This is a genomic window from Stutzerimonas stutzeri, from assembly GCF_024448895.1.
In the GTDB taxonomy this organism is placed as follows: domain Bacteria; phylum Pseudomonadota; class Gammaproteobacteria; order Pseudomonadales; family Pseudomonadaceae; genus Stutzerimonas; species Stutzerimonas stutzeri_Q.
In genome coordinates, this window is the sequence record NZ_JAMOIC010000005.1 from 57399 (window position 1) to 172741 (window position 115343).

The 115343-nt window shown below is 61.7% G+C and carries 92 protein-coding genes and 1 tRNA gene (2 of these 93 cut by a window edge); 31 read left to right on the forward strand and 62 right to left on the reverse strand.

Annotated features, from left to right (window positions below; all coding sequences use genetic code 11):
• A protein-coding gene (locus NA619_RS07700; protein ID WP_255961482.1) for an aspartate aminotransferase family protein crosses the window boundary here: on the reverse strand, positions 1-1019 show its 5' portion. 307 nt of this gene lie to the left of the window's left edge; the window shows 1019 of its 1326 coding nt (coding positions 1-1019); the start codon lies at positions 1017-1019; its stop codon lies beyond the left edge, outside the window.
• 203 nt (positions 1020-1222) lie between these two features.
• Here NA619_RS07700 and NA619_RS07705 point away from each other — a divergent pair, with 203 nt between their 5' ends.
• On the forward strand, positions 1223-2716 hold the full coding sequence (locus NA619_RS07705; protein ID WP_255961196.1) for an aldehyde dehydrogenase: 1494 nt from the start codon (positions 1223-1225) through the stop codon (positions 2714-2716).
• A gap of 826 nt (positions 2717-3542) precedes the next feature.
• Here the strand turns inward: NA619_RS07705 and NA619_RS07710 are convergent.
• From NA619_RS07710 to NA619_RS07755, 10 genes are all read right to left on the reverse strand, one after another.
• Entirely contained in the window at positions 3543-4946 is a 1404-nt protein-coding gene (locus NA619_RS07710; RefSeq protein WP_255961197.1) for a glycosyltransferase family 2 protein, read from the reverse strand.
• Positions 4943-6067 (reverse strand): HEAT repeat domain-containing protein, encoded by a 1125-nt coding sequence (locus NA619_RS07715; protein WP_255961198.1) that lies wholly within the window; start codon positions 6065-6067, stop codon positions 4943-4945. Before NA619_RS07715 ends, NA619_RS07710 begins: the two co-directional genes overlap by 4 nt.
• Positions 6057-7199 (reverse strand): YaiO family outer membrane beta-barrel protein, encoded by a 1143-nt coding sequence (locus NA619_RS07720; RefSeq protein WP_255961199.1) that lies wholly within the window; start codon positions 7197-7199, stop codon positions 6057-6059. Before NA619_RS07720 ends, NA619_RS07715 begins: the two co-directional genes overlap by 11 nt.
• Positions 7196-7585, reverse strand: coding sequence for a response regulator transcription factor (locus tag NA619_RS07725; protein ID WP_255961200.1), 390 nt, complete (start codon positions 7583-7585; stop codon positions 7196-7198). The genes NA619_RS07720 and NA619_RS07725 overlap by 4 nt, the downstream gene beginning before the upstream one ends.
• Entirely contained in the window at positions 7582-10458 is a 2877-nt protein-coding gene (locus tag NA619_RS07730) for a CHASE3 domain-containing protein (protein ID WP_255961201.1), read from the reverse strand. The genes NA619_RS07725 and NA619_RS07730 overlap by 4 nt, the downstream gene beginning before the upstream one ends.
• Before the next feature lie 169 nt (positions 10459-10627).
• A complete protein-coding gene (locus NA619_RS07735; RefSeq protein ID WP_255961202.1) occupies positions 10628-12268 on the reverse strand; it encodes a diguanylate cyclase in 1641 nt (546 codons plus the stop codon).
• Positions 12261-12650, reverse strand: coding sequence for a response regulator (locus NA619_RS07740; protein WP_255961203.1), 390 nt, complete (start codon positions 12648-12650; stop codon positions 12261-12263). Before NA619_RS07740 ends, NA619_RS07735 begins: the two co-directional genes overlap by 8 nt.
• Entirely contained in the window at positions 12647-15049 is a 2403-nt protein-coding gene (locus NA619_RS07745; protein ID WP_255961204.1) for a PAS domain S-box protein, read from the reverse strand. Before NA619_RS07745 ends, NA619_RS07740 begins: the two co-directional genes overlap by 4 nt.
• A 21-nt stretch (positions 15050-15070) precedes the next feature.
• A complete protein-coding gene (locus NA619_RS07750) occupies positions 15071-15469 on the reverse strand; it encodes a response regulator (protein ID WP_255961205.1) in 399 nt (132 codons plus the stop codon).
• Between the two features lie 94 nt (positions 15470-15563).
• Entirely contained in the window at positions 15564-18518 is a 2955-nt protein-coding gene (locus NA619_RS07755) for a PAS domain S-box protein (RefSeq protein WP_255961206.1), read from the reverse strand.
• A gap of 275 nt (positions 18519-18793) precedes the next feature.
• Here NA619_RS07755 and desA point away from each other — a divergent pair, with 275 nt between their 5' ends.
• Together desA and NA619_RS07765 are read left to right on the forward strand one after the other, a co-directional pair.
• On the forward strand, positions 18794-19984 hold the full coding sequence (desA, locus tag NA619_RS07760) for a delta-9 fatty acid desaturase DesA (RefSeq protein ID WP_255961207.1): 1191 nt from the start codon (positions 18794-18796) through the stop codon (positions 19982-19984).
• 141 nt (positions 19985-20125) lie between these two features.
• Entirely contained in the window at positions 20126-21124 is a 999-nt protein-coding gene (locus tag NA619_RS07765) for a GGDEF domain-containing protein (RefSeq protein WP_255961208.1), read from the forward strand.
• 361 nt (positions 21125-21485) lie between these two features.
• On the opposite strand, the gene NA619_RS07770 is transcribed toward NA619_RS07765, so the two are convergent.
• The 6 genes from NA619_RS07770 to NA619_RS07795 form a co-directional block, all read right to left on the reverse strand.
• Positions 21486-21866, reverse strand: a complete 381-nt coding sequence (locus tag NA619_RS07770; protein ID WP_255961209.1) for a hypothetical protein — start codon at positions 21864-21866, stop codon at positions 21486-21488.
• A 96-nt stretch (positions 21867-21962) separates the two neighbouring features.
• A complete protein-coding gene (locus NA619_RS07775; RefSeq protein ID WP_255961210.1) occupies positions 21963-22529 on the reverse strand; it encodes a lytic murein transglycosylase in 567 nt (188 codons plus the stop codon).
• A 156-nt stretch (positions 22530-22685) separates the two neighbouring features.
• Complete coding sequence (locus tag NA619_RS07780; RefSeq protein ID WP_255961211.1) at positions 22686-23363, reverse strand: hypothetical protein; 678 nt, start codon at positions 23361-23363, stop codon at positions 22686-22688.
• A 44-nt stretch (positions 23364-23407) separates the two neighbouring features.
• Positions 23408-24523, reverse strand: coding sequence for an agmatine deiminase (gene aguA / locus NA619_RS07785; protein WP_255961212.1), 1116 nt, complete (start codon positions 24521-24523; stop codon positions 23408-23410).
• Between the two features lie 134 nt (positions 24524-24657).
• The gene (gene aguB, locus NA619_RS07790; RefSeq protein WP_255961213.1) at positions 24658-25536 is read right to left on the reverse strand and encodes an N-carbamoylputrescine amidase; all 879 of its coding nucleotides are present in this window, start codon (positions 25534-25536) and stop codon (positions 24658-24660) included.
• A 136-nt stretch (positions 25537-25672) separates the two neighbouring features.
• Complete coding sequence (locus NA619_RS07795; RefSeq protein WP_255961214.1) at positions 25673-26323, reverse strand: TetR/AcrR family transcriptional regulator; 651 nt, start codon at positions 26321-26323, stop codon at positions 25673-25675.
• A gap of 233 nt (positions 26324-26556) precedes the next feature.
• On the opposite strand from NA619_RS07795, the gene NA619_RS07800 reads away from it, so the two are divergent.
• Positions 26557-29130 carry an HWE histidine kinase domain-containing protein gene (locus NA619_RS07800; protein ID WP_255961215.1) on the forward strand — a complete coding sequence of 858 codons (2574 nt, stop codon included), beginning with the start codon at positions 26557-26559 and terminating at the stop codon, positions 29128-29130.
• Positions 29131-29286: 156 nt separating this feature from the next.
• Here the strand turns inward: NA619_RS07800 and NA619_RS07805 are convergent, their stop codons facing one another.
• Positions 29287-30663 (reverse strand): glutamine synthetase family protein, encoded by a 1377-nt coding sequence (locus NA619_RS07805; RefSeq protein ID WP_255961216.1) that lies wholly within the window; start codon positions 30661-30663, stop codon positions 29287-29289.
• A gap of 251 nt (positions 30664-30914) precedes the next feature.
• Here NA619_RS07805 and NA619_RS07810 point away from each other — a divergent pair, with 251 nt between their 5' ends.
• The 8 genes from NA619_RS07810 to NA619_RS07845 all read left to right on the forward strand — a co-directional run bounded on the left by NA619_RS07810 (position 30915) and on the right by NA619_RS07845 (position 40302).
• Positions 30915-31661, forward strand: coding sequence for a gamma-glutamyl-gamma-aminobutyrate hydrolase family protein (locus NA619_RS07810; RefSeq protein WP_255961217.1), 747 nt, complete (start codon positions 30915-30917; stop codon positions 31659-31661).
• 45 nt (positions 31662-31706) lie between these two features.
• Positions 31707-33065: a glutamine synthetase family protein gene (locus tag NA619_RS07815; RefSeq protein WP_222910085.1), complete on the forward strand. Its 1359-nt coding sequence runs from the start codon at positions 31707-31709 to the stop codon at positions 33063-33065.
• A 179-nt stretch (positions 33066-33244) separates the two neighbouring features.
• On the forward strand, positions 33245-34603 hold the full coding sequence (locus tag NA619_RS07820; RefSeq protein WP_255961218.1) for an aspartate aminotransferase family protein: 1359 nt from the start codon (positions 33245-33247) through the stop codon (positions 34601-34603).
• A gap of 244 nt (positions 34604-34847) precedes the next feature.
• A complete protein-coding gene (locus tag NA619_RS07825; RefSeq protein ID WP_255961219.1) occupies positions 34848-35945 on the forward strand; it encodes a polyamine ABC transporter substrate-binding protein in 1098 nt (365 codons plus the stop codon).
• 233 nt (positions 35946-36178) lie between these two features.
• Positions 36179-37264 carry a polyamine ABC transporter substrate-binding protein gene (locus tag NA619_RS07830; RefSeq protein WP_255961220.1) on the forward strand — a complete coding sequence of 362 codons (1086 nt, stop codon included), beginning with the start codon at positions 36179-36181 and terminating at the stop codon, positions 37262-37264.
• A 100-nt stretch (positions 37265-37364) separates the two neighbouring features.
• Positions 37365-38516: a polyamine ABC transporter ATP-binding protein gene (gene potA, locus NA619_RS07835; protein ID WP_255961221.1), complete on the forward strand. Its 1152-nt coding sequence runs from the start codon at positions 37365-37367 to the stop codon at positions 38514-38516.
• A complete protein-coding gene (locus NA619_RS07840; RefSeq protein WP_272891696.1) occupies positions 38513-39409 on the forward strand; it encodes an ABC transporter permease subunit in 897 nt (298 codons plus the stop codon). Before potA ends, NA619_RS07840 begins: the two co-directional genes overlap by 4 nt.
• A complete protein-coding gene (locus NA619_RS07845; protein WP_255961222.1) occupies positions 39406-40302 on the forward strand; it encodes an ABC transporter permease subunit in 897 nt (298 codons plus the stop codon). The genes NA619_RS07840 and NA619_RS07845 overlap by 4 nt, the downstream gene beginning before the upstream one ends.
• 28 nt (positions 40303-40330) lie before the next feature.
• Here the strand turns inward: NA619_RS07845 and NA619_RS07850 are convergent, their stop codons facing one another.
• The gene (locus NA619_RS07850; RefSeq protein ID WP_255961223.1) at positions 40331-40918 is read right to left on the reverse strand and encodes a DUF6436 domain-containing protein; all 588 of its coding nucleotides are present in this window, start codon (positions 40916-40918) and stop codon (positions 40331-40333) included.
• An 85-nt stretch (positions 40919-41003) separates the two neighbouring features.
• Here NA619_RS07850 and NA619_RS07855 point away from each other — a divergent pair, with 85 nt between their 5' ends.
• Positions 41004-41942: an alpha/beta hydrolase gene (locus NA619_RS07855; RefSeq protein ID WP_255961224.1), complete on the forward strand. Its 939-nt coding sequence runs from the start codon at positions 41004-41006 to the stop codon at positions 41940-41942.
• Here the strand turns inward: NA619_RS07855 and NA619_RS07860 are convergent.
• Complete coding sequence (locus tag NA619_RS07860; RefSeq protein WP_255961225.1) at positions 41935-42720, reverse strand: hypothetical protein; 786 nt, start codon at positions 42718-42720, stop codon at positions 41935-41937. The two genes, NA619_RS07855 and NA619_RS07860, sit on opposite strands and share 8 nt — an antisense overlap.
• 150 nt (positions 42721-42870) lie before the next feature.
• Here NA619_RS07860 and NA619_RS07865 point away from each other — a divergent pair, with 150 nt between their 5' ends.
• Positions 42871-43479, forward strand: coding sequence for a 2OG-Fe(II) oxygenase (locus tag NA619_RS07865; RefSeq protein WP_255961226.1), 609 nt, complete (start codon positions 42871-42873; stop codon positions 43477-43479).
• 65 nt (positions 43480-43544) lie between these two features.
• On the opposite strand, the gene dctM is transcribed toward NA619_RS07865, so the two are convergent.
• The 9 genes from dctM to rfbB form a co-directional block, all read right to left on the reverse strand.
• Positions 43545-44825 (reverse strand): C4-dicarboxylate TRAP transporter large permease protein DctM, encoded by a 1281-nt coding sequence (gene dctM, locus NA619_RS07870; protein ID WP_255961227.1) that lies wholly within the window; start codon positions 44823-44825, stop codon positions 43545-43547.
• The gene (locus NA619_RS07875; protein ID WP_255961228.1) at positions 44825-45451 is read right to left on the reverse strand and encodes a TRAP transporter small permease; all 627 of its coding nucleotides are present in this window, start codon (positions 45449-45451) and stop codon (positions 44825-44827) included. The genes dctM and NA619_RS07875 overlap by 1 nt, the downstream gene beginning before the upstream one ends.
• Positions 45452-45686: 235 nt before the next feature.
• Positions 45687-46679, reverse strand: coding sequence for a C4-dicarboxylate TRAP substrate-binding protein DctP (dctP, locus tag NA619_RS07880; RefSeq protein WP_255961229.1), 993 nt, complete (start codon positions 46677-46679; stop codon positions 45687-45689).
• A 385-nt stretch (positions 46680-47064) separates the two neighbouring features.
• Positions 47065-48456 (reverse strand): sigma-54-dependent transcriptional regulator, encoded by a 1392-nt coding sequence (locus NA619_RS07885; RefSeq protein ID WP_255961230.1) that lies wholly within the window; start codon positions 48454-48456, stop codon positions 47065-47067.
• Between the two features lies 1 nt (position 48457).
• On the reverse strand, positions 48458-50257 hold the full coding sequence (locus NA619_RS07890) for a sensor histidine kinase (RefSeq protein ID WP_255961231.1): 1800 nt from the start codon (positions 50255-50257) through the stop codon (positions 48458-48460).
• Between the two features lie 126 nt (positions 50258-50383).
• Positions 50384-51277: a dTDP-4-dehydrorhamnose reductase gene (gene rfbD / locus NA619_RS07895; protein ID WP_255961232.1), complete on the reverse strand. Its 894-nt coding sequence runs from the start codon at positions 51275-51277 to the stop codon at positions 50384-50386.
• The gene (rfbC, locus tag NA619_RS07900) at positions 51274-51819 is read right to left on the reverse strand and encodes a dTDP-4-dehydrorhamnose 3,5-epimerase (protein ID WP_255961233.1); all 546 of its coding nucleotides are present in this window, start codon (positions 51817-51819) and stop codon (positions 51274-51276) included. Before rfbC ends, rfbD begins: the two co-directional genes overlap by 4 nt.
• Positions 51816-52688: a glucose-1-phosphate thymidylyltransferase RfbA gene (rfbA, locus tag NA619_RS07905; RefSeq protein ID WP_255961234.1), complete on the reverse strand. Its 873-nt coding sequence runs from the start codon at positions 52686-52688 to the stop codon at positions 51816-51818. The genes rfbC and rfbA overlap by 4 nt, the downstream gene beginning before the upstream one ends.
• Positions 52685-53758, reverse strand: a complete 1074-nt coding sequence (gene rfbB / locus NA619_RS07910) for a dTDP-glucose 4,6-dehydratase (RefSeq protein ID WP_255961235.1) — start codon at positions 53756-53758, stop codon at positions 52685-52687. Before rfbB ends, rfbA begins: the two co-directional genes overlap by 4 nt.
• A 263-nt stretch (positions 53759-54021) precedes the next feature.
• Here rfbB and NA619_RS07915 point away from each other — a divergent pair, with 263 nt between their 5' ends.
• On the forward strand, positions 54022-54264 hold the full coding sequence (locus NA619_RS07915; protein ID WP_255961236.1) for a hypothetical protein: 243 nt from the start codon (positions 54022-54024) through the stop codon (positions 54262-54264).
• A 27-nt stretch (positions 54265-54291) separates the two neighbouring features.
• Here NA619_RS07915 and NA619_RS07920 read toward each other — a convergent pair whose 3' ends face one another.
• From NA619_RS07920 to NA619_RS07950, 7 genes are all read right to left on the reverse strand, one after another.
• Positions 54292-55419 carry an ABC transporter permease gene (locus tag NA619_RS07920; RefSeq protein ID WP_255961237.1) on the reverse strand — a complete coding sequence of 376 codons (1128 nt, stop codon included), beginning with the start codon at positions 55417-55419 and terminating at the stop codon, positions 54292-54294.
• Position 55420: 1 nt separating this feature from the next.
• Positions 55421-58159: a ribosome-associated ATPase/putative transporter RbbA gene (rbbA, locus tag NA619_RS07925; protein WP_255961238.1), complete on the reverse strand. Its 2739-nt coding sequence runs from the start codon at positions 58157-58159 to the stop codon at positions 55421-55423.
• A complete protein-coding gene (locus NA619_RS07930; protein WP_255961239.1) occupies positions 58156-59232 on the reverse strand; it encodes an HlyD family secretion protein in 1077 nt (358 codons plus the stop codon). Before NA619_RS07930 ends, rbbA begins: the two co-directional genes overlap by 4 nt.
• Before the next feature lie 107 nt (positions 59233-59339).
• On the reverse strand, positions 59340-59957 hold the full coding sequence (locus tag NA619_RS07935; protein ID WP_423836815.1) for an ABC-type transport auxiliary lipoprotein family protein: 618 nt from the start codon (positions 59955-59957) through the stop codon (positions 59340-59342).
• A complete protein-coding gene (locus tag NA619_RS07940) occupies positions 59957-60895 on the reverse strand; it encodes an MlaD family protein (RefSeq protein WP_255961241.1) in 939 nt (312 codons plus the stop codon). The genes NA619_RS07935 and NA619_RS07940 overlap by 1 nt, the downstream gene beginning before the upstream one ends.
• Positions 60896-60897: 2 nt before the next feature.
• The gene (locus tag NA619_RS07945) at positions 60898-61686 is read right to left on the reverse strand and encodes an ABC transporter ATP-binding protein (protein WP_255961242.1); all 789 of its coding nucleotides are present in this window, start codon (positions 61684-61686) and stop codon (positions 60898-60900) included.
• Entirely contained in the window at positions 61683-62765 is a 1083-nt protein-coding gene (locus tag NA619_RS07950; RefSeq protein ID WP_255961484.1) for an MlaE family ABC transporter permease, read from the reverse strand. The genes NA619_RS07945 and NA619_RS07950 overlap by 4 nt, the downstream gene beginning before the upstream one ends.
• 413 nt (positions 62766-63178) lie before the next feature.
• On the opposite strand from NA619_RS07950, the gene NA619_RS07955 reads away from it, so the two are divergent.
• The 3 genes from NA619_RS07955 to NA619_RS07965 all read left to right on the forward strand — a co-directional run bounded on the left by NA619_RS07955 (position 63179) and on the right by NA619_RS07965 (position 65090).
• Positions 63179-63586, forward strand: coding sequence for a VanZ family protein (locus NA619_RS07955; RefSeq protein WP_255961485.1), 408 nt, complete (start codon positions 63179-63181; stop codon positions 63584-63586).
• 158 nt (positions 63587-63744) lie between these two features.
• Complete coding sequence (locus tag NA619_RS07960) at positions 63745-64374, forward strand: cytochrome c oxidase assembly protein (RefSeq protein WP_255961243.1); 630 nt, start codon at positions 63745-63747, stop codon at positions 64372-64374.
• A 77-nt stretch (positions 64375-64451) separates the two neighbouring features.
• The gene (locus NA619_RS07965) at positions 64452-65090 is read left to right on the forward strand and encodes a DedA family protein (protein ID WP_255961244.1); all 639 of its coding nucleotides are present in this window, start codon (positions 64452-64454) and stop codon (positions 65088-65090) included.
• 11 nt (positions 65091-65101) lie between these two features.
• Here the strand turns inward: NA619_RS07965 and NA619_RS07970 are convergent, their stop codons facing one another.
• The 14 genes from NA619_RS07970 to NA619_RS08035 form a co-directional block, all read right to left on the reverse strand.
• Positions 65102-66274 carry a polysaccharide pyruvyl transferase family protein gene (locus tag NA619_RS07970; protein ID WP_255961245.1) on the reverse strand — a complete coding sequence of 391 codons (1173 nt, stop codon included), beginning with the start codon at positions 66272-66274 and terminating at the stop codon, positions 65102-65104.
• Between the two features lie 8 nt (positions 66275-66282).
• Positions 66283-67341 carry a nitroreductase family protein gene (locus NA619_RS07975; protein ID WP_255961246.1) on the reverse strand — a complete coding sequence of 353 codons (1059 nt, stop codon included), beginning with the start codon at positions 67339-67341 and terminating at the stop codon, positions 66283-66285.
• Positions 67338-68666: a flippase gene (locus NA619_RS07980; RefSeq protein WP_255961247.1), complete on the reverse strand. Its 1329-nt coding sequence runs from the start codon at positions 68664-68666 to the stop codon at positions 67338-67340. Before NA619_RS07980 ends, NA619_RS07975 begins: the two co-directional genes overlap by 4 nt.
• Before the next feature lie 706 nt (positions 68667-69372).
• The gene (locus tag NA619_RS07985; protein WP_255961248.1) at positions 69373-69774 is read right to left on the reverse strand and encodes a hypothetical protein; all 402 of its coding nucleotides are present in this window, start codon (positions 69772-69774) and stop codon (positions 69373-69375) included.
• A gap of 168 nt (positions 69775-69942) precedes the next feature.
• Complete coding sequence (locus NA619_RS07990) at positions 69943-70824, reverse strand: hypothetical protein (RefSeq protein ID WP_255961249.1); 882 nt, start codon at positions 70822-70824, stop codon at positions 69943-69945.
• An 80-nt stretch (positions 70825-70904) separates the two neighbouring features.
• Positions 70905-71840, reverse strand: coding sequence for a restriction endonuclease (locus NA619_RS07995; RefSeq protein ID WP_255961250.1), 936 nt, complete (start codon positions 71838-71840; stop codon positions 70905-70907).
• 28 nt (positions 71841-71868) lie between these two features.
• Positions 71869-73242, reverse strand: a complete 1374-nt coding sequence (locus NA619_RS08000) for a restriction endonuclease subunit S (RefSeq protein WP_255961251.1) — start codon at positions 73240-73242, stop codon at positions 71869-71871.
• Entirely contained in the window at positions 73235-74776 is a 1542-nt protein-coding gene (locus NA619_RS08005) for an HsdM family class I SAM-dependent methyltransferase (RefSeq protein ID WP_255961252.1), read from the reverse strand. Before NA619_RS08005 ends, NA619_RS08000 begins: the two co-directional genes overlap by 8 nt.
• A 37-nt stretch (positions 74777-74813) precedes the next feature.
• The gene (locus NA619_RS08010; protein ID WP_255961253.1) at positions 74814-75806 is read right to left on the reverse strand and encodes an Abi family protein; all 993 of its coding nucleotides are present in this window, start codon (positions 75804-75806) and stop codon (positions 74814-74816) included.
• A gap of 145 nt (positions 75807-75951) precedes the next feature.
• On the reverse strand, positions 75952-78444 hold the full coding sequence (gene hsdR, locus NA619_RS08015; protein WP_255961254.1) for a type I restriction-modification system endonuclease: 2493 nt from the start codon (positions 78442-78444) through the stop codon (positions 75952-75954).
• Between the two features lie 201 nt (positions 78445-78645).
• A tRNA-Thr gene (locus NA619_RS08020) sits at positions 78646-78721 on the reverse strand.
• Positions 78722-78796: 75 nt separating this feature from the next.
• On the reverse strand, positions 78797-80002 hold the full coding sequence (locus tag NA619_RS08025; protein WP_255961255.1) for a methyltransferase: 1206 nt from the start codon (positions 80000-80002) through the stop codon (positions 78797-78799).
• Positions 80003-80120: 118 nt separating this feature from the next.
• Positions 80121-81497, reverse strand: a complete 1377-nt coding sequence (locus NA619_RS08030; RefSeq protein WP_255961256.1) for a TRAP transporter large permease — start codon at positions 81495-81497, stop codon at positions 80121-80123.
• Positions 81490-82035, reverse strand: coding sequence for a TRAP transporter small permease subunit (locus NA619_RS08035; RefSeq protein ID WP_255961257.1), 546 nt, complete (start codon positions 82033-82035; stop codon positions 81490-81492). Before NA619_RS08035 ends, NA619_RS08030 begins: the two co-directional genes overlap by 8 nt.
• Positions 82036-82229: 194 nt before the next feature.
• Here NA619_RS08035 and NA619_RS08040 point away from each other — a divergent pair, with 194 nt between their 5' ends.
• Complete coding sequence (locus NA619_RS08040; protein ID WP_255961258.1) at positions 82230-83330, forward strand: TRAP transporter substrate-binding protein; 1101 nt, start codon at positions 82230-82232, stop codon at positions 83328-83330.
• Positions 83331-83390: 60 nt separating this feature from the next.
• Here the strand turns inward: NA619_RS08040 and NA619_RS08045 are convergent, their stop codons facing one another.
• The 4 genes from NA619_RS08045 to NA619_RS08060 form a co-directional block, all read right to left on the reverse strand.
• On the reverse strand, positions 83391-83816 hold the full coding sequence (locus tag NA619_RS08045) for an OsmC family protein (RefSeq protein ID WP_255961259.1): 426 nt from the start codon (positions 83814-83816) through the stop codon (positions 83391-83393).
• Between the two features lie 90 nt (positions 83817-83906).
• A complete protein-coding gene (locus NA619_RS08050) occupies positions 83907-84215 on the reverse strand; it encodes a DUF2388 domain-containing protein (protein ID WP_255961260.1) in 309 nt (102 codons plus the stop codon).
• 70 nt (positions 84216-84285) lie between these two features.
• Complete coding sequence (locus tag NA619_RS08055) at positions 84286-88986, reverse strand: PAS domain S-box protein (protein ID WP_255961261.1); 4701 nt, start codon at positions 88984-88986, stop codon at positions 84286-84288.
• A 218-nt stretch (positions 88987-89204) separates the two neighbouring features.
• Complete coding sequence (locus tag NA619_RS08060; RefSeq protein WP_255961263.1) at positions 89205-90854, reverse strand: L,D-transpeptidase family protein; 1650 nt, start codon at positions 90852-90854, stop codon at positions 89205-89207.
• A gap of 238 nt (positions 90855-91092) precedes the next feature.
• Between NA619_RS08060 and NA619_RS08065 the strand changes: the two genes are divergently transcribed.
• Complete coding sequence (locus NA619_RS08065) at positions 91093-91803, forward strand: murein L,D-transpeptidase catalytic domain family protein (protein WP_255961264.1); 711 nt, start codon at positions 91093-91095, stop codon at positions 91801-91803.
• Between the two features lie 140 nt (positions 91804-91943).
• Here the strand turns inward: NA619_RS08065 and NA619_RS08070 are convergent, their stop codons facing one another.
• Together NA619_RS08070 and NA619_RS08075 are read right to left on the reverse strand one after the other, a co-directional pair.
• Entirely contained in the window at positions 91944-93728 is a 1785-nt protein-coding gene (locus NA619_RS08070; protein ID WP_255961265.1) for a GspE/PulE family protein, read from the reverse strand.
• A 351-nt stretch (positions 93729-94079) separates the two neighbouring features.
• A complete protein-coding gene (locus NA619_RS08075; RefSeq protein ID WP_255961266.1) occupies positions 94080-95447 on the reverse strand; it encodes an inorganic triphosphatase in 1368 nt (455 codons plus the stop codon).
• A 108-nt stretch (positions 95448-95555) separates the two neighbouring features.
• On the opposite strand from NA619_RS08075, the gene NA619_RS08080 reads away from it, so the two are divergent.
• The 4 genes from NA619_RS08080 (at position 95556) to argA (ending at position 100198) form a co-directional block, all read left to right on the forward strand.
• Positions 95556-96233, forward strand: coding sequence for a TIGR00153 family protein (locus tag NA619_RS08080; protein WP_255961268.1), 678 nt, complete (start codon positions 95556-95558; stop codon positions 96231-96233).
• A 39-nt stretch (positions 96234-96272) separates the two neighbouring features.
• Positions 96273-97538 carry an inorganic phosphate transporter gene (locus NA619_RS08085; RefSeq protein WP_255961273.1) on the forward strand — a complete coding sequence of 422 codons (1266 nt, stop codon included), beginning with the start codon at positions 96273-96275 and terminating at the stop codon, positions 97536-97538.
• 98 nt (positions 97539-97636) lie between these two features.
• Positions 97637-98794: an acetylornithine deacetylase gene (argE, locus tag NA619_RS08090; protein WP_255961274.1), complete on the forward strand. Its 1158-nt coding sequence runs from the start codon at positions 97637-97639 to the stop codon at positions 98792-98794.
• A gap of 102 nt (positions 98795-98896) precedes the next feature.
• Complete coding sequence (gene argA / locus NA619_RS08095) at positions 98897-100198, forward strand: amino-acid N-acetyltransferase (protein WP_255961277.1); 1302 nt, start codon at positions 98897-98899, stop codon at positions 100196-100198.
• A 280-nt stretch (positions 100199-100478) separates the two neighbouring features.
• Here argA and gshA read toward each other — a convergent pair whose 3' ends face one another.
• The 3 genes from gshA to NA619_RS08110 all read right to left on the reverse strand — a co-directional run bounded on the left by gshA (position 100479) and on the right by NA619_RS08110 (position 105056).
• Entirely contained in the window at positions 100479-102068 is a 1590-nt protein-coding gene (gene gshA / locus NA619_RS08100) for a glutamate--cysteine ligase (RefSeq protein WP_255961280.1), read from the reverse strand.
• A 278-nt stretch (positions 102069-102346) separates the two neighbouring features.
• On the reverse strand, positions 102347-102733 hold the full coding sequence (locus NA619_RS08105) for a PaaI family thioesterase (protein ID WP_255961281.1): 387 nt from the start codon (positions 102731-102733) through the stop codon (positions 102347-102349).
• A gap of 1 nt (position 102734) precedes the next feature.
• The gene (locus NA619_RS08110) at positions 102735-105056 is read right to left on the reverse strand and encodes a Tex family protein (RefSeq protein WP_255961282.1); all 2322 of its coding nucleotides are present in this window, start codon (positions 105054-105056) and stop codon (positions 102735-102737) included.
• Positions 105057-105285: 229 nt separating this feature from the next.
• On the opposite strand from NA619_RS08110, the gene ompR reads away from it, so the two are divergent.
• Both ompR and NA619_RS08120 read left to right on the forward strand, forming a co-directional pair.
• Positions 105286-106020, forward strand: a complete 735-nt coding sequence (gene ompR, locus NA619_RS08115; RefSeq protein WP_064480944.1) for a two-component system response regulator OmpR — start codon at positions 105286-105288, stop codon at positions 106018-106020.
• Between the two features lie 240 nt (positions 106021-106260).
• Complete coding sequence (locus tag NA619_RS08120; RefSeq protein WP_255961290.1) at positions 106261-107595, forward strand: ATP-binding protein; 1335 nt, start codon at positions 106261-106263, stop codon at positions 107593-107595.
• Positions 107596-107625: 30 nt separating this feature from the next.
• On the opposite strand, the gene rimK is transcribed toward NA619_RS08120, so the two are convergent.
• Together rimK and NA619_RS08130 are read right to left on the reverse strand one after the other, a co-directional pair.
• Positions 107626-108531: a 30S ribosomal protein S6--L-glutamate ligase gene (gene rimK / locus NA619_RS08125; protein ID WP_019340871.1), complete on the reverse strand. Its 906-nt coding sequence runs from the start codon at positions 108529-108531 to the stop codon at positions 107626-107628.
• Positions 108528-108995, reverse strand: coding sequence for an ATP-dependent zinc protease (locus NA619_RS08130; protein ID WP_255961292.1), 468 nt, complete (start codon positions 108993-108995; stop codon positions 108528-108530). The genes rimK and NA619_RS08130 overlap by 4 nt, the downstream gene beginning before the upstream one ends.
• Before the next feature lie 101 nt (positions 108996-109096).
• Between NA619_RS08130 and NA619_RS08135 the strand changes: the two genes are divergently transcribed.
• The 4 genes from NA619_RS08135 (at position 109097) to NA619_RS08150 (ending at position 113089) form a co-directional block, all read left to right on the forward strand.
• Positions 109097-109492 carry an RNA-binding S4 domain-containing protein gene (locus NA619_RS08135; RefSeq protein ID WP_255961294.1) on the forward strand — a complete coding sequence of 132 codons (396 nt, stop codon included), beginning with the start codon at positions 109097-109099 and terminating at the stop codon, positions 109490-109492.
• 133 nt (positions 109493-109625) lie between these two features.
• Entirely contained in the window at positions 109626-110519 is an 894-nt protein-coding gene (gene hslO, locus NA619_RS08140) for an Hsp33 family molecular chaperone HslO (protein ID WP_255961295.1), read from the forward strand.
• A 154-nt stretch (positions 110520-110673) separates the two neighbouring features.
• Positions 110674-112215: a phosphoenolpyruvate carboxykinase gene (locus NA619_RS08145; protein ID WP_255961297.1), complete on the forward strand. Its 1542-nt coding sequence runs from the start codon at positions 110674-110676 to the stop codon at positions 112213-112215.
• A 271-nt stretch (positions 112216-112486) separates the two neighbouring features.
• Positions 112487-113089: a nitroreductase family protein gene (locus tag NA619_RS08150; RefSeq protein WP_255961301.1), complete on the forward strand. Its 603-nt coding sequence runs from the start codon at positions 112487-112489 to the stop codon at positions 113087-113089.
• 89 nt (positions 113090-113178) lie between these two features.
• Here the strand turns inward: NA619_RS08150 and NA619_RS08155 are convergent, their stop codons facing one another.
• The gene (locus NA619_RS08155) at positions 113179-113427 is read right to left on the reverse strand and encodes a DUF2790 domain-containing protein (RefSeq protein WP_255961302.1); all 249 of its coding nucleotides are present in this window, start codon (positions 113425-113427) and stop codon (positions 113179-113181) included.
• A 316-nt stretch (positions 113428-113743) separates the two neighbouring features.
• Here NA619_RS08155 and NA619_RS08160 point away from each other — a divergent pair, with 316 nt between their 5' ends.
• A protein-coding gene (locus tag NA619_RS08160) for a RecQ family ATP-dependent DNA helicase (RefSeq protein ID WP_255961303.1) crosses the window boundary here: on the forward strand, positions 113744-115343 show its 5' portion. It continues 326 nt past the right edge of the window; the window shows 1600 of its 1926 coding nt (coding positions 1-1600); it begins with the start codon at positions 113744-113746; its stop codon lies beyond the right edge, outside the window.

Here is a 115343-nt window from a genome sequence, read left to right on the forward strand (position 1 = left end):
CGCTGGTAGATTTCCTGAGCGGCGAGGGCAGCGGCGCAGGCCACCGGGTGGCCGGAGTAGGTGTAGCCGTGGAAGAACTCGATGGTGCTTTCCGGACCTTGCATGAAGGCGTCATGAATCTTTTCATCGACCAGCACCGCGCCCATGGGGATTGCACCGTTGGTCAAACCCTTGGCACAGGTGAGAATGTCCGGCGTGACGCCCCAGCGCTGGGCGGCGAAGGCCTCGCCGACCCGACCAAAGCCGGTAATCACTTCATCGAATATCAGCAGGATGCCGTGCTTGCGGGTGATCTCGCGCAAACGTTGTAGATAACCTTGGGGCGGCAGGATGACACCAGCAGAGCCGGACATTGGCTCGACGATCACGGCGGCAATATTTTCCGCCCCATGCAAGGTGACCAGTCGCTCCAGTTCATCGGCACGCTCTACCCCATGCTCTGGCAAGCCACGAGTGAAGGCGTTGCGTTGCAGGTCGAGCGTATGCGGCAGGTGGTCCACACCCGGCAGCAGCGCGCCGAAGGCCTTGCGGTTGTTGGCCATGCCGCCGACTGAGATGCCACCGAAACCGACGCCGTGATACGCCAGCTCACGGCCGATCAGGCGGGTCCGGCTGCCCTGGCCTATCGCGCGCTGATAGGCCAATGCGATCTTGAGCGCGGTGTCGGCTGACTCGGAGCCTGAGTTGGTGAAGAACACCCGATTCAGCCCGGACGGGCTGATCTGCGTGAGCCGCTCGGCGAGCTCGAAAGGCAGCGGGTGGCCCATCTGGAACGTGGGTGCGAAGTCCAGTTGCGCGATCTGCCGGCTCACCGCCTCGGTGATCTCGCGACGTCCATGGCCGGCGTTGCAACACCAAAGTCCGGCAGTGCCATCGATCACCTGGCGACCGTCGGTGTCGGTGTAATACATGCCTTCGGCGCGCTCCAGCAGCCGGGGACTGCCCTTGAACTGGCGGTTGGCGGTGAACGGCATCCAGAAGTGTTCGGCAGACGCGGTGGGGTGCAACTGGTTGGCCATGGCAAGCTCCGGCAGGGCGACGGTTTCGGCGGCTATGCTGTAGCGCGACATCTACTGAGCGCTCAGCAGTTCCGGCGAGTCTATGTTTAATAAAACGAACAAAACAAGGCGAAAAACCCGGCCTTCGTAAAAAATATTGATAGCCCCGGTGCCGCTGGTTTAGGGTGCCTTTCTGATTAATCGACAGATATCGAGGACGCCCCATGACCACCCTGACACTCGCCGACTGGCAACAGCGTGCCCGCGACCTGCGCATTGAAGGTCGGGCTTTCATTCAGGGCGAATACACCGCGCCAAGCGCTGGCGCCAGCTTCGATTGCGTCAGTCCTGTTGATGGTCGCGTGCTGGCGCAGGTGGCCAGCTGTGATGAGGCCGATGCCAATCGCGCGGTGATCAGTGCACGCATGGCGTTCGAGTCCGGCGTTTGGTCGCGACTGGCGCCAACCAAGCGCAAGGCAGTGATGATCCGTTTCGCCGGCTTGCTCGAAGCCAATGCCGCGGAGCTGGCATTGCTCGAAACCCTGGACATGGGCAAGCCGATTAGCGACGCGCTGAACGTGGACATCCCCGGCGCAGCCCGTGCGCTGCGCTGGTCGGGTGAAGCAGTCGACAAGATCTATGACGAGGTGGCCGCGACACCCCATGACCAGCTCGGTCTGGTGACGCGCGAGCCGGTGGGTGTCGTGGCCGCCATCGTGCCGTGGAATTTCCCGCTGATGATGGCCAGCTGGAAGCTCGGCCCGGCCCTGGCAACCGGCAACTCGGTGGTGCTCAAGCCTTCAGAGAAGTCGCCGCTCACTGCCATTCGTGTGGCGCAGCTCGCCATTGAGGCGGGCATTCCGCCGGGTGTACTCAACGTGCTGCCGGGCTACGGACATACAGTGGGCAAGGCGCTGGCGCTGCACATGGACGTCGACACGCTGGTGTTCACCGGCTCCACGCGGGTCGCCAAGCAGTTGATGATCTACGCCGGCGAGTCGAACATGAAACGCGTCTGGCTAGAGGCTGGCGGCAAGAGTCCGAATATCGTCTTCGCCGACGCACCGGATCTGCAGGCCGCAGCCGAGTCGGCTGCCGGTGCGATTGCGTTCAACCAGGGCGAGGTCTGCACCGCCGGCTCGCGGTTGCTGGTCGAGAGCTCGGTCAAGGAGCGCTTCCTGCCGATGGTGGTTGAAGCGCTGAAGGGTTGGAAGCCAGGTAATCCGCTGGATCCGGCTACCAATGTCGGCGCCCTGGTCGATACTCAGCAGCTCGATACGGTACTCGGCTATATCGAGGCCGGTCGCAACGATGGCGCCCGGGTGCTCATCGGCGGCCAGCGGACCATGGAAGACACTGGTGGCCTGTATGTCGAGCCGACCATCTTCGACGGCGTCAGCAATGCCATGAAGATCGCTCGCGAGGAGATCTTCGGACCGGTGCTTTCGGTGATCACGTTCGATACCGCAGCCGAAGCCGTTGCTATTGCCAACGACACGCCCTACGGCCTTGCAGCCGCGGTGTGGACGTCGGACCTGTCCAAAGCGCATCTGACCGCCAAAGCGCTGCGGGCCGGCAGCGTGTGGGTCAACCAGTATGACGGCGGCGACATGACCGCGCCGTTTGGCGGCTTCAAGCAGTCCGGCAACGGTCGAGACAAGTCGCTGCACGCCTTCGACAAATACACCGAGTTGAAGGCGACCTGGATCAAGCTTTAGAGCGGCTTCGGGCTTCAGGTAGACGCAACTCGTAGGGTGGATGTCGCCTTTCCCATCCACCGCGACAACTACAAGTTGGATTAATGAGGGCGTGATCCGCCCTTGTACCGACGCAACGCTCACGGCGGTTACCGGCGTAGGATGGCGTTGAGCGTAGCGATACCCATCAAACCTGAGGGCTGGCCGATGGGTATCGCAGGCTCAACCCATCCTACGTTCTGCGGCGCTCCAGAGCGTGGGGTGGATGTCGCTTTCCCATCCACCGACACCCACATGGTGAATCGATAAGGGCGTGATCCGCCCTTGTACGGCCGCGACGGCTCACGGCCGGTACCCGTGTAGGATGGCGTTGAGCGAAGCGATACCCATCAAACCTGAGGACTGGCCGATGGGTATCGCAGGCTCAACCCATCCTACGTTCTGCGGAGTTCCAGGGCCGTAGGGTGGATGTCGCTTTTCCCATCCACCGCGACACCCGCACGGTGGATAGGTGAGGGCGTAATCCGTCCTTGCACGAGCGCTACGGCTCAAGGCGGTACCCGCGTAGGATGGCGTTGAGCGAGGCGATACCCATCAAACCTGGGGGCTCATCGATGGGTATCGCAGGCTCAACCCATCCTACGTTCTGCGGAGTTCCAGGGCCGTAGGGTGGATGTTGCTTTTCCCATCCACCGCGACACCAACCCGGTGAATAGGTGAGGGCGTGATTAGCCGCTGTACGGACGCGACTGCTCGCGGCGGTTCCCGGCGTAGATGGCGTTGAGCGAAGCGATACCCATCAGACCTGGGGGCTGGCCGATGGGTATCGCAGGCCCAACCCATCCCACTAGCCTTGTCCCCAGCGGCCGCTGCGGCGCATGGCGCCCCATTGATGTTTGCGGCGTGAAAACCATTGCCACAAACCGCGGCAGCGCCAGACGGTGTTCAGCTGGCGATAGCCGAAGTTCTCCAGTATTGCCATGAGAAACAGCCGCAGCATGTCACGGCGGCGTTCGTATACGCGGAACGACATGGTTTCAAGCAGCAGGCCGTTAACCGAGAGCAGGATGCCCATGCCGATGGCGACCAGCAGGAACGCAGCCAGCGCAGCGTAGGACACCACGCCCAGGGCGAAGCCGCCGATCATGAACCCGTAGCCGATCAGCTCGATCAGCGGGCCTATCCATTCGAACAGCGCCATGAACGGCCAGGCCAGCCAGCCGGGCGCGCCGCCACGCAGGCTGAAGGCGAGGCGGGCGTGACGGCCGAGGCTTTCCGCCAGCCCGCGCTGCCAGCGGCTGCGTTGTCGGCCGAGGGTGCCGAGGTCTTCGGGGCATTCGGTCCAGCAGATCGGGTCGGGCAGGTAGCGGATGCGGTACGGGATGCGGTGCTCGCGGTGATAACGGTGCAGACGCACCACCAGTTCCATGTCCTCGCCCACGGTGTCGGTGCGATAGCCGCCGACGGCCATGACCCGTTCGCGGTCGAACAGACCGAAGGCGCCAGAGATGATCAGCACCGCGTTCATCGGTGACCAGCCGAGGCGGCCGAAGAGAAATGCCCGCAGGTACTCGACGATCTGGAAGCGTGCCAGCCAATTGCTCGGCAAACCGGCGCGGATTAGAAAGCCGCCGCGCACCTCTGAGCCATTGGCGATCCGTACCGTGCCGCCGGCGGCGACAGTGCGTTCGTCTTCGAGAAATGGTTGGACCACGCGTAGCAGGCTGTCGCGCTGAAGGATTGAATCGGCGTCCACCCCGCAGAACAGCCCGTGCCGCGCAGCATTGATGCCTGCATTGAGCGCGTCGGCCTTGCCGCCGTTGGCCTTGTCGATGACCCGCAGGTTTGAGTAACGGCGTGAACGGTAGATGGCTTGTACCGGCTGGTGGGTGACGGCCTGGCGCAGCGGCTCAGGGTGCGGCACCAGCTCGAATTCCTCGATCAGCACCGCGAGTGTGTTGTCCTTCGAACCGTCGTTGATCACGATCACTTCGAATTCCGGGTATTGCAGCTGCAACATCGAGCGAACTGAAGTGCGGATCGTGGCCTCTTCGTTGAAGGCGGGCATCAGCACCGATACAGGCGGCTCCACGCCGAGATAAGGGGCGATCTCGCCAGTTTCGGCGCGTTGGCGGATGTAACCCATGAGACTGATCATCGACAGCACGTTGAGCAGCAGGTACATGCCATTGAGCAGCAAGAAGTAGAGGATGAAGCCCAGTTGCAGCCACCAGAGCCAGTCGATGCTCACCGCTTTACCTCCGCAATGGCCCTGCGCAGCGCATCCCGGCCGTAACGGTCCTGCACCTGATTGAGCAGCGCCTGCAGGCTGACGGCGGTTACGCCCGGCAGCGTTGCCAGGCTGTCGGCAGCGGCCTGCCGCACCCACCAGCTGGGATCGGCCAGAAGCGGCATGAATACCTCGCTGTCTTCGTTGCGCGCTTGTTTGTGCAAGGCTTGCAGGGCTGCCAGTCTGACGTCGGCATCGCTGTGCTGAACAGCGCGCAGCAACCGGACCCGGTCTCGCGGATCGCCCAGCTCGCAGAGGCACCTCAGCGCGACCTGCAACTGCTCCGGTGCCGCGTTTTCTTCGAGGCGGGCACGCGCCCAGGGCGCGGCGTGGCGCGGGTCGCCATGAATCAGCAAGGGGATCAGCCGCTCTCGGCGCGGATCTTCGGAGCCGGCCAGCGAGATTAGCAGCGGCAGGGTGACCGCCTGCTCGCCGGCGTTCTGGCACAGGCTGGCCAGACGCGGCAAGGCCCAGTCGAGACGCGTCACGGCGGCGGGCAGGATCAGCTGCATCGCACGCACGGCATCCATGGCGATCAAGGTTTGAGCGGCGGAAAGGGAGACGATCACGTTGCGATTCATCAACAGCGGTTGCACAGCATCCCAATGCGCCTGATCGGCCAGGTGGCGCAGGCAGGTCAACCCGATCAGCTTGCCGCGCACCCTGCCGCGCAGCAGCGTCAGGGCATGTAGGTCCATCCCGAGCGCGATGAGTGCGCGGTTCATCCTCTCCCGCGCGGCGCCGCGTAGTTGTAACTGTGTCCGGTTCCATTGCAAAAGAAACCACAGCTGACGGCCCCGAGGCAGCGCGGGCACCGGCTCCGGCAGCTCGTCATCAAGACTGCAGAGGGCAAAGAACGGACGCCACTGATCATTGAATGACTGCCGGCGCGTGGCCCGGCGCCGCGCGACTTCACCAAGCAGCATTACCTGGATCATCACCAGCAGGGTGAGACCGCCCAGGCCCAGGGCGCAGTAGAGCGCGAGCTGGAGCATCGCATCCTCTGGCCAGATGGCCAGCCAGGCATTGCGCGGCACCTCGCAGAGCCACGCAGGGCAGCTGAGCGCCAGCTCAGAAAGCATGACGCAGGCCGAGCTGCAGCCAGCGCCGCGTGTAGTAGTCGCCCTGGCGGTGATGGCCGACTTCCCAGGTCAGCGCCCAGCGCTCGTCCAACCAGTGCCGGCCCTGCAGGCTGAGCGCACGTACATCACTGGTGATTAGCTGCTGTTCCTCGACTGCTTCTTCTTCGCCGACGGTGAGGCGCAGGCCCGCATAGCTGAGGCCCTGATAGTAATAATCCAGCGCCAGATCGTGGCCGATGGGCGTGCCGGCGTTGGCTACGTCGGTGACGTTCAAGGTGTAACCGGCGCGCCAGGAATCCCAGTAGCGTTCGGCGGTAATCGCCAATCGGTCGACCCGCGTGGTTTCGTACTGGGTGCGTCGGACGCTTGCCGCGCCAAGAAAGCCCGCCGGCAGACGACGTTGCAGACGCAGGTCGGCGTGCCACTCGGGCAGGAAGTAGGGCGACGGCTGATAGCCGACTTCGGGCTGCAGGGTCCAGTTGTCATCCAGCGCGATGACTGCGCCCGCTTCGACGCCGTTGTCCCATTCGCCGAAGCGCTGTTCACGCAGCAAGGCGCTGTACCAGCCAAGCCCCTCGGGTTGGGTCGAGGAATAGTCGAGTCGCTGACTGCGCCAGTTGTCGAAGCCCTTGTCCAGCCAATCCTGACGGGCCGACAACTCGAGCTCATGACGGCGCTGCGTCGGTGCTGCGGCCTGCGGAGCGGTGGCGCTAACCGGCGAGGTCAGCGCCGCTCGCGCCTGCTGGATGACTTGCTGCACCTCGGCATAGTCCGGTGCGATCTGGGCGGCCCGCTCCAGCGAAACCAGCGCAGCCTGCGGTTGGGCCGCCCACAGCAGTGCCTGACCCTGGCCCAGCAGATAGTCGGCGTTGTCCGGTTCGCGCTGCAGCAACCCTTCGTAGAGCGGCAGTGCCTGCTCGGGACGGCCCTGCCAAGCGCGCACCCGAGCCAGCAGAAATTGCGCGTCACTGTCGTCGGGCTGGCGCATCAGCCGAGCTTCGAGCGTCGCCTCGGCGGCGTCGAGCTGCTGCGCATCAACTTGTCGTTGTGCGGTGGCGACATCAGCGGCTGCCAACGAAGGCGCGAGCATTACGGGGAGGACGAAGGCCAGCGCCGGCAGCAGTCGGCTCATCGCGGTCTCCTTAGCAAACGGCGGATGCGCGCCAGCAGTTCCTCCGGCTGAAAGGGTTTGGTCACATAGTCGTCCGCGCCCAGCTCCAGTGCGCGCACGATGTCCACCTCGCGCGCCTTGGCGGTGAGCATCAACACCGGCACGCTTTCCCATCCCGGTTGGGCGCGCAATCGTTCGACCAGCTCAAGGCCGTCGTGATAAGGCAGCATGATGTCCATCAACGTCAGGTCGGGTGGCGTCGACTGGGTGATCTTCTCGATGGCCTGACGACCATCTGCGGCGTGATCGACGATGAAGCCGTGCCGCTCGAGCATGAAACGGATGAGGAAGGCGATGTCTTCCTCGTCCTCCACCATCAGGATGCGCTGGCTGCCGGAATCGCTCATGCGTTGACCTCATTTGAATCGTCGGAATGGCCAGGTGGCCAGTGGTGAAGCAAGTGTTGGATCAGGGCCGCCAGTTCGCTGCCGTCGTGACGGGACTTGACCAACTGACGCAGGGCCAGGCGGCTGTCCTGAACAGGCAGATCAAGGGCGGAGAAGATGATGACCGGAGGCGGTGGTTCGCTCTGCGCCAGCTGGTCGAACAGCTCACTGCCATCGCCGTCCGGCAGCATAAGGTCGATGATCGCCAGGTCATAGTGCCGTCTGGCTAGCAGGCTGCGAGCCTCGGCGAGGTCGGCGGCGCCGTCCAGGTCGATATCCAGCGAAGCAATCAGCCGTGCCAGCAGAATGCGCAGATCTTCGTCATCTTCGACATGCAGCACCTTGGGGCGAGCGCCGGCTGTGCTGAGGCAGGTGCGCACCACTTCCATCACGCGTGACGGGTCGACCGGCTTGTGCAGCCAATCGACCACTCCGACCGCGCCGCCACGCAGCGCGCCGTCGTCGTTGTCGCGGCGCTGTGGCTGGAGGCTGACGATAAGGACGGGCAGATGGCGGTACGCATGTTGGCTGCGCAGGTTCTGCAAGAACGCGATGCTGTCTTCATCGCTCACGGCAGGGCTGAGGGTCAGCGCCTGTACGTCAAACTCGGCCAGCAGATCCCGGGCCCGGGCAGCGGTTGCGGCGATGAGCGTCGAGTACCCCTGTTGTTGCAACGCGCCGGCCAGTTGTTCGGCGGAGGGTGAATCGGGCTCGAGAACCAGAATGCGCGGAGAGGGCCGGGCTGGGGCCGTAACCGATTTCGAGAGTGGGGCAGGCTTGGCGTCGGCCACTGCGACATGCTCGGGTGCCAGCGGAAACTTCAGCCAGAACCGCGAGCCCTGGCCTTCCTGCGAATCGAAGCCGATCCGGCCGTGCATCTGCTGCACCAGTGAATGGGTGATCGCCAGACCCAGCCCGGTGCCGCCGCGCTTGCGTGCGTCGGACGAGTCAGCCTGGGCAAAACGCTCGAAAATTCGCGAGCGGAAGTTTTCGGGCACGCCCTGGCCTTGGTCACGTACGCCGATTTCAACGCTGTCGCCGTCGCTGCGTACGTCCACGCTAACCACGCCATTGGCGGGCGAGTGCTTGATCGCGTTGGACAGGAGGTTAGCCATGATCTGGGTAAACCGGTCCGGGTCGAGGTTGATGTCAGCGCGGATCCCGTCATCCGGTAGATCCAGCCTCAGGGTCACGCTGTATTCGTCTGCGTAGGGCTTCAGGTCGCTCAGGGCCTGCTCGATCAGAGGTTGCACGTGGCAGCGGCTGAAGTGGAACGGCAGTCGGCCGGCTTCAAGCTTCTCGATATCCAGGATGTCATTGATCAGGCGGACCAGGCGCTCGCTGTTCTTGTGCGCGATGTCCAGCAACGGGCGTGCGCCGTCGCTTATCTCCCCGGCTATTCCGCCGACAAGCATGCCGAGTGCGCCACGAATGGCGGTCAGTGGCGTGCGGAGCTCGTGGCTGACGGTGGAGATGAATTCGGTCTTCATCTGCTCCATGCGCCGCCGAAGCGAAATATCCACCGCGACGGTCACGACATAACAGGCCCCGCTTGGCATGGTCATGGGGCGCTTGAGTATCTGTAGCCAGCGTTCACGCCCGAGCGCATCGGTCAGCCCGACCTCGGTGGTGCGCAGTTCGCCGCTGCCGCCGAGTAGCTCGGCCTCACCCTGCAGTAGCGGCAACATCATCGTCGCGCCGGGAACATCCTCGGCGCGACGCTGCTCGATCGCTGCCGGTTGGCTGTCGAGCAGCGTCGCGAAGGCGCTGTTGCATAGCAGAAAGCGACCGTGTTCATCGCGCACGAAAATCAGATTGTCATCGGTATCGACGACCCGTCGCAGGAACAGTTTCTGCTCCTCGAGCGTATCGCGGCTGCGTTGAAGTTCGGTGACATCGCGGGCAATGGCCAGGTGATCACCCAGCCCGGTCGGAACGAGGCGAACCTCGAAGGTCCTTCGACCGTCCATTTCGCACCAGGTCGTCTGCCGTCGCTCGTGAGATGCTTCGGCCTGTTCGAGCAGTTCGACTAGCAGAGGTTCGATGGTTGCCGGTGCCGGTCCGCGTGTGTCGTTCGCCTGTGTCAGGGACGACACCTGGTGCTGGTCGTCGATGGCATAGAGATCGTCAGGAATCGCCTGCAGCAGCGCGCCCAGTCGCGCTTCGCCGGCCTGTGCCTTGACTGTCAGTGCCTGGCGAATCTGCAGATTACGACGGATTGCCCAGAAGGCCGCGATGAACAGCAACGCCACCATCAAGCTGCCGATCAGAGCCAGTTGGCGGCTGCGTTCGATGGTCTCGCCCACCGCGCGGTTGGCAGCGGCCAGCCGCCGACGTTCCTGTTGCTCAACGGAGGTAAGCAGCATCCGCAAACGATCCATGATCTGCTTGCCACCCGCCTGCGTCAGGCGCTTGGCGGCCGCCTCGAGACCCTGGTCACGGCGTGCCTGGATGTTGCCGGCAGCGATGATCAAGCGCTCTCCCATGTTGCGGTCGATTTCTTCGAACCAGCGCCAATCCGGGTAGCTTCGATCCTCAACCAGTTGCTGCAGGCTTCGGCGGTGCGCTTCCAGTTGCTGCAGGCCGAGTTCATAAGGGGCCAGGTACTCGTCCTGACCAGTGAGGACGAAGCCACGCGAGCCTGTCTCGATGTCCTGCAGCGAAGAGAAGATCGCCTGGGTGGCGGTGATAATTTCCAGGCTCTGAGCGACTGAATGGTTCGTCGAGAGCACGGCTTCCTGGGTGCGCTTGCTCTCCCACCCAAGCGCGACGAGCAGGAAGAAGGCAATCAGGAAGGCGAGCGTATGCCAGCTGATCGTAGTTTTCGTGTGCAAACCGGTACTCCTTACGCCGGTTGAAGACAGTTCCGGCGGTTGCGAGCAATTGCCTAACGCCGCGCCCTCCGTCTCATGTCAGACGCCCGCGAGCTGCTGCGGGGTAGGTGCAGTGTAGTTGGAGTCCGGCAATGTCGTAGCGGTTCGCTTGGTCTTGCACGTTTGAGCGTCAGCGCGGTGATGCGACCTGTACCTGATCACGACCGTTGTGCTTGGCGACGTACAGGCCCTGGTCGGCGAGTTCGAGCAGCGCACCGGCGCTGGACTGGCCGTCGGTCTCGCTGATGCCGGCACTGAGCGTCACGCCGAATGTACGCGCGCCGGCATGAAAGCTCAGTGCAGCGAAGCGGGTGCGGATTTCATCGAAGATGCGCCTGGCCTGTTCGGCCGGGCAATCGGGCAGCACGGCAACGAACTCCTCGCCACCGTAGCGGCCAATGCTGTCTATGCGACGCAGGCGTTGACGCATCAGGTTGGCCAGCGAGCGGATCACGTTGTCACCGGCCGCATGACCGAACTGGTCGTTCACCTGCTTGAAGTGATCAAGATCAAGCATCACCACGCTGGTTGGCTTGCCGCTGCGCAGGGCGCGCTCGACCTCGAGCGCCACCTGTTCCTTGATATCGGCGTGCTTGAGCAGGCCGGTCAGGCTGTCGCGCGACAGCGCCATGCTCAGCGAACGTGCCCGCTGCACGCGGGAGAACACCGCCGCGGTGAGCGCATTGTCGCTGATGGGTTTGGTGATGAAGTCATCACCGGCCTTGAGCATGGCGTCCATCTGCCGATTGATGTCGGTTTCGGCAGACAGGTAGACGATTGGCACGCCTAGCCATTCGTCATTCAGGCGAATCATCTGGGCCAGTTCGATGCCGGTGAAATCCGGCATGTTCATGTCAAGCAGTACCATTTCCGGATCGAATGCACGCATGACATCGAACAACTGGCTGGGGTCGCTGAGCGTCTGCACGTGCATCTTGGAGTTGCGCAGCACCAGGCTGTAGCGGGCAGCGAGGTCTTCATCATCATCGATGATCAATACCCGGTATGGCTCGCTCAGCTGTAGCTCGAGGATGTTTTCCAGACTGTTTTCCAGCTGCGTGATGTCCAGCGGACGTGTGAAATAACCTTTCGCTCCGGCGCGCACCGCAGCCAGCTGGCTGCCAAAGTCGACCCGGTGGCCGACTACCAGCAGGGGCAACGGCGAATCGAAGCCTTGCTGCAACGCGCGGATAGCGTCCAGCTCGCCATCGTGCTGACTCACGATCAGTGCATCCGGCAGCTGACCCTGGACAGCGGTATGCAGCAACGATATTTCCGGAAACAGCAGCACTTCGTAGCCGAAGTTACCCAATGTTTGACACATCGCCTGTCCAGCAGTGACATCGCTTTCCAGCAGGTAGACGCGACAGCCGGCCGCCAGAACCGCCGGATGCTCCTCATCAGTCTGCTGACTGTCGACCGCTGCGCCCGACCGCCCGGTCGCAACCATCTGCTGGATGGCCTTGATGATGGCAGCAAGCGCCTGACCACTGGGTTTTGCCGCTTCGAGCCAGCCCTCGGTGCGTTGCTCCAGCAAGCGTGACTGCTCGCCCAATGCGCCGAAACCAAAAGTGCCTGCCGTTCCTGCCAGTCGATGCAGGCGCTCATTGAGCTCGAGCATCAATTGCCGGCGCTGTTCCTGCTCACGGGTTTGCAGCAACCGGTCGGCGCGCTGTTCGAGTTCCGCCAGCTCATCGCGCAGACGTTCAGCGAACTTCTCGTTCAGGGCTTGCAGCTGGATTTTCAGCGCATCGCCAGCGCTGTCATTCATGTTCGGCATTCCATACTTCTTTGAGTTGTGTCGCCAGTTGAAGCGGGTCGAAAGGCTTCTTCAGCAGCTTGCGCACCCCAAGCCGTCGCAGCTCGGCCGGATCTGCGGGATCGTCCGCCTGACCGGTCAGCAATACCACCGTCGTGTGTTGCAGGTCGATCACGGAGGCGAGCTGGCGCAGCAGCTCGATGCCGTCCATCTCTGGCAACGACAGATCAAGCAGGATCATGTCCGGCTCGAACTGGCGGACCTGATCGAGCGCTTCCTGGCCCGATGCGCAGCTGAGAACGTCGAAGCCACCCAGCTTCTGCAGCGCAATGCGGGTCACGACCTGGATGGAGGGAACATCTTCGACATGAAGGATGCGCTGCAGGGGTTTCAAGGTGACCGCTCGTGCATCGGCTGACAAGGCAGCTCGAACCAGAAACAGGCGCCCGCGCCGGGGGTCGAGTCGAACCCGATCTGCCCCTCCATGTGCTCGATCAGCTCCTTGCTGATGGCCAGCCCGAGCCCGGTGCCACCTTGCTGCCGGGTATCGGACGAATCGGCCTGAGCAAACTTGCTGAAAATCCGCCCGCGGAAGCCTTCGGCGATGCCCGGGCCCTTGTCACGGACGTTGACCCGGACCTTTCGGTCCTCTGTTGCCTCAGCCCACAGTTCGATGCGCTCACCGGGCGGTGAAAACTTCGCCGCGTTGGACAGTAGATTACTCATCACCTGTTCCAGGCGCATCGTATCCACGTTGATCGATACCGCCGGGCAGTCGCCCAGCTCGATGGACACCCCATAGTTCTCGGCGTAGCCCTGATTGCTGCGCAACGCCTGTTCCAGCAGCGGCTGCAAGGGTTGCTGCTGCAATTCGAAGCGCATCTTGCCGGCGTTCAGCTTGTCGATGTCCAGAAGGTCGTCGATCAGCGCGCTGAGCCGTTTGCTGTTCTGCTGGGCGATGTCCAACAGTTCATGCAGGTGTTCGGGCACTTCACCCATGACCTGGCCACAGATAAGGCCCAGCGAGGCAGTAATCGACGTCAACGGCGTACGGAGCTCATGGCTGACCGTGGAGACGAAGTCGCGCTGCAGGATCTCGATCTGCTTGCGTTCGGTGATGTCGTGGAGCACCACCACCGCGCCGTTCTGCTGACCGTTCGAGGCGTACATCGGGTCGGCGTTGGCCAGTACGTAGCGAGGCGTGCCATGCAGCACGATGGTCATTTCCAGGTTGCGTATGTGCTCGCCGCGCAGCGCGCGGATCAGCGGAACTTCGTCCATGGTCATCGGCGTGACGCCATCGGCGTGGAACAGGTGATAGGCGACCGGCCATTGTTCCGGCGCGATCTGCTGGGCATCAAGCCCGTGCCAGCGACGGGCAGTGTTATTGAACAGGGTGAGGTTGCACTCGGCATCGCAGGCCACTACCGCCTCGGACAGCGCTTCGAGCAGGCGCCGGTTCATTTCCTGCTGCTTGTCGAGTTCGAGCTGCTCGCCCTTGCGCTCGGTGATGTCGGTCACCAGGCCATGCCACAGCACCGAGCCATCCGGCTGGCGCATCGGTGTGGCGCGGGCTTCGACCCAGATGCGGCCTTTTTTCGGGTGGTCGATACGGTGCTCGAACTGCCACGGCGTGAGGGTTGAGGCTGCATGGCGGATGCTTGCCAGCACGTGCTCGCGGTCATCCGGATGAATCCGCTCGTAGATCGGCGCGATGGTCGGCGCCATTTCGGCCGCGCTCAGGCCATATATGTCCTCGACCCCTTCGCTGAGGTAGGGGAACGAGCTCTTGCCGTCGGGTCGCCAGCAGAACTGGAAGAGCATGCCGGGAACCTGGGCGGCGATCTGTTGCAGGCGCAGCTGCAGATGTTCCTGATGGGCCAGATCATAGGCGCTGACGATGTAGCCGCGCAGCAGTTCGCGTTCATCGTGTATCGCGGAAACGTTCAGCAGCACCGGCACGCTGCCGCCGTTGTGATGGCGCAGGCGCCACTCGCGCATTTCGCGACGGCCTTCCTGCAGCGGCGTAGTCAGCACGGCGAAGCCCGGTGCGATGGGTTCGCCCAGCTCATTGCTGAGGATGGCGGCGCGGCGCGACAGCGCGTCCAGCGGAAACAGGGCCGAGGTCAGCGGCTGGCCGATGAGCATCCGTTCCGAGTAGCCAAACAGGCGCTCGGCGGTCGGATTTACGCCCGAGATCTTGCCCTCGGCCGTGGTGACCAGCATGGCGCTTGCGGCACTGTTGAGCAGCGCTTGTTGCAAGACCGCCTGCTCGGCGTAGCGATGGGCCTGCAGGCGCTCCTCGAACAGACGCATGATCTGCCGGCTCAGGCGCATCAGGGCACCGCGCTGCGCTTCGCTCAGCTGGCGCGGCTTGCGGTCGATTACGCAGAGCGTGCCGAGGTTGTAACCGTCCGGTGTCGTCAACGGCGCGCCGGCATAAAAGCGGATATGCGGGTCGCCGGTCACCAGTGGATTGTCGCGAAAGCGCTGGTCGAGGCGGGCGTCGTTGACCTCGAAAATACCCGGGGCTTCGATGGTATAGGTACAGAACGACAGTTCTCGGGCGGTCTCGCTGACGTCCAGGCCGAGTCGGCTCTTGAACCATTGGCGGTGGTCATCGACCAGCGAGATCAGCGCGATAGGCGTATCGCAGAGGTAGGACGCCAACTGGGTGAAGTCGTCGAAAGCGGTCTCATCCGGCGTATCGAGAATCTCATAACGCAGCAGCGCCGCCAGCCTGGAAAGCTCGCGGGGCGGGGAGGATGCCGGCATCGACTTCGGTGGCTCCATCTGCTCGATTCTCTCGCTGGGTTAATGGGCTGGTCCGGCGCCGCCGGTGTCCCAGATTGCCTGGATCTGGCTGGCCAGGCGCATCGGATCGAAAGGTTTGACGATCACGTCGCGGGCGCCGAGTTTGCGCAGAGACTCGACTTCACTCGGTTGCACCTTGGCAGTCATGAACACCACCGGAATCCGTCCCAGGTCCAACAGCTCGCCGAGTCTGGTCAGCGTTTCCGGCCCACCCATGCCGGGCATCATCACATCCAGCAGGATGAACTGCGGGTCGAACGCCTCTACTTCGTCGAGCGCCTGCTGGCCGGATGAGCAGGATCTGACCTGATACCCACCGATCGCTTCCAGCGCCACTTTCACGACCGCCTGGATAGACGGATCGTCCTCGACATGCAGAATCCGTTTCAGCTCGCTCATGCAGGATCTCCGACAGCTGTACGTGGCGCGCTCAGAAGCAAGCAGTTTGCCAGCTTGCACAATGACTGACGCGGCACGGTAGAAAAATAGTCTGCTAAACCGAGTCCTGCGCAGGCAGTTCGAACCAGAAGCAGGCGCCCTCGCCGAGCTCGGAATCGAATCCTATGCGTCCATTCATGTGTTCGATCAGCTCCTTGCTGATTGCCAGGCCAAGGCCGGTGCCGCCTTTCTGGCGGGTATCGGACGAGTCCGCCTGGGAAAATTTCTGGAATATCCGCTGGCGGAAGGTCTGCGGAATGCCGGGGCCGAAGTCGCGGACACTGACCCGCACCTGATCGTCGCGCAGGTGACTGCTCAGGATTACGACTTCGCCAGTGGGGGAGAATTTCGCCGCGTTGGAAAGCAGGTTCGCCAGCACCTGTTGTAGACGGAGCTCGTCCACCATCACCGTGACCGGCGCTTGCTCACCCAATTCGAAGCGTACGCCGAGTTGATCGGCATAGGCCTGATTGGAGCGCAGCGCATCTTCGAGCAGCGGCCCAAGCGGTAACGCATGCAGCTGAAAGCTCATCTGTCCGGCGACCAGCTTTTCCATGTCGAGCAGGTCGCCGATGAGAAGCCCGAGGCGCTGGCTGTTCTGCTGGGCGATACCGAGCATGTGCCCCATGGCAGACGGTACGTCGCCAACCGCGCCCCCGAGAATCAGCCCGAGCGCGCCGGAGATAGAAGTCAGTGGGGTGCGCAGCTCATGGCTGACGACCGAGACGAACTCGCTCTTCATCTGCTCGATGCGCTTGCGCTCGGTGATGTCGCGCACCAGCCCGATGAACTTGCGCTCGCCGCTGTGGCTGATTTCCGACACTCGCAGCTCGATGGTGAAGATCTCGCCGTTACGACGAATCGCCTGCAACTCGCGGTTCTGCTCCAGGCTGCGACCTTCGCCGCGCCGCTCGTAGTCTTGCAGATGCACATCGTGCACGTCGCGGTGTGGCTCGGGCATGAGCATCGACAGATTACGCCCGAGCACGTCTTCCTCGCTGTATCCGAAGGTACGTTCGGCGGCGTGGTTGAAGGTTTCGATCAGCCCGGTTTGGTTGATGATGATGATTGCATCGACCACGTTGGCGATCAGCAGGCGGACGTAGCGCTCCCGTTCGTTGGCTTCGCGCTCGGCGTGCGCGCGGGCAGTCACGTCCCAGATGAAACCGTCGTACCACTGCAGCCGGCCCTCCTCGTCGCGCAATGCCCGGCTGTTCTCCTGCACCCAGAGCGTCTCGCCATGGGCATTGATCAGCCGGTAGGTGTGCTCGAACTGATCCTCGCTGTCGCTCCGCCAGCTGTCGCGGTCATCCGGGTGAAGCAAACTGCAGTACAGCCGCTTGCCTGGAACCATGAAGTCGCTGGCCGGATAACCTGTGAGCCGCTCGATGCCATCGCTCATGTACCGAATGGTGCGGTCGGCGTCACCGGAGCGACGGTAAACCACACCGGGCAGATTGCTGACCATGCTGCGGAAGCGGCTTTCGCTTTCACTCAACGCAAGGGTGGTGGTCATCAGTGGCGTGATGTCGGCGATGAAGCCATGCCAGAGCACGGACCCGTCGCGCAGAGGCTCGGCGGTGGCTCGTACTTCCACCCATATCAGGCCTTTTTCAGGATTTTTGATGCGATAGCGCGTGCAGCCGCTGCCGAGTTCAGCTGCGGAGCGCTCTATGGCCGCTCTCAATCCTGGCCGATCAGGATCGTAGACCGCCGCGAGTGCAACGGCGGCGTTTTCGATCAGCTGTTCCGGGCTCACACCATAGATTTCCCTGGCGCCTTCGCTGGCATAGAGCACGCTGTAGGTGATTGCCGGAGAGCGCTTCAGCTGAAAAACCATTCCCGGTAGCAAGGTCGCGATCTTCTGTCCCCGCTCGAGTAAGCGTCTGCGGTTACGCTCCTGCTGCATCGAGCGCAGTTGATGGACGCGCTGAAGAATCCCGCGGCGATGGAGCATGAACGCCAGCACCAGCAACAGGATCTGGGCCGTGGCCCAAGCCATTCCCCACTTCAGAAGAAGGCGCCGCTCCGCCTGCTGCTGCTCACGTATCGCCGACGTAATGTCGCGCCAGACCAGCGCGACGGCCATCGGCAGGCGCCCAGGTTGCTGCTCGGCCCTGACGTCATGCAGTGGAACCTGGTTGAGCAGAAAGCTGCGACCGTTGGATTCGAGCATTCGCAGCGCCAACCCTGCTTCGGGCGCCGGAAGCGACTGACTTTGTGCCCAGTGCAGGATCTGCGGTGCCGAGTGCGTATCGAGCAGCCATCCACGTAGGCCGTCGAGCTGAATGCCCACAGGTCGCGCCCAGAGCACTTCTTCGAGCTCGGCGCGATTGACCAGCAGGCCCAAGCCGGCGTTGAGTCGGCTGCCAAGCTGGGTCAAGTCCGGAAGAATGCCAAACCCGACCTCCAACGCGCCGACGATCTCGCTGCGAGGGTTGCTGCTGGCACGAATCGGCACGATCGCCCGGTTGCCCGCGCTGTGATGGCCGATATCCAGCCCGGAGACGACCTGGCCCTGGGTCAGAGCCTTGTAGAGCAGCGGTCGATGATCGGCGACGGCGTCGCCGAACGCCTCCGAATCATGCATGCGCAGCAGGGCAATACCGGCCTCGCCCCAATACAGCTGCAGCTGTAGCGCACCATGGGTACGCATGGCCTGCCAGGCGGGCGTCAGCGCAGCGGTGAGTTGCTGTCGGATACGGATCAGCCGCGGGCCATGCCATTGGGCACCGGCCTTGATCGCACGGTCGGCCTGACGAACCAGGCGAAGCGTCTCCGGGTCGGTACCAAGCGTGGTGGCAATCATCCGCGCCTGGTCTTCCAGTCCTTGTTGTGCGCTGCGCAGTGCCAGCGCCTGCAGCTCTCCCTGCTGCTCCATTTGCAGTTCCCAGACGGCATCCCGTGTCTGGAAATCGTTATAGGCGAGCACGCCGAACAACAACGCCAGGAGCAGGCTGCCGATGCCTAGGATCCAGCGCGGATCGGTGGGGCGGGGAGAGGTGTTCATGGTTCTGATTAGCCACCGACCCGCGCAGCCTCAAGCGATTCCGCAAGCGACCTACAGGTTCAAAGGAACGGATCTGAGAGGTGATGGCCATATGCTATAGGGAAAGCAGAGGCCGTGCCTTGATGTCTATCGGCAGGCTTCTTTGTTTCTGTCAGACGCTGAAACGAAAAACCGTGGCAGAACGACAGACGGCCTCGTATCCAGCCGAGCAGGGGGGATAATGCGCACAGGTCCGTGTCTGCGGGCCGGACTCTACACCGCGAGGCAGCGACACTATGTGGTACACCGGTATTCTCGACCTCTCCGCCTGGCAGGTGGTTGCGGCCATCCTGCTCCTGACTCACATCACCATCATTGCGGTTACCGTGTACCTGCACCGTTATTCAGCTCATCGCTCGCTTGAGCTGAACCCTGTGATCAAGCATTTTTTCCGCTTCTGGCTGTGGCTGACCACGGCCATGAACACCCGCGAGTGGACGGCCATCCACCGTAAGCACCACGCCAAATGCGAAACACCGGACGATCCGCACAGCCCTGTGCAAAAAGGGTTGAGCACCGTGTTGCGGCGGGGCGCCGAGCTGTACAAAGAAGAGTCAAAGAACGAAGAGACCCTGCGCATCTATGGCAAGAACTGCCCGGAAGACTGGATCGAGCGCAACCTGTACTCGCGTTTACCCAATCTCGGCATTGTGCTGATGCTCGGTATCGATCTGGCCCTGTTCGGTGTGATCGGCCTGACCGTCTGGGCTGTGCAGATGATCTGGATTCCGGTCTGGGCGGCCGGCGTGGTCAATGGATTGGGTCACGCGATCGGCTATCGCAATTTCGAATGCCGGGACGCGGCGACCAACCTCGTACCCTGGGGCATCCTCATCGGTGGTGAAGAGCTGCACAACAATCACCACACCTACCCGAACTCGGCCAAGCTGTCGGTGCGCAAATGGGAGTTCGACATGGGCTGGGCCTGGATCAAGCTGTTCAGCCTGTTCGGCCTGGCCAAGGTGAACCGCACCGCACCCATCGCCCACAGGGTAACGGCCAAGCATCAGCTGGACATGGACAGCGCCATGGCGATCCTCAACAACCGGTTCCAGATCATGGCGCAGTACCGCAAGCTGGTGATCAAGCCGCTGGTTCAGCTTGAGCTGCAGCGTGCCGACGCCTCGGTGCGGCACCAGTTTCGGCGCGCCAAGCGTTTGCTGTCACGCGAGCCAAGCTTGCTCCAGGATGATCAGCAAGCGCGTATCGAGGTGATCCTCAAGCAGAGCCATTCGCTACGGGTAATCTACGAGCAACGCCTGGCGCTGCAGCAAATCTGGACTCGCACCAGTGCCAATGGCCACGAAATGCTGGCGGCCATGAAGCAATGGGTGCAGGACGCCGAAGCGAGCGGAATCCAGTCGCTGCGCGAATTCGCCGAGCATCTTAGGACCTACTCGCTAAAGCCGGCCGTCGCCCTTGCGTGACCTCTGATCAGTGCGTCACATAGCGGATGAGGCATTCGGAACTTTGCCCATCCGCCACTCTCTGAACTGCATTCTGGTGTCATTGCGACAGTTACCCAGCGGGTCTCCGCCGGTGCCTGGCGCCATTTTTGGAACGCAGGTATGAATCTGGTGAAGCAGCGAAGCGAAAAGGGCGTTGGCATTCTTCCGCCAACGGAGGCGCAAACGCTTCTGGCGTTGATGCACGCACGCGCTGAAGTCGAGCGACTGAGCGAGCGCGAGCAGCTTTTCAGCACCCTCATGGGCGCGGTCAATGCCGTGCTGTGGGCCTTCGACTGGCAAGCGCAGCAAATGATTTACGTAAGCCCGGCGTACGAGCAGATCTTCGGCCGTTCTGCTGCGCTGCTGCTGTCGGACTTCGGCGAGTGGCGAAACAGCATCTACCCGGACGATCTCGAATACGCCCAGCAAAGCATGCTCGATGTACTCGACAAGGGGGCGGTCGAGGAGCGCGAGTACCGCATCATCCGCACGGACGGGCAGTTGCGTTGGCTCAGCGACAAGTGCTTCATCGCGCGTAAGGCGGACAGCTCGCACGGCACGATCATCGTCGGCATTGCCGAAGACATCACCGAAAAGAAGCAGCTCGAAGGTGAGCTGCAGCGTCTGGCTACCATCGATGTACTGACGCAGAGCAGCAACCGTCGCTACTTCTTCGAATGTGCTCAGCGTGAATTCGATCTAGCCCGACAGTACGCAACCTCGCTGGCCTTCCAGCTGCTCGACATCGATGACTTCAAGCGCATCAACGACACCCACGGCCACCAGATGGGCGATCAGGTGCTGCAACGTGTGGCCCAGTGTGGGTCATCAGTGCTGCGCCGCGGTGATCTGTTCGGCCGTATCGGAGGAGAGGAATTTGCGCTGCTGTTGCCGGGTTGCCAGCCCGATCTCGCCGAGCAGATTGCCGAGCGGTTGCAGCGCGAAATTCAGCGTCTGGTATTCACGAGCCCGGACGGTCAGCGCTTCGGTGTCACCATCAGCCTGGGCGTGACCTACCTGCAGGCCAGTGACCCCGATCTCAGCGCCATGTTCGCCCGCGCTGACGCTGCCATGTACACGGCCAAGCGCTTGGGCAAGAACCAGGTCATCGTGTCCTGAGCGGCGCTTTGGGCTGGTACGGCGCGGCCGAGGGCGCACCGTCGGCCGCGTGTGCGGAATTGCTTTCGGCGGGGATTCTAAGCATGGGCACAAACAGTAGCAGAGTGTTTATCACGGCTACCGTTGATGCCTGACGCGCCTCTATCACCTTCAACTGCAGGCGAATAAATTCGCCCCTACGGTCCGTAGATCGTCACGCTTTTGTAGGGGCGAACTTGTTCGCCCGATGGCGAGGTGACATGGAGCGGTGGTGCAGCGGGCGACCCCGTTCTAGCAGGAGGCGTGCCTCGCGGCGAATGGGGTCAGGCCGCTCGCAAGCCGCAAAGCGACTTTTGGGGTGGGCTGTTGATTGACCACACCGTCACTGCGTGACTTGATGGCCTAACGCTTCCATCTCTTGCTTGAACTCCTCGCATTTGGCTTGACGCTCAGACGCCGGGATGGATGCCCATTTTGTCTTCGCCTCGCTTGCACCGGCGTTGAAAGCTTGGTCAAAAGCGGCCGCGTCCATGCCGTTTTGGATCGACAAGGCTCTTTGCTTCTCTTTTTGCTCGGCCAGCTGTTCGTCTGAGGAGTCTCCGCACACCTTCGCCGTTGTGTGCATGGCGCCGCCGAAGTTGGCCAGTTGGGTGTGCATGTTAGTCATCATCATCTGCTGATCCGCGTCCTGCGCCTGCCCGCTGAGGCTGACAAGCATCAGCGTGCCGGCAATGGATAAGGTTTGCAGCCGTGCTAAAGGCATGTTCGCTCCTGTCGTGTTGTCGGTTCTGAAATAGGCTGGTCGTTGCGCTGAACCGGGCCGTGAGTGTTTCCACCGCTTGCGGACCTGCTGAGAATTTCAGCGAAGCATCTTGTGGACGGCAACCGAGCCTGCAATCGCTAGGTCATTGGTAATCCCTCGCAGGCTCTCGACCTTCTGCAAGGCGATGCCGCCCGCTGCGGTGGTAATGGTGACTCTGCCAACCACCACCTGTGGGCCGACAATGCCCAGTTGGGCTGCGGGATCCAGCTGCCTGCTGATGTCCAGCACGAATCCGCCGATCGCCTCGACCCTTTCGTCATCGTAGACCATGCCCATCTGTCTGAGCAGCTCCACGTCAGAAGGCTCAGGGTCGACCGAGAGTCCCAGGGTCAGACTGCCGCCCTTGACCGTGTCGAAGACATTACCGGACTGAGTTTCCTGCGAGAGCCATGTGCAGCTGATGCCGTAGACGGTCTCATTGTCATAGCGGCCGCCATCCTCTTGCTCGACCAGAACGAGGCCATCGACCATCGGGCCAAGCGTTGCAGCGATCTGGTTGCAGGTGGGGACCTGCTCCAGGGTCGGCGGCACGTAGCCAGCACTGGAGCCGGAATCGGCGCTGCTATCGCCATCGCAACCGCTGATCGCAAGTGCGAAGGTCAACAGAGCCGGCAGAGCGGAGCGGGGTATCGGCGCAACAGCATTCCGGGGTATGCAAAGAGTTCTCGGCGTCATTCGGGCTCACATCACCTCGGCTGAAGACTTGAACGTTAGACCAGATACGTTGCGCTTCAAGAAAGAGGCGGCTAACCCCTCTGTTCAGGGCGCTCTGCGGTAGACGTCGTCGAAGCGGACGTTCATCCCGCCACAATTGCCGTTGTCGGTGACGACCAGATTGCCGGCGACATGCTGCAAGGTAACGCTGCAGTCGTAGGTGTCGTCGCCTTCGGCAATCTTCAGCAGGTCAACGGAGGGCCGTGCCGTGCCTTCGAAGGCACCGAGGTGGACCACTCGCTCGCCATAACTGTTGATGCCGCCCTGCCAGATCGCCTCGCCTTCAACGGCAAGCGGTCCGGTGGGTGAGGGACGCGTGATGACGATCTGGTTGCCTCCTGCAATCGGCACCCAACGACCTGTCCAGTCATCAGCCTCAGGTGCATTCGCTGCGACTTGGGCGCGTACGTGGTGGGCGGGCAACCAACCGACGAATTCGTGCTCCTTGCCGAAATACCAGACGCAGGCCCAGTCATCGGTCTCGTTACCGACCAGCAGTCGGTCGCCGTTTACCAGATAGGCTTTCCTGATGCAGGAATCGTTTTCAGGGCAGCCGGCCGCGTCATCACGGAAATGGACGCGCTGGTCTGCAGCAGCAGTGACCTCTGCGTCACGCACCTGCCCGGCGAATGCCGGGAAGTGGCCGTTACGGCAGGCGTAGGCTTCGATGGCTTGAACTGAAGGCGCCATCAACATGCACAGCAGAACCGCTCGGCGTTGCATGGGGCGCTCCTTGATTCATGCCTGGGGCAGCAGGCGTCGCCTCGTCAGATCGGCGCTCGGCTGGACGCGGCGGGTTGCTGCTGGGTGATGCAGTGGATGTTACCGCCGCCCAGCAGAATTTCTCGACCCGGTACCATCACCACCTGATGCTGAGGGAACAGCCTGCCAAGAATAGCCTGGGCTTCATCGTCCAGCGGATCGTTGAAAGACGGCGCGATGATGCCGCCATTGACGATCAGGAAGTTCACGTAACTGCCGGCCAGGCGAATGGACGGATCGCGGGGTTGGGTGCCGACCAGGGGCACCACGCCGGCACACTCTTCGTCCGTGGCATGCAAAGGGCCGGGAATCGGCATCTTGTGCACCACCAGCGGGCGGTCCCAGGCATCGGTTGCCTGCTCCAGCACGCGCATGGCGGCCTGGCAGCGTTCGAAGTTGGGGTTGTCGCGATCGTCGGTCCACGCCAGCAGCACTTCGCCGGGGCGCACGAAGCAGCAGAAGTTGTCGACGTGCCCGTCTGTTTCATCGTTATAGAGGCCGTGCGGCAACCAGATGACCTTGTCGATCGCCAGGTAGTCGGACAGTACCCGCTCGATTTCTTCACGCGACAGGTGCGGATTGCGATTGCGATTGAGCAGGCATTCCTCGGTGGTGATGAGGGTGCCTTCGCCATCGACGTGAATCGAGCCGCCTTCCAGCACGAAGCCCTCCGTGCGGTAACGGCCGCAGCGCTCGATCTCAAGGATCTTCTGCGCTACTTCGTCGTCGCGCTGCCACTCGCCATACAGACCGCCTTCGAGGCCGCCCCAGGCGTTGAAAGTCCAATCCACGCCACGCAGGCCGCCCTTGCCGTTGATCACGAAGGTCGGACCGGTATCGCGTACCCAGGCGTCATCGCTGCTGATTTCCACCACGCGTATTCGCGGATCGTTCAGTTGCGCACGGGCGGTCTGGTAGTGCGTGGCGGTGACGCAGACGGTCACGGGCTCGAAACGTGCGATGGCCTTGGCCACAGCAGTGAACGCAGCCTGCGCCGGTGTGGCCTGGTCGCGCCAATTGTCGGGCCGCTGCGGCCATACCATCCAGGTTTGGCTGTGCGGCGCCCATTCGGCAGGCATGTGGTAATCGTCGGCACGCGGGGTGGTGGTCAGGGTGGTCATCGTTTTACCTGTGGAAAAGACAACAATCTGCGGTGCGTTCGGCTTTTATCAGTTAGCGGACATCTGACCACGTGAAGCACGATTCAGCCGCAACAAAAGGAGTGCGGCTGAGTCGATTGCCGATAAAAGGCGGTTCAGGACTCCAGCGAGCCATCCAGCGTCTTGATCGGGCTGTACAGGTTCGGACGGCGATCACGGAACACGCCCCAGGCGCTGCGAATGTGCTCCAGCTGATCGAGATCGAACGCGTGGACCAGCACGCCTTCGCTGGTCTGGTCCATTTCCTCGACCTTGGCGCCGAAGTGATCAGCGATGAACGAGGAGCCGTAGAAGGTGATGTCGTAGCCGTCCTGCTCCTCGCGGCCGATGCGGTTGCTGGCGATCAGCGGCATCAGGTTGGCGCCGGCGTGGCCCTGTTGCACGCGCTGCCAATGGTCGCGAGAGGTGATGGTCGAATCGTGTGGCTCGCTACCGATGGCGGTCGGGTAGAACAGCACTTCGGCACCCATCAGCGCCATGCTGCGGGCCGTTTCCGGGAACCACTGATCCCAGCAGATCGCCACGCCGATCTTGGCGTAGCGGGTATTCCAGACCTTGAAACCGGTGTCGCCTGGGTTGAAGTAGTACTTCTCGTGGTAACCGGGGCCGTCCGGGATGTGGCTCTTGCGGTATACGCCCAGTACCTTGCCGTCGGCATCGATGATGGCGATGGAGTTGAAGCGCGCCCGGCCGGACAGCTCGAAGAAGCTCACCGGCAGCACCACCTGCAATTCAGCGGCGACTTTCTGGAAATGCTGAACGGCCGGATTCTCCTCTACGGAAGTGGCCAGCTGCAGATACTCAGGGTTTGGCTTCTGGCAGAAGTAGGGCGTTTCGAACAGCTCCTGGATCAGGATGATCTGCGCACCTTTGGCAGCTGCCTCACGGACCAGCTTCTCGGCGTTGGCGATGTTCGCTTCGCGATCCCAGGAACAGGCCATCTGGGCGGCGGCGACGGTAACGATACGGGACATGGAAAACCTCGCGGATGCTGGCGTAAGGGCAGCCCTGGTGGGCTGCTGCGAAATTTATTCGATAATTATCCGGATTGAAAGCGCGTTTGGTCTTATTTGAATCCGGTTGCCTCCATAAAAAACCGATATCTATCGGTTAGAGCTGGCTGCGCTTTGGCAGGTAGGGCGGCAGGTACAAAGCCAGATAAGCATCGAACACCCGCATCCCCTCTTCGGCCATACGCGGCGTGATGCTGCCGTGCAGATGCACCGACCGCGCGTAGACCCGGTCGCCCAACTCCAGCGCCAGGGCAAACACCTCGACATCATCGGGCAGGCCCGGGAGCTCGAAGTGCCTTTCAAAAAGGACCTGCATCAAACCACCTAGTTCGATGTCGTGCTGGTGGTCGGCTTGGGTCACTTCGCTAAGCCCGTGCTGCGCGAGAATCAGCTGTCGTGCAGCGGCGTCGTGCTGATAGATCGCCAGCATGCGCTGCTCGATCAGCCGGGAAAGATCGCGCCAGCAACTCAGGCTCGCGTGATCCACCGGCTCGGCCAAGCTCGCACGGAAGGCGGCATGCACGTCGGCGGTCAGGGCATTGAGCAATGCCGGCACGCTGGCAAAGAAGTGATAGACCGAGGAGGGCGGAATCCCGGCGTGCTCCGCTACGCTGTAGATCGAAAGGCCGGCCACGCCCTGTTCGGCCAGCAACGCGCGGGCGGCAGCGAGAATCTGGGCGATGCGTGCCTTGCTGCTGGCGCGTGGCCGCCGTCCGGGAACGGGCTTGAAATCGTCGGGCTTGGTCATGGCTTGGCATTGGAAGCCATGAAGCGGCCTGAAGCAATCATCAGTTTCGCTTCTTCGCCGGCCCCTCGTTCCGACGTTGTGCATGGTGCCTGTAGCCGCCAGTGCGTTGACTGTCCGACGGTCTGCACCTACGCCGGACGGGTTTTTTGAGCGAAATGCCGCTGGTACGTGTCTCAAGGTTCTGAACGGGTCTCTGTTGGGCCTGCCCTCAGAACTGCAGGAGAGGTTTAGCGTTGACGACCGAGTCCCGTCTGTCCGTCGCCCCCGTGGATTGTGCTCAGGAGCCCATCCACATTCCGGGGACCATTCAACCGCATGGGCTTTTGCTGGGCTGCACCCTGCCTGATTGGACCGTTGCGCACGTTTCGGCGAACACGTCGACCTTCTTAGCCGGTGTAGACCCGGAGTCACTGTTGGGTCAGCCGCTTGATTCCATCCTGCCGATCGAAACGGTTCATTCCGTCCGTAACCAACTGCAGACTGCAATGCTGTCGGGCACGGCCGAGCGGCTGGACTGCCTCGCGCTAGATGAAAGCTCCCATCGCTACGACATGACAGTACACATGGTCGACGGCCTGGCCGTGATCGAAGCGGCGCCCAGCGTGATGGGTGCAGGCGCCAACGGCGTGACCCTGTTGCGAGGGCTGGCCGGGCGTTTGCGCAGGGCGCCTACGGTGCAGCGGCTGTTGACGCTGGCGGCGCAGCAAGTGCGCGCCGTTACCGGTTACGACCGGGTGATGATCTATCGTTTTCTGCCTGATGAATCGGGCGAGGTGGTGGCCGAGGCGGTGCGCTACGGCAGCGACTCCTATCTCGGCCTGCGCTATCCGGCGACCGATATTCCGGCGCAGGCTCGGGAGCTGTACCGGCGTCAGCCACTGAGGCTGATCCCGGACGTCAACTATCAACCGGTGCCGGTTCTACCCGGGCGCGGGCCGGATGGTCTGCCTCTCGATCTGGGCCTGGCTGCATTGCGCAGCGTGTCGCCGGTGCATATCCAGTACCTGCGCAACATGAACGTGCGCGCCACGCTCACGGTCAGCCTGATGCGCGGTGATCAGCTGTGGGGGTTGATCGCGTGTCATCACAGTGAACCTCACTACCTGAGCGGCGCGCTGTGCTCGGCCGCCGAGTTGTTCGGGCAGATGCTCTCGCTGCAGATCGACGTACGTGAGCAGCAGCAGGAACAGCAGCGGGTAACCGACGCGCAACATGCGCACGATCAGCTACTGGAGGCGATGTCTCCTCGCGATACCGTCTTCGAGGACCTGAGCCGATACGCCGGCATGCTCAACAGCATGATCGCCTGCGATGGCATGGCGGTCTGGTCGAACGGGCAGCTCAATGGCGAAGGCGTACTGCCGCCGGCGGATGCAGTCGGGGCGCTGATTGCCTTTCTCGGGCAGAAACCGGTTGATCGCATCTATGCCACTTCATCGCTCGCCGAGCACTTTGCGCCCGCCGCTGGCTTCGCCGATCTCGCAAGTGGCGTGCTTGCCATCCCCATCTCGCGGGTCGCTCAGGATTACCTCCTGTTCTTCCGTCGCGAAGTCATCCAGACGGTCACCTGGGGCGGCAACCCAGACAAGGCGGTGCAGCGGGATCCGATTAGCGGGAAGCTCAATCCCCGCAGCAGTTTCGATGCCTGGAAGGAGACCGTGCGCGGTCATGCGCGGCCCTGGACGCCCAGCGAAATAAGGGTCGCCGAAACGCTACGGGTGGCCTTGCTGGAAGTCATACTCCGGCGCTCGGAGCTCATTGCCTCCGAGCGCCAGCAGGCACAGGACAGCCAGTCGCTGCTTATCGCCGAGCTCAATCATCGGGTCAAGAACGTACTCAGCCTGGTGCTTGCCACCACGCGGCAGAGCGCGCAGCAGGCGACCTCGGTGGAGGAGTTCACCCAGGAGGTCGAGCGGCGCATCCAGGCGCTCGCCAGCGCGCATGACCAGATCAATGCTCCCGCTGGCGCCTCCACCCAGTTGCGCGCGTTACTCGAGTCCGAAGCCCGCGCCTGGAACGGTCGTGATGAGCTGGACGAGCGCATTCAGTTCTCAGGTCGCGCGGTAACGCTGGATGTGCGCGGCTATCAGACCCTCGCTTTGGTACTTCATGAACTGATGACCAACGCGGCGAAGTACGGCGCGCTGAGCGTGCCAGAAGGCCAGCTCATGGTGAGCTGGCAGCTCGTAGAGGGGCGTGGCCTGGAACTGGAGTGGAACGAGAGCGGTGGGCCAGAGGTTAAGCCGCCGACTCGACGCGGCTTCGGAAGCATCGTCACGGAGCGCACCATCCCCTTCGAACTGCAAGGCGATGCGCGGGTGGAGTTTCGGCCGGAAGGGCTGTTTGCCAGATTCCGCATTCCTCCTCAGCATGTATCCTTGGCCACTGAGCAACCTCAGACGGACGTGGCCAGGGCCCGCCCGGCGAGCCCCGTCGCCGGTCTCAGGCTGCTGCTGGTCGAGGACAGCATGATGATTGCGCTCGACGCGCAGACCATGCTCGAGGACGCTGGTGTTCAGGTGGAGATCGCAGGCTCGCTGGACGATGCGCGCCGTGCTTTGCGCTTGCATCCCTTCGATCTGGTGATACTGGACGTCAACCTGGCCGGGGAAACCAGCCTCGGCATCGCCGCCGAGCTCGAAGCCGAGAAGCATCCATTCCTGTTTGCCACCGGCTACGGCGCCCGCACAGCGATCCCGGAGCGCTTCGACCAGATTCCGGTCGTGACCAAACCCTACAACCTCAGCGCCCTCGGTTACGCCATCGGGCAACTGCCAGGAGTCGGGCGTTCGGCACAGCGCCTCTGAAATCTGTTGTCCGAACACCTTGCGCGCACGATCTCGTCCTGGCTGTGCTCAGTCAATTTTTAGGGTGGCGGTGGTACTGCAGAAGTGGTGACCAGTCATCGCAGCGGTGCTATGAGCAGCGGCTCATGGCACCGCGCGATGGCGCGGGACGCGCTATCAGACGGTATGCAGGTACCAGTTGTACTCAAGGTCGGAGATGGAGTGTTCGAACTCTTCCAGCTCGCTTTCCTTGCACGCGACAAATATGTCGATGTACGTGGAGTCGATGTAACGCGCCATGATCTCGCTGTCATCCAGCTCGCGCAGGGCGTCGCGCAGGTTGGTCGGCAGGCTTTGTTCGACCTGTTCGTAGGAGTTGCCCTCGATCGGCTCGTCCGGTGCGATCTTGTTGGTCAGCCCGTGGTGGATACCCGCCAGCACGCTGGCCAGCAGCAGGTACGGGTTTGCGTCGGCGCCCGCCACGCGGTGCTCGATGCGCACGGAGTCCGAGCTCTCGGTCGGCACGCGTAGCGCTACGGTGCGGTTGTCCAGGCCCCAGCAGGGTGCGTTAGGCACGTAAAACTGCGCGCCGAAACGCCGATAGGAGTTCACGTTCGGGCAGAGGAAGGCCATGGATGCGGCCATGGTCTGCTGAATCCCGCCGATGGCATGACGCAGCGTTTCGCTTTCCAGCGGTTTATCCGTGGCGAAAATGTTGTTGCCGTTCTTGTCTAGCAGCGAAATGTGCACGTGCAAGCCGTTACCCGCCTGGCCCGGATAGGGCTTGGCCATGAAAGTCGTGTCCATTTCATGGTCGTAGGCGATGTTCTTGATCAGGCGCTTGAGCAGTACCGCGTAATCGCAAGCCTTGATCGGGTCGGCGACGTGATGAAGATTGACTTCGAACTGCGCCGGGGCGCTTTCCTTGACGATGGCATCGGCGGGAATGCCCTGTTCCTTGGCGCCTTCGAGGACGTCCTGCAGACAGTCGACATATTCGTCGAGGTCATCGATCAGATAGACCTGGGTGGAGTGCGGACGCTTGCCGGAAATGGGCGAGCGGGGCGGCTGCGGGCGGCCGTTCACGTTCTCCTGATCGATCAGGTAGAACTCCAGTTCGAATGCGGCGCAGATGGTCAGGCCCAGCTCATCGAACTTGCTCACAACGCGGCGCAGGACTTCGCGCGGGTCGGCGAAGAATGGCGACCCGTCGCGCTCGTGCATGGTCATCAGCAATTGCGCAGTAGGGCGCTTCTGCCAGGGTTCGTTGCTCAGGGTATTGGGGATGGGAAAGCAGGTCCGGTCCGAGTCGCCGATGTCCATGCCAAGACCGGTGCTCTCCACGGTAATGCCATTGATATCGAGGGCAAACAGGGAGGCGGGCAGGTTGATGCCTTTTTCATACACTTTGTGCAGGCTGGCGCGCTCGATGCGCTTACCCCGGACGACACCGTTCATGTCTGCGATCAGCAGGTCTACGTACTGGACCTCCGGGTGTTCCTTGAGAAATGCGTTCGCTTCGTTGAGCTGAACGGCACGCGGCGGCGGAAGCATGATGAAGCACCTTAATTGTTAAAAATTTCAATCATCAAACAGCTTGTCTTGGAGTCAATCGAAAAGCCCTGTCGCTGTCAATAGCGCCTCGGAGTGCCCCGTCGAGGCCCACAATGGGCGTTTTTGGGGCGATTCCGGAGCTAATCGCGATACGCTGACCTGGCTTTGCGAAGCGGCAACGGTCGGCTATTGTCTATAAAAACGAACAAGACTACTCTCCGACGAGCCCCATCCGGAAAGACGAGTATCCCATGCCTCGCGTGCCATTGATTGGCGTTTCCGCCTGTACCAGGCAGATCGGCCACCACAGCTTCCAAATCGCCGGCGACAAATACCTGCGCGCGGCTGCCATAGCCGGCATTCCGTTGGTCATTCCGGCGCTGGGCGATCTGATCGACCCCAGCACACTACTAGATAGCGTAGACGGCCTGCTCTTCACCGGCTCGCCGTCCAACGTCGAACCTCATCACTATGGTGGTCCGGCCAGTGCCGAGGGGACACCGCACGATCCTTCTCGCGACAGCCTCACGCTACCGCTGATCCGCGCGGCAGTCGATGCCGGGGTGCCGGTCTTCGGCGTCTGCCGAGGCTTTCAGGAAATGAACGTGGCCTTCGGCGGCAGCCTGCACCAGAAGGTGCACGAAGCCGGTCCCTACAACGATCACCGCGAGCGCGCCGAGGACCCGGTGGAGGTGCAGTACGGCCTCAGTCATCCCTTGCACGTACAGCCCGGCGGGCTGCTCGAGCGGCTCGGCCTTCCGCCAACTATCGAGGTCAATTCCGTGCACGGCCAGGGCGTCGAGCGGCTCGGTCACGGCCTGCGCATCGAAGCGCTGGCACCGGACGGGCTGATTGAAGCGTTTTCCGTCGAAAGCGCGCAGAGCTTCGCCCTCGGCGTGCAGTGGCATCCGGAGTGGAAGGTGCATGAGCACCCTTATTACCTGGCGTTGTTCGAGGGCTTTGCCCGCGCTTGCCAGGAACGCGCAGGACGGCGCTGAGCGCGGGCCGGCCCGGCGCTCGTTTCATCAATTTCTGAGGTCGTTATGTCCAGCAAGCTCGACCAGCTCACCGGCTGGCTGAAAGAACGCAAGATTACCGAGGTTGAGTGCCTGATCAGCGACCTGACCGGCATCGCCCGCGGCAAGATTTCTCCCACCAACAAGTTTCTCGACGAGAAGGGCATGCGCCTGCCGGAAAGCGTGCTCCTGCAGACCGTCACTGGCGATTACGTCGAGGACGACATCTATTACGAGCTGCTCGACCCGGCGGACATCGACATGTTCTGCCGCCCTGATCCCGATGCCGTGTTTCTGGTGCCCTGGGCCATCGAGCCCACCGCCCAGGTGATCCACGACACCTACGACAAGATGGGCAATCCCATCGAAATCTCGCCGCGCAATATTCTCAAGCGCGTGCTGAAGATGTACGCCGACAAGGGATGGCAGCCGATTGTCGCGCCGGAGATGGAGTTCTACCTGACCAAGCGCTGCGAAGACCCTGACCTGCCGTTCCAGCCGCCGATTGGCCGCTCGGGCCGTCAGGAGACGGGGCGGCAGTCGTTCTCGATCGACGCGGCCAACGAGTTCGATCCGCTGTTCGAGGACATGTATGACTGGTGCGAGGCCCAGGGGCTGGACCTGGACACGCTGATCCATGAAGAAGGCACCGCGCAGATGGAAATCAACTTCCGTCACGGCGAGGCGCTGCACTTGGCCGACCAGATCCTGGTGTTCAAGCGCACCATGCGCGAGGCGGCGCTCAAGCACAACGTCGCCGCCACCTTCATGGCCAAGCCCATGACGGGCGAGCCGGGCAGTGCGATGCACCTTCACCAGAGCGTTGTGGACCTGGAAACCGGGCGAAATATCTTTTCTAACAGCGACGGCACCATGAGCCAGCTGTTTCTGTATCACGTGGGTGGCTTGCAGAAATACATCCCCGAGTTGCTGCCGCTGTTCGCGCCAAACGTCAATTCATTCCGCCGCTTCCTGCCGGACACCTCGGCGCCGGTCAACGTGGAGTGGGGCGAGGAGAACCGGACGGTGGGCCTGCGCGTGCCGGATTCCGATCCGCAGAACCGCCGGGTCGAGAACCGCCTGCCGGGCGCTGATGCCAACCCGTACCTGGCCATCGCTGCCAGCCTGCTGTGCGGTTATATCGGCATGGTCGAGGAGCTGACGCCGAGCCAGCCGGTCAAAGGTCGCGGCTACGAGCGCCGCAACCTGCGCCTGCCGTTAACGCTGGAGGCCGCGCTGGAGCGAATGGAAAATTGCCGGCAGCTGGAAAAGTACCTGAGCCCGAAATTCATCACCGGCTATGTCGCGGTAAAACGCGCCGAGCAGGAGAACTATCACCGGGTCATCAGTTCCTGGGAGCGGGAGTTCCTGATGCTCTCGGTGTAAAGAACAGCCGTAGGGTGGATGGCGATCTTTTCATCCACCATGGCTCTGTTCGGTGGGACGCTACCCGGTGGAACGCCACCTGGTGGATCGATGAAGCGTGATCCACCCTACGTTTGGCTGGAGGCTTCGGGTGGATGAGCTATTCATCCATCGAAAATCACGGATACAAGAGGTGACTGATGAGCGATTCGCAAACCCTGCAATGGCAAGCCCTGAGCCGTGACCATCACCTGCCGCCGTTCACCGATTTCAAAGCGCTGAACGCCAAGGGCACGCGCATCATTACACGGGGCGAAGGCGTCTATCTCTGGGACAGCGAGGGCCACAAGATCCTCGATGCCATGGCCGGGCTATGGTGCGTCAACCTAGGCTATGGGCGTGAAGAACTGGTTGAGGCGGCAACAAAGCAGATGCGTGAACTGCCGTACTACAACCTGTTTTTCCAGACGGCACACCCTCCGGCGCTCGCGCTGGCAAAGGCGATCGCCGAGATTGCACCGGAAGGCATGAACCACGTGTTTTTCACCGGCTCTGGCTCGGAAGCGAACGACACTGTGCTGCGGATGGTGCGCCATTACTGGGCAATCAAGGGCCAGCCACAGAAGAAAGTGGTGATCGGGCGCTGGAACGGTTACCACGGCTCGACCATCGCGGGTGCCAGCCTTGGCGGCATGAAGGCGATGCACGAGCAGGGCGACGGCCCTATTCCGGGGATCGAGCACATCGACCAGCCCTACTGGTTCGGCGAGGGGGGCGACATGGACCCCGAGGAATTCGGTGTTCGCGTTGCCCAGCAGCTGGAGCAGAAGATTCTCGAAGTCGGCGAAGACAAGGTCGCCGCCTTTATCGCCGAGCCGATCCAGGGTGCCGGCGGCGTGATCATTCCGCCGGACAGCTATTGGCCGAAGATTCGCGAAATCCTGGCCCGCTACGACATCCTGTTCATCGCTGACGAAGTGATCTGTGGCTTCGGCCGCACCGGCGAGTGGTTCGGCAGCGATTATTACGGCAACGCACCGGACCTGATGCCTATCGCCAAAGGTCTGACCTCCGGTTACCTGCCCATGGGCGGCGTTGTGGTGCGCGACGAAGTGGTGCACACGCTCAACGAAGGTGGCGAGTTCTACCACGGCTTCACCTATTCCGGGCACCCCGTAGCTGCCGCAGTGGCGCTGGAGAACATTCGCATCCTGCGCGAGGAGAAGATCGTCGAGCGGGTCAAGAACAAGACGGCACCCTATTTGCAATCTCGCTGGCGAGAGCTGGTCGAGCACCCGCTTGTAGGCCAAGCGCGTGGCGTCGGCATGCTCGGCGCGTTGGAACTGGTGAAGAACAAGAAAACCCGCGAGCGGTTTGCCGATCCGGGCGTCGGCATGATCTGCCGCGAACACTGCTTCCGTAACGGCCTGGTGATGCGAGCCGTAGGCGACACCATGATCATTTCGCCGCCTCTGGTGATCAATGAGGAGCAGATTGACGAGCTGATCAGCAAGGTTCGTCTCTGTCTGGACGCTACGGCAAAAGACGCGTTGGGGTGAGTACCTGCCGGGCTGTGTTCCTGGCTGCCTGGGCTAGTGTCAGGAACGGAGGTCGGAACGCGTTTGGGTTGTTGAAAAACAGAGGTCGACCTTGCCAGACTGCGCGCGTGCTCTGGCCAGACCTACCGAGGGGTGTGTCGATGCCGGCACAGCCTTAGTTGCTATGAAGGATTCAGGCGGAGATCACGCTATCGCTGACCTGTTCCAAGCCCCGATACCAACGATGACAACAGGAGCTGCACGGATGAAACCCTTTGCCAAGACACTACTTGCGGTGACGCTGGCCGGCGCGGTTGCTGGCGCTGCGCAAGCCCAAGAAAAGGTGCTGCACGTTTTCAACTGGTCCGACTATATCGCCGAAGACACCTTGGAAAACTTCACCAAGGAAACCGGCATCAAGGTCGTCTACGACGTCTTCGATAGCAACGAAGTGCTGGAAGCCAAGCTGCTCGCCGGCAGCTCCGGCTACGACGTCGTGGTGCCGTCGAACCCTTTCCTGGCCAAGCAGATCAAGGCCGGCGTGTTCCAGAAACTGGATAAGAGCAAGCTGCCGAACTGGGAAAATCTCGATAACGACCTGCTGAAGGCGCTCCAGCCCAGCGATCCGGACAACCAGTACGCCGTGCCTTACATGTGGGGCACCATCGGCATCGGCTACAACCCGGAGAAGGTCAAAGCGGCACTGGGCGAAGACGCGCCGGTTGACTCCTGGGATCTGGTATTCAAGCCGGAGAACATGGAAAAGCTGAAGTCATGCGGCGTTTCCTTCCTTGATTCACCGACTGAAATCCTGCCGGCTGCACTGCATTACCTCGGTCACAAGCCGGACTCCACCAAGTCCGACGAGCTGAAGAAAGCTGAAGAGCTGTTCATGCAGATCCGTCCGAATGTCGCGTACTTCCACTCGTCGAAGTACATCTCCGACCTAGCTAACGGCAACGTCTGCGTGGCCATCGGTTATTCCGGTGATATCTACCAGGCGAAGGCGCGTGCGGAAGAGGCGGGCGGCCAGGTAAAGGTCAGCTACAACATTCCCAAGGAAGGCGCGGGTACCTTCTTCGACATGCTGGCCGTGCCGGCTGATGCGAAGAATGTCGAGAACGCCCATGCGTTTCTCAACTACCTGATGAAGCCCGACGTGATGGCCTCCATCACTGACTATGTCCAGTTCCCCAACGGTAACGCGGCCGCCACCCCCTTGGTTGATGAAGCGATTCGCACCGACCCGGGCATCTACCCGAGCCAGGCCGTGCTGCAGAAGCTGTATACCTTCCCGGACCTCGACTCCAAGACCCAGCGGACAATGACGCGCAGCTGGACCAAGATCAAATCCGGTCGTTGATCGGGCCGAGCCGATTTCAAACGGATCCTCTTCGGGACTGCTTGGATCGGCTTTCATGACTTAAAGGCGCTATGTCCGGAGCTGAACGAGTGGCACGCGATCCGTACGTAGCGCTCCTAGAACCATGGCATTACCGTTCGTTGCATTCTGCCTGTTGATTTTTAGAGGTTTTTCCAATAAACAGCCCGCCTTTCGCCCGCTGATCGAGCGGCCTGCACCAAGAGGACACTCTCATGCCTTCGACATTGAAGTCGCTTCTCATCGCCGCTGCGGTCAGCGGTGCTGCATCCGCTCAGGCTGCGACCGTGCATATCTACAACTGGTCCGATTACATCGGCGAAACCACCCTTGAAGAATTCGAGAAAGAGACAGGCGTCAAGCCGGTCTATGACGTATTCGATTCAAACGAAACCCTCGAAGGCAAACTGCTCGCAGGCCGCACTGGCTATGACGTGGTCGTGCCCTCGAACCATTTCCTTGGCAAGCAGATCCGTGCCGGGGCGTTTCAGAAACTGGACAAGAACCAGCTGCCCAACTGGCAGAACCTCGATCCGGCGCTGCTCAAGCAGCTGGAGAAGAATGATCCGGGCAATGCCTACGCTGCGCCTTATCTGTGGGGCACCAACGGCATCGGCTACAACGTCGAAAAGGTGACCGCAGCGCTAGGCATCGAGAAGGTCGATTCCTGGGCTGTGTTGTTTGAGCCGGAAAACGCCAAGAAGCTCGCCGGTTGCGGCATTGCTTTTCTCGACTCCGCGGATGAAATGATTCCTGCCGTGCTCAATTACCTGGGCCTCGACCCCAATAGCACCGATCCGGACGACTACGCCAAGGCCGAGGCCAAGCTGCTCGAAGTCCGGCCGTACGTGCGCTACTTCCATTCTTCGAAGTACGTGTCCGACCTGGCCAACGGCAACATTTGCATCGCCGCCGGCTTCTCAGGGGATGTGTTCCAGGCTGCTGCTCGTGCCGACGAAGCGGGCAAGGGAATCGAGATCGCGTACTCGATTCCAAAAGAAGGCGGCAACCTCTGGTTCGACATGCTCGCCATCCCGGCGGACGCGCAGAACGTGGAAGAGGCACACACCTTCATCAACTATCTGCTCGACCCCAAGGTCATCGCGTCAGTCAGCGATTACGTGGGCTACGCAAACCCCAACACCAAGGCCGATACCTTGATGGATCAGGAAGTGCGTAACGATCCGTCCATCTATCCGCCGCAGGCTGTGCTGGACCGCCTGTATGTTTCAGCTGAGCTGCCGCAGAAGATCATGCGTCTGATGACTCGCAGCTGGACCAAGATCAAGTCCGGTCAATAGCTATACAGGCCGAGGCGAGCATCTACATGCCGCCCCGGCCACCAAACGATGATGTCCCCCGGCACTGTCCGGGCCCTTAATTTCAATCGGGAGTTCGCGCATGGCCGTTGCCTCCAGCGCCTACAAAAAGGCCCTCTCCGGTGAGAGCCAGAACAAGCAGGTGCTGCTGAAGATCGACCGCGTCACCAAGAAGTTCGACGAAACGGTCGCGGTCGATGATGTCTCGCTGAGCATCCATCAGGGCGAAATCTTTGCGCTGCTTGGCGGTTCCGGCTCGGGCAAATCGACCCTGCTGCGCATGCTCGCAGGGTTCGAGCGGCCAACCGAGGGGCGGATATTCCTCGACGGTCAGGACATCACCGATATGCCGCCCTACGAGCGGCCGATCAACATGATGTTCCAGTCCTACGCGCTGTTTCCGCACATGACCGTGGAGCAGAACATCGCCTTTGGTCTCAAGCAGGACGGTCTGCCGAAGGATGAGGTGCAGGCGCGTGTGAACGAGATGCTCGGCCTGGTGCAAATGAGCCAGTACGCCAAGCGCAAGCCGCATCAGCTGTCCGGTGGGCAGCGCCAGCGTGTGGCACTGGCGCGCTCGCTGGCCAAGCGTCCGAAGCTGTTGCTGCTCGATGAGCCCATGGGCGCCCTGGACAAGAAGCTGCGCTCGCAGATGCAGCTGGAGCTGGTGCAGATCATCGAGCGCGTCGGCGTGACCTGCGTGATGGTGACCCACGACCAGGAAGAGGCCATGACCATGGCCGAGCGCATCGCCATCATGCATCTGGGCTGGATTGCCCAGGTCGGCAGCCCGATGGACATCTACGAGACGCCGGCAAGCCGTCTGGTATGCGAATTCATCGGCAACGTCAACCTGTTCGACGGCGAGCTGATCGAGGACATGGGCGACCACGCCGTCATCGCCAGCCCAGGCCTTGAGAACCCGATCTACGTTGGCCACGGCATCAGTACCCGCGCGCAGGACAAACAGATCACCTACGCGATCCGTCCGGAAAAGCTGCTGATCGGAACCGAACTGCCGGAACTGGAGCGTCCCGGCTACAACTGGGCCAAGGGTGTCGTGCACGACATCGCCTACCTGGGCGGGCATTCGGTCTACTACATCAAGCTGCCGTCCGGCGGCGTGTTGCAGGCCTTCATGGCCAACGCCGAACGTCACGTGAAGCTGCCGACCTGGGAGGAAGAGGTGTTCGTCTACTGGTGGGACGACAGCGGCGTGGTGCTGCAGGCATGAGGCGCTCGCCCTTGAATACCGGGCGCCGGTTGGTCATCGGCGTACCCTTCATTTGGCTGATGCTGTTCTTCCTGCTGCCGTTTGCCATCGTGCTGAAGATCAGTTTCTCCGAAGCCGATGTGGCTATTCCGCCTTACACGGACATCTTCGCCTATGCCGATCAGCAGTTGCAGGTGCTGATCAACCTCGGTAACTACATTTTCCTCAGCGAAGACGATCTGTATTGGGCCGCTTATGCTGGCTCCTTGAAGATCGCCTTCTTCAGCACACTTATCTGCCTGCTGGTCGGCTACCCGATGGCCTATGCCATCGCGCGAGCACGCAAGGACCTACAGACGGTGCTGCTGCTGCTGATCATGATGCCGACCTGGACCGCCATTCTGATCCGCGTCTACGCCTGGATGGGCATCCTCAGCAGCAACGGTATCCTGAACGGCTTGCTCCAGGGCATGGGCCTGATCGACTCGCCGTTACAAATACTCAACACCGATCTGGCGGTGTATATCGGCGTGGTTTATTCGTATCTGCCGTTCATGATCCTGCCGCTGTACGCCAATCTGGTGAAGCACGACCTGAGCCTGCTCGAGGCCGCGTCTGATCTGGGTGCCAGCAATTACAGCGCGTTCTGGAAGATCACCGTGCCGCTGTCGAAGAACGGCATCATCGCCGGCTGCATGCTTGTGTTCATACCGGTTGTGGGTGAATTCGTCATCCCTGAGCTGCTTGGTGGGCCTGAAACGCTGATGATCGGCAAGGTGCTCTGGCAGGAGTTCTTCAACAACCGCGACTGGCCGGTGGCCTCGGCGTTGGCCGTGGTGATGCTGGCGATCCTGCTGGTACCGATCATCTTGTTCAACCGCAACCAAACCAAGGAACTGGAGGGCAAGCTATGAAGCGCTACAGTTTCTCAAATGTGATTCTGGTGCTCGGGTTGCTGTTCATCTACCTGCCGATGGTGCTGTTGGTCGTCTACTCGTTCAACGCCTCGCGGCTGGTAACGGTTTGGGGTGGCTGGTCACTGAAGTGGTACGCCGGCCTGCTGGACAACAGCCAGCTCATGGGCGCTGTGATGCGCTCCCTGGAGATTGCGCTGTACACGGCAGTGACAGCGGTGGTGCTGGGAACCATGGCGGCGTTCGTGCTGACCCGGATTCCCAACTTCCGTGGGCGCACGCTGTTCGGTGGGCTGGTAACGGCGCCGTTGGTCATGCCGGAGGTCATCACCGGTCTGTCGTTGCTGCTGTTGTTCGTGGCAATGGCCCAGCTGATCGGCTGGCCGGCACAGCGCGGCATCGTCACCATCTGGATCGCGCACACCACCTTCTGCTCGGCCTACGTCGCGGTGGTGGTGATGGCGCGGTTGCGTGAGCTCGACCAGTCCATCGAGGAAGCCGCTATGGACCTCGGTGCACGACCTTGGAAGGTCTTCTTCCTGATCACCATGCCGATGATCGCGCCGTCACTGGCGGCCGGCGGCATGCTGTCATTCGCACTGTCGCTGGACGATCTGGTGCTCGCCAGCTTCGTCTCGGGCCCGGGTTCGACCACGCTGCCGATGGAGATATTTTCCGCGGTCAGGCTGGGTGTTAAACCGGAAATCAACGCGGTGGCGAGCCTGATTCTGCTGGTGGTGTCGCTGGCGACCTTTATCGCCTGGTACATCAGCCGTCGTGCCGAAAAGCGCCGCGTCCGCGCGATGCGTCAGGCCATGGATGACGGCGCCAATCAGAACTGGGCCCCGGGGGTCGAGAAGACAATCGCCACTCCGCCTTCGGCGCATAGCTGACGAAATAGGCGGCGATATCGCCGCCCATTCAGTCTCCGGCAGGCTTGCGATCGCCCCAGTCACAGAAACACCCTACCGCGAGCGAGTGCGTGGCATTGACCTGACGCCCAGCCAGCACTGCTTCGAGGATGGGCTCGATGAAGCTGTTGCTGGAATTGCACACCGCGCCTTCGCTGTACGGTCCGATGTAGACCAGCTGACCACTCGCATCCCAGATCCCCACCGCCGGGCTGGCAGGCAGGCTTGCGGCGCCAGGTACGGCGTCGAGGCTCTCCAGGCCGGCCAGCTGGCCGGGCAACTGCCCGCGGGTACCCGGTTTTTGCATTGCGTAGAAGCTGACGCCTTGGGTAGCGAAGCGTTGCATCAGTTCAGCCAGGTGCTGCTGGTTGCCAGCGTTGCACGGGCACGCAGGGTCCCAGAAGTGCACCAGGCGCACCGGTCCATGGCCGCTCAGCGCTTCGGGCAGTGCCAGGTTATCGCCGGAGAACAACTCGGCGCGTTCGCCTTCGAACGTGCGCAGGTAGCGCGCTTCGAACCACCAGAATGCGGCAAGCATTGCGCCGCCCCAGACCAACGCGATGAGTGCTGCGATTAGATATTTTCTGCGTACGGACATGGTGGGCTCTTCAAATGATGCGCCAGCTTGCCACGTAGCGACCCAGAGCTGAATATCCCCAACAAACCAAGCCAGAAAACCCTTCATGCCTTCGCGAATTCACCCAGACACCCTACGCGCGCAGTTGAGCCCCATCATCCACGGCGCCGAACTCACCGACGATGCGCGCTTCTACCAGGCCTACTACGGGTTGGATCTTCCCCAGCATCCCCGTACTCATCGACGTCTGGGACGATTCGAAGTGCATGGGTACGAGCTCGTCGCTCAAGTCTGGATGCCGGAGCAGCCGGTGGCGACGCTCTTGATCCTGCACGGCTATTACGACCACATGGGCCTTTACCGGCATGTGGTGGACTGGGGCCTGCAGATGGGCTTCGCTGTGCTCGCCTGTGACCTGCCCGGTCATGGTTTGTCCAGTGGCCCTCGTGCCAGTATCAACGAATTCGATGAGTATCAGGCCGTACTGCAAGGTCTTCTGCTGGAGGCCGCGGCACTGGGGTTGCCTCAGCCGTGGCATCTGCTGGGACAGAGTACGGGCGCGGCCATCGTGCTGGATTACCTGCTGAATCAGCCCGGGCACCCGGCGCTTGGACAGAGCGTTCTGCTGGCGCCGCTGGTGCGGCCGCGGGCGTGGGGATGGTCGCGCCTGAGCTATGAAGTGATGCGCCGCTTTGTCACTCAGATCCCCCGAACATTCAGCGAGAACTCGGGAGACCCGGAGTTTCTCTCCTTCATCCAGTCCAATGATCCGTTGCAGCCGGACATCCTTCCGACCGCCTGGGTCGGCGCCCTGGCGCGATGGATTCCTCGTGTCGCAGGCGCACCAAGCAGTTCGCACAGCCCGCTGATCGTTCAGGGCGAAGCCGACATGACGGTTGACTGGCAACACAATCTGACGGTCCTGGAGCGCAAGTTCGCCGTGCCTGAAATACTTCGGCTCCCCGACGCCCGTCATCATCTGGTCAACGAGCGCGAGGCGATACGCCGCGAATATCTGGACTTTCTCAGGGAACGGCTCAGCTAGCGACAGGCCCACCTGTGCGCCGCGACTGAGCCTGGGTACCGCTTTCACGCGCCTCAGCTGCAAGGCCGGCACGTAGCGATTGCAGCGCCGCCTGGTAGTAGTCCTTGCCGGCTTGCGATTGCGCGAACTCGACGAATTCTTCCAGTTCGGCGTCGGACAGGTCGCGATAGATGAACAGCAAGGTGTTGTCCAGATCACTCTCCACCTGCTGCTGCAGGCGCTCGCGCTGACTATCCAGCATGCCCTGGGCCTGACCGCCACCGAGCAGTCCCGGGATCATCTGACTAAGGCTGTCAGCCGCAACGCCTGCCAGAGCAAGGCTCACTTCTGCCCCGGCTTCGGCCGCGGGAATGGCCTGCGCTAGGTGGCGAATCAACAGCTGTCGATTGCTCCCGGCTTCCACACGAGGCAATCCGTTCTCATAACGGGCCAGTTGTTCCCGGCGACCGGCCAGCGTTTCGGCCGCTACCACCTTGTGGCCCAGCGTTGACTGGAAGAACGCCAGCGCCGGCTTGGGATCCGACAGGTTCTGCCGAAATGCTTGCTTGGCACGCCGATCGATGGCGTCCACGGCGAAGCGGCGGTTGCTGTTGTTCACCAGCGCTTGAAAAACCGCAGGTGGCAGACTGCTCTTGTAGCGCTGCTGGGCAGCTGTCAGGGCGTCGGAGAAGTTGGCGCGTTGTTCGCTCCAGCCGGCAGCCTCGTAGAGTTCATCGTAGCTATCGGCCCAAGTGTTCAGGCTGAAAGCGAGTAATACACAAGCGATAAGGGCGCGCATGGAAGCTCCTCTGTGGCGGGCGGTTATTTTCGGCGCCACGACCCGGGCTTGTCGAGGAGCGCAATCGCGGCTGCTAGACTCAGCCGTGTTTCCGCGCGGGCCCACCGAGGCCGCGAGGCGCAGTCATCTGACCCATCGGAGTCACTATCCTTGCCGTTCTCTACCATCATCGATGACCTCGCCGTGCGCGGCTGGTCGTTGCAGAGTGCCTTCCTGTCCAGTGATGTGACCCACAAGCTGGCCGCCGAGTGCCGCAGACGCTATGCCGAGGGTGCGCTGGCCCCGGCAAGTGTGGGTCGCGGCGAGGAGCAGGCGGTGCGTGAGGGCATCCGCGGCGATCATATTCACTGGCTGGAGCAAGGGCAGGCAGATGTCTGCGATGCGTATCTGGCGCTGATGGACGAGTTACGCCAGACGCTCAACCAACAACTGTTTCTCGGTCTAGAGGAGTTCGAGTGTCACTTCGCGCTGTATCCGCCCGGTGGTTTCTATCAGACCCATCTGGACCGTTTTCGCGATGACGACAGCCGTTGCGTCAGCGCAGTGCTTTACCTGAATCCGGACTGGAAGCCGGCCGATGGCGGCGAATTGCGCATGTATTTCGACGACGGCACGAATCGGGACATCCCGCCGCTGGACGGTCACCTGCTGATGTTTCTCTCCGGTGACTTCCCGCACGAGGTGATGGTCACCCACGCGGATCGACTGTCGCTGACGGGCTGGTTCCGCCGCCGCCCTGTCGATGTGCTGGCGCGCTGATTTGGCAGGCATAAAAAAGCCCGGCGCGATGGCCGGGCTAAAAGGGAAACGAGTACTCGGTGTGGTTACATGCCCAGCAGGTTGGGCAGGCCGAGGGAAATCATCGGCACGTAGGTGATGAGTACCAGGAACGCCAGCATCAACGCCAACCACGGCAGCACCGCGCGGATCACCTCGGTGACCGGCATCTTGGTCACGGCCGAGGCGACGAACAGGTTCAGACCCACCGGCGGTGTGATCAGACCGATCTCCATGTTCACCACCATGATGATGCCCAGGTGGATCGGGTCGATGCCCAGCTGCACGGCAATCGGGAACAGGATCGGCGCCAGGATCAGGATGATGGCCGACGGCTCCATGAAGGCACCGGCTACCAACAGCACGATGTTGACCACTAGCAGGAACATCCAGGGCTGCAGCCCGGCTTCGAGCACCATCGCGGTGATCTGCTGCGGGATTTGTTCAGTGGTCAGCACGTGGGCGAAGAGCATGGCATTGGCAATGATGAACATCAGCATGATGGTCAGCTTGCCCGACTCCAGAAGCACCTTCGGGCAGTCGCGAATCGTGATGTCCTTGTAGACGAACAGCGCGATGAATGCCGAATACACCGCCGCCACGGCAGCCGCTTCGGTGGGTGTGAACATGCCCGAGTAAATACCGCCGAGGATGATGAACATCAACAGCAGGCCCCACAGCGCCTTGCGTGCGGAAGACAGCCATTCGCGGAAGGTCGCACGCGGCATTGCTGGCAGATTCTTCTTCACCGCGACGATATAGATCGCCACCATCAAGCCAAGGCCCAGCATCAGACCCGGAACCACACCGGCCATGAACAGCTTGCCGACCGAGGTCTCGGTCGCCGCGGCATAGACCACCATCACGATCGACGGCGGAATCAGGATACCCAGGGTGCCGGCGTTACAGACGATGCCTGCGCCGAAAGCCTGTGGGTAGCCGGAGCGGACCATGCCAGCGATGGCAATGGAGCCTACAGCCGCCACGGTAGCCGGCGACGAACCGGACAGGGCAGCGAACAGCATGCACGCCATCACCGCACCGATCGCCAGGCCGCCACGGATGTGGCCGACGGTGGCGTTGGCGAAGTCGATCAGTCGCTTGGCAACGCCACCGGTGGTCATGAAGGCGCCAGCCAGCAGGAAGAATGGAATCGCCAGCAGAGTGTAGTGTTCTGACGTCTCGAACAGCTTGATCGCCAGCGAGCGCACCGAGTCAGGGCTGAAGAAGAAGATCGTCAGGGAGCCGGCAAGGCCTAGTGATATGGCCACCGGCACACCGATGAACATCAGCGCAAACAGGGCAAGGAAGAGGAACAGGATAGTCATTACTTCGGCTCCTCATCACCGAGCCTGGCAGCTTCGGCGGCTTCGTCAGCCAGCCCTAGCCCGGTCTGTTCGTTGCGCAGGATGCGCACGAAAATCTCTGCAAAACGAATGAACACCATGGCAAAGCCGATCGGCACGATCATGCCGATGTGCCATTGCTTCACGCCGAAGTGACCAAGGTCTTCGGCGCCGATATTGGCGTTGAGCAGTGCTTGGATCCATTCGAAGCTGGCCACAGACAGGAGCGCCGAATAGCCGAGGCAAAATAGGCAGGCGATGATGCCGATCATGCGCTGCACGTGGCGTGGCGCCAGCTTGACCAGCGCGTCGACGCCGATATGGCCGGCTGTGCGTACGCCGTAGGCGAGGCCGGAGAAGATCAGCCAGGCAAACAGCGCTTTGGTCAGTGCGGTGCTCCACGTCATCGACTGAGCCATGCCGATGACGAAGTCACCAACAGAGAAGAAAAAGTCTTCGGCCGCCGGAAAGCTATCCGCCAGGCTGTAGAAAACGGTGTAGAGGTTATTCAAAACCACATAGACGAAGGTCACGAGCGTCATGGCGGCCAGTAGAAAGGCAATAAAGCCTTCCTCGAAATGGTCCCAGACGCGCCAGAGGGCGTTCATGGATGACATCTCCCGATGGATTGCTAGTTTCGATGGGCGTACGGAGCGTGCGCCATGAACCGGTCTGGTAACCGGATGACAGAGCAGTGAAAAGATTTGTTCTGGACAAGGCGAGAGGTGCTGTATCCAGCTACCGTCCTGATCGCGAGGTCGTCTTGTTTTTCGCTGCGCTGTCGGTACTGTCTTGGCCTGAAAGAGGGGAGCGGGTTACCCGCGCTCCCCCACTGGTCAGTACTTACTGAGCGTTAGACGCTTCAGCAGCCTTGATCAGATCAGCACCGATTTCATTCTCGAACTTCTTCCAGACCGGCTTCATGGCTTCACGCCACTTGGCACGCTCTTCCGGCGTCAGTACCAGGATTTCGGTGGTGCCAGCTGCCAGGATGTCAGCTTTGGCCTTCTGGTTCAGCGCGTCGGCCTGCTTGTTCACCTCGACAGTCACCTCTTCCACGATGTTCTGCAGCTCGCCACGAACGTCGTCAGGCAGGCCGTTCCAGAACTTGGTGTTGGTGATCAGCATGTAGTCGAGCAGACCATGGTCGGACTCGGTGATGTGCTTCTGCACTTCGTGCATCTTCTGCGAGTAGATGTTCGAGTAGGGGTTCTCGGCACCGTTTACAACGCCAGTCTGCAGGCCCTGATAAACCTCGGCGAAGCTCATCTTGCGCGGGTTGGCACGCAGCGCCTTGAACTGCTCGTCCAGCACGGCGGATGCCTGTACGCGGAACTTCAGGCCACGTGCGTCTTTCGGCTCACGCAGCTCCTTGTTGGCGGACAGCTGCTTCATGCCGTTGTGCCAGTAGCCCAGGCCGGTGATGTTTTTGTCTTCCATGGAGCTCAGCAGGATCTGGCCGGCTTCGCTCTGCTGGAAGCGGTCAACGGCCGCAATGTCGTCAAACAGGAACGGCAGGTCGAATACCTGAACGCCCTTGGAGTAGTGCTCGAACTTGGCCAGCGAAGGTGCGATCAGCTGAACGTCGCCCAGCAGCAGCGCTTCCATTTCCTTGCCGTCGCCGAACAGGGAAGAGTTCGGGTAGACCTGAACTTCGACCTTGCCAGCAAGACGCTCTTCCACCAGCTTCTTGAACAGGTTGGCGCCTTGGCCTTTCGGCGTGTTGTCAGCAACCACGTGGGAGAACTTGATAAGGATCGGATCGGCAGCCTGGGCCAGGCCTGCGATACCCAAGGACAAAGCGCAGGCAAGCGCCGTGGCGGTCAGTTTGAACATTGTTGTTTTCCTCTTGTTGTGAATTGAGCCGCTGCGTCTGAACAGCAACTCGGCTGTAGCCAGCAGAACAAGTCTAGGCGTCATCGGAGAAAAGTCGCGACGGCAACCCATTGACCAGTCTTGCCAACTCATGGGGTTAGCGGGAGCAAGTGCCATGCCATGAAGCACGAACCTGTTCCCGTAGCGCGGGAGTTTACCGGTGTAATGGCAGAATGCTGTCGAATATTTCTCAGCCAGCGCGTCTAGCTTGCGGTTTTGCACAAAGCCCATGACGGTGGGCTACGCGCGTCACAGCTAGCCCGAGAAATGTTGCAAAGGTGTGGCTTAAAGCCGCAGCAGTGAAAATGGGGAGCAGAATCTTGTTTTAGTGGCGGGAAACCGCCACCTAATCACTCTCATCCGGCGAGCTTCCGCCAACATCGTTGAATATGAGCCCGTGCTTGCGCAATTTGTCGTGCAGCGTTTTGCGCGGCAAGCCCAGCGCTTCGGCGACGCTGCGCAGCGAACTGTGCGGTCGCGCCAACTCGGCTGCAATAAGCGAGCGTTCATAGGTATCGACCTGTTCGTTCAGACCACTTCCGGCTACGCCCGACAAGCCATCGGACGCGTGCGCGGGGTCATCGAGGCCCAGGTCCAGGCCCAACGCGAAACGCTCAGCAGTGTTCTGAAGCTCCCGGACATTTCCGGGCCAGGCGTGCCGCAATAGTCGCGCACGCTGTTCCGGTCGCAATTCACGGATCGGCAGGGCATGACGGTTCGCGGCGGTTTCGGCGAAGTGCTGGAACAGAAACAACAGGTCTTCGCTGCGTTCGCGGAGCGGTGGGATGCGCAGTGGTGCGACGTTCAAGCGGTAGTAGAGGTCGGCACGGAACCGGCCCTGGTCGGCCGCGTGGCGCAGATCCTCTTTGGTGGCCGCGATGACGCGGATATTCAGCGGGATCGACTGATTGCCGCCCAGGCGCTCGACCACGCGCTCCTGCAGCATGCGCAAGAGCTTGACCTGCACGTCCAGGCTCATGCTTTCGATTTCATCAAGGAACAGGGTGCCGCCATTGGCAAATTCGAACTTGCCGATACGTCGCTTCTGCGCGCCGGTGAAGGCGCCGGCTTCGTGGCCGAACAGTTCGCTTTCCACTACCGATTCGGCCAGCGCGCCAGCGTTGATCGCCACGAATGGGCCCTCACGACGGTTGGACAAATCGTGCAGCGCGCGCGCGACCACTTCCTTGCCCGCGCCGGTTTCGCCAAGGATCAGTACATCGGCCTGAGTTCCGGCGAGCGCACCGATCTGCTCGCGAAGACGCTGCATGGCGGGCGACTGGCCAAGTAATCGCGTCGACAGTTGCTGACGATCAGCCAGGGCCAGGCGCAGGCTGCGGTTGTCCAGCACCAGCTGCCGCAGTGCCAGGGCCCGGCGCACACCGTCAAGCAACTCCTCACTGGGGAAGGGTTTCTCGAGAAAGTCATAGGCGCCGGCCCGCATCGCCTGCACCGCAAGCTGAATGTCGCCGTGACCGGTAATCAGCAGAACCGGCAGGTCGCTGTCGATTGCATGAAGCTGTTGCTGAAGTTCCAGGCCATCCAGCCCGGGCATGCGGATGTCGCTGACCACCACGCCAGGCCAATCCACCGGGAGCATGGCAGCCAGGCCGCGCGCATCTCCAAGGCTCAGCACCTTGAGCCCTGCAAGGTCGAGCGTCTGGCTCAGCGCCTTGCGCAGATGAGGATCGTCATCGACCAGGACTACCTGAAACTGCGGGTCGATCTGGCTGGTCATGCTAGTCCTCGCTCGGGAAAACGGCGCCGGAGTCGGCGGATTTCAGATAAAGGCTGAGCTGGGCACCACCCTCGGGATGGTTGGCTATGGTCAGCTCGCCGTCCAGGGCACGCGTCAGCGTATCGCAAATGGCCAGGCCGAGCCCCAATCCCTGGGCGCTGGTTTTGGTCGTGAAGAACGGTTCGCGGGCTCGCTCCAGCGCTGCTGCGGAGAAACCAGGGCCGTTGTCGCGCAGTGACAGCAGTACACCGTCGCCCTGGCGTTCGGCGCGCAGCCAGATGCGTCTGGTCGGCGCGCGCTCATTGAGTGCGTCGAGCGCATTGGCCAGCAGGTTGGAGAGGATCTGCCGCAACCGCGTTTCGCCGGCCTGCACCCACAGTGTGGCGTCGGGGAGGTCGCGAATCAGTTCCACCCCCATGGCCTGTCGACGTTTGGCCAGCAACGCCAGGGCATCGTCAAGGGCCGGTTGCAGTGCCACCCGCTCGGGCGCATGTCGATCTCGTCGGGCGAAAGCCCGCAGATGGGCGATGATCGAGGCCATACGGGCGGTCAGTTCGCTGATCAGCTTGAGGTTGTCGCGGGCTTCCTCGTTGCGTTGCTGATCGAGCAGGACGCCCGCGTTGTCCGCGTAACTGCGAATCGCACCCAGCGGCTGGTTGAGTTCATGACTGATGCTGGCGGACATGGTGCCCAGAGCGGACAGCTTGCCGGCTTGCAACAGTTCGTCCTGGGCGCGGACCAGTTCCTGCTGGGCTTGCTCGCGTTCCAGAACTTCCTGCTTGAGCCGGCTATTCAGCGCTTCCAGGTCCTGGGTCCGCTCCTGCACGCGGCGCTCCAGTTGCTGCCGCGCCTTGGCATCCAAGGCGATGCGCTCCAGATAATGTCGGCGCCGCTGCATGAGTAACCCCAGCAGCAGCAAAAGGGCCGCAAGCGTGGCCGCGCCGATCGCGACGACGGTCTGTACGGGACGCTCGACGAGATTGATCGGCGCCAGGATGCGCACCGTCCAGCCGGTTTCCTTGAGTTCGCGGCTCTGGATCAGCCAGGAGTTGATGTCCAGCGTCAGGTCCCGCGGTTTGATCGTCGGGTAGGGGCGCTCCTGGGCGATCTGCTCGCGCTCCTCGATATCCAGCGCCCGGCTGGCGCGAAACCGCCATTCAGGTCTTGAGGTAAGGATCACCACACCGAAATTGTCGGTCACCATGAGTTGCTCGGGGGTGTTGCCCCACAACGTCTCGGTATGGTCCAGATCCACCTTGACCACCAGCACGCCGAGCACGGCGTCGCCATCGCGAACGGCAGCGCCGAAGTAATAGCCGCGCTTACCGGAGGTGGTGCCCAGGCCGAAGAATCGGCCCAGATTGCCGGCCATCGCTTCCCGGAAATAAGGGCGGAAGGCGAAATTGCGGCTGACGAAGCTGTCTTCCTCGTTCCAGTTCGAAGCAGCCAGTGTGTTGCCGTCCGGCGCCATCAGATAGATCACGTCGGCGCCTGTTTCCTTGCGCAGCTGATCGAGCAGACGGTTGGCCTGATCCTTGGCGGTTGCGTCATCGGGCTGGCGCAGCGCCGTGCGTAACGTAGGCAGGTCGCCGAGAATGCGTGGCAGCACTTCGTAACGGCGCAGCGAACCAAGCAGGTTGGCCACGTATAGATCGAGCGTCTGTCGATTCTGCTCGACCAGCTCGTTGCTGTAGTAACGCTCGGCCAGCTGTTGCAGCGGCCACAGCAGTGGCGCGAGCAATAGCGTTAGGAGCGCCAGATTACGCCAGCGGGGCCGTCGCGGGGATTCGGAAGGTGTCATGCGGATGCGCCTGTGATTCGGGCGCCATTATGCACGTTCATCGGTGACCACGGCTCGCCGCCGAGGACCGTACGGCGGCTTCAGTGCTGACCTAAAAGGGCGCTATAAGGCGGCACTTTGCATGCGCTAGGCGCTGCGATCCATCCGAACATTGCGCGTGTCGCTCAAACACTGATGCAGAGCGGTTTCCCAGGCCGGCAACTTCACCTGCCACTCACGTTGCAAGCGGCCACAGTCGAGTCGGGAGTTGAGCGGGCGCTGGGCAGCGGTGGGGTAATCGGCGGACAGAATGGGATTCACGCGTGCGCGCAACAAGCCCTGTTGCCGTAGCTGCTCGGCAATGCTGCAGGCGAAGCCGTACCACGAGGTCTCGCCACTGGCCGTCAGATGGTACAGGCCGCTGGGGCCGGCATCGCCGCTGCGCCATTTGCGCACCAGGTCCGCGGTCACGCTCGCCAAGGTGCCGGCCCAGGTCGGTGCGCCTATCTCGTTGTCAACCACTGACAGCGATTCGCGCTCCTGCAGCAGGCGTTGCATGGTCAGCAGGAAGTTGCGGCCGTGCGTGGAGTAGACCCAGCTGGTGCGCAACACCAGATGTTCGCCACCCACCGCCCGGATCGCCTGTTCGCCAGCCAGCTTGCTCTCGCCGTAAACGCTCAAGGGAGCAGGCTGGTCTTCTTCGCGGTAAGGCTCGGATTTGCGGCCGTTGAATACGTAATCGGTGGAGTAGTGAATCAGCGGGACACCTAGCGTCGCCGCCTCTTCCGCGAGCACGCCCGGGCCGGTGGCGTTCACCGCAAAAGCGCGTTCGCGTTCGCCCTGCGCAGCGTCGACGGCCGTGTAAGCAGCCGCATTGATGATCAGATCGGGACGCAGCAGGCGAACCTGCTGGCGAATCTGCGCGGGTTCGGCCAGATCCAGCACCTTGTGTCCCAGTGCGAGCACCTTTCCTTCACCGGCAAGCGCTAGCTGTAGCTCGCGAGACAGTTGCCCCGTGCTGCCGGTGATCAGGATTTTCATGCAAACAGCTCCGCTTCACTGAGGATCTTCCCCGCAGCGTCTTTCTGAGACAGCTGCGGCAGCTCCTCGAACGGCCATTCGATACCGATCTGCGGGTCGTTCCAGAGCAAGGATCGCTCATGCTCGGGCGCGTAGTAGTCGGTCGTCTTGTAGAGAAACTCGGCGCTCTCGCTGAGGACCACGAAGCCGTGCGCAAAGCCTTCCGGGATCCACAGCTGGCGCTGGTTCTGCGCGCTCAGGTGAATGCCAACCCAGCGTCCGAAGGTTGGTGAGCTACGGCGAAGGTCGACAGCAACGTCGAACACTTCACCGGCTACGACCCGCACCAGCTTTCCCTGAGGCTGCTGGATCTGATAGTGCAGGCCACGCAGCACGCCGCGCTGGGATTTGGAGTGGTTGTCCTGCACGAAGCTACGCTTTACCCCCGTCGCGGCCTCGAAGGCCGCGGCGTTGAAGCTCTCGTAAAAAAAGCCGCGCTCATCGCCGAACACCTTCGGCTCGATGATCAGCACGTCAGGAATGTCGGTCGCGATGACTTTCATGCGTCTTCACCGGCCAACTTGAACAGGTACTGGCCGTAGCCAGTCTTGCCCAGGGCATCGGCGCGGCGCAGCAGTTGCTCGCGGTCGATCCACTTGTGCTGATAGGCGATTTCTTCCAGGCAGGCGACTTTCAGGCCCTGACGATGTTCGATGGTCTGCACGTACTGCGAGGCTTCCAGCAGGCTGTCGTGGGTGCCGGTGTCGAGCCAGGCGAAGCCGCGGCCGAAGCGCTCGACATTCAGATCGCCGCGCTTGAGGTAGACGTTGTTCACGTCCGTGATTTCCAGCTCACCGCGAGGCGATGGTTTGATCGACTTGGCAATCTCGACCACATCGTTGTCGTAGAAGTACAGACCGGTCACGGCGTAGCTCGATTTCGGCTTGGCCGGCTTCTCTTCGATCGAAAGGGCCTTGCCGTTCTCATCGAAGTCGATCACGCCGAAGCGCTCCGGATCCTTGACCCAATAGCCGAATACCGTGGCGCCTTTCTTTTGCGCCGAGGCACGCTGCAGCTTTTCAGTGAAATGCTGGCCGTGGAAGATGTTATCGCCGAGGATCAGGCAGACCGGGTCGCTGCCGATGAACTCTTCACCGATCAGAAAGGCTTGCGCCAGGCCATCCGGCGAGGGCTGCTCGGCATAACTGATGTTCACCCCGAACTGGCTGCCGTCACCCAGCAGATTGCGGTACTGGGGCAGATCCTGCGGCGTGGAGATCAACAGGATGTCGCGAATCCCGGCCAGCATCAGCACAGAGATCGGGTAGTAGGCCATCGGCTTGTCGTAGATCGGCAGCAGCTGCTTGGATACGCCAAGGGTGATGGGATGCAGACGGGTGCCGGAGCCTCCGGCGAGGATGATTCCTTTCATGCGTTTTGCTCCAGCGCGCCAAGGCGCTCACGTTGATAGCTGCCGTCCTGAACGCGACGGCACCATTCCAGATTGTTCAGATACCACTGCACGGTCTTGCGCAGGCCGGTCTCGAAGGTTTCCTCCGGGACCCAGCCGAGCTCGCGCTCGATCTTGCTGGCGTCGATGGCGTAGCGCAGGTCGTGGCCCGGGCGGTCCTTGACGAAGGTGACCAGGTCTTCGAAGCGCTCGATGCCGGCAGGCTTCTGCGGAGCCAGCTCTTCGAGCAGCGCGCAGATGCCGCGTACCACGTCGATGTTCTTCTGCTCGTTGTGGCCGCCGATGTTGTAGGTCTCGCCGACTTTGCCTTCGGTCACGACCTTGAACAGCGCGCGTGCGTGGTCCTCGACGAACAGCCAGTCACGCACCTGGGTACCATTGCCGTAGACGGGCAGTGGCTTGCCATCCAGCGCGTTCAGAATCACCAGCGGGATCAGCTTCTCGGGGAAGTGATAGGGGCCGTAGTTGTTCGAGCAATTGGTGATCAGCACCGGCAGGCCATAAGTGCGCTGCCAGGCACGGACCAGGTGATCCGAGGACGCCTTGCTGGCCGAGTACGGCGAGCTGGGCGCGTAGGGTGTGGTCTCGGTGAACAGGTCGTCGACCCCATGCAGGTCGCCATACACTTCATCGGTAGAAATATGATGGAAGCGGAAGGCGTCGCGTCGCTCGGTCGGCAGCGACTGCCAGTACGCACGGGTCGCTTCGAGCAGCTGATAGGTGCCAACGATGTTGGTCTGGATGAATTCGGCCGGCCCGTCGATGGAACGATCGACGTGGGACTCGGCGGCCAGATGCATGATGGCGTCCGGCTGGAATTGCAGCAGCGCCTCGCTGACACGGTCGCGATCGGCGATGTCGGCTTGAAGAAACTGATAGCGGTCGCTGTTTTCCACTTCGGCCAACGACTCGAGATTGCCGGCGTAGGTCAGCTTGTCCAGGTTGAGGACACTGTGCTGGGTATCTTGAATGAGATGGCGGATCAGAGCAGAGCCGATGAATCCGGCTCCGCCGGTTACGAGAATGCGCATGATGATAGGCTTCCTTGGCGCGCTAATTGAGCTGAAGGCTCTTGGCATGTCGGCAGGATAGACCCGCCGGAAATATAAAAATTCCCAAGCCTCACGTGAAGTGATAGGGCAGCAGGAAAGTCTGCGGCAGGTAAGTCAGTTAAAACAATGGTCTGGTGAGACTGCATCAGTTTCACAAGCTGCAAAAACCCTGACGAAGGGCATGTAGCAAAGGTGATGTAATAAAGTAATATCGCGCCGCCATCACCACCGGTAGCAATGGAATGCCTAGCCGAAATACCCAGCTCGCTGAGCTGCTGAGCTTGTCCAATCAGAGCGTTGCTCAACTCACCGAGGCGCTTACGGCGTTCTCCCTCGAACTCATGGCCAGCGACGATCCAGCGGTGCGCATCGCCAGCCGGCGAATGGTGTCGCGCATCGCCGCCATTCGCGCGGCATGTGATCAGCGGCTGGACACACAGGCCGCCTGCCTGGCGCTCGATGCTCCAGGGCAGGATGATTGCTAGTTGGATTGACGCCGCATCGCTCGGCTACTAACGCAGCGACTGCCGCAACCGCGAAAGTGCGCCAAGGAAGAACACCGTACCGATTGCCAGCAGCGCCAGCAGTTGCGGCCAGATGACCGATGCACCGGCGCCGCGGAACAGCACGGCCTGCGCCAGTTCGACAAAGTGCGTGGTGGGCGCCACGAGCATGATGTTCTGCACCAGCGCCGGCATGCTTTCGCGCGGGGTTACACCTCCGGAAAGAATCTGCAGCGGGATCAGCGTCAGTATCACCAGCAGCCCAAGTTGCGGCATCGAGCGCGCTACCGTACCAAAGAAGATCCCCATCGAGGTTGCGGCGAAGAGGTGCAGCGCGGCACCGCCGGCGAACAGCAGCAGCGAACCCTGGATGGGAATGTCCAGCCAGCCCTCGACCACGAAACGCAGGGCGAAGGCTGCTGCCGTCAACACCACCAACCCCATCGCCCAGACCTTGCTGACCATGATTTCGAAGGGCGTGACTGGCATGACCAGCAGGTGCTCGATGGTGCCGTGTTCTCGCTCGCGAATCAGGGCCGCGCCGGTGAGGATGATCGCCAGCATGGTGATCTGGTTGATCACCTCATTCACGGCGCCGAACCAGGCGCGGCTGAGGTTGGGATTGAAAGCCGTGCGCACGACGGCTTCGACGGGCAATGCTTCTGTTGAGCGGTAGCGCTTGAGGAACTCGGCAGTCTCGCTGGCGATGATCTGTTGGATGTGGCCCGCCCCGGTGAACGCCTGGCTGACCTGAGTGGCGTCAACGTTTAGCTGAATGGTCGGCTGACGACCCGCCAGCAGTTCCTCCTGGAATCGCGGTGGGATGTTCAGGGTGAAGGTATAGAGGCCTGCGTCCATTCCGCCGTCCATCTGCTGCAGGTTAATGGCCTTGGGCTCGATGAAGTAGGGCAGCTGGAAGGCGTTGATGATGCGTACAGACGCCTGGGACCGATCCTCGTCGACCACGGCAATGCTCGCACGGTGCGGCGTTTCCGGCACGGCAGTCGCGCCCTGGTAAATGGCCAGGGTGAACGAATAGAGGATCAGCACCAGCATGGCGGGGTCGCGGTAAAGGCTGCGCAGCTCTTTTAATCCGAGCTGTGCGATGTTGCCGAGTTTTCGCCGGACGTTGCCCATCTCATCGCTCCTGCTTGCGCAAGCCAATGACGCTGAGCAGCGTCAGCAGCGGTATGGCCAGCAACATGGGAATGAAATAGGGGTACAGCTCTGCAAGCCCCAGCGCCTTTGAGAACACCCCGCGACTGATGATGAGGAAGTGAGTGGTGGGGTAGAGCTTGCCGATAAAGGCGCCGAAACCTTCCATCGCCGACGTCGGGTGGATCAGCCCGCTGAACTGGATGGCAGGCAAAAGGGTGACGATGGTGGTACCGAAGATAGCCGCAATCTGGCTGTTGAGGATCGACGACATCAGCAGCCCGAGCCCCGTGGCGCAGGCAACGTAAAGCAACGCACCGAGGCAGAGGGTAAGAATGCTGCCCTTGATCGGAATGCCGAAGACGAATACGGCCAGCAGCGCCAGCGTTGCGAAGTTGAACATGCCCAGCGCGATGTAGGGCAACTGCTTGCCGAGCAGGAACTCCAGGCGAGTGGTCGGCGTGACGTAGAAGTTGGTGATCGACCCCAGCTCCTTTTCTCGTACCACGCCAAGTGCGGTCAGCATCGCCGGAATCATCATCAGCAACAGCGGAATCATTGCCGGAGCCATCGCCGGAAGACTCTGCACGTCGGGGTTGTAGCGGTAGCGGATGGCTACATCGGCTGGCGAAAGCTGTCCGCTCACGCCTGATTCACGGGCCAGTTGCTGCAGGTAAGTCAGATGAATGCCCTGCACATAGCCCTTGATGGTGTCGGCGCGCATGGGCATGGCGCCATCGATCCAGAAGGCGATCTGCGGGACCGCGCCGCGTTTGAGGTCGCGGCCGAAATTTGGCGGAATTTCTACCGCCAGGCTGATATCGCCGCTGCGCATGCGCGCGTCGAGTTCAGCGTGGCTGGCGAGTGGCCGTTTCTCTTCGAAATAGCGGGAGCCAGCGATGTTCATCAGGTAGTGCTGGCTGGTGGTGGTCTGATCGCCATCGAGGACGGCGTAGCTGAGATTCTCGACATCGAAGCTGACGCCGTATCCCATGATGAACATCAGGATGACACTGCCGAGCATCGCCAGCGTGGCGCGGATCGGGTCGCGGCGCAGCTCCATGGCCTCGCGGCGCGAATAGCTGAACAGCCGGCGCAGGCTGAAGCGGGCCTGTCGTGTGCTGGCCGCGGGCCGCTCAGGGGCTCGGCCTGGTCCCGGCGTGCCGGTTGAGGGGCCGCTCGCGTTCGCCGCAGCGGCCTCTTCGAGATAGGCAATGAAGGTCGCTTCCAGCGTAGGCAGTCCGCGTTTTTCCATCAGGACTTTTGGGGTGTCGCTGTCGAGTACCCGGCCGGCATGCATCAGCGAAATGCGGTCGCAGCGCAGCGCTTCGTTCATAAAGTGGGTGGAGATGAAGATGGTCACGCCGTCATCTCGTGACAACTGCACCAGCAGTTCCCAGAAGCCATCGCGTGCCACCGGGTCGACGCCCGAAGTGGGTTCATCGAGAATCAGAATCTCCGGGTTGTGAATCACCGCTACTGCCAGCGACAGACGCTGACGTACGCCCAGCGGCAGGTTGCCAGGCAGGCTGTCGGCCTCATCGGTGAGGCTGAAGCGCTCGAGCATCTCTCGCACGCGTGGTTCGCGGCGGTCTGCCGGCAGGTGGAACAGCCGAGCATGCAGGTCGAGGTTTTGCCGCACCGTCAGTTCGCTGTACAGCGAGAACGCTTGGGACATGTAGCCGACGCGCTGGCGGGTCTGCATGTCGTGTGGGTCCACTGGTTTGCCGAACAGCAGCGCCTCGCCCTCGCTGGCGGGCAGCAGGCCGGTGAGCATCTTCATGGTGGTCGTCTTGCCACAACCATTGGAGCCGAGAAAGCCAAAGATTTCGCCACGGGCAATGCGAAAATTGACCTGATCCACCGCAACGAAATCGCCGAAGCGCATGGTCAAGCCATGCGCTTCGATGGCGATGCTGTCGCTTTGCGGCTGCGGTGGGATGATCAGTTCGTGGTGCTGGCTGCGCTTGTCTTCGGGCAGCAGGCGAATGAAAGCCTGTTCCAGCGAGTCGCTGCTGGTACGAGACAGGAGTACTGCCGGGCTGCCGGTGGCCAGCACCTTGCCGGCGTCCATCGCCACCAGGTGATCGAAACGCTGCGCCTCATCCATGTAGGCGGTGGCGACCAGTACGCTCATCTGTGGCCGCTCGGTGCGGATGCGGTCGATCAGCTCCCAGAACTGCGCGCGCGACAACGGATCGACGCCGGTGGTGGGCTCGTCGAGGATCAGCAGATCGGGATCGTGGATCAGGGCGCAGCACAGCCCCAGTTTCTGTTTCATGCCGCCTGAGAGCTTGCCCGCCGGTCGCTCGATAAAGGAGGCCAGTCCGGTACTACGGGTCAGCTCGGCGATACGCCAGTGACGCTCCTCAGCGTCTTGGCCGAAGAGGCGGCCAAAGAACTCGAGATTCTCGAAAACCGTCAACGTCGGGTAGAGATTCTTGCCCAGCCCCTGAGGCATGTAGGCGATGCGCGGGCACACCTTGCGCCGATGGGCGGCGTTACCGATGTCGCCGCCGAGCACCGCTATCGTGCCCCGCTGCAGCTTGCGTGCGCCGGAGATCAGTGCCAGCAGGCTGGATTTGCCCACCCCATCGGGGCCGATCAGCCCGACCATGCACCGAGCGGGCAGGGTCAGCGTCAGCTCGTCGAGCGCGTGCGTCTTGCCGTACTGCAGGCTGACTCCATCAACCTGCACCACCGCCTCTAGCTGCTCGATCATGGCGTGACGTTGATTTGCAGGTGGGCAGGCCACTCGACGTCAGCGTCCAGCTTCAGGTACGCGACGCCCGGCAGGCCGGTCTTGACCTGCTCCATATGGCGCTTGAGCAACTCGGGATCGATCCTGGCCTTGACCCGGAACATCAGCTTCTCGCGCTCGCTTTCGGTTTCCACTGTTTTAGGCGTGAACTGCGCAACGCTGGCGACATAGCTGACCCGCGCCGGAATCACGTACTGCGGCGCGGCGTCGATCACGAGGCGTACCTCGGAGCCAATGGCGACCCGACCTGCCTGGCGCTCCGGCAGAAAGAACGTCATGTACACATCGGCCAGGTCAACCAGGTTGAGCAGCTTGCCGCCGGCCCCGAGCACTTCCCCCGCTTGCGCCACTCGGTATTGCACGCGGGCGACGCGGTCGCTCTTCAACTCGCTGTCGCGGATATCGGCCTGCAGCCGTTCGACGCCAGCCTGAGCGGCCTCGACCGAGGATTGAGCCTCGATCACCTGGGATTTGGCCGCGGCGATTCCGGCATCGGCCGAGATCACTTGAGAGCGCGCCGCGGCCAAGGCGGCCTGAGCGCTTTGCATCGCAGCCAGATCATCGTCGAGTTGCTGGCGTGCCATGGCATTGCGCGCCACCAGGGTTTCGGTGCGCTGATGGCGCTTCTGCGTGGCGGTGAGCTCTGCACGGCGCTGGGTCACCACGGCCTCGGCTGTGGCGCGTTCACTTTCGCGCTGGGCGACCATGGCCTGGGCCGTCAGGATCGCGTTCTCGCCCTGACGGACCTGGGCACGTGCCTGGTTCAGTTGAGCCTGCAGCACTTCGGTGTCCATGCGCGCCAGCACTTGGCCGGGCTGAACGAAATCGCCTTCATCCACGAGGATTTCCAGCACGCGGCCGGGACTTTTGGTCGCAACGTCGATTTCGGTCGCTTCGATACGCCCGTTACCGCTGGCAAAGCCGTCGCCCAGCCCGCTCGGACGCAACTCGTTCCAGAGCAGGACGCCGATGACAGCGATGACGACTACGAACGCAAGGGCCTTGAGCGCGGTTCGGGTGCGTGGCTGACTCATGAATCTGCTCCGGCTGTTGTGAGGTCCAGAGCCATGTTAGGCGCTCTAACACGCACTTTGTGTGTATCTGGATCAATACCGGTGCGATTAGCTGCCGTTCTGTTGGGTTACGGCAATTTACGTGCGTGGCCGAGCGTCCACTCAAGAACCTCAGCGCTGAGGCGGTCGCTGGCCTGGCCAAAAGCCTCCACTACCTGCTCGACGCCAGTGCCGGTGCTGGGTTGCCGCACCTCGAAACGGCGATTGGCCAGGGTGTGCTGGTTGTTGCGGTTGACCAGGCGGGTGTCCAGGGTGATCAGCACCACCGGCTTGCCGTCGATATACGTGCTCTGGAAGGCGCGCAGATCGCTGTGCAGGCTGAGGTCGGCGTACAGGTTGACGTCTTCGTTGCTGACCGACGGCATGCGGCCGTCGCGCTGGAAGGCTTCGATCAGGCGATCACGCAACAGGGCTGGCGCCGCGTCGCTCCAGCGCGCGCCACCATAGGCGCTGATCTCGTTGCCCTGTGGCACCACGGCGATCCGCTGGCTGGAGAGGATGCGGCTGGCTTGCGGCGTATTGATGCGCAGCGCGTGCTGCAAGGTCGGTTCGCTGCTCTGCTGCGGCGTCGGAGTGATGGGCAGGAGGAAGATTCGCAAGGTCTCCGATTCCGGCAGAACCGAACACGCGGCAAGTGCCGAAAACAGCCCGAGCAGCACAAAGCGGGAGAGGGATTGGCGAAGGATCATGGGTTGAACTCCTGCAGTTTGTCGCGGCCGAGCAGGAAGCCGCTGGGGTTGTCTTCCAGGCGCTGAGTGACTCGGCGCAGCGCCCCGAGTGTGGTGCGCAATTCGTTGATGGCAGGGCCCAGTTCGTTGAAGCCTTGCATGCCGTTGTTAAGCGCGCCCTGGTTCTCCTCGAGTAGCGTGTCCAGCCGAGCGGTGGTCTGGTCCAGCGTGCCCATAGACTGCGCCGCGCTGGTCAGCACGCTGCGGCCCTGGTCATCGAGCAGACCATTGGCGTTGCGGGCCAGGCTCGACAGTTCACCCATCACGGTATTGGCCTGCTCACTCAGCTGATTGAACTGCCGAAGCGTCTGCGCCAGATCGCCTCGCTGTTCGGAGAGCACGCTGGTGGCCGACTCCAGGTGCTCCAGGGTGCGGCTCAGGCGACTGGTGTTCTCCTCGGAGAAGATCTGATTGGCGCTGAGCAGCAGATTGTTGATGTTGCTCATCAGGTCTTCGCCGTTTTCCAGCAGGGCAGTGAGCGAGGAGGGGTCGGCAACGATCAGTGGTGGTTCTTCCTGATCGCCTTCGAGCCGAGGAGCCTCGGGTGTACCGCCGTGCAGCTGGATGACCATGCTGCCGGTGATGTTGGCCAGCGCCAGACGTGCCTGGGTGTCGGTCTTGATCGGCGTACCGCCGTAGACACGGACGCGCGCACGGACCTTGCGGGGGTCGTCCGGCTCCAGCCACAACTCGGTCACATCGCCGACCTTTATGCCGCTGTACTCCACCGAGCTGCCGCTGGACAGGCCGCTTACGGCCTGGCTGAAGCCGATGTCGTAATAACTGTATTCACGGTCCATGCTGGATTTACCCAGCCACAGGGCGAAGAGCAGGGCGCAGCCGACGGCGGCGACGGTGAACAGTCCGATCAGTACATGATGGGCGCGGGTTTCCATTTTCAGGGTGTCTCCAACATAAGCGCAGCTTCATGCGCAGCGCGGCCACGCGGGCCGTGAAAATATTCGCGGATCCACTCGTCGTCGGTTGCGGCGACTTTTTCCAGCGTATCGACCACCAGTACGCGCTTCTGCGCCAGGACGGCAACGCGATCACAGATGGTGTAGAGCGTGTCGAGGTCGTGGGTCACGAGAAACACGCTGAAGCCCAGCGCATCACGGAGGGTCAGGATCAGCTGATCGAAGGCCGCGGCGCCGATGGGGTCGAGGCCGGCGGTGGGTTCGTCGAGAAAGAGCACTTCAGGGTCCAGGGCCAGCGCGCGGGCCAAAGCGGCGCGCTTGACCATGCCGCCGGACAGCTCGTCAGGGTACTTGCAGGCGGCCTCGGGTGGCAGGCCGGCCAGCGCCAGTTTCTGCCGCGCCAGGTGTTCGGCGTCGGCGCGCTTGAGGCCGGCGTGTTCGATCAGAGGCAGGGCTACGTTTTCCTGCAGGTTGAGCGAGGTGAACAGCGCGCCTCGCTGGAACAGCACGCCGAAGCGGCGCTCGACTTCGGAGCGGCGCTGGGTCGAGAGCTTCAGCAGGTTCTCGCCGAAAACCTTGACGCTGCCAGCGTTCGGCCGGCGCAGGCCGACGATGCTGCGCAGCAGGACCGACTTGCCAGTGCCAGAGCCGCCGACCACGCCGAGGATTTCGCCGCGCTGAATATCGAGATCCAGGTTGACGTGCACCGCCTGTTTGCCGAAGCGGTTGACCAGGCCGCTGACCTGAATAACGGGTTCGTCAGTCCTCACCAGCCCATCTCCATGAAGAACAAGGCAGCGATGGCATCGAGCAGAATCACCATGAAGATCGACTGCACCACGCTGGAGGTCGTGTGCTCGCCCACCGATTGCGCACTGCCGCTGGCTTTGAAGCCCTCCAGACAGCCGATGACCGCAATGAGGAAGGCGAAAATCGGCGCCTTGCCGATGCCGACCAGAAAATTATTGAGCGGAATGTCGCGCTGCAGGATGGTGAAGAACATCGCTGGTGAGATATCCAGCGCCAGCGAGCACACCACCAGCCCGCCGAGGATCCCGCTGAGGATGCCGATGAACGTCAGGATCGGCAGCGTGATCAGCATCGCCAGCACGCGGGGCAGCACCAGCAGTTCGATCGGGCTGAGGCCCAGGGTGCGGATGGCGTCGATTTCTTCGTTGGATTTCATCGCGCCGATCTGTGCGGCAAAGGCGCTGGCGGTGCGCCCGGCCAGCAGAATTGCCGCCAGCAGCACGCCAAACTCGCGCATGAAGGAAAAGGCCACCAGATTGACCGTGTAGATGGTTGCGCCAAAGTCGGCCAGCACCGTAGCGCCGAGAAAGGCCACGACTGCGCCCACCAGAAAGGTCAGCAGGGCGACGATGGGAATCGCATCAAGACCTGTCGCTTCGATATGCGAAACCAGCGAGGTCACCCGCCAGCGCCGCGGGTTGAGCATGACCGTAAACATCGTTTGCAAGGTCAGCCCGATAAAGCCGAGCAGGGTGCGCTGCTGGTTCCAGACGCCGGAAACCGTGCGGCCGACATGCGCGAGCACATCGGCCAGTCCGTTGGTCGCAGGCGCCTGGGCGGCTTCGGGCTTGTCCAGCGCGGCGGCAACCGTTTTCAGCAGCGCCTGGCGCTCCGCTGGCAACTGCGGCGCCCATTCATTCAGCTGCGCCAGTCGTGCAGGGCCTAACAGTTCGACCAGGAGGCCGGCCCCGGCGGTGTCCAGTTCACCAATGGCGTCGAGTTCGACCTGATCGGTTTCGGTAACCTGGCGCCGGGTACGCTCGACTTCTCGGCGAAGCGTTGCGTAGTGTGCAAGCGTCCAGTCGCCCCCGACCGTCAGGGTGGCGGCCTGTGAATCGCTGTTCGGTTGCCGCTGTAAACTGCCGGGCGGCGAATTGGGGTGCGTCAAGGTTGGTTCCCATGTTGCAGGCGGCGCGGATGGCGAATGGCCTGTCGTAGCAACTTCTGACAGATCCTATCAGGTCGGACCCTTTGATCGCGGTTCGGTTTACCAGGCTGTCGTGTCGGGCGAGGTGTGCGGCGCGACCCACTCCAAGCAATTTGTTACATGCGGCGGCGAACTATCGGTGCCTGAGGCCCTCCATAGGCGTGCGAGCCGGCCAAACGATCTCGGTACGCATGCGTCAGGCGGTCGCTATCTTACGCCACAGGCGACCGACGCTCTCTTGATATTCAGCCCGTTCGGGCCCTGCCATCCCCTTCTTCGATTGCAATGAGACTTTTCGTTTGCCTATCAATTACTTGCGTGTATTGCCATTCCTTGTCGTGCTGGCGGTGATTCTGTTCAGCGGCTTGCGGCCCGAACCGGTCCCGCAGGTCTTCGACCAACAGGACAAGTTGCATCACATGCTCGGCTTTGCTGCGCTGATCTTCACCCTGCGCCTGGCTTTCCCACAGTGGCGCGTGTTCTGGTGCATTGCGCTGAGCCTTGGTGCTGCGACGCTGATCGAGCTTGGCCAGAGCCTGCTTCCCAATCGTCAGGCATCCTTGGGTGACATGCTCGCCAACACCCTCGGCGTGTTCCTTGGCTGGGGCTGCTCGCATCTGGCGTACCTCTGGTATCTGCGCCGCATCGGTGTCACCACTGACCCGGAAGCAGGGGAGTCCGCCGAGCGAATCGAGAGTTCCGCGCGGCCATGAAGCACTGCCAGGCGCAGACCCTGGCGCGTTGATCCCGAAAGCGCCTTTGCGAGGGAACAACGGGTCGCCGTGGCTTGTTATTGGCGACGACAAAAATCCTCGTCAACTTTTCGGTTTGGTTGCGGGTCACACGGTCTGGACCCTCCGCGGAGCTGTGAATGATCTGGCGCCCACTGTCATTGATGTTGGGCCTGGCCACGCTGGCGGCAGTATGGCTTGGCCCGCTGCCCGCTATGGCAGATCAGCTGTTCGTTGGCCACATGGTGATGCATGTCATGGTCGTCGCGGTCGCGGCGCCGTTGCTGGCCATCGGCATGGCGGGCGGTCGAATGGACGTATCCAGCCGCATCCCGGCTCTTTTCTCGCCGATCCTGGCTTCAGTGGTCGAACTCTTCGTCGTGTGGGCGTGGCACGTGCCGGCGCTGCACCATACGGCACGTACTTCCATGGCTGCACAGCTTCTCGAGCAGGCCAGCTATCTGGCCGTCGGGCTGTTGGTCTGGCTTGCTGCATTCGGAAGCGTGCGGTATCGGCGCCCGCTTGCCGGGATCGCCGGACTGCTCCTGACGTCCATGCACATGACACTGCTCGGTGTGTTGCTCGCCATGTCGGGCAAGGTGCTGTTTGAACATACCGGCTCGGCCCTGGCCGGGTTGAGCCCGCTCGAGGACCAGCAGCTGGGCGGCGTGATCATGCTGATATTCGGCGGGACGGCCTATCTCATCGGCGGCTTGTGCCTGCTTGCCGGCCTGCTGCGGGACAAGAGCGAAGCGGTCATTACAGGCTAGCGTCCGTAGGCAAGCGCGACGCCGAATCGTCACCACGGCTGTCGAACAGCTACGAAGAGCAGGCAGTAGGGGTGGAGATGTTCGACAAGATCGTGGAAATCGTCTCGGCGCTCGGCTACTTCGGCGTGTTCCTGCTGATGTTGCTGGAAAACATCTTCCCGCCCATCCCGTCGGAACTGATCATGCCGCTGGCGGGCTTTGTCGCGGCGCGAGGCGATTTGAATGTCATCGGAGTGATTCTGGTCGGTACGGCAGGCTCGGTGGTCGGTGCACTGCCCTGGTACTACGCGGGCGCCAGGCTCGGCCAAGAGCGCATGAAACGGCTGGCCAAACGTTGGGGACACTGGCTGACGCTCTCGCCCGAGGATGTCGACAAGGCCAGCGCATGGTTCGACCGGCACGGCAAAGGCGCGGTGTTCTTTGGTCGGCTGATCCCGGCGGTGCGAACGCTGATATCGGTGCCGGCGGGTATCGCTGGCATGCCGATGACCCTATTCCTTATCTATTCGACGCTGGGCTCGCTGATCTGGACGGCACTGCTTGCCTTGGCCGGGTATCTGCTGGAGTCGCAGTACGAGAAGGTCTCGCAATACATGGACCCGATCTCGACCGGCGTCGTGGTGTTGATGGTGCTGTACTACCTGTACCGGCTGGTGCGGCAGCGCTTAGGTAAGGGGCATCAGGAAGATAAAGCGAGGCGCCACCGGATTCGGTGACGCCTCACTGATCAAGCTGCGCCGGCCGAAGGGCGGCTGCGCTGGCACTGATCGATCACGTCGAAGACCTGCTGCCACATCTGCTCAGACTGCTGCTTGAGCTCGGCGGTACGGGTCTGGATGAGTGCCGCGATGCGCGCGCTCTCGTCCGTCACCAGATCCAGCTTGCGCTTGATCTCGGCCTCATCACTGGTGACCTGCACCAGCCCTTCAGGGAAGCCGTAGTCCTCGAACAGCATCTGATATTTGTGGCTCCATCCGGTGGCCAGCGCCGGCACACCTTGAGAGAGCGCGCTGACCAAACCGTGGAAGCGGCTACCCAGCGTTCCACTGCAGGCGCCGAGGATGCCCTTGATTTCCAGCGGGCCGCTTTCTCGGACGATCGGGATGCCGCCAACTGCAGACGACAGCTTCTCGGCGAGCGCCAGATCACCCTTGCCCTCATGCACGAGCACGAAGGGCTTGGCGCCTTTTTCCAGCAGGTAGCGCGTACAGGTGATCAGGAAAGGCAGGTAGGCATCGCGTGTCTGCTGGTCAGTCTTGTCCAGCATCCGGCAGTTCGGAACGATGCAGAAGCGGTTCTGTTCGGCATCGAAATCGGCCGGGATCACGCCGCTGATCAAGTTGGTGAAGTCTGGCGCCTGCCTGATGTTGGCCCGCTCGCCGGTCAGGTCTGTCAGCAGTTCATAGGACACACGTTCACGGGGAAAGATCAGGTCGACGTTTTCGGCCACGGTCTTCATCGCGGCCTGGATCTTCTCGGTGGTGAACGGGCCAAGGGCCTGCGGCAAGAGGATCACCCGGGTGCCATTCTTCTTCCAGGTTTTGACTGATTGCGCAAGTTCGATGCTCGGGTCGTCGCCCCACTGATCGCTGTAGGCGAAGCCAGCCGCGTCGATTACCACGTCGACTTCCTTATCCAATACCACGCCGTACATCTCACGCAGTGGCCGTGGCGCGAAGTTGGCTAAGTTGCCCCACTGAATGCCGTAGCGCCACAGGGATGCCTTTGGGTAGAAGCCCAGCTGCACCAGCTTGCGGAACGGGTGATCCGATTTCTCGGTGGTTGGGGCCATGACGAAGGTAGCGTCTGGATACCGGGTTTTCAGCTTCTGCAGTGCTGCATGCAACATCAGCTCGGCGCCTTTATTGACGAATCCTGCCTTTCTGATCTCGATAATCATCGCTTGCCTCATTTAAAAACAATCAAGTCTTGCTCGGTTTTCTTGTCCGAAAACGGGATGCCTCCCGTTGGATCGGCATAGCCCACCGCCAGCAGCATCACCGTGCGCTCGTGATAGGCCAGGCCCAATTTATTTGCCAGCTGGCGTTCGGCTTCTTCAATGTCCGGCCAATTGATCGGGCAAGTGGACAGCCCGAGGCTTTCGAAGGCCAGCATCAGCTGCATGGCCGCCAGCGAGCCGTCGATATAGATGACATGGCGGTCGCGCGCTTCGGGGTACGAGCCGAGGTCACCGACCACTGCGATCACGCAGGGCAGGTTGTCATGGAAACCACCGGTACCGCCGGCGCACTGGGCGATGTCGGCTGCCTTGGCCGCGTCGTTGCTGACATAGAAGCGGAAGGGCTGGCGATTACAGGCCGACGGCGCTAGCGTCGCGGCGCGCACGGCTTGCTCGATCAGCTCATTGCTGACGGGCTTGTCCTGATACCAGCGCACCGAGCGGCGGCGACGGAAAAGCACCATGAGTTCGTCGTAGCTGACTGGGCATTCCGGCAGATCGCTGTGCGGGTAAGGCACGCAGCGGCTGGGGTCATCGTCGCGCTGGGTGCTGGAAAACTCGCGTCGTGCCGAGTCGATCCGCGGCGTGCTCTGCACCGCTCCGAAATAGTCGGTGAGCACATCATTGGCCCAACGTTGCTGACCGGTCATGACGCCGCCCTTGGTGGCATCGGCAAAGCAGCGTACGGTCGGGCCGATGTAATCTTCGGCAAAGGTGCTGCGCCGGGGGCGCATGATCAGGCCTTTCTCCAGCCGGTGAACATTGCGGCGCAGGAACGCATTGTTTTCGCCCTTGCCCTGCATCAGCCGGGCGAACTGCAGGCGCCCCAGTAGCACCGCACGGTGCTCGCGGTCGAACTCGCGGCTGATCAGGCAGTAGTAGACCGAGGACAGAAATCCGTTGCTGGAGAACAACCGGACCATTCCCAGGCGAGTGTTGTCCCGGGCGGCCTTGAGCAGGTCTTTGACCGGCTCCGGCAAGATTCGAACAAGGGACTTTAAGCTCATCGGGTAACTCCTACGGCACTGAATGCATAACGGACTGGACTGAACATCGACTTGGTCATCATGAAGAACACGGGCCGGGTCTTCTTGTGCACCAGCAGCGCGGCATACGAGGCGATCGCATAGGAAATCAGCGTTGCCATGGCCGCGCCCTCGCCGCCATAACGGGGGATCAGCAGCATGTTCAGACCTATGTTCGCCAGTGCGCCGAGCCCTTGGGTGATCAGAGAGAACATCAGTGCACCCTCGATCAGAATCCAGCGACTGAACGCCGCGCGCATGAAGATGAACACGCCCGCCCAGATATGGATGGTGAGAATGGATGCGGAGTTCTGGTATTCGGCACCGAATAACAACGCGATCAGGGGGCCGGCGACGAGTGACACCAGTATCGCTACCACGATTGCGAGAATGAAAAGGACATCGAACAGCTGCTGGAAGCGATGGTTGAAGCGAGCCGGGTCGGCTTCATGCAGCTTGATCAGCTTGGGGAAGAACGACGCAACGATGGCCGTAGGCAGGAAGTACCAGGCTTCGGACAGCTGCGCGGCGACGGCGTAAACGCCCACTTCCTCGGCGCCCACCATCCACTTGAGCATGACCTGATCGATCTTCATGTAGACGACCGCGAAGATCGAGCCCAGGTAGATGATCCAGCCTTGGCTCAGCAGCTCCTTGGCCTTGGCGAAACTGGCCTTCCAGGTCGTCAGCGAGACTGCCGTCGTGCCCTTGTAGAGCATCGCCAGGATCAGCGCGGCAAGCATGAACTGCGCGGTGTGGGCAAAGGCGAAGGCCACCACCCCTGCACCGCTGAGGACCAGCGCGACCTTGATCCCGGCGGCTATGACCAATGAAGTGGATTTGGCGATCGCCGGGTACTTCGCCTGGACCTGAGACTGGAACCAGTATTCCACCACGTCGAAGGTCTGAAAAAAGATGGCCGATGCCACGATCAGCAGCATCCAGAATTCCGTGCTGCCGATCTGCTCGAACGTCAGGGTATAGATGAGGATCAGGGCATAGCCAATCGCCATTCCGGCGAGTTTCAGCATGAAGGTGGTACCTAGGGTTTCCGGTACTTTGTCCGGCTTCTTAACCACTTCACGTACCACCAGGCCTGCCAGGCCCATATGACCGGCCGAAGCGAATATGGCAGTCATTGAAATGGCGTAAGCGAGAATGCCGAATTGCTCGGGGCCAAGGTAGCGCGCCAGCAGCACGGCCGTGACAAACCCCACACCGATGTTTAATAGCCGTTCGGCCATCATCCAGGAGGCGTTGAAGAGGTAGAGCTTGAGTTTGTCGAAGAGGGATTTGATCGCGGTCATCGAGTGGCCTGGCTCCTGAAGGCTGCTGGCTCCGTAATGGCAGTCAATTGCCTAATCTGTTGCGCTGGAGTGTGGCGACGCACAGCTGACCGCAAGAAGGGCCTCATGTTCCGGTTCATGCCCACCGGAAATGTATCGAGACGGTTACCAACGCGGCAGAAGCGAGGCGGCTATTTGCGTCTAGGTCGCGTATTTCGGGCTTCTTACCGCTAAGGCTTGTTCGTCGACGAAGGCGTCGCAGAGGGAGGTAAAGGATCACCAAGCCGACGTATGACGTCCAACACCGATGCTTGAGAATGATGGCCATACTTAATCCGTGGTGGCCTTTTCATTTCAAAAGTTGAACTTTTGCCATCATGGCAGTTCATACCCATGCTGCCGATGCTGGCCGCTCCCTGACCCGCCCCGCCGCGTCATGGATCGCCTAGCACGGCGCCCAGCCCTGGATGTTTGGGCTGCGGTATGGCTGCCGCGACGGATCTCGCAAGCGCCAGGACTGGCGTAAGGAATCGCTGCAAGGAGCGGCTAAAAGGACAGGACACAGCCCAAACAGAAAAGCCCCGCATCGTTTGATGCGGGGCTTTTTTGTTTTTAGGTGAATCAGACCAGACTGCTCTCTTTCAGAAGGGCAGAGTGGCATCGCTGGATGATGGCCCCAATAGCCTGAGTCCCATGGCGAAGGAGCGTTATTGGCGGATTGAGGGCGTCATACTGCTTCGTCACGCTTAAGCAGCGCGCGCTCAACCTCAGCCCAAGGAACATGTTTGCGAATAGCTGCTGCCCTTGTTGGCATCGGCATGTCGTTCGAGGACGCTGTCTTGGCCGCGTCGACCAGCCTTGTCGGGACCCGGGAAGCTTCTATCAGCCACAACAACATCTTCGGTTCGACGATTCGGTTGTACACGTTCCGTGCCCCGCGCGCGTCGGCGCTGGCGCGAGCGTAGCTGCCCGTACCCGCTGTAGGATTCAGCCACCCGAGCCAGTGAGCCTTCTGAGTGGTGTACTTGTTGTAGCCCGGTGTCCTGAGCGGAACAGGGTCATCGGAGGGTAATGCTTCGATTGCTTGGATCAGCCATTCGACGCTTGCTTGGTCAGACGTTTGGGTCATCAATATTCTCAACTTCTCAAATCTAACTTTTCATCATCGGTGACCTTGACGGGCACCAGTGACTCATGGATCTGCAAACTCACAGTGAGACCTACTGCGCTGGCCTGGATATTGGCTCGGGCGTCAGCAACGTCCGTCGTGCTCTGCCTGAATGAGCGGCTATAGCAGCTAATTGCCATCAAGTCTTTCTGTTGCGTTTAGATGAGGATGGGCGAAGCGTTGGCGGTCATGGTTGATGCTGGCCACTACATCATGCAGACCGGCCTGCAGCAGGCTGGCTTCGGTGTCCTCGCGCAGTTGCGCCAGCCATGGTGAGTCGCCTGAGAAATGGCCCCAGAACTCATGGTCTGCTTCAAGCGGGTGCGGCTTGGCTTTCCACATCAATTCAGGAATCAGCCCTTGGCAGAGAATTAGCCTGCGTAGGTTTGCTTTCGGCAAGATCGCGCGGCGCATGATGGCGCCATTCAAATGCGCTAGAGCCAGAATCTGCATCAAATGCAGCACGCTCGGGGTGTGGTTGAAGTGTGCACCCTCGGTCAGGTGGTAATAACGGCTTAGATAGGCGTCGCCGAGCTCGGAAAGCTCTTCAAGCACCACGGCGTAGTAGCCCGACGAGGCGGGCGTTATGGCCGAGGCGTCGTTGGTGAGTAGGTGGAGCTTGTAGATGGCTCCGTCATCAGGGCGTGGGGCATGATCACTAAACCACGCCTGCAGTTCGCCAGGGCTCTTGTAGCTGTCAATCTGCGTATGCGCCTGCTCAGATGCGCCATCCAACCAGTCTGGATTCAGGGCGAGGAAATCCGCCACCCAGTCAACATGGGACTGTTTGATAACTTTCTTAAGTTCGTCGGCAGTCGACAGCTCGAACTGTGTCAACTGCAGATCGGCGGGCAAGAGCCGGTTGATTTGCGTCCGCTCGAATCCGTGGGCCTCGAATGCTTCCAGGATGCGTGCGGCTTGGCGGCGAGCCGGGTTGGCGCGGTTTTGTAGCCAGCTGACTAGTCGGCCAAAAGGACCCAACAGGGAGTTGGCGGTTTGCAGCAATTCCATAAGCGATCCTTGCGACTGAAAAGCTGGCGTTAGCGCCGTCTAGGCGAATGAGTGAACAGAGGGGGCGTGCCGGGGATTGCTCAGCCAAGTGATTCGTCGAAGTAATCGCTGTCGAGCCTTGGCACCTTGTAAAGCTGCGAGCTGACGCCGACCTCGTGATCGAGCATCAGGTTGACCAGGCGTTTGCCATCGACCAGCACCAGGCCTTCGACCGAGCGGGAGAAGTCGACGGCCTGGGCGGTGAAGCCGGAGGTTGTAATGAACACGCCGCGTCTGGCTTTCTGCCCGGCCAGTGCGCCGTAGAAGGCCTGCAGTTCCGGACGGCCGACGGTGCTTTGCCAACGCTTGGCCTGCACGTAGACCTTCTCAAGCCCCAGCGCGTCCAGTGAGATCACCCCGTCGATGCCACCATCGCCGCTGCCGCCCACCTGCTGAAGGGCCTGGCGGTTCGCGCCGTAGCCCAGGCTGTGCAACACATCGAGCACGATATGTTCGAAGCGAGTCGGGCTGGCCTGCAGCAAGCTATCCAGCAGATCACCCGCAACGCTGGTGCGCAACTCGAGTAGGGCCTGGTCCAGCCGCTCCTGTGGGCTGCTGGTGGCGATTTCGGCCTGGGTGATCAGTGCCTGAGTGTCGCTGCTCCCATCCAGCGAGGCGGCGTCCGGCGCCGGCTTCAGCTTCACACTCATGAAGCTCATCGCCAGATGCTTGACCTGCTCAGAGCTCAGCGGAGCCGGGTTGGCCTGGGCGAAGGCGAGGCCGTCGTCGGACAGTTTCCAGTAGCCGTGCTTGGCACTGCTGGAATAGCCGGCGCGCTTGAGCCGATCGTGCGCCCAGCCTGCGCGATTCTTGTAGGTGGCCTGGCCGCTGGAGGTGGTCTCCTGTCGCTGCATTTCATTCAGGCCGAGCGCCTGAGCGGCCGCTTCGTGAGCCTCACCCGCCGTGGCACCTTCGGGGCGGGCGGCGAGAAAACGCAGGATGGGCTCGATGAACTGGTCGTAGGTCGGGACGGACATGGGCTCGGTATCTTCCTGAAGTGAGGGATCAGCTCAGCGTAGCCGCTCGGCGACCGCGCTTGGCCTTGGGCGCAGCGGCGCGTTGGGCTTTGATGCGTTCCAGCAGCACGCTGGCTGGCTCGTCGTTTGGGTCCTGCGGCACCAGTTCGCCGCGGAATGCCTTGGCGAGGATGCTTTGGGTCAGGCGGTCAATGTGTGCCTGGGCAGCTTTGAGGCGGGCTTCGAGTTGGTCGGCGAAGGCGAAGAGCTGTTCGACGCGGCGGACTATTTCGGTTTGTTCCTCTATTGCAGGATCCGGAAGCTCAATCTCTTTCAACACCGAAGCCTTGATGCCCTTAACTGTTGATCCAGTAGAGCGGCGAGTCAGTTCTTCTTGCAGGAGTGGTGACTGTAAGGCTATGGCGGCGAAGCCCGACGAGAAGCCTTCGTAAAATTGAAGGCAGATTGCCCGTTGCGCCAACGCGAACCTTTCCTCGATATCGATTGTGGCAACGTTCCCAAGCGGTGCCTCGGTTGTTATCACAACATCTCCAACCTGGGGGATCCCACGTGTCATCCAGCCCTCATACGCTTCGGGGCGAATAAACTCTTGAGGCTCTCTAGAGAGATACCCCTGTCTGATGTTCTTAGCGGTGATAAGCGGTATACCCGACTCAACTTTTTCCGGTGTCTTCCCGCGATAGTCGATGAAACGTGCAAGCACACCAAGCTTTCTACTCGGGTAAACGAAGGGCTGATCTTCAGGAATTTGACAGCTAGCGCGACGCCACTCTTCCGTCAACCGCCCGGAAACGGCGGCGGCGAGGACGGATTGGCGGAAGCGTTTGAGCAGCGCGGGTATGCCGTCGATGCGGGCTTTCAGAGTATCGACCTGGGCCAGCAGCTCGTCGAGCTTGGCGGCGATGCGGGTTTGTTCGGCCAGCGGCGGCAGAGGCATATGAATCTCTCTCAGTGCTTGCTGGGAGATATTGCGCATCGATAACTGATTGCCCGTTGCTAGGCTTTCGATTTGCTCACGGCCAGCCTGAGAGCGCAGACAGACTAGCAGCCACGGCTTGGCCTCGTCAGGGAGCACAAGGCGCAGCACCTTGTCGCTGAGGTAGAGGTTCTTTGAGATTCTCTTGACCATCACGCACGAGCCAACCAGCTCAAGCGTATTGGCTCGCGAAATCAGGAAATCGCCGAGCTGAATCTTTTCTTCAGGTTTGAGATGCGATGAGTCGAATAGTGTTTTGCTTTCCTGCTCATCGAACTCGCCCCAAGTAACTGCGCTGATCTTTACCAGCCCATCTTCCGTTCCTTGCGGAGGGCGCTCATTGCACCTGACGCTTTTGCCCGTCTCAATGCGTTCGACAATGTCGCCGAGCGTGCAAGCAGTCCAACCAGCAGGCAGATCACTCATCGTCGGCCCCCACTCCCAACCCCATCACCTCCGCCATCAACTGCTTCTGCGCCACCACTTCATCTCCAGCCCCCAACGCCTTCATCAGTTCCTCCAGCTCATGCAGCGCCTCGGTCAGTTCGGCCATGGCTTCGCCGGCCAGCACTTCCGGGGCGGGGAGGTCGGCGGCGTCAAGGCTGCTTTCATCCTTCAGCCAGCTGATATCCAGCGAGTCGCTGCGTTCGCGGATCTGCTCGCGGGTAAAGCAGCGGAAGCGGCTGGCTTCGCCGATGCCCTCGGCGTTCTCGGCGCGCGGGCTGCTGCCGTTCGGGTCTTCGCCATAGGCGTCTTCGAACGGCTTGAGGTGGGTGGGGCCGAAGGGGGTGCGCTTGCCGAAGCTGGGCATGTTGCTGCGCAGGTCATAGATCCACACGCGACTGGTGCAGTGCTCTTCCTGGCGCGGGTTGTCGGCCGTGCCCTTCTGGAAGAACAACACGTTGGTCTTCACGCCCTGGGCGTAGAAGATGCCGGTGGGCAGTCGGAGGATGGTGTGCAGGTTGCACTTGTCCATCAGGTCGCGGCGCACGTCGGTGCCGACGCCGGCCTCGAACAGCACGTTGTCCGGCAGCACCACGGCGGCGCGCCCGCCGGGCTTTAGGCCGCGGTAGATATGCTGGAGAAAGGCCAGCTGTTTGTTGCCGGTGCGGTAGGTGAGGTCGTCGCGGGTCGGCCCGCCGCCGCCCTTGGCGGTGCCGAATGGCGGGTTGGAAAGAATCACGTCGACCTTGGGCAGCCCTGCGCCGGTCTGACCGAGGGCGTTGCCCAGGTGCACAACGCCTTCTGCGTCGCCTTCCATGCCATGCAGCAGGCAGTTCATCAGCGCCAGCCGGCGGGTGCCGGACACCAGCTCGACGCCCACGTAGGCGTCGGTGCGCTGGAAGCGGCGGTCTTTTTCGTTCAGCTCGTAGAGGTCGTCGGTGTGCTGCTTGATGTAGGCGTCGGCGGCGATGAGAAAGCCCGCGGTGCCGGCGGCCGGGTCCTGGATGGTCTCGCCCGGCTGTGGCTTGACGCAGCGGATGATGCTGTCTATCAGCGGGCGTGGGGTGAAGTACTGGCCGGCACCGGACTTGGTCTCGCTGGCGTTCTTCTCCAGCAGGCCTTCGTAGAGATCACCGAGGCCATCCTCGCGGGCGCTGAACCAGTCGATGCCGTCGAGGCTTTTGATCAGTTGCTCGAGGTGGCGCGGCTCCTTGAGGCGGGTCTGGGCATCTGCATAGATAGCGGTGATCAGCGGGTCCGGGTTCTTGCCCAGGTCCAGAAGCATTTGCCGGTAATGGTCGAGCAGGTTGAGTCCGGACTCACCGGCGAGATCCGGCCAGCGCGCGCCTTCGGGCAGCTTGTGGCCAAAGCTGTCGTTGTTCTGTACCTGCTCGTATTCCATCTTGATGAACAACAGCAGCACCAGCTCGGTGACGTAATCGCTGTAGTTGATGCCGTCGTCGCGCAGGACGTCGCAGAGGTTCCAGAGCTTCTGGACGATGTCGGAGTTGGTCATGGGGTACTCGCTTCAAACAGTATTTAAGTAGCAGGCGTCAGAGCGGCGCGTGCCAGAAGGGGTCGTCTTGCCAGTGTTGTGGAAAGCCCATGGCGCGCAGGTCGACCTCGGGGAAGTCGGCCAGCAACTCATGCAGGCGCTTGTCCCAACTGGTGTGGGGGCTCGTCTGGCGCATCAAGTGATTCAGGATGGATAGCACCGGATACATGCGCTTGTGCGTACCTGTTTTCAGGTGCTCGGGCCAAGGGAACCTAGGCTTTTCTGGCAGCTTGGGTCGAATACCCAATTCGCGGTTCCAGAGGCGAGCGTGGTGGGCGCAGATATTTCGAATGGTGGTCAGAGTGTGCAGCCACGACTCCATCAGCGGTGCTACCAGATTCAAGCGCCGTGCGATGGATTTGCGATCAGAGTCGTGTGCAAGCCCGGCATAGAGATGAGATAGGTCCCCGAGCGTCAGTTCTTCCACCATTGCCCAGCCCGGCATCAGCTCTGGATTTCGGTAGGTCAGCGGGTAGTGGCGCGCGTAGCTCTCATGGGCGCGCTGTCGCTTCAGGTACGCCTTGCGCTCATCGTCGGGAAGCCGGTCGATGTTCTTGCACTCACGCGCATAGTCGCGCAAGGCACGCACTTGTTTATCGCGGATGGTATCGAGCAGGCGTTCATGGTTGTACTGGTGCTTAAAGACTTGGGCATCCAGATACCAATGAACCCCACGGCTGGGGCCCATGTGGTTGCTGATCATTGCGCGGGCTGCCACCTCCACCCGCTCCACGGCATCCATTACCAGCAGTCGCAGGCGGCGGTCAAAATCGTAAAGACAAGTCAGGTTGCGGAAACCTACGTCGGTACGGAAGCCATGTTGTGGGTCGTCGACGCGCTGGAAGGGGCGCATGTAAGGCGTCAAACGGAAGAAGCTGACCGCTTCGAGGAAGTGCCGGGCGCGCGCTTCGTTCTGGATCTGCAGGCCGCGTGCCTTGAGCAGGGCGATCTGCTCGTCAATGTCGATAGCGGGTTTGTCGAAGGTTCTCATGCGACAAAACCTACAGGCATAAAAAACCCGCTCAATTTGTGCGTAACTGCCGAGGCAGCCATAGGCATGGCGGGTGTATTGCGCGCAAGACTATTCACTACGGTCGGTTTTTGCAAGAGCCAGCGTTTGAAGGCGATCACCGGTTTCAACTTGCTTGCGTCCACAGCTGGCCGTTGATCTCTTCCAGAACCACCGCGAGATGACCGCCGAGCATCTTGTCCAGCCGAGTGCTGCCGCCGTCATTTCTGAAGGCTTCGCCAATCTGTTTCTCGTCGATCACCACTTCGTGGACCAGCTGTTTGGCCAGGCGCTCTAGCCATTTGCGTTGGACTGGGGTCCATGGCTGCAAGGCGTAGATGCTCTGCATAGCCTTGGCCACGCGCTGCTCGAATGGAAGCAGGGCCTCGCCGAGGGCCGCGCGGCGGATGAAGCCGACAATGCTTGCCGCGATCTCCTGATTGGTCTGGTTGCGCCAGGCGCTCTGCAGGTTCACTTCGCTGTAGCCATGCCCGTCGAGCAGCAGGCGCACTTCGCGCAGTTGTTCGCGGGTTAGGTCCTGTGGGCGGTTGAAGGACTCGATCTCGAAGTCGAGCTCGTCTTCGAGTTCGGCCACGTCCACCTCGCCAGTGCTGGTATCGATAACGCTAACGGTCTCGCCACGGGCGAAATGGATGCCGTTCTGGCTGAGCAGGGTCTGGTAGCGGATCGGCGGTTCGTGATCGATGAGCCAGTCGTCGGCCACGGCTTCGCGGTAGCTGTAGGTGAAGATCGGTGCGCCGAAGACTTCGCTGGTGTGCTTGGCCGGCGTAGCGGTGAGGCCGATGCGGCAGGCGTCAAAGTAGTCGAGCACGCGACGGTACTGCGAGAGGTACTGGCTGAAGTCGCGCACTGCCAGCTCGCCTTCGGTCATTTCCTGATCAAGCGTGTAACCACGGTGGGCTTCGTCGACGATGATGCAGTCGAAGGCGTCGATGGGTGGCGGGTTGTCCGACTGGAAGATGCGCCGGACCATGGCCTGCACAGTGGCAACCTGAACACGTGTTTCGGCCTCGGCGGCCATGTCGCCCAGTTCCTTGACGTCGTAGATCTGGGCCAGGGTGTGGTTCTGCTCCAAGGTCGCTTCGTTGAAAGCCTCAATGGCCTGCTGGCCGAGCGCGCTGCGGTCGACCAGAAAGAGGATGCGGCGGAAGCGCTCGGCCTTCAGCAGGCGATACATCAGGCCAATGATGGTGCGCGTCTTGCCGGTGCCTGTTGCCATAGCCAGCAGACATTGGCGGCGGTTGTCGGCGAGCGCCTGTTCGACGGCGCGAATGGCGTTTTCCTGATAGTCGCGCAGCTTGAGATAGGCAAAGCCTTCCTGCTGGAGTTTCGACTCGGCCTCTTCGCGGCTGCGCTGAAGCAGGTCGCGCAGGCCGTCCGGGGTGTGGAAGTCCTGCAGCGGACGGCGCAGGTTGGCCGGGCTGCGCAGGTCACGGAACCAGATGCCGGACTGTTCGGCGAGCTGCCTGATGTAGGGGCGGCCATTGCAAGCGAAGGCGAAGGGGACCTTGAAGTAGCCGCCCTGGCCGTCCGCCCAGCCTGCATCATGCCCGGCCGGATCCAGATCACCTGTAATGGTCAGCTGACGTGCATAGCGCTCGGCCTGGGGGATGCGGTCAGCAATGTTGATGCGCTTGCGTTTGGCTTCAACGATGGCAACCGGGGTGAGACCGGCGAACAGCACGTAGTCGGCGTTTTCTTTCGGCTTGCTGGTCGGCCATTCGGCAATCGCCTTGTTTTTACCCTTTTCCGGGCGCGCACCCTTGCTATAGGTGAGGTCGAGCGAGTCGGCTTCCCAACCGGCATCGTTCAACTGCTGGTCGATGAGGATGCGGGTGAGGTCTTCGTTGAGGTCGAACTGGCTGCTGGCCTGCTGTGTCCTGCGTGTGACTTGCTGGGCAGCCTGTGGCTGATTCTCTAGCTGATCCTGCAGCGCCAGCAGGCGTGCTTCGAACTCACCGCGAGACTTGGCCAGTTCCGCCTCGCGTTCCATAGCGATTTGCTCGTAGACGCGCGCTTCCTCGTTCATCTGGTCAACGAGACTGGCTTGCTCTTCCTTTTCTCGTCCCAATAGCTCGGCTAGTTGGTTGTTACTTTCTAGTTGCTGACGGCTGTCGCCGAGCTCGGCGCGCAACTTCTCGATCTGCTCCTGCAGCTGGCGCAGCGGCGCGCTGGGGTCGGCAGGGGTGACAAAAGGTCCTGGCTTGAAGGCGCTGCCCGCGTCACTGAACGACTGGTGATACCAGATGGAGAGCGCGCGGGCGACCTTCAACCCATCCAGCGCCTCGCGGTGCTGGGTGCGGAATTCGTGGGTGGCCTTGTTGCCCTCAATTCGCAGGGTGTGGAATAGGTTGCGGATGTTAGCGTCGAGCTGGATCTCGCGGCTTAGCCGGTACAGCAGGTCTGACTGCGAGGTGGTGCCGTCCAGCTCGATGCCGGCCCGCGCCGCAAGATCCTGCGCCAGTGCCTCGCCGAGTTGGCGGAGCTTGATCAGCGTCGTATTGGGGTCGCTGGCGAACACGCGCTCGGCCGCATTGGCGAGCTGGAAGAAAACCGGAGCATGTTCTTTGAAAAAGGCGAAGTTACTGCTCTCTGGCATGTTCCATCCCTTGAATTTCGCCCGCCGGCTATTCGGAGGGTTTGGTCTTGGGATGATGATGCCAGACGAATATCGCCGATGTAATCAAAGAGCCTGAAAACGACTCAAGAGAGAAGGTGGGAAAGGCGGGACTCGTTTCTTATCGATGTAGCCACCTTCGGAACAAAAAAAAGCCCACATCGCTGTGGGCCTTTCTTTATATGGTGCCGGCACCAAGAGTCGAACTCGGGACCTACTGATTACAAGTCAGTTGCTCTACCAGCTGAGCTATACCGGCTAAAAGATGGGCGCCATTATAGCCATTGCTCGCCGGGAGTAAACTGTTTGTTGCCAGTTGTTTGCATGACTTCGTTCAAGTGGTTGCGCGCGCGAGGCCGCGCTCGGCAATGAGCATCAGATTACGTGGTGTCAGTTCGGCTGGGCAGAAGGTGCCAAGCCGGACCGCATAACCGTTTTCAGCGAGTAAAAGTGCGCGATCTAGCAGCAGCCAGAGTTCCAGCGGCCGGCGGAACAGGCCCCGCAGCAGCTCCAGGTTGCGCACCTCGGCAAGCCGCTGCCAGCCGCGCTGTTCGAGCGCGCCCCAGTCCAGGGGCGGTGGGTTCGGTAGCTTTTTCATCGCCGCCAGGTCGCGGCAATACAGCTCGAAGGTCTTTTTCAGCCAGCCGCCGGGCAGAGAAGGTGTCGGCAGGTACTCATTCGTACCCCGCAAGCCGCGTTGCAGGAGATCAAAGCCGAGACGCCAGGCCATTGACTGGTCCCGTTGGCGACGCTCGCGCGCTCCGGCGGTTACCGTTTCGCTTAAAGGCAGACCCAGGTCGTCCCGGGATAACTTGAGGGCCGATTCGGTCGCCATTTTGGACAGGGGCTGGTAGCCCTCGGTCTCGATGCGGTTGTAGCAACAGGGTGCAATTGCCAATTGCGGGCAGCGCCGCTCGATACTCAGCTTGATCAGTCGCACGTGAAGATCGCCGCAGGCATGCAGGGCTACGGGAGTGATGCTGGAGCCAAGCCGGGCTTTGACCTCGTCTCTCATGACGTCCTGCTGCTGGTGATGGGCGTCTATGCCCAGCCGCTGGCTTAGATGAGCACCGGCAGCCACCAACGCAGGGTCCCACTCGAGACAGGTAAGGGCGCCGCTGCGGCGTGAGAGCTGGCGCCCCAGATGCCCTTTGCCGGCACACCAGTCAAGCCAGTGGCCGGGGCGTTGGTTAAACGAAAGGGCGGAGTTGAACGCCTGGATTTGCAGCCATTTGCGGCCAGGTACATCGACTGAATGGCGCGCGTCAACTTCGGGGGCGATGGTTCGGGGCAACTCGGACACTGCACTCAGTACACTCGCTTCAGCCGCCAGGGCAGGGAAAGGGGCGGGAGCGATGAGCGTCTCGGGGTGGTTGTGCGCGGCCTCTGCGTCTTCCAGCGAGCGATTGCGCAGCCAGCATGCGAGCTCGGGATGATCAGCTTCCCAGTCCAGTTGATGATTGGTGAACGGGCGGGGCCGCCACAGCGACTGGTACTGCAACAGGAACGCGTCGAGCCTTTGAAAGCGCTCGGCAAGCATGGCGGGGCAGCATAGGTCGGTAGACATTGGTAGGCAGAGATGGGGGCTCGGCCCCTATGGTCTCGCTAAATGACTTGGCCGAAAAGCGAGACGCCCGTCGAAACGGGCGTCTGCTTGGCTATTTTCCGTAAACCTGCTCTGGGAGCCAGGTGACCAGCCCCGGGAACTGGTAGGCAATGACCAACAACAGGATCTGAATCAGGATGAACGGCACCACTCCTTTGTAAATGGTGCTCGTGGGGACTGATTTGGGCGTAACGCCGCGCAGGTAAAACAACGCGAAACCGAACGGCGGGGTAAGGAACGACGTCTGCAGGTTCAGGGCGATCATCACGCCGAGCCAGACAGGGTCCAGACCCATTGCCAGCAGCACCGGACCGACTATCGGTACCACCACGAACGTGATCTCGATGAAGTCCAGAATGAAGCCCAGCAGGAAGATCACCACCATCACCAGGAAGAAGGCGCCGAGCACGCCGCCTGGCAGTTGGGCAAATACATCCTCGATCAGCGCTTCGCCGCCAAAGCCGCGGAACACCAGCGAGAACAGCGATGCGCCAATCAGGATCAGAAACACCATGGCACTGATTTCGGTCGTGCCGTACGCCACCTCGCGCAGCTGGCCGAAGTTCAGCTTGCCTTTATAGAAGGCCAGGAACATCGCACCGAGCGCACCCAGCGCCGCGGCCTCGGTTGGTGTTGCGTAGCCCGCGAGGATCGAGCCTAGCACCGCGCTGATCAGCAGCAGCGGCGGCACTAGGGCGTTGATCAACTTGCCCCATTCGATCGGGCCGAGCTCTTCCTGCGGCAGGGCCGGCAGTTTCTTCGGCTGGAAGATGGCCACGCCGATGATGTAGAGGATGTACAGGCCGACCAGCAGCAAGCCGGGCAGAAGGGCGCCGACGAACAGGTCGCCGACCGAGACGGTCTTCGGCGAGAAGATGCCCATCTTCAGCTGCGCCTGCTGGTAGGCGCTGGACATCACGTCGCCCAGCAATACCAGCACGATCGAGGGTGGAATGATCTGCCCCAGGGTGCCCGTAGCGGCGAGAGTGCCTGTGGAGATGGCCGGGTCATAGCCGCGGCGCAGCATGGTCGGCAGCGCCAGCAGGCCCATGGTCACCACGGTGGCGCCGACGATGCCGGTACTGGCTGCAAGGAGCGCACCTACGACACAGACTGAAATTGCCAGGCCGCCACGCAAGGTGCCGAACAGACGGGACATGGATTCGAGCAGGTCTTCTGCAACCCGGCTCTTTTCCAGCATCACGCCCATGAACACGAACAGTGGAACGGCCAGCATGGTCTGGTTGTTCATGATGCCGAACAGGCGGTTTGGCAGGGCGCTCAGGTAGCCGCCGTCGAAGGTGCCGGTGACGATGCCGAGGCCGGCGAACAGGAGTGAAACGCCGCCGAGGGTAAAGGCGACCGGGTAGCCAGCCATCAAGGCGGCGCAGATGCTGATGAACAGCAGGATTGCCATCAACTCAGCCATGCTTCACCTCCTGCTCTGGCAGACGGCCAGCCATGGTGTACGCGGCTTTGATGACCTCGGAAACGCCTTGCAGGATGAGGCAAGCCACCAGGACGAGGATGATGCTTTTCTGCAGATACACGAACTTGAGCCCGCCCGATTCGCTGGAGCCTTCTAGCGTTGCCCAAGAGTTGGCGACATAGTCCCAGCTGGCCCAGCCGAGAAATAGGCAGACAGGCAAGAGAAACAGCAGCGTGCCGAGCACTTCGACCAAGGCCTGGTAGCGCGGGGTGAAACGCTGATAGAAGATGTCGACGCGGACATGGCCGTTACGTTGCAGGACCCAGGCGGCGGCACCCATGAAGACCAGTGCGTGTGCGTAAAGGACGGCCTCCTGCAAGGCCGTCGCACCAATGCCGAATCCGTAGCGCAGCACCACGACAACGGCAGTACCCAGAACTAGAAACATGGTCAGCCAGGCGCAGGCCTGTCCGAAGCGGGCGTTCACCGCATCGATCACTCTGGCGAGACCGAGCAGTGGAGGGGCATGGTTCGACATGGCAGATCCTTTATTGTTATGGCCAGACGGCCGGCGATTCTAGGCGTCTGTGCGAAGGTGTCGCAACCGGCAGTACTACGTACGTAGTGCATGTACGTAGTCGCGGCGCTTGAGTGAGGGGTAGCCATATGATAGCTAGAACCACCTGATTTCGGTGTTCCGAGATTCAGCATTACAACAACAAGGAGTGACTCATGAAACGTCGTCAAATTCTGGCCGCCGCTGGCGTTGGTCTGGCCGCGACCGCACTGGCCGGTTGCAACAAGGAAGCCGAAACCGCGAGCAAGCCCGAAGGCACCGCAAGCACCGAGAAATTCAACTGGAAGATGGTCACTTCGTGGCCCAAGAACTTCCCTGGCGTGGGCGTTGGCGCGGAAAACTTCGCCAAGCTGGTCAACGAGATGAGCAGCGGTCGCTTGACGGTCAAGGTGTACGCAGCGGGCGAGCTGGTTCCGGCGCTGGAAGTGTTCGATGCGGTCTCGCGCGGCACCGCCGAAATGGGTCACGGCGCCCCTTATTACTGGAAGGGTAAGGTACCCGCGGCGCAATTCTTCTGCGCATTGCCGTTCGGTCCCAACGCTCAAGAAATGAACGCCTGGCTGCACCGCGGCGGCGGCATGGAGCTGTGGGAAGAGGTATACAAACCCTATGGCGTACTGCCGATGGCCTGTGGCGCTACCGGAGTGCAGACCGCGGGCTGGTTCAACAAGGAAATCAATTCCGTTCAGGATTTCGAGGGCCTGAAGATGCGGACCCCTGGTCTGGGCGGCGAAGTACTGACGAAGATGGGCGGCACCGTGGTCAACATGCCGGCCGGTGAAATATTCACTGCGCTGCAGACCGGAGCCATCGACGCGACCGAGTGGATCGGCCCGTACAACGATCTCGCGCTGGGTCTGCACAAAGCCTCGAAGTACTACTACACGCCGGGCTGGCAGGAGCCGAACGTCACCTTCGAGCTGGATGTAAACCTTAAAGCCTGGGATACCCTGCCTGATGACCTGAAAGCCATCGTTCGCGCCGCAGCCCGCGCCGTCAACGGTGACATGCTCGACGACTACAACGCCAAGAACATGGAAGCGCTGGAGCAGCTGCGCGAGCAGGGCGTCGAAGTTCGCCGGCTACCCGATGAAGTGCTGGCCCGACTGAAGGAAGTGGCGGCCGAAGTGGTTGACGCATCCGCTGCAGCGGATCCGGTCGCGGCTAAGGTGTGGGAGCAGCAGAACGCCTACCTCAAGCGACTGTACGAGTACGCCGAGTTGAACGAGAAGGATATCTACAACATCCGCGGTTGATCTCCGAGCCGCGAAACGGAAAACGCCGCCTCGTTGGGCGGCGTTTTTTTGTCTGCCGGATCAGCTTTCCAGTGTGGCGCTCAGACTGATCTGCGCGTTCAGCACCTTGGAAACGGGGCAGCCTTCCTTCGCCTTGTTGGCGATTTGCTGGAACTGGCTTTCGTCTGCGCCGGGGATCTTCGCGTTCAGCGTCAGCGCGATGGCCGTGATGGAAAAGCCTTCGCCGTCCTTATCCAGGGTGACTTCAGCCTTGGTATCTATGCGTTCGGCGGTAAGGCCGGCCTGACCAAGCATCATCGACAGTGCCATGGAGAAACAGCCGGCATGCGCCGCTCCGATCAGCTCTTCCGGGTTGGTGCCCGGTGTGTCTTCGAAGCGGGTATTGAAGCCGTAAGGATTGTCCTTCAGCGCGCCGCTCTGGGTGCTGATGGTGCCCTTGCCGATTTTCAGATCACCTTGCCAGACGGCGGATGCGGTTTTTTTCATGATTTCTCCAGATGCTGCGAATGGATGGAAGGCGGTGCATACGAGCCACCTTGTGGGCGAGACCGCCGACAGTCGATCGCCGTACTCGTGCTACTGCTGCTCTGCGGCGAGAATGGCGTTCGCCAACTGCATGTCGCTCGCCTGCAGCTGCGGTTGTTCAGCGCGTACTTTCAATAGCATCGCTTCCAGATACGGCCCGCGAATGGCGCCGTCGCTGGCGACGAAGCTGCCAGCATCCTCTTGCGCGGCTGCGACCAGCTTGTCGTCACGGAAGGTCATGTACGTGGACGCAGTGGTCGCGCCCGAAGACAGGATCTGCCGGACGAAACCGCTGTCCGCCATGGCTGCGCCGAAGGGCACGCAGGTCAGGGTGATTGCCGCCAGTATCGTTTTACGCATGATCTCTACCTCTGCTGGTTCCTTCAGTAGAGAGTGCGGCGTGGTCGGCAGAGTTCCTTGCCGCTTGCCGCTAGCCGCTGCGCTCGATCAGCTGGCGAACCTTGGCGGCAAGCATGTCGATACTGAAGGGCTTGGCCAGCATGTCCATCCCAGGGCCAAGGAATTCGCCGCGTACTTCAGCATTCGGTGCATAGCCGGTAATGAACAGCACGCGCAGATCCGGTCGGTGCTGCCTGGCGATCTCCGCCAGCTGCCGGCCATTGATGCCCGGTAAGCCAATATCGCTCACCAGCAGATCGATACGCTGATCGCCCATCAGATAAGGCTGTGCCGTGCTGCCATCGACGGCTTCGAGCACCTGGTAACCGAGTTCCTGCAGCACCTCAACCACCAGCATGCGCACCGCCGCCTCATCCTCGACGACCAGCACGGTTTCGTCACTCTGAGCGCCTTGCACAGCCACTGGCGTGTCGTAATGCTCTTCCAGCGGCTCTGCCCGGGCCCGGTTGCGTGGCAGAAACAGGGTGATCAAGGTGCCTTCGCCCGGCGTGCTATCGATACGTACGTGGCCACCGGTCTGCTTGACGAAGCCATAGACCATAGACAGGCCAAGACCGGTTCCCTGGCCGATAGGTTTGGTCGTGAAGAACGGGTCGAATGCCTTGGCGACCACTTCGGCGGGCATGCCGCAACCGTTGTCGGCCACGCTGAGGGTGACGTACTCCCCTGGTTCGGGGCCGTCGCGCTGAGCGCTGTTGATTTGCACCGAACCGGTCTGGATGACGAGCTTGCCGCCTTCGCTCATGGCGTCGCGTGCGTTGATCACCAGATTGAGCAGCGCATTCTCCAACTGGTGCGCATCGGTATAGGCCAGCCATGGGTCTTTCTGCAGGCGGGTGTCGAATTCGATGTGCTCGGCCATGGTGCGGCGCAGCATGTCTTCCATCGACTCCACCAGCTGATTGACGTCGACGGGTTGGGGATCGAGCGACTGGCGCCTGGCGAACGCAAGTAGTCGATGGGTCAGCGCAGCGGCGCGATTGGCCGAACTCGTTGCGGCGTCGACGTAACGGCCGAGGTCATCCACCCGACCGTTGGCGACTCGCCGTTGAATGAAATCCAGTGCGCCCAGAACACCCGTCAGCATGTTGTTGAAGTCATGGGCGAGGCCGCCGGTCAGCTGTCCGATGGCTTCCATTTTCTGTGCGTGGCGCAGCGTCTCTTCGGCACGCTCACGTTCGCCCATCTCGACGTGCAGCAGGTGGTTGATCTCAGCCAGCTCGCGGGTACGTTCGGCAACGCGGCGTTCGAGGTTGTCGTTCAGCTCACGCAGGGCTTCTTCGGCTGTGACCTGGGCGGTGATGTCGGTGTTGGTGCCAAACCAGTGGGTTACCTGCCCGAAGTCGTCGCGAATCGGCAGTGCCCGGGCGAGGAACCAGCGGTATTTGCCGTCCTTGCCGCGCAAGGGGAAGGTTTCTTCCCAGATCGAGCCGATCGCCACGGCCCGTTTCATCGAGGCGCTCACACGTACGTGATGGTCAGGATGATGCACGGAGCGCCACCCGAGTGCGCGCATGGCTTCGAGCGTTGTGCCGGTGTAGTCGTACCACCGCTTGTTGTACCAGTAGATTCGCCCTGCGGGATCGGCCATCCAGGCGAACTGACTCATGTTGTCCGCCAGGGTGCGGAACTGCTCTTCGCTGGCGCGCAGGGCACTTTCGGCACGCATGCGCTCGTCGGCCGTCCAGGCCCGGTCCGCGACTTCGCGAATGAAGGAAATGTCTTCCTCGGCCCACTGCCGTGGCCGGTCCTGCAGCAGGATCAGCGCAGCCCTGAGGACGCCCTGTTCCTGCAACGGCACGCACACCAGACTCTGGATGCGCCGCAGCCGCAGACTTGCGGCCTGAGCGGCGGTACGCGGGTCATGCAGCACGTCGTCGACCACCACCAGTTCGTCGTTCTGCAGGTCGTAGATGAAGTCGCCGTAGTCGGCGAAGCACATGCGTTCGGTGTAGTCGCCCAGCGCGCCGTCGCTCCAGTAGCGCTCGACGGTGGCGTACTGGCCGCCCGGCTCGATGGCCAGGAAGGCGGCACGTGTCACCTTGAGCGTCATGCCCAGCGCTCGCACGGCGGCGGTGACAATGGTCACGCTGTCAGGTTGGCCGCGCAGCAGGTCGCCCAGTTCCATCAGCACCGACTGGCGCTGTTCGGTGATCTGGCGCTCCTGAATCTGTTCCTCGAGCAAGGCGTTCATGCGCAGTAGCTTCAAGGCGGCGTTGCGCTCGGCAGTGATTTCCCTGGCTGTGCCGAGCAGTCGAACCTTGCCATCGGCATCCAGCAGGCGGCGGCCTCGATTGGTCAGCCAGCGGAACTGGCCGCTGCCCTCGTCGTACACCCGGTAGTCAAGATTCAGCTCGCCTCCGCCAACGCCATCCAGCGCATTACGGAATGCGGTGATCAACGCGCGGCGATCATCGGCATGCACGCGTGCAAGAAACTCGTCCACGGACAGCTCCGACTCGCTGGGGGCCAGTCCTGCGAGTGCCTTGAGCTGGGAATCCCAATGCACCGAGTTGTGCTCGAAGTCGTAGTCCCAGACGCCGATCGCGGCGATCTCGTTGGCCAGGCTGACGCGCTGTTCGGCTTCGAGCAGGGCTTTGCGGGCTCGCGCGCGGTCCGATGCGGCGCGGATACGCTCGGCCACTTCGCGTACCAGCGAGATGTCGGCCTGGCTCCAACCGCGCGGTTGGAGGCTGGCGAAAAGCAGAAAGCTGCCATTGGCGGACTGTTCCAGCAGCGGAGTCAGCAACAGGCTGCGGTAGCCCAGATGGTCGTGCAGGGAGCCGCAATTGCCATGGCAGTCGGCTTCGTCGAGCAGGTCTTCGAAGGGCACGATCAGCCCTTGGGTCAGCCGCAGGCGCAGGGTCTGGGCACAGCCGCCAAGCAGGTAGGGCTCGGCTCGTGACTTTCCGGCCGTCTCGGGCCAGTGCTGGTCGATGATCAGGCCGTCGCGCTCGTCGAGATGACCTTCGCAGATGCAATCTGCTCCCATCAGATGGGCCAGCCGCTCGGCCATCATGTCGGCCAAACCGATGCGGCTACCGCTGTCGTGCAGCCGGTCGCTGAGCTCGAGCAGATAGGACTGCTGCGCATCGCTCCGGGCTCGCTCGCTGATGTCGGTGAAGGTGCAGATGGCGCCATGCAGCACCTCGTCCCGGTAGAGCGGGGCGACGCGATATTCCACCGGAAGGCTGGTGCCATCGAGGCGGAAGAACAACTCGTATTCAACGTGGGCTGGCTCGCCAGTCTTGGCGGTCCGCTGGATCGGGCACTCTTCTACCGGGTAGGGCGAGCCGTCCGGGTGGCTGTGATGGATTAGCTGATGCAGCTGGCGTCCGATCACTTCATCCTTGCTGGCGAAGCCGAGCAGGTTGACGAAGGCCTCGTTGCAGAGCGTGACCAGGCCATTGGTGTCGATGGAGTAGAAGCCTTCGCTGGCTGCATCCAACAGGCTGCGGGTAAACGCTTCGCTCTCGAGACGCTTGATCTCTGCCAGGCGGCGCTCATGTATGTCCTGTGCCACCAGGACCCAGTGGAGCAAGCGGCCATCGCAATCGTAGACAGGTGCACCGCTGCCCTGAAACCAGCGCTGGCTGCCGTCTGCGGCCAGCAACGGCACTTCGAAATTACCGGCCTGGCCCGATTTCAGCGCGCTGCGCCATTGTTGCAGGACGGCGTCGCGGTGATCCGGTGCTACGGCTGCAAGCCAGCCCATGCCGGACGATGCTTCGGCGCTCATGCCAGTGAAATCGCACCAGTAGCGATTGCAGAAGATGAGGTGTCCGTTGGCGTCGCATTGCCAGATGACCTGGGGGCTGAGGTCGACCAGCGCGCGGTAGCGCTCTTCGGCTTCGCGTATGGCGGCCTGCTCGTGCAGGCGCTCGGTCAGGTCGCGCAGGATCTGCACGAAGCCCAGATGATGGCCGCGATCATCCTTGAGCGGCATTTGCACGCCGCTGGCCCAGAAGTGACTGCCGTCCTTGCGGTGATGCCAGCGTTCGTTGATCGCCGAGCCTTCTCGCGCTGCGGTCGCCATCTCGGCCCCGGGTGCCCCGCGGGCTACGTCTTCCTCGATGAACAGGCGTGAAGCGGACGTGCCGATGATTTCATCTGGCTGCCATCCGAGAATGCGCTCAGCGCCCTGATTCCAGCTGGTGATCTGGCCGTGAATATCGGTCGTGAGGATGGCGTAATCCACAGCGCTATCGATGATCTGCCGATTGCGCTCATTGGCCACACGGCTACGCCGCAGTTCAAGCAGCGCCATGACCTGTCGACCCAGCGCCTGCAAGTGGGCGCGCTGACGCTCCGACAGTTGACGCGGCTCGTTGTCCAGGACGCACAGCGTGCCCAGCGGAAGTCCGTCGGGGGTGCGCAGTACCGCGGCGGCGTAAAAGCCGGTCGAGCCCTTGGCCAGCGGTTCGTCGGCGAGGTCCTCGATCACCAGCGGTTCGGAATGGGCGATGGCCCTGGCGCAGAGCGATTCGTCACGGGGGCGATTGCCGTGATCGACATTCACCGAAGCTTTCACCCACTGGCGATGCCGGTCGATGAAGACGATGGCGGCGCTGGGGCTGGCGCATAGCTCGGCGGCGAGGAGTACCAGATCATCGAAGGCCGCCTCGGCCGGGGTATCGAGAATTCGGTATCGAGCCAGCGCGGCCAGCCGGTCAGCTTCATTCCATGTGTTGACTAAATTCTTGTCGTTCAAAACTTCTGCTCGGCTATCCGTGGCGGCAAAAAAGATCGTGGTGTTCAAGCTTGTGTGACGGTCCCCCATGAACGGGTGGATGCTGTCGTCAATTGCAGAGTCTAGGCGGTTCGCACGTTACCGGCGCATGTATCGGTGGCAAGTAGACCTCGGTATACGGGCAATCTGCCAGAGCCGCCGGTCCGGTCCCGAGCGGTTGCGCGTAACAGCCGATTGACTTACTGGGACACGTCGAATGGGCGAGCAGGTAACGTGAGGCCGCGGTCGGCTGCTTGCAAGGCGTCCAGTAGCGCAGGGTCGCGGTGGTATACATCCGGCCGAAAGCGCGGTTGGCCATCGCGATCGGCTTCGGCTGTCCAATAGGCCAATAGTATCGGCGTTGATTCGGCTGGGCGGAATTCGTACGTCTTACCCGCGTCCAGCAGCCCGGCTACCCGGTCGCGCTCGGGCTGGGTCAGCAGCAGATCGATCAGCTGCATGACCGACTCGACTCTGACACAGCCTGAGCTGAACGCGCGTTGCGAGCGGGCGAAGAGCCCCTGGCTCGGCGTGTCATGCAGGTAGATCGAGTAGGGGTTGGCGAAGCGGATCACCACCCTGCCGAGTGGATTGTCCGGCCCCGCCGCCTGACGCAGCAGGATCCGGCCCGGGTTGTTCCAGTCGATAGTCGCCGGATCGAGCACCGCACCCTGGTAGTCCAGGACCTGCAGCTTGTGTTCCGCGAGGTAGTCGAGGCTCTCGCGGATTCGCGGCAGTTTGTCTTCACGCAGGATGGTTGGTGGCACCGTCCAGGTCGGGTTGAGCGTGAGGCGGGTGACGTTCGACTTGATCGACGGAGTCTGTCGGGTATCGCGGCCTACCTGGCCGCGAGCCTCCCATTGCGGGCTGTTGTCGCGAAAGAAGATCACCCGGCCACCGGCGATGTCCACCAGCAACGAGCGCGGCTCGATATCGCCGGCAAGCCAGCGGAAGCGTTCAAGGTTCACCCGCAGCTGATTCAGTCGGTCTTGTGGCGTCGCGTTCAATGCAGCAAGGGTGCCGCTGCCGAGGACGCCATCGTCCTGCAGTGCATGGCGTCGCTGAAAGCCCTTGAGCGCCTCTTCAAGAGGCTGGCTGTAGAGATTCTCGGCGGCGTCTGGCGCGATGACCTCGTCTTGCAGGTCTCCGTCGGCGCTCAGCCGTTGCCGAAGCAGTGGCACACGAGGGTCGGTCATGCCGGGACGCAACGTCTTTCCGGCGGGAATCGGAAGGTGGTCGGGCAAGGGCTCGCTGCGCAATCGCGCATAGGCCTTGCGCAGATTGAGGTACTGCTCCAGCGACGGACGCGCCTTGTTGAAGGCGTGCTCCAGCTGAGTCAATCCCTCGGCGGCGATCAGCAGCAGGCGCTCATCGGCTTGCTGTTGCGCGCTCACATCTGGGCTGCGCCATACCGGTTCGGTGCGATCTTGCGGCAGTCGGCCCTGGGCCAGATGACGCAGCGCGGACAAGTAGGCGTGACTTACGAAGATATCGCTGCACTCGCGGTCGCGGGGATGCGGCGTGGCGGTCTGCATCACCCGACGAATGGTCTCGAGCTGATAGTCCGCTGGATCGATGCCGTCGTCCGCCAGCGCTAGAAGTTGAACAAGCAGCTCGTCGACCTGCTGATATGACGTCCACAGTGGCTCGTAGTGTTGACGGCGATAGAGCTCAGATAGCCGCTCTAGAGCGGTTTCGTCGATCTCCTCCCAAGCCTTGCCGCAGGCATTGGGCAAATCCTGCAGGACCGGCTCCAGGGAACCATCTGAAGTCAACGTCGGGTCAGCCGTAACCGATCCGGCGCCAGAAGCGAGGATGGCGAGCAGAAAGAATGTATGTTTTTTGTACAACGCCTCACTCCTGGCTGACCAGCTGACTGCTAGACTCCGCCGCTCGAACTGCCGTGGCGTCTGGAAAACCAGGCTCTTTCAGGCTATTGGATCATGATCGATCAGACGATGTGGGAGCCTGTCAGGTCCCGTCTGATTTAACTATCGCTACTGTAATTGATTGCTTTGGCCTGGTAGCGAACTGGGTCGTCAACCGACAGGGAATGTTCGGAATTGGCGGCGCCGAGGTGTTCTGACAATGATGAGTTCGCTACGTAGCCTCTGTATGGCAGCGGGATTGCTTCTGTCTTCCCCGCTGATGGCGGCCAGCGCTGACTATCGGCCGGTCGTGGAGTCACTTTCTCGTGTCGCCCCGACACTGGATGTTCAAGTCCTCACCCATGCGGTGGCCGCGATGCAATGCGCGGTCAACAACGGCGCAGCTCCCGCGCAACGACTGGCGGTGATCGATTTCTCGTTGCCGTCTTCGGAACGCCGTCTCTGGATCTTTGACCTTAAGCAGCGGCGATTGTTGCTCGAGGAATTCGTCGCCCATGGGATGAAGTCCGGGGAAAACCTCGCTACCCGTTTCTCCAATGTCCTGGGCAGTCATCAGTCGAGCATCGGTCTGTTCCGTACCGCTGAAAGCTATAGCGGCAAGCATGGCTACTCGCTGCGCATGGACGGGCTCGAGCCTGGTGTGAACGATCTGGCGCGCGAGCGGGCGATCGTTATTCATCCGGCCGACTACGTGAACCCGGCCTGGATCGCGACCCAGGGCCGCATCGGTCGCAGCCAGGGTTGCCCCGCGGTACGCCCGGAAGTGGCGCGTATGGTGGTCGATAGCCTGAAGGGCGGGCAGTTCATGTTTTCCTGGTATCCGGATCAGGAATGGCTGCAGTCGTCTGCCTACCTCAATTGCGAACCGAGTCAGGTGGCCACGCTGCTGGCATCCAAGTCTGGGGGCTAGAAGAATTTGTTTGCGGCCGGCTGAGGCGATGGACCGCCGATGGGTTCGGCACTGCACGGTTTGCGCGGATCCGATCCATCTTGTCTTGCTGGCAGCGAGGTGGATTTAAAAAGCGACATCCACCCTACGCCAGGCTTTAGCTACCTCTGCTCGCTCTGCGGGGTGACCCGGAGCACTTCTTCCAATGTGGTCAAACCTGCCGCGATTTTCTGCGCGCCGGACAGGCGCAGGCTATGCATGCCGTCCTTGAAGGCTTGACGGCGTAAGGCGATGAGATCGGTGTCGGCTGTGATCAGCGGCTTGATCGCGTCATTAAGCAGCATGATCTCGTAAACGCCCGCACGTCCTCGGTAGCCCGTGTCGCGGCATTCGATGCAGCCAACCGCCTGATGCGCATTGCTCGGCAGTGGCGCGTTCCAGGGCTTGGTCAGCGCCTGCCAGTCGTCGGCATCCAATTGGATTGGCGCCTTGCAGTGGGGGCACAGCGTGCGCACCAGACGCTGGGCCATTACGCCGAGCAGCGTTGCGCGAAGCAGGTAGTGAGGTACACCCAATTCCAATAGGCGAGTGATGGCGCTCGGTGCGTCGTTGGTGTGTAGCGTCGAAAGCACCAAGTGGCCGGTCAGCGCGGCCTGGATAGCCATTTCGGCGGTTTCCAGATCACGGATCTCGCCAACCATGATGATGTCCGGATCTTGTCGCATCAGTGCGCGCACGCCGCTGGCGAAGGTCAGGTCGATGTTGTGCTGCACTTGCATCTGGTTGAAGGCGCCCTCGATCATCTCGATCGGGTCCTCGATGGTGCAGACGTTTACTTCCGGCGTCGCCAACTGCTTGAGCGTGGTGTACAGCGTGGTGGTCTTGCCCGAACCGGTCGGCCCGGTGACGAGGATGATGCCGTTGGGCTGGCCGGTCATGGTCTGCCAGCGGCGCAGGTCTTCGGCGGAAAAACCCAGCTGATCGAACCCCTTGAGCAGCACTTCGGGATCGAAGATCCGCATCACCATCTTTTCACCGAACGCAGTCGGCAGGGTCGAGAGGCGCAGCTCGACCTCGCCGCCATCTGGCGTTTTGGTCTTGACCCGACCGTCCTGCGGCTTCCGCTTCTCGGCGACGTTCATGCGCCCCAGCGATTTGAGCCGGCTGACCACCGCCATAGCCACCTGGGGCGGGAATTGATAGACGTTGTGCAGCACGCCGTCGATGCGAAAACGCACGCTGCCCTGCTCGCGGCGCGGTTCGATGTGGATGTCGCTGGCACGCTGGTCGAAAGCATACTGGAATAGCCAGTCGACGATGTTCACCACATGGGCGTCGTTGGCGTCGGGCTCCTGGTCGCTGGCGCCGAGGTTAAGCAGCTGCTCGAAGTTGCCGGTTCCGCTGATCTTCTGATCATTGGCGGTAGCGCCGCTGACCGACTTGGCCAGCCGATAGAACTCCACCGTGAAACGCTGCAGGTCGACCGGATTGGCCACCATACGCTTGATCGGTCGTTTGAGCACATGGGTGAGGTTGGCTTCCCAGCTCTTCACGAAAGGCTGGCTGCTGGCGATGGTGACCGCTGAATTGTCCACCGCCACGGCGAGGATCTTGTGCCGCTGTGCGAAGGCGTATGACATCAACGGCGTGACCGCGGCAACGTTGATTTTCAGCGGGTCGATACGCAGATAAGGCTGCCCTGCCTGCTCGGCGAGCCAGACGGTCAGCGTTTCGAGGTCCAGTTTCTTACCGGGGCGGGCCAGGTCATCGAGTTGCTGAGCGCCGAGAAACTCCAGCGGATGTTGCTGGCTGTTTGCCGCACTGCGGCGCTGAGTCAGGCACTGTTCGGCGGTTTCCTGCTGCAGTCGACCCTGAGCGACCAGATCGCGCAGCAGGTCGTTGAGATCGAGGAAGCGGTCCTGGGCAGGCGAATTCAACACGGGCATTAGGCCTTTCGAACGTGGCGGAGACGAAGGGCAAGCTTGCCGTTAAAACCGCGCGTTGTCTGCCTGACCGGTCCAACTTTGCGGCCTCGTCGCGACGATCGACGGATGGCGACGCACCTGAGCGAAGCGCCGACTGCGGCGGTAAGCAGTGGACGTCGCTTTTTTGTATTCACCGTGGCTCCGCTGTCAGAGCGCCATCTGATGAGTCGGTACAGTCATGTAGGGTGGGCTTCAGCCCACCAGATTCTGGTGGGCGGGCACAGGTCAGGCGCCGGTAACGCGACTTTGCGATAGCGGTGGGCTAAAGCGGAGCGCCGCCCGGCCACCCTATGCTGAGTGCCAGTCTCGAGCCTATTTTTTTGTCAGCAGCTTCCAGGGCTTGAGTGTCCAGACCACTCGCCCCTGTTCTATCCGGGAATGGAGCTGCTCGTCGTCCAATGGCTGGCCGGCCAGTTCGTAGAGCTTGGCCAGTTCGCCGTAGAGGCGGTCGATTTCCGGAAGTTCGAGCGTTGTACGAGCCAGATGCAGCCAGACCAGCAGGCGCTCCATGCGTGGACGTTGTTCGGCGAGGTCTTCGGGTTGCTGCTGATAACGCAGCAGTTGCAACGCTTCGGCTTCTTCGCCGAGCTGGCGAGGCAGCCAGTTGCCCAGCTCAGCGGCGCCTTGACGGTTGCCGCGGTTGTTGCGATCAGCCGTCCAGCCGCGCTGCAGCAGCCACAGGGAGGCCTTCAGCGAGAACAGGCCCCAGCGGGGTTGGGCCAGTTCGGCAGCGAATTCGTCGGGCGCGCTTTTGCGGGTGGCTTCATCGTCCTGGCCGGCCTCGATACGCGGACGCCAGTCCTGAATCAGTGCATCGAGCTGTTCACGCAGCTCGCGGCTGCTGGCGCGCGGTGCGGCCTGGCCGAGGCTGCCAAGCAAGGCGCGCAATTCCACCAGCTGTTGCAGCCACTCGCCCAGCAACTTCCAGCGGCCATTGAAGCGGTATTGCTCAGCCAGCCGCTGGCTATTGCCGAGCAACTGCCAGGCCAGAGCGGCGAAGGCATCATCGAGCGGCATCGTTGCGTCGAGTTGGGGCGCTGGCAGGCTTAGCGAGTAGCTGTCGGCGTCATACAGACGGTAGCCGCGCTCGGCCTTGCTGATATCGCAGGGCATCAGCGCAAGGTCGGCGGCCAGTTCTGCGGCCAGCTCCAGCAGGGCTTCGGGTTCACCCTGGCGCAGCTCAAGTTCCATCTCGCAGATCTCTTCGCTCTGCTTGCCTACCACGACCTTGCCCAGGTCCAGCGCTGCTTCGATGACCACCTTGGCCTTGCCGCGGCCCCAGGCAATTTCGGCTTTCTCGCGAACGAAATCAGTGGTGAAAATCGGCTTCAGGGTTTTCTTGTCCAGCTCGGCAAGGCTGGCTGGCCAGCACTCGTCGTCGAGTTTCTTGGTGTCCAGCTTGGCCTTGTCCAAATACCAGTCCCATTCGTTGCGCTCGGACAGCCCGGCAACGCTCTGGCCACGGCTCTTGAGAGTCTGGATGAACTGGTCGCCGTCGCGACGCAGGCGCAGCGCAACTTTCGCCTGAGCCAGCTCGCGCTCGGGCGTGTCGAAATATTGATTGAAGAGTTCGTGGCGTTCCCAGCCGCTCTTGTTGCGCTTTTTCAGCAGCGGATGGTCGCGTAGTGCTGCCAGAGTTTCGCGGCTGGCGCGCAGCTTGATTTCGGTTTCTTTCTGCATGTGCCTGGACGATGCCTATAGTGAATATATTTCAGCTTGATGACGTGCGGTGGCGGCCGCCAGGGGCCGTCCGTATACTTGCCGCCTTCTGAAGCCGGGGTGCTCCCTATGCCAATCAATCCTTTCGTCAGCCTGTTCGGACGCTCACCCATCGGTCCGATGCAGCAGCACATGGCCAAGTCTCACGAGTGCGCGGCCAATCTGGTTCCGCTGTTCCAGGCGATCACGACAGAAGACTGGGATCGGGTCGAACAGATCCAGAAAGAGATGTCCCGACTGGAAAACGAGGCCGACAAGCTCAAGAAGAGCGTCCGCCAGCATCTGCCGAAGAGCCTGTTTCTGCCTGTTCCGCGCTCGGATCTGCTGGAGCTGCTGAGTGTACAGGACAAAATTGCCAACCGTGCCAAGGACATCGCCGGGCTGATGCTGGGGCGCTGCATGACCATCCCGCCTGCCCTGCAGCCGGAAATGCTTGCCTTCGTTCAGCGCAGCGTCGACGCCAGCTGCCAGGCCTTGAAGGCGCTCAAGGAACTGGACTCGCTGTTGGAAACCGGCTTTGCCGGCCGAGAAGCTACCCTGGTGGAAAAGATGGTCGAGGAGCTCGAGGAAATCGAGCGTGAAACCGACCGTATGCAGATCACGGTGCGCCGTGCGCTGTTCAAGCTGGAAAAGGAATTGCCGCCAGTAGACGTGATGTTTCTCTACAAGATCATCGAATGGATCGGTGACGTGGCTGACCGTGCCGAGCGCGTCGGCAACCGTCTGGAACAACTGCTGGCGCGCTGAGGCGCCAGCATCCTTTCTGGGTTCAACAGGTAATTCCTTATGTCTTTTATCGCGGAATACGGCTTCGTACTCCTGGTGCTTGCCTGCGCATTCGGTTTCTTCATGGCTTGGGGCGTGGGCGCCAATGACGTGGCAAACGCCATGGGTACTTCGGTCGGGTCCCGGGCGCTGACCATCAAGCAGGCCATTGTTGTGGCCATGATCTTCGAGTTTTGCGGTGCCTATCTGGCCGGTGGCGAAGTCACCGAGACCATCAAGAACGGCATCGTCGACGCGGAGGTGATCTCCCCTGACTTGATGGTGCTGGGCATGATGTCGGCGTTGCTGGCCGCCGGCACCTGGCTGTTGATCGCCACCATGAAAGGCTGGCCGGTTTCCACCACGCATTCGATCATCGGCGCGGTCATCGGCTTTGCCGCCGTGGGTGTGTCTACCGATGCCGTGCATTGGGACGCCATTGGCCCGATCGTGGCGAGCTGGGTGGTGACGCCGATGCTCTCGGGCATCGTTGCGTTCGGGCTGTTCATGAGCGTGCAAAAGCTCATCATCAACACCGATGATCCGTTCCTCAACGCAAAGCGCTTCGTACCGCTGTACATGTTCCTGACCGGATTCATGGTTGCGCTGATGACGGTTACCAAGGGCCTCAAGCATGTCGGCCTGACCCTGAGCAGCGGCCAGGGCATCCTGATGGCGTTTGCCATCGGCGTGCTGGTGATGTTGGTCGGGATTGGATTGCTGTCGCGGATCAAGGTCGACGTCGAGGCTGATCGCACCTTCCACTATGCCAGTGTGGAAAAGGTTTTTGCCGTACTGATGATCTTCACTGCCTGTTCCATGGCCTTTGCCCATGGCGCCAACGACGTGGCAAATGCCGTTGGTCCGCTGGCGGCTGTGGTTGGTGTCATCCAGTCCGGTGGCGCGGCGGAAATCGCCGCCAAGTCGGCAGTGCCGGGTTGGGTGCTCTTGCTCGGCGCAGTAGGTATCGTCATCGGTCTGGCCACTTATGGTTACAAGGTGATTGCCACTATCGGCAAGGAAATCACCGAGCTGACGCCGAGCCGTGGCTTCGCCGCGGAATTGGCGACTGCGACCACGGTGGTTGGTGCCTCCGCGATCGGTCTACCGGTGTCGACTACCCATACGCTGGTTGGCGCGGTGCTGGGCATTGGCATCGCGCGCGGTATCGGCGCTCTGAACCTTGGCGTGGTTGGGTCGATTTTCATGTCCTGGCTGATCACTCTGCCCGCCGGCGCCTTCCTGGCGATCGTTTTCTTCACCATCCTCAAGGCAATCTTTGTCTGATCGCCCTGCCGCCGCTGTTTTTACCCAGCGGTAAAGCTGCGGCGGCGCGTTTCATGTTTCACTGAGCACCACATTATTCGTCTTTCAGGAGGCTGTCGGTGCCCATCCCCTCGCTTAAAGACCAATTCGCTGCGCTGATTGCCGCGCCGTCGGTGAGCTGCACCCAGGCCCATTGGGACCAGACCAACCGTCCGGTCATCGACCTGCTCGCAGGATGGCTCGGTGACCTCGGTTTCGCCTGTGAGGTGCAGGAGATCACCCCCGGCAAATTCAACTTGCTCGCCAGCTACGGCAGCGGCCCGGGCGGTCTGGTCCTGGCCGGACACAGCGATACCGTGCCTTTCGATGCCGAGTTGTGGACAGCCGAGCCACTGCAGTTGCGCGAAGCCGATGACCGCTGGTACGGCCTTGGCGTTTGCGACATGAAAAGTTTTTTCGCGCTGGTCATCGAGGCCGTGCTGCCATTGCTCGACAAGCCGTTCCGCCAGCCGCTGCTGATCCTCGCGACCTGTGACGAGGAAAGCTCCATGTCCGGCGCCCGCGCGCTGGCCGATGCCGGGCGCCCACTGGGGCGTGCGGCAGTGATCGGCGAGCCGACAGGACTGCGCCCGGTGCGTTTGCATAAGGGCATCATGATGGAAGGTATCGAGATTCACGGGCAGAGCGGCCATTCCTCCAATCCGGCCTATGGGCACAGCGCGCTGGAGGCGATGCACGACGTCATGGGCGAGCTGATCACGCTGAGGCGCGAGTGGCAGAGTCAGTACAACAACCCGCTGTTCGACGTACCGCAGCCAACGCTCAATCTCGGCTGTATCCATGGCGGCGACAACCCTAATCGCATCTGCGGCCAGTGCTCGCTGGAATATGACCTCAGGCCCTTGCCCGGCATGGATCCGGCGCAGCTGCGCGAAGCGATTGCCGGGCGCTTGCGTCCGGTTGCCGAAAAGCATCAGGTGAAGATCGATCTCGCGCCGCTGTTTCCCAGTGTGCCGGCCTTTGACCAGGGCGCCGATGGCGAACTGGTCAAGCTTGCAGAACGGCTCACCGGGCATGCTGCCGAGGCAGTGGCCTTCGCCACCGAAGCGCCTTATCTTCAGCAGCTTGGGTGCGAGACGCTGGTGCTTGGCCCAGGTGATATCGCCTGCGCCCACCAGCCTGACGAGTATCTGGATCTGGACCGAATCGAACCCACCGTGAGGTTGCTACGCGGAATGATCGAACACTATTGCCTGCAACCGGCGAGCCGAGGATAGGAGCAGGTTTGGCGATCTGATCGCGAGGTGAATCTGCTCCATGCAACCCGTTCCTTGACCCGGCTCCCGGACTGAAAAAGCTGCTACCTGAAGGCTTCTGCAATGCACAACTATGTCACTTGGCTGCGCGATTCATCCCCCTATATCAATTCCCATCGTGACCGCACCTTCGTGGTCATGCTGCCCGGCGATGGCCTGGAACACCCCAACTTCGCCAACATTGTCCACGACCTGGTGCTGTTGCACAGCCTTGGCGTGCGGCTGGTGCTGGCGTTTGGCTCGCGCCCGCAGATCGAAGAGCGGCTCGCTGCGCGGGGTATCGAGCCGCGCTTCTACCGTGACCTGCGCATCACCGATTCAGCGACGCTGGAGTGCGTGATTGATGCAGTCGGGCACATGCGCATTGCCCTCGAAGCGCGGCTGTCGATGGACATGGCCGCATCGCCGATGCAGGGAGCGCGATTGCGCGTGGCCAGTGGCAACTTCGTTACAGCCCGGCCAATCGGTGTGCTCGATGGCGTCGACTATCACCACACCGGTGAAGTGCGCCGGGTCGATCGCAAGGGAATCGGTCGTTTGCTGGACGAGCGCACCATCGTGCTGCTGTCACCGCTGGGTTATTCGCCCACCGGGGAGATTTTCAATATCGCCTGTGAAGACATCGCCACGCGCGCTGCCATCGATCTGCAGGCCGACAAGCTGGTGCTTTACGGGGCCGAGCGGGGCCTGCGCGACGAAAGCGGCAGGCTGGTACGCGAACTGCGGCCGCCGCAGATTCCGGCCTATCTTGAGCGCCTCGTCGGCACTTACCAGGCCGAATTGCTCGACGCCGCCGCCCAGGCCTGCAAGGGCGGCGTGCGGCGCAGCCACGTCATCAGCTACGCCGAGGACGGCTCTCTGCTCAACGAGCTGTTCACCCGTGACGGCGGCGACGGCACGCTGGTGACCCAGGAGCAGTTCGAACAGCTGCGTGAGGCGACCATCGAAGACGTCGGCGGCCTTATCGATCTGATCACGCCGCTGGAAGAGCAGGGCATCCTGGTGCGCCGCTCGCGCGAGGTGTTGGAGCGCGAAGTGGAGCAATTCAGCATCGTCGAGCGCGACGGCCTGATCATCGCCTGCGCAGCGCTCTATCCCATCGCTGATTCGGATTCCGGTGAATTGGCGTGTCTGGCGGTGAATCCCGAATACCGCCACGGCGGGCGCGGCGACGAACTGCTTGAGCGCATCGAAGCCCGGGCGCGCAGGCTGGGCTTGAAAACTCTGTTCGTGCTCACCACCCGCACCGCGCACTGGTTCCGTGAGCGTGGCTTCGAGCCCAGTGGCGTCGAGCGGTTACCGGCGGCGCGTGCCTCGCTGTACAACTTCCAGCGCAACTCGAAGATTTTCGAAAAGGCGCTTTAGCTGTTCTGGTGTTTGGGCTCGTTTGTTGTCCCCCCACGGCTGCAAGCGGCAGCTATGGGGGACGGTAGGGTGGGCTTCAGCCCACCAAAGTGAGTGCCGGCGTACAACAGACGAGGCATAGGGCGATTGAGAGGCAAGCGGTGGGCTAAAGCCCACCCTGCTGCCGGGGCAGAACCTGAGAGCCAATAAAAAGAGGAGAAGGTTCAAGCAAAGCCGCGATGGCCCGATTTGACTCGCCAGCCGTGGAGCTGGCGCGTCTACCGGTCGCCGTAACTACGGTTTACGGCGCGTTCAGGCTCGTCAGGCTGCGCTGATAGTCTTCGACGAAGCTGTCGAAATCCAGCGTGTCTTCGGCTTCCATGGTGGCTTGTTGCGCCAGGGATTGCTTAGCGGTCTGATCGAACCAGGCCATATCCGCTGCCGTCAGTGGTTGTGCGCGGAAATGCTCGGCGTGCAGGCGCGTCTGGCGCAGCGCAAACTGGCTGAAGCTCTCATCGTGGGCGCGTAGCGCTTCGAGTACCTGGGCTGATGGTGTCAGGCTGCTGTCTGCAACCTTCGCCTGTTGTGCAGAAAGTGCCTCGACGTGCGCGTCGCCGCCATGACTGCGGTCCAGTATTGCAGCGACCTTGCTGATTTCCCCGAGCAACTCACTCGCCCAGTCCTGAAGGCTGATGCTCTCGCCGCGGCGGCGCAGTTCCAGACCGGGCTTGCGGCCTTCCTTGACTACCTTGAGGAAATTGTCATTGCTGGCGCGGCATTCGCCTTCGACCAGGCAGGGGCTCTCCTGCAAGGTGCAGAACAGCAGGAAGGCGTCGAGGAAACGTGCTTCCTGGAGGTCGATGCCCAGCGGCAGGAATGGGTTGATGTCCAGGCAGCGCACTTCGATGTACTGAATGCCGCGCGCGCGCAAGGCGTGCAACGGGCGTTCGCCGGTGCCCGTGACGCGCTTGGGGCGGATGTTCGAGTAGTACTCGTTCTCGATCTGCAGGACGTTGGTGTTCAGCTGCTGCCAGTTGCCTTCCGCGTCCTTGGTACCCAGCGCCGCGTACTCGGGGTAGGGCGTCGATACCGCCTTGTGCAGGCTGGTGGTGTAGCTCGGCAGGTCGTCATAACAAGGCGTGAGCCCGGCCTGGGCATTGCTCTGATAGCCCAGATCGCTCATGCGCAGGCTGGTAGCGTAGGGCAGATAGAGGGTGTCGTCGTCGAGCTGCTGGAGCTGGTGCGAGCGGCCTCGCATGAAGCTGGCGTCCAGAGCTGGCGAAGCGCCGAACAGATACATCAGCAGCCAGCTGTAGCGGCGGAAGTTGCGGATCAGCGCGATGTAGCGAGAAGACTGGTACTCCTGCGCGGATCGCTTGTCCCCATCATCGGCCTGCAACGTCGCCCACAACGCTTCCGGAAGCGAGAAGTTGTAGTGAATGCCGGCGATGCACTGCATGGTTTTGCCGTACCGAAGGGCCAGGCCCTGGCGGTACACATACTTGAGCCGGCCGATGTTGGAGCTGCCGTATTCGGCAATCGGAATCTGTGGCTCTGCCGGCAGCTGGCCCGGCATTGAAGGGCTCCAGAGGAATTCGTCGCCCAGCTTGCTGTAGGTGTACCGATGAATGGCGTCCAGCTCAGTGAGCGTCTTCTGCGGATCGGTTTCGGTGCCGGTGATGAATTCCAGCAGCGCTTCGGAATAATCCGTGGTGATCTTCGGATGCGTCAGCGCCGAACCCAGCGCCCGCGGGTGCGGCGTCAGCGCCAGTTGACCATCGTTATCGACGCGCAGGCATTCACGCTCGATCCCATGCAGGCATTGCGAGAGCAGCGACAGGTTGTGGTGCTCGGCCAGCAACGCCAGGCGGTGGGAGAGAAGATCGCTCAATTGGGAATTCCTTCACGCATCAGTCGGCACAATATGGGGGTGGATCTTACGCTCTACAAGAGGCCGTCAGCGTTGGACCGCGCACCGCTACAGAGCGTTTCCAGCGCAGGGCGGTTCCTGCTCTATTCGCGGGGCGCTCGGTCTTTCGGATTGCGCTGGGCCGCGTGACGAGGCCAGGCAAGGGGCCGGCTCCGCCAGCGCTCTTCCCGGGCGACAGCGGGCTCAGCGCGGAATCGATGAGTGAGTCGCAAGCTGGTCCTGGGCTGCGACCCATTGACTCACATGACCGAAAAGGTCGCTTGAGCCTTGGCTATCAGTTTTTCACCCTGGTGGACGTCAGCTTCGATCACCTGGGTTCGCCGGCCGCCATGCACCACCCAGGCGCGGCAGGTCAGCTCGCCTTCGGTCACCGGGCGAATGTAGTTGACCTTGCACTCCAGGGTCACGCTGTTTGGTTCGCCGTTGTTGAGGCTGTGGCTGGCCTGGCCCATGGCCGTGTCGATCAGCGAGAACAGCGCGCCGCCGTGCAGCTTGCCGTGCAGGTTGCGCAAGCCATCATGCATGGCCAGACGCAGCAGCGCTTCTCCATTTGCGACCTCGACAATCTCAAGGCCCAGCAGGCGCCCGAAAGCGCTGCTGCTTCCCACTGACTCGGCTTCACGCACCTTATTTCCTCAGGTTCTTGGCATTGGCAAACAGCGCCGCCATGGCGTTGTTGGCCGGCGCCGGTTTGGTCTCCGGCTTAGCGGACGCGCGCTCGCCGCGACCCTGTCCGCTGCGGTTGTTGCCGCCGCCGCGCATGTTTTCCGGCTTTTCGCCGGGGGTGTCACTCATGCGCATGGACAGGCCGACGCGTTTGCGCGGGATATCCACTTCCATGACCTTTACCTTGACGATGTCGCCGGCCTTGACTACTTCGTAGGGGTCCTTGACGAACTTCTCCGACAGCGCCGAGATGTGCACCAGGCCATCCTGATGCACGCCGATGTCGACGAAGGCACCGAAGTTGGTCACGTTGGTGACCACACCTTCGAGCACCATGCCAGGGGTCAGATCGCTCAGCTTTTCCACGCCATCCTGGAACTCGGCCGTTTTGAACTCGGGGCGCGGATCGCGGCCGGGCTTTTCCAGCTCCTGAAGAATGTCGCTGACGGTGACCAGACCGAAGCTCTCATCAGTGAATTGCTTGGGATCGAGGCGCTTGAGGAAGGCCGAGTCGCCGATCAACGAGCGGATATCGCGGCCGGTGTCGGTGGCGATGCGCTTGACCAGCGGGTAGGTCTCGGGGTGCACCGCCGAGGCGTCCAGCGGGTTGCTGCCATTCATCACACGGAGAAAGCCCGCGGCCTGCTCGAAAGTCTTGTCACCCAGCCGCGGCACCTTTTTCAGCTCGCTGCGCGCCTTGAACGCGCCGTTGGCGTCACGGTAGGCGACGATGTTTTGCGCCAGGGTGGTGTTGAGGCCGGAGATGCGCGCCAGCAGCGCCACCGAGGCGGTGTTGACGTCCACGCCGACGGCGTTCACGCAGTCCTCGACCACTGCATCCAGCGAGCGTGCCAGCTTGAGCTGGGAAACGTCGTGCTGGTACTGGCCGACGCCGATGGCTTTCGGTTCGATCTTCACCAGTTCGGCCAACGGGTCTTGCAGGCGGCGCGCGATGGATACGGCGCCGCGAATCGAAACGTCCAGATCCGGGAATTCCTTGGCGGCCAGTTCCGAGGCCGAGTAAACCGAAGCGCCGGCTTCGGAGACCATGACCTTGGTCAGCTTGAGGCCTGGTACCTGCTTGATCAGGTCGGCGGCGAGCTTGTCCGTTTCGCGGCTGGCTGTGCCGTTGCCAATGGCGATCAGGTCTACAGCATGCTTGGCGCAGAGCTTGGCCAGCACGGCCAGTGTGCCGTCCCAGTCGTTGCGAGGTGCATGCGGATAAACGGTGGCGGTATCGAGCAACTTGCCGGTGGCATCGACCACCGCGACTTTGCAGCCGGTACGCAGGCCCGGGTCGAGGCCCAGGGTAGCGCGTGGGCCAGCGGGGGCGGCCAGCAGCAGGTCATGCATGTTACGGGCGAAAACGCCGATGGCGTCGTCCTCGGCTTTTTCGCGCAGCTCGCCGAGCAGGTCGGTTTCCAGGTGCGTGTAGAGCTTTACCTTCCAGGTCCAGCGCACCACTTCGCCGAGCCACTTGTCCGCTGCGCGTCCGCGGTTGGAGATACCGAAGCGCTCGCCGATCATGACTTCGCCCGGGTGCATGGTGCCCGGCGCCTCGTCTCCGACCTTCAGGCTGACGCTGAGCACACCTTCGTTGCGACCACGGAAGATCGCCAGTGCGCGGTGCGACGGGGCGCTCTTGAGCGGCTCGTCATGCTCGAAATAATCACTGAACTTGGCTCCTTCGTGCTCCTTGCCCGGCACCAGGCGCGCACTCAGGGTGGCGTTGTGGCTGAGGAAGTCGCGCAGCTTGGCCAGCAGGTTGGCATCTTCGGCGAAGCGCTCCATAAGGATGTACTTGGCGCCTTCGAGTACCGCCTTGACGTCAGCGAAGCCTTTCTCGGCATCGACGAAGCGGGCGGCCTCGCTTTCAGGATTGAGCTCGGGATCGGCAAAGATCGCGTCGGCCAATTCGCCGAGACCGGCTTCCAGGGCGATCTGGCCCTTGGTACGGCGCTTCTGCTTGTAGGGCAGGTAAAGGTCTTCGAGACGGGTCTTGGTGTCGGCAAGGTCAATCTCGCGCTTCAGCTCGGGCGTGAGCTTGCCCTGTTCCTCGATACTGGCAAGGATCGACGCGCGACGGTCATCCAGCTCGCGCATATAGCGCAAGCGTTCCTCGAGCATGCGCAGCTGAGTGTCGTCGAGGCTGCCGGTGACTTCCTTGCGGTATCGGGCGATGAAAGGCACGGTGGAGCCTTCGTCGAGCAGCGCCACGGTGGCGGCAACCTGTTGCGGGCGCACGCCCAGTTCTGCGGCGATGCGGGAGTTGATGCTGTCCATGAACCTACCTGGGTCAGTCAAACCATGCAGGCCGTGCCTGCGCGAAAGGGCGCGATTATAAGGGCAGCAGAGCATTTGAGGCCGCAAGCCGGACGAAAAACCCGGGCCAGGCGCACCGACTCATTCTTTTGGCCCTCGGCCAGGCACCGCAAAATCTGCTAACAATGGCTGTCAGTTGCGTTTACTTCACTGCGCGCATAATGCGCCGTCGATCATTCCGGGAGTTCTCATGAGCAGCACCGCACCTGCCAACGAAGGCGAAAAGATCCTGATTGTTGACGATGACGCCCGTCTGCGGCGCTTGCTCGAGCGCTTTCTCGATGAGCAGGGTTACCGCGTTCGGACGGTGGAAAGTGCCGAGCAGATGGACCGTCTGCTTAGCCGCGAGCTGTTTCATCTCGTAGTGCTGGACCTGATGATGCCGGGCGAGGACGGCCTGTCGGCCTGTAACCGGCTGCGCACCGGCGGCAATCAGATTCCGATCATCATGCTCACTGCCAAGGGCGACGAGGCGAGCCGGATTCAGGGACTGGAGCAGGGCGCCGACGATTATCTGGCCAAGCCCTTCAACCCTCGTGAGTTGCTGGCGCGGATTCGTGCGGTGCTTCGCCGTCAGGCGCCACAGGTGCCAGGCGCGCCGGGCAGCGAAGACGAGACCGTCACCTTTGGTGACTACGAATTGTTCCTCGGCACCCGTGAGCTGAAGAAGGGCGATCAGGTGCACATGCTCACCACCGGTGAATTCGCCGTGCTCAAGGCGCTGGTGCAGCACGCTCGCGAGCCACTGACCCGCGACAAGCTGATGAACCTGGCCCGCGGTCGCGAGTGGGATGCGCTCGAACGTTCCATCGATGTGCAGATTTCCCGCCTGCGCCGGCTGATCGAGCCGGACCCATCCAAGCCGCGTTATATCCAGACCGTTTGGGGCGTTGGCTATGTGTTCGTGCCCGATGGCAACAAATAGCAGCCGGCTCATGCTGGCGGCGCTGAGCCCGATTGGGGTGCAGTGCTTTTCTCAGGCTGCAACACTGGATGGCTTGCGGATCACGTTGTGAGTCATCAGTCTCCCAGGGTGGGCTTTAGCCCACCACCCTTGTCCGACTCGGTTGGCTAAAGCGAAGCAGCGTCCGACCCAGTCTTCACTGTGAAACCCCACATCGCTGGCCTCTTGGTCCAGCCTCCCGCGGTCAAAATCGGCTTGTTTATGAAAACCCCGCTCTGGTTCCCGCAAAGCTTCTTCGCCCGCACCCTTTGGATGGTGCTGATCGTCGTCCTCTTCTCCAAGGTACTGATGCTGGTGTACCTGATGATGAACGAGGACGTCATGGTCGATCGGCAGTACAGCCACGGCGCCGCGTTGACGCTTCGCGCTTACTGGGCGGCTGACGAGCAGAACCGCGAACGTATTGCCGAGGCTGCCGGGGTGCAGCGGGTTAGCGCGGAGGATGTGCCGCCGAGCGAATATCACTGGCCTTACACGGAGATCTTCCAGCGGCAGATGCAGACGGAACTCGGTGAGGGTACGGAGGTGCGGGTGCGCATTCAGCCTGACACGGCGATCTGGGTGCGTGCACCGCGCCTCGGACCTGACTGGCTGCAGGTGCCGCTGTACGCCTACCCGCTGCGCGGACAGCGGATCTGGAGCGTGCTCGGCTGGTTCCTCGGCATCGGTTTGTTGTCCACTGCGGCGGCCTGGATTTTCGTCAGCCAGCTCAACCTGCCACTCAAGCGACTTGTCTATGCGGCGCGGCAGATCGGCAAGGGCCGCAGCGTGCGGCTGCCCATCAGCGATACACCGAGCGAAATGACCGAGGTCTACCGTGCCTTCAATCAGATGGCCGAGGACGTCGAACAGGCCGGACGCGAGCGGGAGCTGATGCTGGCAGGTGTCTCTCACGACCTGCGCACCCCGCTGACCCGCCTGCGGCTGTCGCTCGAACTGATGTCCAGCGATGCCGAACTCACCGAAGACATGGTTCGTGATATCGAGGACATGAATGCCATCCTCGACCAGTTTCTCGCCTTCGTTCGCGACGGCAGCGACGAGCCGGTGGAGAGCGTCGACCTCGGCGAGCTGGTTCGTGAAGTCGTCGCGCCCTATAACCAGTACGGCGACACTGTGCGGTTGTGCGTCGAGCCGATGCCAGAGCTGGCGTTGCGACGCGTGTCGATCAAGCGTTTGCTGGTCAACCTGATCGAGAATGCGCTGCGTTATGGCGGCCATGGTGTCGAGGTCGCAGCCTATGTGTCCGGAGACAGCAGTGCGCCCTATGTGGCGTTGAGCGTGCTGGATCGAGGAGCGGGGATCGATCCGAGCGAGCTGGGGGAGATATTCAATCCGTTTATCCGTGGCGACCGCGCCCGCGGTGGGCAGGGCGCTGGACTGGGATTGGCGATCGTCAAACGTATCGCTTCGCAGCACGGCGGGGTGGTGGAGCTGCGCAATCGTGATGGTGGCGGGCTGGAGGCCAGGGTCAGCTTGCCGCTGGGTCTGCTGCTACCGCGTGCGGCGGTGCAGCAGAACGGAACGAAACACTGAGGGGCGTTGCTGCGCTTCGCAGGGCGCCACTCAACCCTTGCCTTTGGTCCGTGTCAGGTGGGGGCCGGCGTTCTTTTCCAGGTACTGGATGATCAGCCCGGCAACGTCCTTGCCAGTGGTTTCCTCGATGCCCGCCAAGCCCGGCGAGGAATTCACTTCCATCACCAGCGGGCCGTGGTTGGAGCGCAGGATATCGACGCCGGCCACGCTGAGGCCCATTACCTTGGCCGCGCGGATGGCGGTCATGCGTTCTTCCGGGGTGATCTTGATCAGGCTGGCGGTGCCGCCGCGGTGCAGGTTGGAACGGAATTCGCCGGGCTTGGCCTGGCGCTTCATGGCGGCGATCACCTTGTCGCCGACAACGAAGCAGCGGATGTCCGCGCCGCCGGCTTCCTTGATGTATTCCTGAACCATGATGTCCTGCTTGAGGCCCATGAAGGCCTCGATCACCGACTCGGCCGCCGTGGCGGTTTCGCACATGACCACGCCGATTCCCTGGGTGCCTTCGAGCACCTTGATCACCAGTGGTGCGCCGTTGACCATCTGGATCAGGTCGGCGATGTCATCCGGTGAGTGCGCAAAGCCGGTCACCGGCAGGCCGATGCCGCGACGCGAGAGCAATTGCAAAGAGCGCAACTTGTCGCGCGAACGGGCGATCGCCACTGATTCGTTAAGCGGGAAAACACCCTGCATCTCGAACTGGCGCAGCACGGCGCAGCCATAAAAAGTGACCGAGGCGCCGATCCGCGGAATCACCGCATCGAAGCCCTCGAGCGGACGGCCGCGGTAGTGAATCTGTGGCTTGTGGCTGGCGATGTTCATGTACGCGCGCAGGGTATCGATTACCACGACCTCATGGCCGCGTTGCTGGCCAGCCTCCACAAGGCGGCGGGTCGAATATAAACGAGGGTTGCGCGACAGCACGGCGATTTTCATTGGGCACCGGGAGAGGTAAGGGTCTGGGGTTTTTCCTGCACGTAAGTGCGTGCAGGGTCGACCAGCCATTTGCCGTCCATCAAGGCTTTTGACCCAAGCAGGAGGCGATAGCGCATGGTCTTGCGGCAGGTAAGGGTAAATTCCACGGGCCATAGATGATCGCCCAGCGCGAGCAGCGTTCGGACGACGTAGCGAGTTTGCACGTGCCCGTTGGAGCTCTTGATGATTTTGCGGGTGACCAGCGGCGCTTCGCAGCGGTGACGACGCTGCACCAGGGTGCCCAGATGAGCAGTGAATCGAACCCAGCGCTTGCCTTCGCGTTCGAATTCGCTGATGTCTGTGGCATGCAGGGCCGAGGTGCTGGCGCCAGTATCGATCTTCGCGCGCAGACCGACCACGCCGAGCTCAGGCAAGGCGATCCATTCGCGCAAACCGATGATTGTCTGGAGGTCGGGATTGTTCAAAAAGCGTATCCAGTAGATTTCCGCGCATTCTAGACAGGGCGCATGACAACCGCACCCGTCTTGTGACCCTATGACAACGTAACGACAAACAGAGTTGAACAATGAGCGAGAAAGACGACGGCAAGGTCCGTTTGGACAAGTGGTTATGGGCGGCACGGTTCTTTAAGACACGGGCCCTGGCAAAGGCGGCCATCGAGGGCGGCAAGGTTCACTGCCGCGGCGAGCGGTGCAAGCCGAGCAAGGAGCCCAAGATTGGCGAAGAGCTGGTGATTAGGCTCGGCTTCGATGAGCGCACCGTGGTCATCCAGGCGCTGTCAGCGGTACGCAAGGGCGCGCCGGAAGCACAGCTGCTCTATTCCGAAACCGCCGAAAGCCTGGTTCGCCGCGAAAACGCCGCAGCCATGCGTAAGTCCGGCAGCCTGGGCGTGGAAACCGATGGCAAGCCGAGCAAGAAGCAACGTCGCGCCTTGCAGCGCTTTCGCTCGGACGCAGGTTGAATGCCGCCGGTTGGACGGTCGCCACTTTCGCCCTAGAATGCGGTCCCTTCTCTCAGGCGCCGGTAAAGACGCAAAGGCTCGCCGAGTCTCGCATCCCTTACCGCTCTGATCGCCACCTGCTCTGGTCATGCCCATGCTCGATTCCGATTACACCCAGCGTTTCCTTTTCGATGACACCGACGTGCGCGGCGAGTGGGTCGGGCTTGAACGCAGCTACGCCGAGGTGCTGGCCAAGCACAATTATCCGGAGCCGGTCGCTCAACTGCTCGGTGAACTCCTCGCGGCAGCTGCCTTGCTGGTCGGCACCCTGAAGTTCGACGGCTTGATGGTGCTGCAGGCGCGTTCTTCCGGCGCGGTGCCGCTGCTGATGGTCGAATGTTCCAGCGACCGGGAAGTCCGCGGAATTGCCCGTTATGACGAGTCGCTGCTGTCCGCTGATGCGACCTTTTCGGAGCTGATGCCCGACGGCGTCCTGGCGATGACCATCGACCCGGCCAACGGGCAGCGTTATCAGGGCATCGTTGCGCTGGATGGCGTGACCTTGGCCGATAGCCTGTCCAACTATTTCGCCTCCTCCGAGCAATTGCCGACGCGCTTCTGGCTCGCTGCCGACGGCCGTCGTGCCTGCGGCATGTTGCTGCAGCAGCTCCCGGCCGATCGCATCCGTGACGGCGAAGAGCGCGAAGCCAGCTGGCAGCACCTGCGCACCCTGGCCGATACCTTGTCCGCCGAGGAGTTGCTCGGTCTCGACACCCAGACGGTACTGCATCGCCTCTATCACGAAGAGCAGGTTCGCCTGTTCGAGCCACGCGCAATCGTGTTCCGCTGCAGTTGCTCACGTGAGCGCTCGGCCAACGCGGTGATCAGCCTTGGTCACCAGGATGCTGAGCAGCTATTGGCAGAGCAGGGCGGGGCCATCACCATCGATTGCCAGTTTTGCAACCACAGCTACCGCTTCGACGCGGCCGATATTGCCCAGCTGTTCGCTGGCGCCGGAACCGCAGGACCCTCCGGCACGCGCCATTAAAAGGGAGGGGGCGTAGAACCTTTTCGCCATTACGCCCTCATACCCAGCGCAGCGTCATTTCTGTCATAATCGCGCGCACTTTTTTTCGGTGTAGTCCACTGTTCCGTGGGCTACAACAGCATGGAGGATTCGGCCCAAGGCCGACGGGAAACTCATGACGCAAGCCACTAACGCCGTGTACATCGATATCAGCACCGCTCAACTGATTGAAGAAGCCATCCAGCGCGGTGAGGGTGAATTGGCCGCCAATGGCGCGCTCGTCGTGAAAACCGGCCATCGGACCGGTCGTTCGCCAGCTGATCGCTTCATCGTCGAAGAGCCCAGCACCAAGGATTCCATTGCGTGGGGCCCGATCAACCGTCCGTTCCCCGCCGACAAGTTCGACGCCCTGTGGGATCGCGTCGAGGCCTTCAACAAGGCTCAGGATCACTTCGTTTCCCACGTTCATGTAGGTTCTTCCGAAGGCCACTACCTGCCAGTCAAGATGTCCACCGCGACGGCTTGGCAGAACCTCTTCGGTCGCCAGTTGTTCATCAATCCCGAGCAGTACAACCCAGCCGGGAAAGACGAATGGCAAGTGCTTAACGTTGCCAACTTCGAATGCTCACCTGAGCGCGACGGCACCAATTCCGACGGTTGCGTGATCATCAACTTCGCCCAGAAGAAGGTCCTGATCGCGGGCATGCGTTACGCCGGTGAAATGAAGAAGGCCATGTTCTCAGTGCAGAACTACCTGCTGCCGGAAGTGGACGTGCTGCCGATGCACTGCGCGGCGAACATTGGCGATGATGGCGATGTCACCCTGTTCTTCGGTCTGTCCGGCACCGGCAAGACCACCCTCTCGGCCGACGAGTCACGCCACCTGATCGGCGACGACGAGCACGGTTGGGGCACCGGCGTGGTGTTCAACATTGAAGGCGGTTGCTACGCCAAGTGCATCGACCTGTCCGAGAAGAACGAGCCGGTAATCTGGAAAGCCATCCAGTTCGGGACCGTGCTGGAAAACGTCGTACTCAACGACGAGCGCGTCGCTGATTACACCGACGATAGCCTGACCCAGAACAGCCGCGCCGCTTACCCGCTGGAGTACGTTGAGAAGCGCTCCGAGAAGAACCTCGGTGGCGAGCCGAACGCGGTGATCTTCCTGACCTGCGACCTGACCGGCGTTCTACCGCCCGTCTCGATCCTCAATGAAGAGCAGGCGGCCTACCACTTCCTTTCTGGCTACACCGCGCTGGTCGGCTCCACCGAAATGGGCTCGGGCAGCGGCATCAAGTCGACCTTTTCCACCTGCTTCGGCGCGCCATTTTTCCCGCGTCCGGCCGGTGTCTACGCCGAGCTGCTGATCAAACGCATCCAAGCGTTCGGCTCCAAGGTCTATCTGGTCAACACCGGCTGGACTGGCGGTGGTTACGGTGTCGGCAAGCGTTTCAACATCCCGACCACCCGTGCGGTGATTGCAGCGATCCAGAGCGGCGCGCTGATCGGTGCCGAAACCGAGCACCTGCCGATCATCAACCTCGACGTGCCGAAGGCCGTTGCCGGTGTCGACACCCAGCTGCTCAACCCGCGCAACACCTGGTCCGACGGCAACGCCTACGACGAAGCGGCGAAGGAGCTGGCGAACAAGTTCATCGAGAACTTCAAGAAGTTCGACGTCTCCGACGCCATCAAGGCCGCTGGCCCGCAGCTGTAAATCGCAGCGCATCAGCCTGACAAAAAGCCGCCCTCGGGCGGCTTTTTCGTGGGCGCTCATATGAGTCGAACAGGCTTGGTAGATGGAAGAAACCGCGCTCTGTTGCGCCTGCAAGCGTCGGCACCCTTCCGCCGCCTGAGGCCCGCTTTCGTGGGACTAGGACCTCCACAGATCGGGCGAGCCGATAGATTCCATCAGCCGAGGCGGATGGATTCGATGGATGCCCGGGCATAGCATAGCGGCCACGTTTACACCCCATTGGAGCTACGCCATGCAGATCGAAGAAGCCATCCAGACTCGTCGCGCCGTCAAAGCCTACGACGCCAGCTTTCAACTCAGCCGTGAAGAAAAGGACGAACTGCTGCAGATAGCATTGCTCGCGCCGTCTGCCTTCAACCTGCAGCACGTACGTTTCGTCGAAGTCAGCGACCCGGCACTGCGCGCGCAGATCCGCGAGGTGGGCTGGAACCAGGCACAAATGACCGACGCCTCGATGCTGGTGGTGGTCTGCGCGCAGCTCGACAGCTGGGAAAAGAATGTCCGCCGCGTTTGGGAAGGCGCGCCGAGCGAAGTGCAGGATTACATGGCCGGCGCCATCGACAACTACTACCGCGGCAAGCCGCAGGTGCAGCGTGACGAGGCCATGCGCAGCTGTGGTCTGATGGCGCAGACGCTGATGCTGGCCGCGCGTGGGAAAGGGCTGGACTCGTGCCCTATGGACGGTTTCGACTTCGACGCGGTGGCCAAGCTGATCAACCTGCCGGACAACCACGTCATCGCCATGATGGTCGCTGTGGGCAAGCGAGCGGCTGACCCCAAGCCGCGCATTGGCAAGCTTCCGCTGGAAGAGGTCATCATTCGCGATCGTTTCTGATTGCCCTGGGCAAATCCACGCCCCACTGAAGAAGTGCGCCGATCGGCCTGAAGGCGGATCGGCGGTTGCTTGTCTCGAACTTCTGCTGCTTAGTTCTGGTTCTTGCAGCTGTCGGCCAGGGTTCGGTAGGCGAGCTTGCGGACTTCCCCTGAAGGATCCCGATAGGTCATGACAGCATCTGTCACTTCGCAATAGGGCGTTGGCTGAATCTTGATGGAGACCACCGAAGCAATATCGAGTCGGGTGCCATAGGTGTAAGGCTCGGGTTCGCTGCTGTTGGCATGGGCAAGCGAGGCGGCTGAAAGAAGCAAGGCAGCTGTAGCAAGGGTAACGCGCATGGCAGGAAATCCTGTTTCTGGTCTGTAGGTCCGTTCCTGTTCGCGGGGCGGGATCACCTGATCCAGCGGCGCTTATGCTTGTTTTCAGGAGCCCGACGATCGTAAAACTTGCTAGCTTGCTAACGATAATTGCCGATGCCAATCCAGCCGATTGACTGAAATGCCTGGCCGTTTCGCTTGTTGCCTGTCCTCTGCCTTTCTGGAGGGCCGGCTCGATACGCTTTCCAGACGGCTGACCGTTACCCTCCCGCCGCTTTGCAGTACCGTCTCCCTCCTTTTGCTACCCTCCGGCCTCCAGTCAAAGGAGTGACTCCGCATGATCGAACAGACCCTCAAGCAGACTTTCGGCTACGACGGCTTTCGTCCCGGCCAGGATCAGGCCATTCGCGCTGTGGTGGCCGGGCGCTCGGCGGCCGCTATCTTTCCCACCGGGTCGGGCAAGTCCTTGTGTTATCAGCTGCCGGCGCTGCTATTGCCTCATCTCACCTTGGTCGTTTCGCCGCTGTTGGCGCTTATGCAGGACCAGCTAGCTTTCCTGCATCGGCACGGCATCGCCGCAGCCAGCATCGACTCGGCGCAGAGCCGCGAGCAGGCCAGCGACACCATGGCCCGAGCCAAGTCCGGCGAACTGAAAATCCTGATGATTTCGGTGGAGCGGCTCAAGAACGAACGCTTCCGTAACTTCATCAGCCAAGTGCCGATCTCGTTGCTGGTCGTCGATGAGGCGCATTGCATTTCCGAGTGGGGGCACAACTTTCGCCCGGATTACCTCAAGCTTCCCGACTACCAGCGCCAATTCAATATCCCGCAGGTGCTGCTGCTGACCGCCACGGCGACACCGCCCGTGATTGCCGATATGCAGAGCAAGTTCGCCATCGCCGCGGATGATGTGGTGACTACCGGCTTCTACCGGCCCAATCTCAATCTGTTGGTGGAGCCGGTCAGCGGCTTTAACAAGCAGCGCCGGCTGGTGGAATGGCTGGCCGACAAGAGTGGTCAGCCGACCATCGTCTACGTCACCCAGCAGAAGACGGCCGAGCAGGTTGCCGAGCATCTGGCGCAGCGCGGCTTCCCGGCCAGCGCCTACCACGCCGGCATGGCCCACGAGTTGCGTGAGTCCATCCAGCGACGCTTCATGGCCGGCGAGCTGAACTGCATCGTTGCCACCATTGCCTTTGGTATGGGCATCGACAAATCGGACATCCGCAACGTGGTGCACTACGACCTGCCCAAGTCGGTGGAGAACTACAGCCAGGAGATCGGCCGTGCCGGCCGCGATGGCAAGCCATCGGATTGCCTGGTGCTGGCCAACCGGGACAGCCTCAGCGTGCTGCAGAATTTCGTCTATGGCGACACACCGGAGATCGATGGCATCCGCTGCGTACTCGATGAATTGCGTCAGGCAGGCGCTGGCGGGCAATGGGAGTTGATGCTCAACCAGCTGTCGGACCAGAGCAACATCCGCCAGTTGCCGCTGAAAACCCTGCTGGTGCAGTTGGAGCTGCGCGGCATCATCGCGCCACGCTTCGCCTATTTCGCCGAGTACCGCTTCAAGTACCTGCTCGAACCCGAGGTGCTGGTGGCGAAATTCGAAGGCGAGCGGCGGCAGTTCGTCGAGGCCATCGTGCACAGCTCGGCACGGGCGCGGACCTGGTGCACGCTGGATTTCGATGCGCTCTACCAGCAGCACGGTGCGGACCGTGGACGGGTGGTAAAGGCCCTGGAGTACTTCCAGGAAAAAGGCTGGATCGAGCTGGAGAGCAAGCAGATGACCGACGTCTATGCGCTGCTCGATCCAGACTTCGACGCAGAGGGCTTGAGCATCGAACTGCATGAATACTTCAAGCAGCAAGAAGCGAGCGAGATCACCCGCATCGACAACATGCTGGCGCTGTTCGAATCCAGCGAATGCCTGA

What these genes read in the sequence shown, in the direction of transcription:
- NA619_RS07705 (WP_255961196.1), top strand. Translation starts at nt 1,223, where the DNA reads ATGACCACCCTGACACTCGCCGACTGGCAACAGCGTGCCCGCGACCTG.
- NA619_RS07715 (WP_255961198.1), bottom strand. Translation starts at nt 6,067, where the DNA reads ATGCTTTCTGAGCTGGCGCTCAGCTGCCCTGCGTGGCTCTGCGAGGTG.
- NA619_RS07720 (WP_255961199.1), bottom strand. Translation starts at nt 7,199, where the DNA reads ATGAGCCGACTGCTGCCGGCGCTGGCCTTCGTCCTCCCCGTAATGCTC.
- NA619_RS07725 (WP_255961200.1), bottom strand. Translation starts at nt 7,585, where the DNA reads ATGAGCGATTCCGGCAGCCAGCGCATCCTGATGGTGGAGGACGAGGAA.
- NA619_RS07735 (WP_255961202.1), bottom strand. Translation starts at nt 12,268, where the DNA reads ATGAATGACAGCGCTGGCGATGCGCTGAAAATCCAGCTGCAAGCCCTG.
- NA619_RS07745 (WP_255961204.1), bottom strand. Translation starts at nt 15,049, where the DNA reads ATGGAGCCACCGAAGTCGATGCCGGCATCCTCCCCGCCCCGCGAGCTT.
- NA619_RS07750 (WP_255961205.1), bottom strand. Translation starts at nt 15,469, where the DNA reads ATGAGCGAGCTGAAACGGATTCTGCATGTCGAGGACGATCCGTCTATC.
- NA619_RS07755 (WP_255961206.1), bottom strand. Translation starts at nt 18,518, where the DNA reads ATGAACACCTCTCCCCGCCCCACCGATCCGCGCTGGATCCTAGGCATC.
- desA (WP_255961207.1), top strand. Translation starts at nt 18,794, where the DNA reads ATGTGGTACACCGGTATTCTCGACCTCTCCGCCTGGCAGGTGGTTGCG.
- NA619_RS07765 (WP_255961208.1), top strand. Translation starts at nt 20,126, where the DNA reads ATGAATCTGGTGAAGCAGCGAAGCGAAAAGGGCGTTGGCATTCTTCCG.
- NA619_RS07770 (WP_255961209.1), bottom strand. Translation starts at nt 21,866, where the DNA reads ATGCCTTTAGCACGGCTGCAAACCTTATCCATTGCCGGCACGCTGATG.
- NA619_RS07780 (WP_255961211.1), bottom strand. Translation starts at nt 23,363, where the DNA reads ATGCAACGCCGAGCGGTTCTGCTGTGCATGTTGATGGCGCCTTCAGTT.
- aguA (WP_255961212.1), bottom strand. Translation starts at nt 24,523, where the DNA reads ATGACCACCCTGACCACCACCCCGCGTGCCGACGATTACCACATGCCT.
- aguB (WP_255961213.1), bottom strand. Translation starts at nt 25,536, where the DNA reads ATGTCCCGTATCGTTACCGTCGCCGCCGCCCAGATGGCCTGTTCCTGG.
- NA619_RS07795 (WP_255961214.1), bottom strand. Translation starts at nt 26,323, where the DNA reads ATGACCAAGCCCGACGATTTCAAGCCCGTTCCCGGACGGCGGCCACGC.
- NA619_RS07805 (WP_255961216.1), bottom strand. Translation starts at nt 30,663, where the DNA reads ATGCTTCCGCCGCCGCGTGCCGTTCAGCTCAACGAAGCGAACGCATTT.
- NA619_RS07810 (WP_255961217.1), top strand. Translation starts at nt 30,915, where the DNA reads ATGCCTCGCGTGCCATTGATTGGCGTTTCCGCCTGTACCAGGCAGATC.
- NA619_RS07815 (WP_222910085.1), top strand. Translation starts at nt 31,707, where the DNA reads ATGTCCAGCAAGCTCGACCAGCTCACCGGCTGGCTGAAAGAACGCAAG.
- NA619_RS07820 (WP_255961218.1), top strand. Translation starts at nt 33,245, where the DNA reads ATGAGCGATTCGCAAACCCTGCAATGGCAAGCCCTGAGCCGTGACCAT.
- NA619_RS07825 (WP_255961219.1), top strand. Translation starts at nt 34,848, where the DNA reads ATGAAACCCTTTGCCAAGACACTACTTGCGGTGACGCTGGCCGGCGCG.
- NA619_RS07830 (WP_255961220.1), top strand. Translation starts at nt 36,179, where the DNA reads ATGCCTTCGACATTGAAGTCGCTTCTCATCGCCGCTGCGGTCAGCGGT.
- potA (WP_255961221.1), top strand. Translation starts at nt 37,365, where the DNA reads ATGGCCGTTGCCTCCAGCGCCTACAAAAAGGCCCTCTCCGGTGAGAGC.
- NA619_RS07840 (WP_272891696.1), top strand. Translation starts at nt 38,513, where the DNA reads ATGAGGCGCTCGCCCTTGAATACCGGGCGCCGGTTGGTCATCGGCGTA.
- NA619_RS07845 (WP_255961222.1), top strand. Translation starts at nt 39,406, where the DNA reads ATGAAGCGCTACAGTTTCTCAAATGTGATTCTGGTGCTCGGGTTGCTG.
- NA619_RS07850 (WP_255961223.1), bottom strand. Translation starts at nt 40,918, where the DNA reads ATGTCCGTACGCAGAAAATATCTAATCGCAGCACTCATCGCGTTGGTC.
- NA619_RS07855 (WP_255961224.1), top strand. Translation starts at nt 41,004, where the DNA reads ATGCCTTCGCGAATTCACCCAGACACCCTACGCGCGCAGTTGAGCCCC.
- NA619_RS07860 (WP_255961225.1), bottom strand. Translation starts at nt 42,720, where the DNA reads ATGCGCGCCCTTATCGCTTGTGTATTACTCGCTTTCAGCCTGAACACT.
- dctM (WP_255961227.1), bottom strand. Translation starts at nt 44,825, where the DNA reads ATGACTATCCTGTTCCTCTTCCTTGCCCTGTTTGCGCTGATGTTCATC.
- NA619_RS07875 (WP_255961228.1), bottom strand. Translation starts at nt 45,451, where the DNA reads ATGAACGCCCTCTGGCGCGTCTGGGACCATTTCGAGGAAGGCTTTATT.
- dctP (WP_255961229.1), bottom strand. Translation starts at nt 46,679, where the DNA reads ATGTTCAAACTGACCGCCACGGCGCTTGCCTGCGCTTTGTCCTTGGGT.
- NA619_RS07885 (WP_255961230.1), bottom strand. Translation starts at nt 48,456, where the DNA reads ATGACCAGCCAGATCGACCCGCAGTTTCAGGTAGTCCTGGTCGATGAC.
- NA619_RS07890 (WP_255961231.1), bottom strand. Translation starts at nt 50,257, where the DNA reads ATGACACCTTCCGAATCCCCGCGACGGCCCCGCTGGCGTAATCTGGCG.
- rfbD (WP_255961232.1), bottom strand. Translation starts at nt 51,277, where the DNA reads ATGAAAATCCTGATCACCGGCAGCACGGGGCAACTGTCTCGCGAGCTA.
- rfbC (WP_255961233.1), bottom strand. Translation starts at nt 51,819, where the DNA reads ATGAAAGTCATCGCGACCGACATTCCTGACGTGCTGATCATCGAGCCG.
- rfbA (WP_255961234.1), bottom strand. Translation starts at nt 52,688, where the DNA reads ATGAAAGGAATCATCCTCGCCGGAGGCTCCGGCACCCGTCTGCATCCC.
- rfbB (WP_255961235.1), bottom strand. Translation starts at nt 53,758, where the DNA reads ATGCGCATTCTCGTAACCGGCGGAGCCGGATTCATCGGCTCTGCTCTG.
- NA619_RS07915 (WP_255961236.1), top strand. Translation starts at nt 54,022, where the DNA reads ATGCCTAGCCGAAATACCCAGCTCGCTGAGCTGCTGAGCTTGTCCAAT.
- NA619_RS07920 (WP_255961237.1), bottom strand. Translation starts at nt 55,419, where the DNA reads ATGGGCAACGTCCGGCGAAAACTCGGCAACATCGCACAGCTCGGATTA.
- rbbA (WP_255961238.1), bottom strand. Translation starts at nt 58,159, where the DNA reads ATGATCGAGCAGCTAGAGGCGGTGGTGCAGGTTGATGGAGTCAGCCTG.
- NA619_RS07930 (WP_255961239.1), bottom strand. Translation starts at nt 59,232, where the DNA reads ATGAGTCAGCCACGCACCCGAACCGCGCTCAAGGCCCTTGCGTTCGTA.
- NA619_RS07940 (WP_255961241.1), bottom strand. Translation starts at nt 60,895, where the DNA reads ATGGAAACCCGCGCCCATCATGTACTGATCGGACTGTTCACCGTCGCC.
- NA619_RS07960 (WP_255961243.1), top strand. Translation starts at nt 63,745, where the DNA reads ATGATCTGGCGCCCACTGTCATTGATGTTGGGCCTGGCCACGCTGGCG.
- NA619_RS07965 (WP_255961244.1), top strand. Translation starts at nt 64,452, where the DNA reads ATGTTCGACAAGATCGTGGAAATCGTCTCGGCGCTCGGCTACTTCGGC.
- NA619_RS07970 (WP_255961245.1), bottom strand. Translation starts at nt 66,274, where the DNA reads ATGATTATCGAGATCAGAAAGGCAGGATTCGTCAATAAAGGCGCCGAG.
- NA619_RS07975 (WP_255961246.1), bottom strand. Translation starts at nt 67,341, where the DNA reads ATGAGCTTAAAGTCCCTTGTTCGAATCTTGCCGGAGCCGGTCAAAGAC.
- NA619_RS07980 (WP_255961247.1), bottom strand. Translation starts at nt 68,666, where the DNA reads ATGACCGCGATCAAATCCCTCTTCGACAAACTCAAGCTCTACCTCTTC.
- NA619_RS07985 (WP_255961248.1), bottom strand. Translation starts at nt 69,774, where the DNA reads ATGACCCAAACGTCTGACCAAGCAAGCGTCGAATGGCTGATCCAAGCA.
- NA619_RS07990 (WP_255961249.1), bottom strand. Translation starts at nt 70,824, where the DNA reads ATGGAATTGCTGCAAACCGCCAACTCCCTGTTGGGTCCTTTTGGCCGA.
- NA619_RS07995 (WP_255961250.1), bottom strand. Translation starts at nt 71,840, where the DNA reads ATGTCCGTCCCGACCTACGACCAGTTCATCGAGCCCATCCTGCGTTTT.
- NA619_RS08000 (WP_255961251.1), bottom strand. Translation starts at nt 73,242, where the DNA reads ATGAGTGATCTGCCTGCTGGTTGGACTGCTTGCACGCTCGGCGACATT.
- NA619_RS08005 (WP_255961252.1), bottom strand. Translation starts at nt 74,776, where the DNA reads ATGACCAACTCCGACATCGTCCAGAAGCTCTGGAACCTCTGCGACGTC.
- NA619_RS08010 (WP_255961253.1), bottom strand. Translation starts at nt 75,806, where the DNA reads ATGAGAACCTTCGACAAACCCGCTATCGACATTGACGAGCAGATCGCC.
- hsdR (WP_255961254.1), bottom strand. Translation starts at nt 78,444, where the DNA reads ATGCCAGAGAGCAGTAACTTCGCCTTTTTCAAAGAACATGCTCCGGTT.
- NA619_RS08025 (WP_255961255.1), bottom strand. Translation starts at nt 80,002, where the DNA reads ATGCTTGCCGAGCGCTTTCAAAGGCTCGACGCGTTCCTGTTGCAGTAC.
- NA619_RS08030 (WP_255961256.1), bottom strand. Translation starts at nt 81,497, where the DNA reads ATGGCTGAGTTGATGGCAATCCTGCTGTTCATCAGCATCTGCGCCGCC.
- NA619_RS08035 (WP_255961257.1), bottom strand. Translation starts at nt 82,035, where the DNA reads ATGTCGAACCATGCCCCTCCACTGCTCGGTCTCGCCAGAGTGATCGAT.
- NA619_RS08040 (WP_255961258.1), top strand. Translation starts at nt 82,230, where the DNA reads ATGAAACGTCGTCAAATTCTGGCCGCCGCTGGCGTTGGTCTGGCCGCG.
- NA619_RS08045 (WP_255961259.1), bottom strand. Translation starts at nt 83,816, where the DNA reads ATGAAAAAAACCGCATCCGCCGTCTGGCAAGGTGATCTGAAAATCGGC.
- NA619_RS08050 (WP_255961260.1), bottom strand. Translation starts at nt 84,215, where the DNA reads ATGCGTAAAACGATACTGGCGGCAATCACCCTGACCTGCGTGCCCTTC.
- NA619_RS08065 (WP_255961264.1), top strand. Translation starts at nt 91,093, where the DNA reads ATGATGAGTTCGCTACGTAGCCTCTGTATGGCAGCGGGATTGCTTCTG.
- NA619_RS08070 (WP_255961265.1), bottom strand. Translation starts at nt 93,728, where the DNA reads ATGCCCGTGTTGAATTCGCCTGCCCAGGACCGCTTCCTCGATCTCAAC.
- NA619_RS08075 (WP_255961266.1), bottom strand. Translation starts at nt 95,447, where the DNA reads ATGCAGAAAGAAACCGAAATCAAGCTGCGCGCCAGCCGCGAAACTCTG.
- NA619_RS08080 (WP_255961268.1), top strand. Translation starts at nt 95,556, where the DNA reads ATGCCAATCAATCCTTTCGTCAGCCTGTTCGGACGCTCACCCATCGGT.
- NA619_RS08085 (WP_255961273.1), top strand. Translation starts at nt 96,273, where the DNA reads ATGTCTTTTATCGCGGAATACGGCTTCGTACTCCTGGTGCTTGCCTGC.
- argA (WP_255961277.1), top strand. Translation starts at nt 98,897, where the DNA reads ATGCACAACTATGTCACTTGGCTGCGCGATTCATCCCCCTATATCAAT.
- NA619_RS08110 (WP_255961282.1), bottom strand. Translation starts at nt 105,056, where the DNA reads ATGGACAGCATCAACTCCCGCATCGCCGCAGAACTGGGCGTGCGCCCG.
- ompR (WP_064480944.1), top strand. Translation starts at nt 105,286, where the DNA reads ATGAGCAGCACCGCACCTGCCAACGAAGGCGAAAAGATCCTGATTGTT.
- NA619_RS08120 (WP_255961290.1), top strand. Translation starts at nt 106,261, where the DNA reads ATGAAAACCCCGCTCTGGTTCCCGCAAAGCTTCTTCGCCCGCACCCTT.
- rimK (WP_019340871.1), bottom strand. Translation starts at nt 108,531, where the DNA reads ATGAAAATCGCCGTGCTGTCGCGCAACCCTCGTTTATATTCGACCCGC.
- NA619_RS08135 (WP_255961294.1), top strand. Translation starts at nt 109,097, where the DNA reads ATGAGCGAGAAAGACGACGGCAAGGTCCGTTTGGACAAGTGGTTATGG.
- hslO (WP_255961295.1), top strand. Translation starts at nt 109,626, where the DNA reads ATGCTCGATTCCGATTACACCCAGCGTTTCCTTTTCGATGACACCGAC.
- NA619_RS08145 (WP_255961297.1), top strand. Translation starts at nt 110,674, where the DNA reads ATGACGCAAGCCACTAACGCCGTGTACATCGATATCAGCACCGCTCAA.
- NA619_RS08150 (WP_255961301.1), top strand. Translation starts at nt 112,487, where the DNA reads ATGCAGATCGAAGAAGCCATCCAGACTCGTCGCGCCGTCAAAGCCTAC.
- NA619_RS08155 (WP_255961302.1), bottom strand. Translation starts at nt 113,427, where the DNA reads ATGCGCGTTACCCTTGCTACAGCTGCCTTGCTTCTTTCAGCCGCCTCG.